The 109332-nt window shown below is 48.8% G+C and carries 112 protein-coding genes (1 of these 112 only partly in view); 70 read left to right on the top strand and 42 right to left on the bottom strand.

Features of this window, described 5'->3' with window-relative positions; genetic code table 11:
• The first annotated feature begins 259 nt into the window (after window positions 1-259).
• The 5 genes from IM638_07275 to IM638_07255 all read left to right on the top strand — a co-directional run bounded on the left by IM638_07275 (window position 260) and on the right by IM638_07255 (window position 6343).
• Window positions 260-406, top strand: a complete 147-nt coding sequence (locus tag IM638_07275) for a hypothetical protein (GenBank protein MCA6362824.1) — start codon at window positions 260-262, stop codon at window positions 404-406.
• A 159-nt stretch (window positions 407-565) separates the two neighbouring features.
• A complete protein-coding gene (locus IM638_07270) occupies window positions 566-787 on the top strand; it encodes a ferrous iron transport protein A (GenBank protein ID MCA6362823.1) in 222 nt (73 codons plus the stop codon).
• Window positions 787-2931, top strand: coding sequence for a ferrous iron transport protein B (feoB, locus tag IM638_07265; protein ID MCA6362822.1), 2145 nt, complete (start codon window positions 787-789; stop codon window positions 2929-2931). The genes IM638_07270 and feoB overlap by 1 nt, the downstream gene beginning before the upstream one ends.
• A gap of 122 nt (window positions 2932-3053) precedes the next feature.
• Window positions 3054-4469 (top strand): tryptophan 7-halogenase, encoded by a 1416-nt coding sequence (locus IM638_07260; protein ID MCA6362821.1) that lies wholly within the window; start codon window positions 3054-3056, stop codon window positions 4467-4469.
• 29 nt (window positions 4470-4498) lie between these two features.
• Window positions 4499-6343 (top strand): WG repeat-containing protein, encoded by a 1845-nt coding sequence (locus tag IM638_07255; protein MCA6362820.1) that lies wholly within the window; start codon window positions 4499-4501, stop codon window positions 6341-6343.
• A gap of 7 nt (window positions 6344-6350) precedes the next feature.
• Here the strand turns inward: IM638_07255 and IM638_07250 are convergent, their stop codons facing one another.
• From IM638_07250 to IM638_07220, 7 genes are all read right to left on the bottom strand, one after another.
• Complete coding sequence (locus tag IM638_07250) at window positions 6351-6911, bottom strand: RNA 2'-phosphotransferase (protein MCA6362819.1); 561 nt, start codon at window positions 6909-6911, stop codon at window positions 6351-6353.
• Window positions 6911-7918, bottom strand: a complete 1008-nt coding sequence (locus tag IM638_07245; protein ID MCA6362818.1) for a ketoacyl-ACP synthase III — start codon at window positions 7916-7918, stop codon at window positions 6911-6913. Before IM638_07245 ends, IM638_07250 begins: the two co-directional genes overlap by 1 nt.
• 2 nt (window positions 7919-7920) lie before the next feature.
• Window positions 7921-8973, bottom strand: coding sequence for a ketoacyl-ACP synthase III (locus IM638_07240; protein ID MCA6362817.1), 1053 nt, complete (start codon window positions 8971-8973; stop codon window positions 7921-7923).
• Window positions 8974-8978: 5 nt separating this feature from the next.
• A complete protein-coding gene (locus tag IM638_07235) occupies window positions 8979-9215 on the bottom strand; it encodes an acyl carrier protein (GenBank protein ID MCA6362816.1) in 237 nt (78 codons plus the stop codon).
• A gap of 47 nt (window positions 9216-9262) precedes the next feature.
• Complete coding sequence (locus IM638_07230) at window positions 9263-10054, bottom strand: sulfotransferase domain-containing protein (protein MCA6362815.1); 792 nt, start codon at window positions 10052-10054, stop codon at window positions 9263-9265.
• Window positions 10055-10131: 77 nt separating this feature from the next.
• Entirely contained in the window at window positions 10132-11826 is a 1695-nt protein-coding gene (locus tag IM638_07225; GenBank protein MCA6362814.1) for a hypothetical protein, read from the bottom strand.
• Window positions 11827-12150: 324 nt separating this feature from the next.
• Window positions 12151-13278 (bottom strand): OmpA family protein, encoded by a 1128-nt coding sequence (locus tag IM638_07220; protein ID MCA6362813.1) that lies wholly within the window; start codon window positions 13276-13278, stop codon window positions 12151-12153.
• A gap of 369 nt (window positions 13279-13647) precedes the next feature.
• Here IM638_07220 and IM638_07215 point away from each other — a divergent pair, with 369 nt between their 5' ends.
• On the top strand, window positions 13648-15282 hold the full coding sequence (locus tag IM638_07215; GenBank protein ID MCA6362812.1) for a C1 family peptidase: 1635 nt from the start codon (window positions 13648-13650) through the stop codon (window positions 15280-15282).
• Window positions 15283-15343: 61 nt separating this feature from the next.
• A complete protein-coding gene (locus tag IM638_07210) occupies window positions 15344-16681 on the top strand; it encodes a PHB depolymerase family esterase (protein ID MCA6362811.1) in 1338 nt (445 codons plus the stop codon).
• A 7-nt stretch (window positions 16682-16688) separates the two neighbouring features.
• Here IM638_07210 and IM638_07205 read toward each other — a convergent pair whose 3' ends face one another.
• The 7 genes from IM638_07205 to IM638_07175 are packed head-to-tail and all read right to left on the bottom strand — an operon-like array spanning window position 16689 to window position 23866.
• Complete coding sequence (locus tag IM638_07205) at window positions 16689-17228, bottom strand: NADAR family protein (protein ID MCA6362810.1); 540 nt, start codon at window positions 17226-17228, stop codon at window positions 16689-16691.
• A gap of 11 nt (window positions 17229-17239) precedes the next feature.
• A complete protein-coding gene (locus IM638_07200; protein MCA6362809.1) occupies window positions 17240-18574 on the bottom strand; it encodes a DUF58 domain-containing protein in 1335 nt (444 codons plus the stop codon).
• A 24-nt stretch (window positions 18575-18598) separates the two neighbouring features.
• Entirely contained in the window at window positions 18599-19588 is a 990-nt protein-coding gene (locus IM638_07195) for a MoxR family ATPase (protein MCA6362808.1), read from the bottom strand.
• Between the two features lie 22 nt (window positions 19589-19610).
• Window positions 19611-20843, bottom strand: coding sequence for a hypothetical protein (locus IM638_07190; protein ID MCA6362807.1), 1233 nt, complete (start codon window positions 20841-20843; stop codon window positions 19611-19613).
• Window positions 20844-21620 (bottom strand): DUF4129 domain-containing protein, encoded by a 777-nt coding sequence (locus IM638_07185; GenBank protein ID MCA6362806.1) that lies wholly within the window; start codon window positions 21618-21620, stop codon window positions 20844-20846.
• A complete protein-coding gene (locus tag IM638_07180) occupies window positions 21598-22587 on the bottom strand; it encodes a hypothetical protein (GenBank protein ID MCA6362805.1) in 990 nt (329 codons plus the stop codon). The genes IM638_07185 and IM638_07180 overlap by 23 nt, the downstream gene beginning before the upstream one ends.
• Window positions 22577-23866 (bottom strand): stage II sporulation protein M, encoded by a 1290-nt coding sequence (locus IM638_07175; GenBank protein MCA6362804.1) that lies wholly within the window; start codon window positions 23864-23866, stop codon window positions 22577-22579. Before IM638_07175 ends, IM638_07180 begins: the two co-directional genes overlap by 11 nt.
• A gap of 112 nt (window positions 23867-23978) precedes the next feature.
• On the opposite strand from IM638_07175, the gene IM638_07170 reads away from it, so the two are divergent.
• Window positions 23979-24725 (top strand): RDD family protein, encoded by a 747-nt coding sequence (locus IM638_07170; GenBank protein MCA6362803.1) that lies wholly within the window; start codon window positions 23979-23981, stop codon window positions 24723-24725.
• A gap of 121 nt (window positions 24726-24846) precedes the next feature.
• Here the strand turns inward: IM638_07170 and IM638_07165 are convergent, their stop codons facing one another.
• From IM638_07165 to IM638_07155, 3 genes are all read right to left on the bottom strand, one after another.
• Complete coding sequence (locus IM638_07165) at window positions 24847-26400, bottom strand: Rne/Rng family ribonuclease (GenBank protein ID MCA6362802.1); 1554 nt, start codon at window positions 26398-26400, stop codon at window positions 24847-24849.
• A gap of 314 nt (window positions 26401-26714) precedes the next feature.
• Window positions 26715-27578, bottom strand: a complete 864-nt coding sequence (locus tag IM638_07160; protein ID MCA6362801.1) for a tetratricopeptide repeat protein — start codon at window positions 27576-27578, stop codon at window positions 26715-26717.
• Window positions 27579-27596: 18 nt separating this feature from the next.
• Entirely contained in the window at window positions 27597-27887 is a 291-nt protein-coding gene (locus tag IM638_07155; protein MCA6362800.1) for an integration host factor subunit beta, read from the bottom strand.
• 126 nt (window positions 27888-28013) lie between these two features.
• Here IM638_07155 and mutY point away from each other — a divergent pair, with 126 nt between their 5' ends.
• The 3 genes from mutY to IM638_07140 all read left to right on the top strand — a co-directional run bounded on the left by mutY (window position 28014) and on the right by IM638_07140 (window position 30960).
• Complete coding sequence (mutY, locus tag IM638_07150) at window positions 28014-29057, top strand: A/G-specific adenine glycosylase (protein MCA6362799.1); 1044 nt, start codon at window positions 28014-28016, stop codon at window positions 29055-29057.
• A 292-nt stretch (window positions 29058-29349) separates the two neighbouring features.
• Window positions 29350-29904: a single-stranded DNA-binding protein gene (locus IM638_07145; protein MCA6362798.1), complete on the top strand. Its 555-nt coding sequence runs from the start codon at window positions 29350-29352 to the stop codon at window positions 29902-29904.
• An 84-nt stretch (window positions 29905-29988) separates the two neighbouring features.
• Complete coding sequence (locus tag IM638_07140) at window positions 29989-30960, top strand: hypothetical protein (protein MCA6362797.1); 972 nt, start codon at window positions 29989-29991, stop codon at window positions 30958-30960.
• Here the strand turns inward: IM638_07140 and IM638_07135 are convergent.
• From IM638_07135 to IM638_07110, 6 genes are all read right to left on the bottom strand, one after another.
• Complete coding sequence (locus IM638_07135; GenBank protein MCA6362796.1) at window positions 30938-31708, bottom strand: aspartyl/asparaginyl beta-hydroxylase domain-containing protein; 771 nt, start codon at window positions 31706-31708, stop codon at window positions 30938-30940. The genes IM638_07140 and IM638_07135 overlap by 23 nt on opposite strands.
• A complete protein-coding gene (locus tag IM638_07130; protein MCA6362795.1) occupies window positions 31705-32355 on the bottom strand; it encodes a GNAT family N-acetyltransferase in 651 nt (216 codons plus the stop codon). The genes IM638_07135 and IM638_07130 overlap by 4 nt, the downstream gene beginning before the upstream one ends.
• Window positions 32356-32377: 22 nt before the next feature.
• Window positions 32378-33301 (bottom strand): glycosyltransferase family 2 protein, encoded by a 924-nt coding sequence (locus tag IM638_07125; protein ID MCA6362794.1) that lies wholly within the window; start codon window positions 33299-33301, stop codon window positions 32378-32380.
• Window positions 33301-34050, bottom strand: coding sequence for an SDR family oxidoreductase (locus IM638_07120; protein ID MCA6362793.1), 750 nt, complete (start codon window positions 34048-34050; stop codon window positions 33301-33303). Before IM638_07120 ends, IM638_07125 begins: the two co-directional genes overlap by 1 nt.
• Window positions 34051-34552: 502 nt before the next feature.
• Window positions 34553-35779: a hypothetical protein gene (locus IM638_07115; protein MCA6362792.1), complete on the bottom strand. Its 1227-nt coding sequence runs from the start codon at window positions 35777-35779 to the stop codon at window positions 34553-34555.
• 10 nt (window positions 35780-35789) lie between these two features.
• Window positions 35790-37013, bottom strand: a complete 1224-nt coding sequence (locus IM638_07110) for a T9SS type A sorting domain-containing protein (protein ID MCA6362791.1) — start codon at window positions 37011-37013, stop codon at window positions 35790-35792.
• Window positions 37014-37216: 203 nt separating this feature from the next.
• Here IM638_07110 and IM638_07105 point away from each other — a divergent pair, with 203 nt between their 5' ends.
• The 49 genes from IM638_07105 (at window position 37217) to IM638_06865 (ending at window position 72044) form a co-directional block, all read left to right on the top strand.
• The gene (locus IM638_07105) at window positions 37217-37624 is read left to right on the top strand and encodes a 30S ribosomal protein S12 (GenBank protein ID MCA6362790.1); all 408 of its coding nucleotides are present in this window, start codon (window positions 37217-37219) and stop codon (window positions 37622-37624) included.
• A gap of 28 nt (window positions 37625-37652) precedes the next feature.
• Window positions 37653-38120 (top strand): 30S ribosomal protein S7, encoded by a 468-nt coding sequence (gene rpsG, locus IM638_07100; GenBank protein MCA6362789.1) that lies wholly within the window; start codon window positions 37653-37655, stop codon window positions 38118-38120.
• Window positions 38121-38140: 20 nt separating this feature from the next.
• Window positions 38141-40264: an elongation factor G gene (fusA, locus tag IM638_07095; protein ID MCA6362788.1), complete on the top strand. Its 2124-nt coding sequence runs from the start codon at window positions 38141-38143 to the stop codon at window positions 40262-40264.
• Between the two features lie 15 nt (window positions 40265-40279).
• Window positions 40280-40588, top strand: coding sequence for a 30S ribosomal protein S10 (rpsJ, locus tag IM638_07090; GenBank protein ID MCA6362787.1), 309 nt, complete (start codon window positions 40280-40282; stop codon window positions 40586-40588).
• A gap of 51 nt (window positions 40589-40639) precedes the next feature.
• The gene (gene rplC, locus IM638_07085) at window positions 40640-41257 is read left to right on the top strand and encodes a 50S ribosomal protein L3 (GenBank protein ID MCA6362786.1); all 618 of its coding nucleotides are present in this window, start codon (window positions 40640-40642) and stop codon (window positions 41255-41257) included.
• Between the two features lie 2 nt (window positions 41258-41259).
• Entirely contained in the window at window positions 41260-41889 is a 630-nt protein-coding gene (gene rplD, locus IM638_07080; GenBank protein MCA6362785.1) for a 50S ribosomal protein L4, read from the top strand.
• Between the two features lie 6 nt (window positions 41890-41895).
• Window positions 41896-42186, top strand: a complete 291-nt coding sequence (rplW, locus tag IM638_07075; GenBank protein MCA6362784.1) for a 50S ribosomal protein L23 — start codon at window positions 41896-41898, stop codon at window positions 42184-42186.
• 24 nt (window positions 42187-42210) lie between these two features.
• Window positions 42211-43035, top strand: coding sequence for a 50S ribosomal protein L2 (gene rplB, locus IM638_07070; GenBank protein MCA6362783.1), 825 nt, complete (start codon window positions 42211-42213; stop codon window positions 43033-43035).
• A 30-nt stretch (window positions 43036-43065) separates the two neighbouring features.
• Window positions 43066-43341, top strand: coding sequence for a 30S ribosomal protein S19 (gene rpsS / locus IM638_07065; protein MCA6362782.1), 276 nt, complete (start codon window positions 43066-43068; stop codon window positions 43339-43341).
• Window positions 43342-43372: 31 nt separating this feature from the next.
• Window positions 43373-43771, top strand: a complete 399-nt coding sequence (gene rplV, locus IM638_07060; GenBank protein MCA6362781.1) for a 50S ribosomal protein L22 — start codon at window positions 43373-43375, stop codon at window positions 43769-43771.
• Window positions 43772-43781: 10 nt separating this feature from the next.
• Window positions 43782-44549 (top strand): 30S ribosomal protein S3, encoded by a 768-nt coding sequence (rpsC, locus tag IM638_07055; GenBank protein MCA6362780.1) that lies wholly within the window; start codon window positions 43782-43784, stop codon window positions 44547-44549.
• A gap of 39 nt (window positions 44550-44588) precedes the next feature.
• Window positions 44589-45017 carry a 50S ribosomal protein L16 gene (rplP, locus tag IM638_07050; protein ID MCA6362779.1) on the top strand — a complete coding sequence of 143 codons (429 nt, stop codon included), beginning with the start codon at window positions 44589-44591 and terminating at the stop codon, window positions 45015-45017.
• 25 nt (window positions 45018-45042) lie between these two features.
• Window positions 45043-45246: a 50S ribosomal protein L29 gene (rpmC, locus tag IM638_07045; GenBank protein MCA6362778.1), complete on the top strand. Its 204-nt coding sequence runs from the start codon at window positions 45043-45045 to the stop codon at window positions 45244-45246.
• Window positions 45247-45276: 30 nt separating this feature from the next.
• Complete coding sequence (gene rpsQ / locus IM638_07040) at window positions 45277-45543, top strand: 30S ribosomal protein S17 (protein ID MCA6362777.1); 267 nt, start codon at window positions 45277-45279, stop codon at window positions 45541-45543.
• A 35-nt stretch (window positions 45544-45578) separates the two neighbouring features.
• Window positions 45579-45947, top strand: a complete 369-nt coding sequence (rplN, locus tag IM638_07035) for a 50S ribosomal protein L14 (GenBank protein MCA6362776.1) — start codon at window positions 45579-45581, stop codon at window positions 45945-45947.
• 14 nt (window positions 45948-45961) lie between these two features.
• Window positions 45962-46285 (top strand): 50S ribosomal protein L24, encoded by a 324-nt coding sequence (rplX, locus tag IM638_07030; protein ID MCA6362775.1) that lies wholly within the window; start codon window positions 45962-45964, stop codon window positions 46283-46285.
• Window positions 46285-46851, top strand: coding sequence for a 50S ribosomal protein L5 (rplE, locus tag IM638_07025; GenBank protein ID MCA6362774.1), 567 nt, complete (start codon window positions 46285-46287; stop codon window positions 46849-46851). The genes rplX and rplE overlap by 1 nt, the downstream gene beginning before the upstream one ends.
• A 30-nt stretch (window positions 46852-46881) precedes the next feature.
• Window positions 46882-47151: a 30S ribosomal protein S14 gene (gene rpsN / locus IM638_07020; GenBank protein MCA6362773.1), complete on the top strand. Its 270-nt coding sequence runs from the start codon at window positions 46882-46884 to the stop codon at window positions 47149-47151.
• Window positions 47152-47225: 74 nt separating this feature from the next.
• Window positions 47226-47624: a 30S ribosomal protein S8 gene (gene rpsH / locus IM638_07015; protein MCA6362772.1), complete on the top strand. Its 399-nt coding sequence runs from the start codon at window positions 47226-47228 to the stop codon at window positions 47622-47624.
• Window positions 47625-47645: 21 nt separating this feature from the next.
• Window positions 47646-48200 (top strand): 50S ribosomal protein L6, encoded by a 555-nt coding sequence (gene rplF / locus IM638_07010; GenBank protein MCA6362771.1) that lies wholly within the window; start codon window positions 47646-47648, stop codon window positions 48198-48200.
• Between the two features lie 68 nt (window positions 48201-48268).
• On the top strand, window positions 48269-48625 hold the full coding sequence (rplR, locus tag IM638_07005) for a 50S ribosomal protein L18 (GenBank protein ID MCA6362770.1): 357 nt from the start codon (window positions 48269-48271) through the stop codon (window positions 48623-48625).
• A gap of 38 nt (window positions 48626-48663) precedes the next feature.
• Window positions 48664-49182 carry a 30S ribosomal protein S5 gene (gene rpsE / locus IM638_07000; protein ID MCA6362769.1) on the top strand — a complete coding sequence of 173 codons (519 nt, stop codon included), beginning with the start codon at window positions 48664-48666 and terminating at the stop codon, window positions 49180-49182.
• 12 nt (window positions 49183-49194) lie between these two features.
• Window positions 49195-49374, top strand: a complete 180-nt coding sequence (rpmD, locus tag IM638_06995) for a 50S ribosomal protein L30 (GenBank protein ID MCA6362768.1) — start codon at window positions 49195-49197, stop codon at window positions 49372-49374.
• A gap of 22 nt (window positions 49375-49396) precedes the next feature.
• Window positions 49397-49846: a 50S ribosomal protein L15 gene (gene rplO / locus IM638_06990; protein MCA6362767.1), complete on the top strand. Its 450-nt coding sequence runs from the start codon at window positions 49397-49399 to the stop codon at window positions 49844-49846.
• Between the two features lies 1 nt (window position 49847).
• A complete protein-coding gene (secY, locus tag IM638_06985) occupies window positions 49848-51194 on the top strand; it encodes a preprotein translocase subunit SecY (protein MCA6362766.1) in 1347 nt (448 codons plus the stop codon).
• 13 nt (window positions 51195-51207) lie between these two features.
• A complete protein-coding gene (gene map / locus IM638_06980; GenBank protein MCA6362765.1) occupies window positions 51208-51996 on the top strand; it encodes a type I methionyl aminopeptidase in 789 nt (262 codons plus the stop codon).
• 7 nt (window positions 51997-52003) lie between these two features.
• On the top strand, window positions 52004-52222 hold the full coding sequence (gene infA, locus IM638_06975) for a translation initiation factor IF-1 (GenBank protein MCA6362764.1): 219 nt from the start codon (window positions 52004-52006) through the stop codon (window positions 52220-52222).
• 31 nt (window positions 52223-52253) lie between these two features.
• Entirely contained in the window at window positions 52254-52373 is a 120-nt protein-coding gene (rpmJ, locus tag IM638_06970) for a 50S ribosomal protein L36 (GenBank protein MCA6362763.1), read from the top strand.
• Window positions 52374-52419: 46 nt separating this feature from the next.
• Window positions 52420-52797 carry a 30S ribosomal protein S13 gene (rpsM, locus tag IM638_06965; protein MCA6362762.1) on the top strand — a complete coding sequence of 126 codons (378 nt, stop codon included), beginning with the start codon at window positions 52420-52422 and terminating at the stop codon, window positions 52795-52797.
• Between the two features lie 62 nt (window positions 52798-52859).
• Entirely contained in the window at window positions 52860-53273 is a 414-nt protein-coding gene (gene rpsK, locus IM638_06960) for a 30S ribosomal protein S11 (GenBank protein ID MCA6362761.1), read from the top strand.
• A 31-nt stretch (window positions 53274-53304) separates the two neighbouring features.
• Window positions 53305-53907, top strand: coding sequence for a 30S ribosomal protein S4 (gene rpsD / locus IM638_06955; GenBank protein ID MCA6362760.1), 603 nt, complete (start codon window positions 53305-53307; stop codon window positions 53905-53907).
• A 78-nt stretch (window positions 53908-53985) separates the two neighbouring features.
• Window positions 53986-54978, top strand: coding sequence for a DNA-directed RNA polymerase subunit alpha (locus IM638_06950; GenBank protein ID MCA6362759.1), 993 nt, complete (start codon window positions 53986-53988; stop codon window positions 54976-54978).
• A gap of 64 nt (window positions 54979-55042) precedes the next feature.
• Window positions 55043-55546, top strand: coding sequence for a 50S ribosomal protein L17 (gene rplQ / locus IM638_06945; protein MCA6362758.1), 504 nt, complete (start codon window positions 55043-55045; stop codon window positions 55544-55546).
• Window positions 55547-55634: 88 nt separating this feature from the next.
• On the top strand, window positions 55635-56780 hold the full coding sequence (gene carA / locus IM638_06940; GenBank protein ID MCA6362757.1) for a glutamine-hydrolyzing carbamoyl-phosphate synthase small subunit: 1146 nt from the start codon (window positions 55635-55637) through the stop codon (window positions 56778-56780).
• 33 nt (window positions 56781-56813) lie between these two features.
• Window positions 56814-58103 (top strand): phosphopyruvate hydratase, encoded by a 1290-nt coding sequence (eno, locus tag IM638_06935; protein MCA6362756.1) that lies wholly within the window; start codon window positions 56814-56816, stop codon window positions 58101-58103.
• A 251-nt stretch (window positions 58104-58354) separates the two neighbouring features.
• Window positions 58355-59680, top strand: a complete 1326-nt coding sequence (locus tag IM638_06930; protein MCA6362755.1) for a citrate (Si)-synthase, eukaryotic — start codon at window positions 58355-58357, stop codon at window positions 59678-59680.
• A gap of 135 nt (window positions 59681-59815) precedes the next feature.
• Window positions 59816-61432 (top strand): VCBS repeat-containing protein, encoded by a 1617-nt coding sequence (locus IM638_06925; protein ID MCA6362754.1) that lies wholly within the window; start codon window positions 59816-59818, stop codon window positions 61430-61432.
• A gap of 139 nt (window positions 61433-61571) precedes the next feature.
• On the top strand, window positions 61572-61907 hold the full coding sequence (locus tag IM638_06920; protein ID MCA6362753.1) for a hypothetical protein: 336 nt from the start codon (window positions 61572-61574) through the stop codon (window positions 61905-61907).
• 58 nt (window positions 61908-61965) lie between these two features.
• Entirely contained in the window at window positions 61966-62358 is a 393-nt protein-coding gene (locus tag IM638_06915; protein ID MCA6362752.1) for a DUF1801 domain-containing protein, read from the top strand.
• A 1-nt stretch (window position 62359) separates the two neighbouring features.
• Window positions 62360-62722 (top strand): DUF2200 domain-containing protein, encoded by a 363-nt coding sequence (locus IM638_06910; protein MCA6362751.1) that lies wholly within the window; start codon window positions 62360-62362, stop codon window positions 62720-62722.
• Window positions 62723-62743: 21 nt separating this feature from the next.
• Complete coding sequence (locus tag IM638_06905) at window positions 62744-63022, top strand: hydrolase (protein MCA6362750.1); 279 nt, start codon at window positions 62744-62746, stop codon at window positions 63020-63022.
• 19 nt (window positions 63023-63041) lie between these two features.
• Entirely contained in the window at window positions 63042-63713 is a 672-nt protein-coding gene (locus tag IM638_06900) for a metallophosphatase domain-containing protein (GenBank protein ID MCA6362749.1), read from the top strand.
• 145 nt (window positions 63714-63858) lie between these two features.
• Window positions 63859-64824, top strand: a complete 966-nt coding sequence (locus IM638_06895; GenBank protein MCA6362748.1) for a hypothetical protein — start codon at window positions 63859-63861, stop codon at window positions 64822-64824.
• Between the two features lie 3 nt (window positions 64825-64827).
• Window positions 64828-65733, top strand: coding sequence for a hypothetical protein (locus tag IM638_06890; protein ID MCA6362747.1), 906 nt, complete (start codon window positions 64828-64830; stop codon window positions 65731-65733).
• Entirely contained in the window at window positions 65733-66644 is a 912-nt protein-coding gene (locus tag IM638_06885; GenBank protein ID MCA6362746.1) for a hypothetical protein, read from the top strand. The genes IM638_06890 and IM638_06885 overlap by 1 nt, the downstream gene beginning before the upstream one ends.
• Window positions 66645-66704: 60 nt before the next feature.
• Window positions 66705-68318, top strand: coding sequence for a hypothetical protein (locus IM638_06880; GenBank protein ID MCA6362745.1), 1614 nt, complete (start codon window positions 66705-66707; stop codon window positions 68316-68318).
• 84 nt (window positions 68319-68402) lie between these two features.
• Window positions 68403-70727, top strand: a complete 2325-nt coding sequence (locus tag IM638_06875; protein MCA6362744.1) for a M48 family metalloprotease — start codon at window positions 68403-68405, stop codon at window positions 70725-70727.
• 6 nt (window positions 70728-70733) lie between these two features.
• Entirely contained in the window at window positions 70734-71435 is a 702-nt protein-coding gene (locus tag IM638_06870) for a hypothetical protein (protein ID MCA6362743.1), read from the top strand.
• Between the two features lie 6 nt (window positions 71436-71441).
• Entirely contained in the window at window positions 71442-72044 is a 603-nt protein-coding gene (locus IM638_06865; GenBank protein MCA6362742.1) for a hypothetical protein, read from the top strand.
• A 77-nt stretch (window positions 72045-72121) separates the two neighbouring features.
• Here IM638_06865 and IM638_06860 read toward each other — a convergent pair whose 3' ends face one another.
• From IM638_06860 to IM638_06830, 7 genes are all read right to left on the bottom strand, one after another.
• Entirely contained in the window at window positions 72122-72619 is a 498-nt protein-coding gene (locus IM638_06860; protein ID MCA6362741.1) for a hypothetical protein, read from the bottom strand.
• Window positions 72619-74994 (bottom strand): M48 family metalloprotease, encoded by a 2376-nt coding sequence (locus IM638_06855; GenBank protein MCA6362740.1) that lies wholly within the window; start codon window positions 74992-74994, stop codon window positions 72619-72621. The genes IM638_06860 and IM638_06855 overlap by 1 nt, the downstream gene beginning before the upstream one ends.
• Before the next feature lie 159 nt (window positions 74995-75153).
• Window positions 75154-77517 (bottom strand): M48 family metallopeptidase, encoded by a 2364-nt coding sequence (locus IM638_06850; GenBank protein MCA6362739.1) that lies wholly within the window; start codon window positions 77515-77517, stop codon window positions 75154-75156.
• 27 nt (window positions 77518-77544) lie between these two features.
• Window positions 77545-79998: a hypothetical protein gene (locus tag IM638_06845; GenBank protein MCA6362738.1), complete on the bottom strand. Its 2454-nt coding sequence runs from the start codon at window positions 79996-79998 to the stop codon at window positions 77545-77547.
• A 111-nt stretch (window positions 79999-80109) separates the two neighbouring features.
• The gene (locus IM638_06840) at window positions 80110-82452 is read right to left on the bottom strand and encodes a hypothetical protein (GenBank protein ID MCA6362737.1); all 2343 of its coding nucleotides are present in this window, start codon (window positions 82450-82452) and stop codon (window positions 80110-80112) included.
• 59 nt (window positions 82453-82511) lie between these two features.
• Window positions 82512-84347 carry a UbiD family decarboxylase gene (locus IM638_06835; GenBank protein ID MCA6362736.1) on the bottom strand — a complete coding sequence of 612 codons (1836 nt, stop codon included), beginning with the start codon at window positions 84345-84347 and terminating at the stop codon, window positions 82512-82514.
• 666 nt (window positions 84348-85013) lie between these two features.
• Window positions 85014-87872 carry a PD-(D/E)XK nuclease family protein gene (locus tag IM638_06830; protein ID MCA6362735.1) on the bottom strand — a complete coding sequence of 953 codons (2859 nt, stop codon included), beginning with the start codon at window positions 87870-87872 and terminating at the stop codon, window positions 85014-85016.
• 38 nt (window positions 87873-87910) lie between these two features.
• Between IM638_06830 and IM638_06825 the strand changes: the two genes are divergently transcribed.
• On the top strand, window positions 87911-88168 hold the full coding sequence (locus IM638_06825) for a hypothetical protein (GenBank protein ID MCA6362734.1): 258 nt from the start codon (window positions 87911-87913) through the stop codon (window positions 88166-88168).
• Window positions 88169-88174: 6 nt separating this feature from the next.
• Here IM638_06825 and IM638_06820 read toward each other — a convergent pair whose 3' ends face one another.
• From IM638_06820 to IM638_06805, 4 genes are all read right to left on the bottom strand, one after another.
• On the bottom strand, window positions 88175-88903 hold the full coding sequence (locus IM638_06820) for a PorT family protein (protein ID MCA6362733.1): 729 nt from the start codon (window positions 88901-88903) through the stop codon (window positions 88175-88177).
• A 113-nt stretch (window positions 88904-89016) separates the two neighbouring features.
• Window positions 89017-90648 carry a CTP synthase gene (locus tag IM638_06815; GenBank protein ID MCA6362732.1) on the bottom strand — a complete coding sequence of 544 codons (1632 nt, stop codon included), beginning with the start codon at window positions 90646-90648 and terminating at the stop codon, window positions 89017-89019.
• Window positions 90649-90805: 157 nt separating this feature from the next.
• Window positions 90806-93157, bottom strand: a complete 2352-nt coding sequence (locus tag IM638_06810; GenBank protein MCA6362731.1) for a carboxypeptidase-like regulatory domain-containing protein — start codon at window positions 93155-93157, stop codon at window positions 90806-90808.
• Window positions 93158-93277: 120 nt separating this feature from the next.
• On the bottom strand, window positions 93278-93688 hold the full coding sequence (locus tag IM638_06805) for an EVE domain-containing protein (GenBank protein ID MCA6362730.1): 411 nt from the start codon (window positions 93686-93688) through the stop codon (window positions 93278-93280).
• Window positions 93689-93786: 98 nt separating this feature from the next.
• Between IM638_06805 and IM638_06800 the strand changes: the two genes are divergently transcribed.
• Window positions 93787-94179, top strand: a complete 393-nt coding sequence (locus IM638_06800) for a DUF1987 family protein (GenBank protein ID MCA6362729.1) — start codon at window positions 93787-93789, stop codon at window positions 94177-94179.
• Window positions 94180-94209: 30 nt separating this feature from the next.
• Here the strand turns inward: IM638_06800 and holA are convergent, their stop codons facing one another.
• From holA to IM638_06775, 5 genes are all read right to left on the bottom strand, one after another.
• Window positions 94210-95208: a DNA polymerase III subunit delta gene (holA, locus tag IM638_06795; protein MCA6362728.1), complete on the bottom strand. Its 999-nt coding sequence runs from the start codon at window positions 95206-95208 to the stop codon at window positions 94210-94212.
• A 42-nt stretch (window positions 95209-95250) separates the two neighbouring features.
• Window positions 95251-95766: a hypothetical protein gene (locus IM638_06790; protein MCA6362727.1), complete on the bottom strand. Its 516-nt coding sequence runs from the start codon at window positions 95764-95766 to the stop codon at window positions 95251-95253.
• Window positions 95763-96191 (bottom strand): helix-turn-helix transcriptional regulator, encoded by a 429-nt coding sequence (locus tag IM638_06785; GenBank protein ID MCA6362726.1) that lies wholly within the window; start codon window positions 96189-96191, stop codon window positions 95763-95765. Before IM638_06785 ends, IM638_06790 begins: the two co-directional genes overlap by 4 nt.
• Window positions 96192-96292: 101 nt before the next feature.
• The gene (locus IM638_06780; protein MCA6362725.1) at window positions 96293-96778 is read right to left on the bottom strand and encodes a hypothetical protein; all 486 of its coding nucleotides are present in this window, start codon (window positions 96776-96778) and stop codon (window positions 96293-96295) included.
• Window positions 96779-96933: 155 nt separating this feature from the next.
• Entirely contained in the window at window positions 96934-97704 is a 771-nt protein-coding gene (locus IM638_06775; GenBank protein ID MCA6362724.1) for an AMP nucleosidase, read from the bottom strand.
• A gap of 90 nt (window positions 97705-97794) precedes the next feature.
• Between IM638_06775 and IM638_06770 the strand changes: the two genes are divergently transcribed.
• The 3 genes from IM638_06770 to IM638_06760 are packed head-to-tail and all read left to right on the top strand — an operon-like array spanning window position 97795 to window position 99360.
• Complete coding sequence (locus IM638_06770; protein ID MCA6362723.1) at window positions 97795-98244, top strand: type I restriction enzyme HsdR N-terminal domain-containing protein; 450 nt, start codon at window positions 97795-97797, stop codon at window positions 98242-98244.
• Between the two features lie 10 nt (window positions 98245-98254).
• Window positions 98255-98788, top strand: a complete 534-nt coding sequence (locus tag IM638_06765) for a hypothetical protein (GenBank protein MCA6362722.1) — start codon at window positions 98255-98257, stop codon at window positions 98786-98788.
• 26 nt (window positions 98789-98814) lie between these two features.
• Complete coding sequence (locus tag IM638_06760; protein MCA6362721.1) at window positions 98815-99360, top strand: hypothetical protein; 546 nt, start codon at window positions 98815-98817, stop codon at window positions 99358-99360.
• A gap of 118 nt (window positions 99361-99478) precedes the next feature.
• On the opposite strand, the gene IM638_06755 is transcribed toward IM638_06760, so the two are convergent.
• Window positions 99479-100150, bottom strand: a complete 672-nt coding sequence (locus IM638_06755; protein MCA6362720.1) for a response regulator transcription factor — start codon at window positions 100148-100150, stop codon at window positions 99479-99481.
• On the bottom strand, window positions 100147-101172 hold the full coding sequence (locus IM638_06750) for a sensor histidine kinase (protein ID MCA6362719.1): 1026 nt from the start codon (window positions 101170-101172) through the stop codon (window positions 100147-100149). Before IM638_06750 ends, IM638_06755 begins: the two co-directional genes overlap by 4 nt.
• Before the next feature lie 137 nt (window positions 101173-101309).
• Between IM638_06750 and IM638_06745 the strand changes: the two genes are divergently transcribed.
• The 3 genes from IM638_06745 to IM638_06735 all read left to right on the top strand — a co-directional run bounded on the left by IM638_06745 (window position 101310) and on the right by IM638_06735 (window position 107504).
• A complete protein-coding gene (locus IM638_06745; GenBank protein MCA6362718.1) occupies window positions 101310-103739 on the top strand; it encodes a discoidin domain-containing protein in 2430 nt (809 codons plus the stop codon).
• Between the two features lie 195 nt (window positions 103740-103934).
• Window positions 103935-106814: a S8 family peptidase gene (locus IM638_06740; GenBank protein MCA6362717.1), complete on the top strand. Its 2880-nt coding sequence runs from the start codon at window positions 103935-103937 to the stop codon at window positions 106812-106814.
• Window positions 106815-106871: 57 nt separating this feature from the next.
• Window positions 106872-107504 (top strand): hypothetical protein, encoded by a 633-nt coding sequence (locus tag IM638_06735; protein MCA6362716.1) that lies wholly within the window; start codon window positions 106872-106874, stop codon window positions 107502-107504.
• 70 nt (window positions 107505-107574) lie between these two features.
• Here the strand turns inward: IM638_06735 and IM638_06730 are convergent, their stop codons facing one another.
• A complete protein-coding gene (locus tag IM638_06730) occupies window positions 107575-108228 on the bottom strand; it encodes a hypothetical protein (GenBank protein ID MCA6362715.1) in 654 nt (217 codons plus the stop codon).
• 94 nt (window positions 108229-108322) lie between these two features.
• Between IM638_06730 and IM638_06725 the strand changes: the two genes are divergently transcribed.
• Together IM638_06725 and IM638_06720 are read left to right on the top strand one after the other, a co-directional pair.
• Window positions 108323-108871: a DUF5606 domain-containing protein gene (locus IM638_06725; protein MCA6362714.1), complete on the top strand. Its 549-nt coding sequence runs from the start codon at window positions 108323-108325 to the stop codon at window positions 108869-108871.
• 37 nt (window positions 108872-108908) lie between these two features.
• Window positions 108909-109332, top strand: partial view of a M3 family oligoendopeptidase gene (locus IM638_06720; GenBank protein MCA6362713.1) — the beginning only. The gene runs 1298 nt beyond the window's last position; only the first 424 of its 1722 coding nucleotides appear in the window; it begins with the start codon at window positions 108909-108911; its stop codon lies beyond the right edge, outside the window.

Here is a 109332-nt window from a genome sequence, read left to right as displayed (position 1 = left end):
GCGGTTGCCGTTGTTGGCGGCGGCGGTAAAGGTGAAACCAAGCAGGAGGGCGAAGAGGAGTACGAGCTTTTTCATGATGCAGTGTTTTTATGTGTGTAGTGTTGTTCTTGGTGAGTTTCATGAATAAGACGCACAGGGCTTACCGGTTTGTTACAGGTGATGGTGAAATTTTTTTGAAGTTATGTGTTTATGCAGCGATTAAAGGAACTGAATGAGTGATACAATACTATCGCCGCTCGTTTTTCGTTATATTAGCACTATGAAGTTGTTTCGTCGTTTACTTCCGTTTTTGATTGTGGCCGGAGTGGCCGGAACCTCGCTTTCGGGGTGTTTTTTATTTAAGCCCAAGAATAAGTGCGGTACCTGCCCCACGTTTACCGCCAAAAAGAAGAAGGTGAAACGCTAGTTGATTGTAAGTTATTGCTTGTTAGTGTTTTGCGATTTTTCTGAGATAAATCATCTTCCCTTAATATTCAGAAAATACCCTCTTTTAGGTAGTTTAACGGCGCAAGGGTGTTTTTACCTTTGTAAGGTAGTTATGCAATTCAACGCCGAACATCTTGACATGCTTGCTCCTGGTGAGCGTGCCGTGATAGAATCCTTTACCGACAAAGCACTTTCGCTCAAGCTTCTCGAAATGGGCTGTTCGCCCGGCGAGGAAGTGATGCTTGAAAAAGTGGCTCCGCTTGGCGATCCGATCGCCATTAACATTTCCGGCTACGTATTGAGTTTGCGTCGTTCCGAAGCGGCTACTGTGCGTATCCGCCGCATTAATTCCGTTGCCTGATGCCGGCTGCCGCAGCCTCTGTGTTGACCCGACGTATTGCGCTGGTTGGAAATCCCAACAGTGGTAAATCCACACTTTTTAACGCATTAACCGGCCTTCACCAGAAAACCGGCAACTTTCCCGGTGTTACGGTTGATAAAAAGCACGGCAATTTTCGCGTAAAATATCAGGGGCAGCTCGTTGAAGTAACCTGTATTGATTTGCCCGGCACCTACAGCCTTTATCCGAAATCGCTCGATGAGCGGGTGGCCTGTGAGGTACTCACGAATACCGAAAATCCTGATTTCCCCGATCTTACTGTTATTGTGGCTGATGCCACCAACCTCAAGCGGAGTCTTTATCTGGCTGGTCAGGTGATTGATCTGGGTCGCCCATGTGTGCTGGTGCTGAATATGATAGATGAGGCGGCCCGTAGCGGACTGCATATTGATGCTGCGCGTTTGAGTAACCGTCTGGGCATTCCGGTGCTTGCATTAAGTGCCCGTGAAAAAACGGGTATCGACGAACTTCGTCAGGCTATTGTCGCCCCGCTTATGCCACCGGCTTATCTTTTTTCCGATCTGGCCAGCGTAGTGCCCGATGTGGTAAAGCTGGTGCAGAAGGAATTTCCCGGACTTACCCATTATCAGGCCCTGCACAAAGCGCACCTGCTTTACAGCGAAGCTCATCCGTTGCAGGCCATTATGGATGCCGCCGGCTTTTCGCCCTCTGCCGCACAGGCCGAAGAAAGTTTGCACCGCCACGGCATCATCGGTCAGCATATTGCCGCCTGCACCGGCAGCCAGCCCGCTCGCCCTCCCTTCACCCGCAAACTCGATAAAATCCTCACACACCGCATTGGCGGCTATGTTATTTTCCTGCTGCTGCTGTTTGTGATGTTTCAATCCATCTTCTATCTCGCCGAATATCCGATGACGTGGATTGAAGAGGGGTTTGCCGCACTGCGCGGCTGGTGCAGTGACGTATTGCCCGCAGGCTGGCTCACCGATTTGTTCACCGAAGGTATTCTGGCCGGACTAAGCGGCGTAGTGGTGTTTGTGCCGCAAATTGCCCTGCTGTTTTTCTTTATCGCCATGCTCGAAGATTCGGGCTATATGGCGCGGGTGAGTTTTATTATGGATAAACTCATGCGCCGTTTTGGTCTGCATGGCCGTTCGGTTATTCCGCTCATCAGCGGTATGGCCTGTGCGGTGCCTGCCATCATGAGTACGCGCACCATCAGCAGCTGGAAAGAGCGCATCATTACCATAATGGTTACACCGCTCATGAGCTGCTCGGCACGCCTGCCGGTTTATACGCTGCTCATTGCACTCATTATTCCCGATGAAACTGTAGGTGGTATTTTTCACTTGCAGGCGCTTACGTTAATGGCCCTTTACCTGCTGGGCTTTTTCATGGCACTGGCGGCCGCATGGGTCATGAACCTGCTCATCAAAACCCGCGAACGAAGCTGGTTTATTATGGAAATGCCGGTGTATCGCATGCCCAAGTGGAGCAATGTGCTCTATGCCATTTACGAAAAGGTGCGCGTGTTTGTAATTGATGCAGGCAAAGTCATTCTCATAGTATCGGTAGTGCTTTGGTTTCTGGCTTCGTATGGCTACGGCGATACGTTTGCAAAAGCACGTGAACAGGAGGCCGCCATTGCCGCTCAGATAACAGCAGCCGAAGCGGCCGCCGCCACGCCCGATCAGCTCAATACACTCTATCAGGCCAAAGCCGCTGCCGCGTCACACAAACTCGAAGAATCATTTGCCGGGCAGCTGGGCAAATTCATCGAGCCGGTAATCCGCCCGCTTGGCTACGACTGGAAAATCGGTATTTCACTTATCACCTCGCTCGCCGCGCGCGAGGTTTTTGTAGGCACTATGGCCACCATTTACGGCGCCGGCGACGAAGAAAACGTGGAGCCGATACGCGAAATTATGCGCAAAGAGCGCGACCAGCTTACCGGCAAGCCTGTGTATTCGACTGCTACAGGCTTTTCGCTGCTCATTTTCTATGCTTTTGCCCTGCAATGTATCAGCACCATTGCCGTAGTGAAACGCGAAACAAACAGCTGGCTCTGGCCCGGTATTCAGTTTGTGTTTATGGGTGTGCTGGCCTACGCGGCAAGCTGGCTGGCTTATGTACTGCTGAGTTAAAACAACTGGTTTTTGTTTGACAGAAATCAGCGTTCTCGCCTAAAACAGCAAACACCACCTTGGTTTTAATGGCAAAAACAAAACCTGAATTGTATATTTCGGATGAATAATTTTTGCGTGCCATGAACACTCCGGTTTACGATTTCATCATTATTGGCGGTGGTCCTACCGGATCATCTGCGGCTACTTATTTGTGCTGGAAAGGTTATTCGGTGCTTGTGCTGGAAAAAGAAAAATTTCCGCGCCAGCATGTAGGCGAATCATTGCTGCCGTTTTGCTATCCGTTGTTTAAGGAACTTGGCGTGTTTGATGAAATGAAGCGCCGCTTTGTGCGCAAACCCGGTGCCCGTTTCTCAAGCCACGACGGGAAGCAGAGTTCCACCTGGTGTTTCCGCAATATTATTCACGATGAGAGCTATCTCTCATTTCACGTGGTGCGTGCAGATTTTGATAAAATGCTGCTTGATAATGCCGCTAAAAACGGCGCTGTGGTTATTGAGCAGGCCAAAGTAGAAAAGGTTGATCTGAATTTGCCCGACCGGCATGTCAATGTGTTTACCACCGAAGCCGACGGACAAACACATAGCTACGAAGGCAAGTTTCTGATTGATGCCAGCGGACAGGATACCTTTCTTGCGCGTCGCAGCGGCGATAAACATTCGTATCAGGAACTCGACCGTATTGCTTTTCTCACGCACTGGAAAGGCGCAAAATACACACAGGGCATTGATGTGGGCCTGCTGCAGATTGTGTATCTCGAACAGCACAAAAGCGGCTGGTTTGGTATTCAGCCCGTAGGCAAAGACCGCATCAGCGTGGGGCTTGTCATTAACCGCAAATACCTCAAAGAGCAGAAAGCAAAACTTACCGCCGCAGGGCATGAAGACTGGCAGCGGGCGTTGTATTTGCAGGAAGTAAATGAATGTGCGCTTACGCGCGATATTTTGACAGGCGCTCAAATTGCGCAGCCGCTCATTGCTGTGTCCGATTATTCGTACTACGCCGAAAAAACTTTTGGCGATAATTTCGTAATGCTTGGTGATTCAGGCAAATTCCTCGATCCTATTTTTGCCTCCGGTGTATATCTCGGTATGAACAGCAGCCGCATGTTTGCCGAGGCGCTTGATGTGCTGATGAAAGAAGGACGCGAAGCCGGCATGAAAGCCATGGAAGAGAAGAAAAAATACATCGACGGGGCATACAATCTCGTTGAGAAATTCATCAATATCTTCTACGATCCTGAATCATTCAACCTTGCCAACCTCAGCTCCACTTCAGAATCGAATTACGAAGGTTACCAAACCGCATTTTCACTTGTGCATTATCTGCTGGCCGGCGATTTCTTCAACAATTACGAGAAGTACAATGATTTCCTTGATATGCTGAAAAATCCCAAGCAGTTTGCCCGCTGGCGCAATCTGGTGGTGAACCGGCCCAACGTACACGAAAAAACCTGCGGAACTACTTACGAAGCCATTTTCGGTGATATTGATGATGCCTATGTGCATGCCACTTCAATAAATGGTGTGATGGCTTAAGCTGCCGCTAATTCAACTATTTTTGCGGCATGCGTAATTTGTTTTTCTTTGGCGTATTCCTGCTTGTGCTGGGTTTTGCTTCATGCGGCAAGAGCGGAAAACTGCGCGGCTGTGTGAAAGTAGATGGTAAATACGGTTATGTGGATGAAACCGGCAGTTTTGTGATAGATCCCGCTTACACGAATGCCTGGAGCTATATCAATGGCTCGGCGGTGGTGAAAAAAGACAATAAATACGGGCTTATTGATGTGGATGGCCGGGAAATTGTGGCTCCGCGCTGGGATTCGGTAATCCCTTTCAGTGTACAGTGTTTCATTACCGGCAGCAACGGACGTTTTGGCTTTGCGGCACACGGAACCGGAAAAGAAATTATTCCTGCACAATATGAACAGGTTTACTACTACACTGCCGATTTATGCGTAGTGCAGAAAGGCCGGGCACTTGGCGTGGTAAATGCAGCCGGCGAACTTGTTTGTCCGTTTGTATTGCAAGACCTCAGAGAAATGACGGGGCCGCTCGGGCTGGTGGTGAAACAGGATACCAGCAATGCCGAAGATATGCTGCTGGCACTGCTTCAGGGTGGCGAAAACAAACGCTTCGGACTCATTAACACAAAAGGTAAACTGGTGCTTGAGCCGGAATACAACGAAATTTTTACCAGTGAAAGCGGAAGCTGGTACTATCCGTTTCTACAAGATAGTTCGCAAAAGAAAATTGAGCCGGCACACAGCGAAGAGGAATTCGCGTTCGATGAGCATCATCCCGATGCCATGATTGGAACCTACGGCATTGTGGACAGCTCCGGCAAACTCATCGCGCAGCCGGTGTATGATCAGCAACCGGTTTACGGCGACGGTATGTTCCGCATTTCGCGAAACGGGAAATATGGATTTATTGATGCACAGGGCAAAGAAGTGGTGGCGCCGGTTTATGCCTATGCCACGCCGTTTCGCAACGGATGCGCTGCGGTTACTGCAAACGGTAAAAACATCATTATCGACAAAACAGGGAATACGATAGGCACTATTTCGGTGCCTGCTTCGGAAGTATTTAAGGCTTCCTGCGAGCGTATCCGTTTCAGAGCGCCCGACGGACGCTATGGTTACTGTGATAAATCAGGCCGGGTAGTGGTGGAGCCGCAATTTGAAGCCGCCGATGATTTTGTATTTAACCGCGCCATTGTGGAACAAAACGGCCGCTACGGACTCATTGACCGTAACGGAAAATGGGTGTCGGAGCCGCAGTGGCTTATCATTTACAGCCTCGGTGATGGCTTTTTCCATGTAAAGGAATTATCGAAAGACGCGGCTTCCGATTCATTGGCAAAGAGCATCGGTTATTTGCGCAATATTGCTAACAGCCGCGGAGCCGGTGGCGTAATTGATACCAATGGCAGAAGTATTTTGCCCGTAGTGTTTGATGAAATTTATCACCTTCAGCCAGGTTATTTTACGGTAGAGGCTGCAGGCTATACAGGTTGTTACAAAACAAACGGTCAACTCGTGTATAAACCGCTTTCGCTTTCCTACATTTATTTTTATCAGGGACGTACGGTTGTAAAGGAAGATAACGGCTCGGGCATTATTGACGAAACCGGCCGCTATATTGTGGCGCCGCAATATGACAGTATCGGATTGATGTTTAATGGCTACGCCGTAATGAGCCGTGGCGGGAGGTTTGGTTTAATAGACAGTACAGGAAATGTTGTCATTGCACCAAGTTACGACGAAGTACAGCCTTTGGTAAACGGCACTGCGGTATTTAAGCAAAAAGGTAAATTCGGTTATCTCACAGTAGCAGGCAAAGAACTTTTTGCTGCACGTTTTGATGAGGCCTCACCGCTGATTAATCCGATGCGCAAGACGCTTGATTAAAAGATGATCAGGCTTGAGCCACAGAAATAAATCCGGCAGGCACATGATCAGCCAGCCACGTGTCCTGATTGCCGTGGTAAAAATGTAATCCGGCGGCTTGTGCTTTTGCAGTGTCAATACAAAGCATGATCACGTGCGATGTACGTCGGTTTCCTACACGTTGGGCGGTTTCGCGTGTGGAAGAAAGATGCACGTATTGTCTGTTCATCGGCTTAAGTCCGTTCTGTTTTATTTGCTCCCAGGCCTGCTGATTTGTTCCATGCCAAAGTAATGCAGGCGGTGTAGCGGGTTGCTTTACAATGCGATCTTCGGTGCTGTGGCCATAAAGCGCACGCACTTGATCATCAGAAAACTCCCAGCGTTGCTTTTCAGCTTCTGCATTTAGTTTTTGCAATAGCCCGGCAGTAATTGCTTCGGGTAAATTTTTATGCCGCGCATTGATTGCACGCACAAGATCTTCTGTAAACACCCAGCCTTCGGGATCAAGCGTAAGCCCGAATTCTTCCGGTGCGTGACGAAGTGCATACGATACTTCTTTACTAATTGCAGTAAGCGTTTTCTTATCCATTATTCATAATCAATAATTCCGCAAGACCAGGAAAGGCCAACACCAAAGCCCGCCAGCAATACTTTCATTCCCGGTTTCAGGCGGCCTTCTTTTAGTGCCTCGGTAAGTGCTATGGGAATGGTGGCCTGCACGGTATTGCCAAAATCTTTCATGCAGTGCACAAATTTTTCTTCGGGTATCAGCAGTTTTTTTCGCAGTAATTCATTCAGAAATACATTGGGCTGATGGAATACAAAGAGGTCGATAGCTTCCCGGGTAATTCCGGCTTTCTGCAACGTTTCTTCAACCATTCCCGGCACAGTAGCCACAGTAAACCTGAATATTCCGAAACCATCCATTTGAAAACTGGCCGGGCTGGTTATGTTTCCAAATTCATCGGTATTTTCCTGAAATGAAGTTTCATTTAATGGGTTGCGCATCCCGCCATGAGGGACAATGATCTGATCGGCGCCACCACCATTGGTTCCGAAAGTAAACGGGCCGGTTTGCTTTTTGTCGGATGATGAAATTAATGTGGCAGAAGCTGCGTCGCCAAACAGAAAACGGTTGCCCCGATCCTGCGGATGAATTTTGTGTGTAAGTGATGATGCAGTGAGCAGCAGTACATTATTCAGCTGCATGGTTTCGAGCAGCGAAACGGCTGTAGCAATTCCATACACATAGGCACTGCAGCCTAATCCCATGTCGAATGCGCCGCAACGTGCAGATAATCCGAGCCGGTGCTGAAGCACGCAGGCCGTATTGGGAAGGTGATAGTCGTAATCAAACGAACAGTAGATCAGAAAATCAATCTTGTTGCGATCAATACTGTTTTCGCTGATTAGCCTTTCTGCTGCGGCAAAGGCAAGGTCTGACGATGTTTGTCCGGGCGGTGTGACATGTCTTTTTTCGACACCAATTTTTTCAAGCGTCTGAAGTTTGGCTTCGGGGAAATCGCGGGCGAAATCGGCATTGGTGTACGTCGTTTCGGGCAGATAATAAGTAAATGCAGCTACACGTGCGGGCATGGCTATACTTCAATTACCGGCATACAGGCAAAGCCGTGGGTGGATAAACTCATACTGCCCCAGCTCAGTCCTACGCCAAAGCCCGAAAGCAGCCAGCGTTGTGGTGTGGCCGATGCCTCTGCACATTTCGATACAATAGTAAGGGGGATGGAGGCCGAGCTTGTGTTGCCGAAATCATTTAACGAGTAGGGTGTTTTTTCGGCAGGGAATTTCAGTTTTTTGCGAATGGTTTCATTCATCAGCAAATTAGCCTGATGCATCACCAGCCAGTCGTGCGATTCGAGCGGATTGCCGCTTTGCGTACAAAGCTGCTGCATATTCGGCGGCGCTTCACGCACCGAAAAATTAAATACATCAAGTCCGTTCAGCCAAAGGTCGCGACGCGAGCGGATGATGCCGGGTTCAAACTCCTGCACATCATACATGCCGGCAGTGGGCGGATGCCGCAGTGCACCATCAGGAATGATTATGGTTTCCGCACCGGTGCCATCGCTCTGCAAATTGAAATGCACAGGCGCGGCATCACGGTTGTATTCCAGTGCTGTTGCCGTAGCGGCATCTCCAAAAAGCGGATACGTGCTTTTGTCGCGCGGGTTGGTGCCCGAAGTGGAAATATCACCTGCAATTACAAGCCCTTTGCGGAAACCGCCTGATTGCATCATCGACATCGCCACAGACATGGCATATACATAACCACTGCAACCGAGACCAATATCAAACGCTGCACAATACTGCGAAAGGCCCAAACGTTGCTGCAAAATTACCCCCGACGAAGGCAATACATAATCGCGCGATTGTGTAACGAGTACAAGCAAATCCACTTCGCTTCGGTTCCAGCCAAGGAAATCGAGCAGGCGGTTGCCGGCTATTTCAGCCAGATCAGTTAGTGTTTGACCCGGTGCCGCAATCCGGCGGTTGAGTATGCCGGTGGTTTTTACCAGCAGCTTTCGTTCGGCCTCGCTCACATAATCATAATCGAGGTTGCTTTCCGTGCAAGCAGGAACTGCAGCCGAAATACCAGAAATGCTTACGTGATGAGTAGTGAAAATAGCCATCGGGCTTAGTTCATACGGCTTTCAATAATGCGGTGCAAATCGGCAACAGTTACGCAGCTGCGCAGGTCGTTGCCACTCAGTGTTACATTATATTCCGTTTCGGCCAGTGCAATAATAATGAGTGCATGCATTGAACTCCATTCAGGGAGTTGACGGAATTGGGTATCAGGCTGAAGAACACCTTGCGGAAGTTCTTCAATTTCGTGTTCAATTTTGGCAATGAGTTCCTGAACTGAAGGCATAGAAAAGTGTGGTGAAATTGAAAAGTAAATATAACGAATTCCCCGGCTCAGCTGTACTTCAGCAACTGCATGGCTTTGGTGTGCCGCGCAAACAGCCGCGCATGGTCTTCCGCACTGAGCTGTGTTTTGCCTTCACCGGTTTTTCCTCTCCTGAAAAAAGGTTTCCCGCTTTTATCGCTGAATGAACTGCCATGTGTAGCTTCAAGTGTGCTGAGCCGTTCAAATGACGAGAGCGCCACGGCCTCAGCAATGTTGCGCTGTGCGGGTATGTTTAGAAACGCAATCAGTTTCTGAATTTCCGCCTCAGGGTTTTGCTGCAATTCTTCGTAACGCAGCAACAATATGCGCTGAGGCCGGGCCGCTGCAAATGCAATGGCCTTTTCCACATGCGCACTCCAGTTTCCGAACGGATGTAACGTATCAGCCACATCAATAAATTCTCCTAAACTCCCTTTATACACGCCAAGCGCCTTTTGGTAGTGATAATACGAAAGCATTACATCACGCACATCGCGCACCACATAAATGGTTTTCGGATAATGGTCAAAAAGGGGGTGATGTGTTTTCAGCAGTCTGGGTGAAAGTGCGGCATTGGCCATATCGTTTGCCATGTACACATCAGGCACAAGTTCGTCCACATTGCGCGGCGTAAGATCACTGCGGGTGGAATAAAGATGTGCAAGTATAAACCGCAGCCACGTATTCCCTGATTTGGGATAGGAGCAGAGAAATACATCATCGCTGCGTATTTCATCGAGATTTAGCCTGAATGCAGCCTCGTTGCCAAAGCCGAATTTCAGCAGCAGGGCGCGGAGGTACTGGCGTGGTGTGTGCGGCATGCTGCAAGATAAGCAGTTCGCACAAAAAAGATCCCTTCCCGGAACGGAAAGGGATCCTGATTAAGAAACGCATTGGTTTACAATCCGCGCTTGATGTCTGCAGAGCTGACTTTGAGCATTTCACTGTATTTCGCGGCTTTTTCGAGTACAACACCCATAGCTTCGGCATAGGTGTTAAGTCCAAGAGAAATACCGTCGATTACAATTCCGGCCATTTTTTCGTCGGTGAGTTCTTCTTTTTCGAGAAGATCTTCAAACATGCGAGGAGCAACCGGAGTGTTGTTTACCACACTTTGAATTACACCACCAAGCAGGCATTCGGTAAATGCTTCGGCACGCATAATTTTGTCATCAGTTACTTTCGACTCGTTACGTCCGCCTTTATCGGTGCGGGTATTGAGCCATGGGTTTACTTCTTTGAGTAATTCATGGCGCACTGTTTCGGGCAGTTCATTTACGAAAGTAACAACGGTTTGCATTACTTCAGCTTCGCCGAAAGTTTCGCTGATCATTTTTGCCGTTTCTGCGCCAACGCGGCGTATGTCGGCAATGGTTGCTTTTTCAATCGGGCGAAGTTCCCAGATGAGGGGGAATTTGTAGCGCAGCCAGTAAATCCAACGGTAGCGGAAGCATTTCTGAAGGTATTTCGGAGCCAGCCACAGGGCGATATTCCGGAAATACTTTTTAATGTCTTCGTACTCAGGAGTAGGTACGCCACCCACATAGAAACCATTGAGTCCGCTTCCGGTGCCATCGAGATTGATGTTCAGGAAGTGGTGCCATGTAGCATCCACACTTACCCGGCCAATATTGCCAGTGGCAAGATGTCCGTCGTAAGCGCAAATAGCACCGAAGCAGCGTGGGTTAACTTCGCCCGAATCGTTGGGGTTGCCGCCGCCGCCGGAGTATGAAATGGCGATCACATCGGGCGAAACGCGCTCTGAGGTGCTGCCGGCGAGGAACGGATATTCATCGAGTGAAGAACCGGGAAGGATGGGTTCGGTAAGATCGGCCGGTACAATGCAGGAGCCTTCGTGCATGTGATCGGGCAGAATGCGGATTGCGCCACCGGGTTTTTGCAGGAGCGGGTGAACGAAAATTCCACTTCCGCTGCTGTAAATTTTCGGAGTAATATTCTGCGGGAACTCGTCCGATTGTTCGTTCGACTGTACGCCGGGCGTACTGCCTGCTACAATTGTATCGTGACGGTCGGGCCCACTTACATCGGGAGCCTGCAAACGGTTCGGATCGCCTGCGGGGGTGTTGTAGTAATACCATTTGCGCATACTGCGTACGCGAGGCATTTCGGCACAGAAAAATGCACCCAGGTCTTCATGGTCGCCGGTTGCAAATACACCACCACCGGCATTCATGAAATTGGCTACAGCCTGAAGTTCTGCAGTAGGAAGAATACTGAAATCGCCGGCAACACCAAAAATCCAGACTTCATCATAATTGCTGGTATTGAATGTGGGGTCTGTGAAACGGAAATTCTGAATGTCTGCCGTAGGATCAGAATAATAACTCGCTTTTGTAATCTGGAATGTTACATTGGGGCGGCCGCTTGTATTTAATGCCTTTGTAATTACTTCACTCAAGCCAAAAGCATCTGTGGAGTAATCAATATAATCGGCAACAAAAAGAATGCGTACACGGCAGCGACGCCACCACCACCACCATTTGAAAATACCGTGCTCAAGCTCATGTGAAGCCGGTTCGGAAAGGACAAAAGACTGAGTAGCCGCATTGAGCGGCGAGTTCGAAATAGCCATGTTAATTGAAAATTAAATAGGTGAAACCAGAAACGTGTAAACGGCCGTAAACACTACGAAAATCGGGGCAATCAACCCCTTTTTCAAACTGCGCAGAATTAATTTCGTTATGGCAAATATACAATAGTATAGAGGCGATGTCAAGTAAATTAGCGTTTATATTTATAAACGGATCTGCTTTTATTGCGTTGTATATCAGCGCTTTGTATGTATGGGTTTATTCGGTTGAAAACGGATATTACCGTGCTTAATAAAGGTGCGCTATAAAACAAAACCGGCTGTTTCAGCATCTGAAACAGCCGGTTTTAAAAGCAATTGTTCTGCTTACTTCGCAATGTGAATTTCTACACGACGGTTGGCAAGGCTTTTCACGTTTTCCTTGTCCACCGGACGGGTAGAGCCAAAGCCTTCGGTGGTCATACGATCAGCAGCAATGCCCTTGTCTGTAAAATATTTCTTTACCGATTCGGCACGCTGTTTTGAAAGTGTCATGTTGTTTGCCGCGTTGCCCGAAGCATCTGTATGACCTTCGATGGCAATACGAAGTTCGGGGTGTGCTTTGAGCACGGTCACCCACTTATCGAGATCGGCATACGATTCTTTTTTGATAGTAGCCGAGCCGGTTTCAAAATTCAGGCCTTTCAGGTTAATGTTTGCCCCGCTCAGAATTTGCTCATAAAGCTCATCTTTGGGCTGATCGGGCACTACAGATGCAGCGCCGCCAGCTACATTCACGCCATCAATATAATAGTATGCGCGGCGCATGTTCAGTGCATTGTTCTGGCCGGTTACGTTTTTCTTTTCCATGCCCTTTTTAAAGCAGCCGATAATGATGTACATCTCACCACCTTTGGCAGTATAGGTGCCTTTGATCTCTGTCCAGCCGCCCGTGTTATCAGTCATGGCCGATGAGGAAATGTGCGGCTCCACATCGAGGTATGTGTTTTTCATGGCATTCATTTTCTCTTTCGAGATGTATGCGCCAAGACCAGATACTGCAAACGCACTTTTATCGGCCAAACTGGCCTGAAAAGAAATGCTGTAGGTTTTGCCTGCTTCGAGGGCACTCGAAAATTCGAGTTGTACATATTCGCTGTAGGCCTGATAACCGCTGCGGGTTTTAAGCTCGCCGCTCCAGATGCTGCTCCAGTCGGTCGCCTCGTCGCCATAATAGGCAATAATGCCGGCGTAATGCTGTCCTTCAAAAGCGGCCTGATTACCCATGAAATTTTCGCCGGTAGAAAGCGCCTGACCTTTGCAGGCTTTCGGACCGTAATAATCTACGGTTGTGTTATTGGCGCTGCTTGCCATTGTGGCACGGCCAATTTCGCCCCAGCCTTTGGGTTCGCGTTTGTTTTCTTCAAACGAACCGTTTTTAACTAAGTTTTGGGCGTTCAGGGCGGTAAATGTACCCAGAGCCAGTGTTGCAAGTGTGAGTGTAACTGTTCTCATGGTGTGATGTGTTAATTCTGGATGATACCGCAAAATTAGACGAACTATTCAAACAATCTATTTTTTATCGAAAAACGTATCATTCGGCATAGGTTATTTTAATACTGATATCACCCGAATTTACTGGCAATTTATGTTGTTAAGGTGCATAATTCAGTTTGTGTATTAGTTAACGAGTTTCATTGTAAAATCAGGTTTAAATTATTCCGGGTCGTTTCTCTGTAAACTCATTGTTCTATAAACTTTGGCAGTGTCATCAATCAAAGATCGTCAGTCGTTCAAAAAACGCAGGGCAGGACGTTTTCTGTATGGTAAAACTGCCTTAGATTTGAGGAACAGATTTAACGTCCCATTTCAAATCACAGACTTATGCCAATACGTATTGACCAGGACGGCAACGACAACGGCCCCAATTTCAATCCCGGTAACCGATCCGGATTTAACCGTGGCGGCGGTGGCGGCGGCGGTTTTGGCGGACTGGGCATTTTACTGATGTTCTTACCGCAGCTTATTCGCTTTTTCTTTCGCAATCCGAAAATCGGGCTGTTGGTGGTGGCGGCGCTGGTGATCTTCTGGTTCTTTAGCGGGCGCAGTTGCGGTGGCGGTTTACTCAACGCCAACAACTCGTCGTACAGCCGCGGGTGCGACATGAAGCGCGAAGTATATGCGCAGGCGGATGTGTATGAGCCGCTGGCCGATAACGTGAAAGATCCATTACCCGAACGTGTGTCGCTGCTTGAGTTTGCGCCTAAGCGTCTCAATCAGGGTAAACAGGGCTCTTGTGTGGCCTGGGCCAGCGCGTATGCTGCACGCACAATCCTTTACAGCCGCGCCACCGGGCAGGATCCCAATGGCACCAGCTTCAGCCCATCGTTTCTGTACAACCAGATTGCACTCGAAAACTGCCAGGGCTCATATCTGCAGCGCGCCATGGAGGCCATGCAGCAACGCGGCAGCCTTCCGCTTTCGCAATATCCGTATGATGAAAACACCTGCAGCCGCGAGCCCGATAATTCGCAGTTGCAGGCTGCACAGCTGTATAAAATTAAAGGAGCTTCACGCTTATCGAAAAACGACGGCAGCGGCGGCGACGATGATTACCGCGTAAACATGCTGGCCATTAAACAAAATCTGGCGCAGGGTGCACCCGTGGTGATCGGCATGCGCGTGGGCGGCACGTTTATGCGCAGCATGGAAGGTAAAGACGTGTGGATTCCTGCTAAGTCAGATTATGATGCCGCGTTCAGCAACGAGTTTGGCGGCCACGCCATGTGCGTTATCGGCTATGATGATTATATGAAAGGCGGCGCGTTTCAGATAATGAATTCCTGGGGGCAGGAATGGGGAAGCAATGGCGTGTGCTGGGTGCGCTACAATGATTTCGATTACTTTGTGGTAGAAGCGTATGGCTTGCATCCAATGGGTGCTGTAAATAAGCCGGCACCTTCAAGCCTCGACTGCCTCTTCGGTCTCGAAAATCAAACAACCAAAACAGCCATACCTTTTACAGCGCGCGGCAAATCGGGCAATGTAGGCGTGTACCGCACTTCAGCGCCCGTGGTTAAAGGTCAGTCGAAAGACCAGAAAGGCACGCCGTTTAAAATTCAGTTTACCAATAATGCCGAGTGCTACACCTACCTCATTGGTCTTGAAACCAACAACACCAGCTACGTGTTGTTTCCTTACACGCCTAAACATTCGCCCTACTGCGGCATTACCGGTAAACGGCTCTTCCCCAAAGACCACACGCTTTATCCCGACAACATCGGTACTCTCGACCAAATGGCCGTGCTCGTTACCAACGAGCCGATTGACTACAAAGCCATCAATCAGCAAATAAGCGCCGCCAAAGGCACCACGCTGGCCGATAAAATAAATGCGGCCCTCGGCAGCAAACTTACTTCTGCAGCCACGTTTACAGGCAGCAATGGAAATGTGCAACTCAGCAAACCCATTGGCGATGCAGGCTGGATGGCCGTGGTGCTGGAAATTGAAAAACGTTAAAATTAAATGAACGTAATGGAGGCGGACAAATGCTGTTCGCCTCTTTTGTATTTTTAGGTGTATGAAAAGCCGGTTGTTTTTAGTGCTGATTATTTTATCCGGAACAGTTCCAGCGTTTGGTTGTTCCTGCATCGGGCGTGAAAGTGTGAGCCAGGCGTATGCTTCCACAGCGTTGATTTTTTCGGGAAAAGTGCTGGCCGATTCTGTGGTAAAAATTGAATCGAAAGAAATGCCGGGTGCTTACTATTCACAAAAGCATTATCGCTTTTCAGTTACACACACCTACAAAGGCCGCAGCATGAGCACAGTGGCCATTGAAACCGGCATGGGCGGCGGCGATTGCGGTTACAGGTTTGAACTGAATAAAGAATACATCGTTTACGCCAGTCTGAAAAACGATTCGCTGCGCATTTATTCCACAACCATCTGCACACGTACAGCCGAATTTTCAATTCACGAAGATCTTTCCCTGCTTAAACTTTCACAGAAGAAATCAACTCAGCAAACACCGCTTTACCTGCAAAAGGAATTCGGCAGCAATCCCGGCAACCTGCGCATGTATTACTACTTGCCCGACTCGCTGAAGCAGCAGAAAATGGTGGTGGTGCTGCACGGCTGCTCGCAAAGCGCCCGCAGCTGTGCCGAACAAACCGGCTGGCACGATCTTGCCAAAGCAGATGGCTTCGCGCTGCTTTTTCCGGAGCAGGATTTATTAAACAACGTAAGCAACTGTTTCAACTGGTTCAATGCCGACGATCAGGACACTGCATCGGGCGAGGCGGCTTCTATCCGCAACATGATGTGGTGGATGAAACAACGCTACGGCATTGAACAAATTTATGTTACCGGTTTATCGGCCGGTGCCGCCATGGCCAATATTCTGATGGTGAATTTTCCGGAGCTGATAAGTAAAGGCGCCTTGTTTGCAGGCGGGCCTTACGGTGCGGCAAAGAACGTGGGCGAAGCGCCAAAAGCAATGGCCGGAAACGTAAATAAAACACCCGCCGAATGGGCTGCACTGGCACACGCGGCTCGTCCGGGCTACACCGGCAAGTATCCGCAGGCCGCCATTTTTCAGGGTGAAGGTGATTATACGGTAAACAAACAAAATGCAACCGAACTCATGAAGCAATGGACGGCACTGCACAATACCGATACGCTTGCTGAAAATGAATTGGAGCGTCCTTTCGTCAGTCAGCATCCACGTATCAAAGAGTTTGCCTATGCCGATTCAACCGGTCAGTTTCCCGTGCTTGTGTTTATGATTTCACGTTTAGGCCATGCACTGCCTGTTGATCCGAATGGCAAAACAGTAAAAGGCGGCAAAACCGGTTTCTTTGCTACCGATATCGACTTCCATTCCACGGCATGGGTTGCGGAATGGTTTGGTTTAATGTAATTATCCGTTATCGCATTTCATCCCGCACCTCCATCAACGCAAATCCCAATAAATTTTCACCCCGCCACGTAAACGGATTTTTTGCTTTCGGATTTTCACGTCCCAGTCCAATTCCCCAGATTGCATCCATCGGACTGGCTTCCACAATTACTTTACTGCCGGTTTGAAGCAGGTAAGCCTTCATATCAGCATGTTGCGAGAACTTGAGCACATTGCCTTCCTTCACTAACTCATACTTTACTTTATCCCACGTATCGGGATCAAAGTTTTTTATTTCTCGTCCCAGTTTCTTTGCTTCTGCAGGCGATCCGGTTTCAAACATACGTTGCAGTATTTCCGCATCATCAAAGGTGCGGGCTTTGCCGGCCATCATCCAGTGTTCGGCAGTTGGGTAGGTGAGACCTTCGTGTACAAACGGAGCCGGATACCACTGGCTGAAGCAGGTTTCGGTAAGAGGCGTATGGATTTTATGCCCCCAGAAATAAAAATATTCAAACAGTTTTCCTTTGTGAATTTCTTCTTTAAGGAGCGGGAGAGAATATTTCATCAGACATAAATTTATATCAGTCCCCGCGCTTTCAGTTCGAGGTATTTATTGATGGTGTTTACGGTGAGATTCTGCGGAGCAGTATAAACAGCGTGAATACCGTACTGTTCAAGTTCCTTTACAATGAGTTTCTTTTCCCAAGTAAATTTCTCGGCTACGGTTTTGTAATAAATTTCCTGCACACTTACCGGACGTTCGTCGAGGAAAGTGCGTAGCTCGGTATTCTCAAAAAAGATGACTACTAAGAGGTGATCTTTTGCAAGGCGGCGCAGGTATTTAAGCTGGCGCTGCATACTGCTCAGGCTTTCGAAATTGGTGAAAAGCAGGAGCAGACTGCGTTGGGTGAGGCGCTGTTTTACGCTCATGTACAGGCGCTCGTAATCGCTTTCGAGATAACCGGTTTTGGCGCCATAAAGCAGCTCCATAATTTTGTAAAGCTGCAGGCCCCGCCGTTCGGGCGGCAGCATCTGGTGTATTTTATGCGAGAAGGTCACAATGCCGGCCTTGTCGTATTTCTGCATGGCAATGTTTGAGATAACCAGGCTCGCATTAATGGAATAGTCGAGCAGGGTCATTTCCTCAAACGGCATTTTCATTACGCGGCCCATGTCGATGAGTGACACCACCTGCTGCGATTTCTCGTCCTGATAGGTGTTCACCATGAGCCTGTTTCGCCGGGCCGATGCTTTCCAGTTAACCGTGCGCGGATCGTCGCCGGGCACATAGTCTTTGATCTGGTCGAACTCGTTGTTTTGCCCCCGGCGGCGTATTTTTTTGATACCCGCTTCGGTAAGCCGGTTTGAAATGGCCAGCAGCTCAAAACGGCGCATTTGAATGAACGACGGATATACAGGTACGTTCTGTTCCTGTGCAAAACGAAAGCGCCGTTCAACCAGTCGTAACACGGTAGCCACGTACACGTTCACTGCGCCAAAGCGGTATTCGCCGCGTTTCACCGGGCGTACCTTATAAGTGAGTTCACGTGCGGCGCGGGGCATGAGCATGAAATCAAAGCTCAGGTCGCGCGCCTGAAACTGCACAGGCAACTCATCTACCACCTTGCAGTGCATGGGCATGGGGAAGCGGCTTTCGATTACAATTTTTACATCGTTGTAATCGCCGTTCGAGAGTTTGTCCATGGTAATGCGCCGCGCTGCAATGCCCTGCTTTACACTCCAGGCAAGTATGCAGTCGAACACCAGCACGGCCGGAATGGCAAGCAGTACAATCTTCGCCACGGGCAGCAGTACGGGGTAGAAATACCCCAGCATGGCCAGCACAGCCAGTGCAAAGCACAACGCAAAAAAGCGCTGTGTGAGGTAAAACGACCGGAGGAAGCGAAGCATGAACACGTGCGTGGCGTTTAAATATTAGCGCGGAATTTCTACCTGCTGAATGAGCTGCATTACTACTTCGCGGGCGGTAGCACCTTCCATTTCCTTTTCAGGCGTTAGCATTACACGGTGCTGCAACACCGGCACGGCCACGGTGCGTATGTCATCGGGTGTTACAAAGTCGCGCCCCTGCATGGCGGCCATTGCTTTAGAGGCTGTAAGAATAGCCAGCGAAGCACGCGGCGAAGCACCGAGGTAAAGCGAGCTGTTGTTGCGCGTGCGGTTTACAATTTGTGCGATATAGTGAATCAGGTTCGGCTCTACATGCAGGCCGAATACCTTTTCGCGCAGGCTTTGCAGCTGCTGCGCACTCAGCACATGACGAACACTGTTGAGGTCGATTACATTTTTGCGGTTATGGAAATCGGCAATGATGCGTGTTTCGTGTTCCAGTGAGGGATAATCAATTTCAATCTTAAACAGAAAACGGTCAAGCTGTGCTTCAGGCAAACGGTATGTACCTTCCTGTTCTACCGGGTTTTGTGTGGCCACCACCAGAAACGGACGTTCCAGTATGTACGTATGCCCGTCGATGGTTACCTGCCGTTCTTCCATAGCCTCAAACAACGCCGATTGTGTTTTGGCCGGAGCCCGGTTAATCTCGTCGATGAGCACAATATTGCTGAAAATGGGGCCGCGACGGAATTCAAACTCCTGTGTTTTTACATTATATACACTGGTGCCGGTTACATCGCTCGGCATAAGGTCTGGTGTAAACTGTATGCGCGAAAAGCCCACCGAAACCGTGCGTGCCAGCAGCTTTGCGGTAAGCGTTTTTGCTACGCCGGGCACACCCTCAAGCAGTACATGCCCGTCGGCCAGCAGTGCGCAAATGAGCAGATCAACCACGCGGTCCTGCCCTACAATTATGCGACCAATCTCGGCGCGCACGTCGGCCACAGCCTGCTGAAGATCGGCAAGCGGTAGGCGGCTCTGGAAAAACGGATTCGGCGTTTGTTCGTTCATGGTAGGTGAATTGTAAATGTGATTATCGTTTGCTGTTTTGATTGAAATCCCAGATATGCTGTTCCAGCCTGCGAAGTTCGCCGCTGCCATTTCCGTTGGTATGACGCAAACGGTCTATCAGCTGAAACAGTTCCATTACCTGCGTATAAGAAACTCCGCTTTGTCCGGAAACCTTTTGCAGAAATGGCTCGTCGAAAACGGTAGTCTGCACATAAAACCGCGCGCGCACCGATTCAAGGAAGTAACTTATTTTTTTGTTGATGATGTCCTGTGTGTTGCCTTCGCGATAGTAAAGCGTACCAATGGTTTCCACAAAAGCAAGGGTTGAGTTCTGCAACGGCTTCACTTCAGGCACCGGACGCTGACGGCGTTTGCCGCCAAACAGCAGCAGCAGAACGCCTGTGCCAATGAGTATGTAATACGTAAGTTTCAAAGCCGGCTCCGACATCAGGTAGCGGCGTGAATCCTGTACTTCGCGCAAACCGTCTTTGTATTTTTCATCCCAGAATGTTTTGCGCACGGGCATGTACGAAATAGCCGCAAAAGAATAGGTTGCTGTAGCTTTGTCTGCCAGGTAATAGTTCGTGAACGCGCGCGGAAGCGTATTGAGCAGAAACTCTCCTTTGCCCCATTTGATGCGGATGAAATTCACTTTCCCTTCTCCGTCCTTACCCAGCGAAATGGTATTCGCCGGATTGGCAAAACGGAAATAACGGTAGTCATATTCCTTGTCGAAATTATAGCCTTTCGGATGTTTCAGCTTTGGATTAATGAAATTTACGCCGCGCAGTGTGTCTCCTTTGGGTTGGTTGTCGAAGGTTTCAAAATCATTATCCTCATCAAAAACCTTATCCTCTTCGTAAGCATTGGCAGTTCGGAATTTCAGCGAGTCTTCAAGCAATCCGAATTCGCCCGCTGCAATAAATACTGATCCGCCGCTTTGAGCAAACTTACAGAGGTAATTTACATCCGAAAAGGTGGGCGAAAAAGCTGTGTTAATAATGATATAATTGGCAGGCGGGATGTTATTTTTCCGAAAATGATCAGTAAGTGTGGCGCGCACCGTACTCACTTCATTATTGAAAAGCTCGTCGGTATATTCTCTGAAAATTTTACATCCCCAGGGCTGACGTTCCTCAGCTGTGAAAAAGTCCTTCCACGAATACTGGCGTTCGGCAGTACGGCTGGAGAGCATCACCAGCACCGCCACCGCAATACCAAAGAGGAGGAACAAAAACCAGCTTCGTTTCAGCATTTAGTCGAGGTTGCGGTTAAGTTCACGAAACTGTTCTTCGGCACGTTCGTAATCGCCGGCATTAATTGCCCGTTCGCCATACCACACAAAATCATACACGCGGCTGGCATCGCCGAACTTCTGCTGCATGGGTTTGCCGCTGAGTTCGTAATAATAATCCATATTGGTTTTTTCAGGCCGCCAGTGCAGCAGTTCGCGGTCGGTCAGATTTTTCAATGTGTTTAAAAACCAGAGCCGCACGGCGTACCGGTAATCACCCCGGTCACGGGCAGCAGCAATCTGCGTTTCATAGTTAATGGCATGAATATCCACATCCTCCACACTGGCATCAATTTCTTCTTCTTCCTTGATTTTTCCGCTGAATATTTTGCCCGCGGCCCCGCTTTTTATGGCGCGTATCAATCCCCACACCAACAAGCCCACCGCTATTGCCAGCAGCAGATAATTGAGTGCCTGCAGTCCGTTCGATGTTCGCTCAATCGTATTCCCGTTAATCGAATTCGGATCAATCTGATCATCATTCCCCCTGTCAAAAAGCGAGCGCAGCAACCGGTCGAAAAAAGTCTCCTCTTCAAGTCCGCGCTTGCGTTCGTAGCGGTAATAATCGTCGTTGTAATACTGTTGTTGTTTGGCCGCATCGGGCTCACGCATTTGTACAAACGAACTGTCGCCGGGCAAACTGTCGGTTGACGCTGCAGGCAGCCACAGCGGCACTGCACTCAGCAGCCACACACAAAGCATTGTGCGCATAAACTTAGTAGCTGAGTTCCACATCATCGTTGCCGGTTGTTTTACCGATTTTATCCAGTTGTTCGCTGATGGTATAGCCATAGCGAAACTCTTTAATACTGTAGTAATGTAAGCCCACGGCCACACAAAACACACAGTTTACAAGTGTGCGCGCAAAATTACTGAGTACTTCGAGCAGCGTGTTTACCAGTTTCTGGGTCAGTTCATCAAACGAGGCATTTAGTCCAAACATTTCCAGTATCTGCATGCCAAATGAAGAGGTGATGGTGATAAGATAGCCCACCACCATAAGTAATGCCCACATGCAAAACATGATAGCCCACGTACGCCACCACTGCCCCGACATTACTTCGCCAGCCAGTTTAAACGAATCAAACATACCCGGCCGTTTGGCATTTACACCGGGGTGCACGGTTGAACCGCGTGCCATGAAAACAGAAAATACATAATTCCAGAACGGGAATCGCAGCAGCATGTAGCCTATTGCGCTGAAGAAAATAATGAGTGCCGCCATCGATGCCGAGGTGGATGAAATCCAGAAAAGGATGGCTATAATGCTAATGCCAAGCGCCGTACACAGCACAAAGAGCAAAACGAAATGAACAATTCCGGTCAGAAAATCTGCCCGTATGCTTTGTGATACATCAGCCACGGTAAATTTCGAGGAGCCCTTTTCGCGGCAAACTTTCAGAAAGTGCGAAATCACCCACGCCGCAAACAAGCCATTAAACAATGTGCGCGATTGTCCGATTAAACTGGCGAAACCGAGGTATGAGCCAACGTGCTCGTATTCCCAAAACTCTTTTCCTTCAAAAAGATAGTTTACATAATACACGCTCAATGTAGTGGTAATAAGTACCACCGGCCCGATGATAAGCACCAGCACACCGAGAAATGCACCGAGGTTTTCGCGCAGTATGCGCTTGGTGTCGTTAAACACGCCGCCAAACGAACGCACACGCTCCAGCCTGAATGCTCCTTTGCTACTGCTCATAACCGGCACGTTTATGTTTACTTAATCGGCGTATGGTAAGGTCGTTTTCTTCTTTGGTGGTGCGGTTACGTATGGCAAGGGTCAGCATTAATGCCCCAAGTCCTTCGCAGAGAATAAAGAAAACATAGGTAAACAGTTCTGCTGTTTGCCCAAGTGCAAAATGCATCACAATGGCCAGCACGGGCAGCAGAATAAGCAGGCTGGCAATGGAAATGAGCAGAATAAAGCGTGAGTTGCTTTGCAGGATATACAGTCTGGCAGACGCCATTCGGCCTTTAGGTGCTTCTTCGCCCTGATCGGCCATTACACGGCCCAGTTTGTGCTGCTGGTGGCCCAGAATAAGCGGCCACACCACAAAGTACCCCACCATCATAAACAGCGAAAGTGCAATGATGAGCATACGCATTACATCGTGCATGCCCGTGAAACGGGTTACAAAACCTTCAAAGAAAGCGGCGAGAAAGAAAAACGGAATCAGGCCAAAGCCTATTTTCAACGCCTCGCGCGAGGAGTGTAAAAACGCTTTGCTGCGTGGCCACGCGCCCGGGAACCAAAGTCCGCGGCCAAATGCAAGCCCCGCCGCACCCGCCACCACAATGCAGAAAATTTCAATGGTGCCGTGAATCCATACCGTAAGCATGGCCTCGTGGTAAAAACCCTCGCTGCTCAGGAAATACATAAATGCACCCAGCATTACGCCGTTTTTAAATTGGAGAAAGCCTACGCCAATCCAGCCAAGCAAACCAGCCACCACACAATACAGCGCCACACGTGCATTGTTCAGCGCAATGCCAAGAAACATCACAAACTGATTTTCGTCTTTATATACACCCAGCGGATCGCCCTTGCTCATGTTGTCGAGCGTCATGTCCACATACTGATCGCCAAGAATCAGACGCACAAAACCTTCGTCGTGGCTGGCCGAAATAATGCCCACCCATACTGAAAGCCCGAAAATGAGAAAGGTGATAAACAGGTTGCGCAGGTTTTTGCGCATGATCAGCGGAATTTCTTCCGACCAAAAGCTCAGCAGGCGGCTGCGACGCTCGCGCTTGTTTTTGTATATAAGCAGATAGGCGCGCGCCGCAAGGTCATTCAGGTATTTCTCAGTTGAAGAACCGGGATAATAGGTGCGCGCCCAGGATAAATCATCGGTAATCCGCACAAACAAATCGGCCAGCGCATCGGGTTCATGCGCGTTCTGCTGCTTTTCGTCAAGCATTTGCTCAAAACGAAGCCAGAGCTGATGATTTTCCTGAAGAAAGCGTATTTCTTTCATTTGGGCGGGTTAGTGCAGCGATGCGCATTAAAAATATAAAACGCCAGCCATACGCACGAAGATAAGCAACCGGTTTGATCGGAAGTGCATTTCATTTTGTATTTTTAACGCAATGGATATAGCAAGAATAACCACTACGCAAAACGTCGTTATTCAGTTTGAAACGGCCAGTGTGGGCGAGCGTTTTACCGCACGTCTGCTCGATATCCTGTTTATGGGTGCATACTGGCTCATTATTATGTGGGTTTCCTCCGCCGCAGTTAGTGCTGTTGATTATGAACAGGGAAATGTATTTCTGCCTTTGATGTTGCTGCTCATGCTGCCCGTTATGACTTATACACTCTGGACAGAAGCCTTGTTTTCGGGCCGCACGTTCGGGAAAATGATCATGGGTATTAAAGTGGTGAAAAGCGATGGCTCTCCTGCCGGTGCCGGCGATTTTGCCATACGCTGGATTACCCGCCTGCTTGAGTGCGAAGCGGCCATTTTTCCCGGTCTTGCCGCACTCATCAGCATTATCAGCAACCGCGGCCAGCGTATCGGCGATATGGCCGCCGATACCATTGTTATTCGTGTGAACCAGAAAACAAGTTTGCGCAGCACCATCCTCAGCTACGTACACCCCAACTACCGCATTGTATTCCCGCAAGTGCAGAAGTTCAACGACAAGGACATCAGCATCATCCGCGAAATCATGCTGCAGTCGTTTGAAACCAGTAATTATCAATTACTGGCGCGCCTGTCGCAAAAAGTAAAGGAAGAACTTGGCGTTTTTCCCCCGCCCCAGCAATTGCCCGATTTACAGTTTCTGAATATTGTGATTGCTGATTATACACATTTGCAGTTGGGGGTGCGGTGAAGCAACTTGTGTTGAGCATTTCTAAATCCGCTCAATAGCCAATAAATACGTGTTGATAAACGCAAAAAGAAACTCCGGGATAATCACAACCCCGGAGTTTCCAACAAACCGTTTTACCAGCTTACACTTTTATTTCATCGTCCTGAGCATTGAAGAAATGATACTCGAGGAACTGGTAAGATGAAACGGGTTTTACACTGATGGGGCGTTTGTAGCGACGCATCCATTTCCAGCGAAGTGAAGTAAGCCAGCCTTTTGTAATAAAAGCGGCGATGTAAGGATGTACGCGCAGTGTCACTTTCTTTTCGTTCTGCTCGCGCAATACATAGCGTAAATTGTTTTCAATCTGATCGATGAGCAATACACTGGCCTGAACCTGTCCGGTACCGCCGCAGGTAGGACATTTCTCGGCAGTTTCAATGTTGGTTTCGGGGCGCACACGCTCGCGGGTAATCTGCACGAGGCCGAATTTACTTGGGGGCAGAATGGTGTGCTTGGCCCGGTCGAGTTTCATCTCGTCGCGCAGCTTGGTGTAAAGAGCTTTGCGATTGTTGGGCGAGTGCATATCAATGAAGTCGATCACGATAATGCCGCCCATATCGCGCAGGCGGAGCTGGCGGGCAATTTCCACAGCAGCTTCCATGTTCACGTCAAGCGCATTGCTTTCCTGGTCGCTGTGCAGTTTAGAACGGTTGCCGCTGTTTACATCGATCACGTGCAGGGCTTCCGTATGTTCAATAATGAGGTAGGCGCCACTTTTCATGGTCACCGTTTTACCGAATAACGCCTTAATCTGGCGATCAATTCCGAAGTGCTCGAAAATAGGCTGTGTGCCTTTGATGTGCTTCAGAATTTTCTCCTTATCGGGCGCAATCGTCTGGAGGTACATTTTGATCTCGTCGTGCATGTGGCCGTCGTTTACGTGAATGGCGTTGAACGAGTTGTTCAGCATATCACGCAAAATGGCCGATGTACGGCTGAGTTCACCGAGTACGCGCTGCGGGGGCTTGGCTTTGATGAGCTCCTGGAAACAGGTGTTCCATTTGTTCACCAGGTCATTCATATCGGCATCGAGATCGGCTACTCCTTTTCCTTCGGCAACAGTACGAACGATTACACCGAAATTCTTCGGCTTGATGCTCATGATGAGCCTTTTCAGTCGTTCGCGTTCTTCGCTGCTTTTGATTTTCTGCGAAACAGAAACCTTTTCGGAAAACGGAATAAGCACAATGTAACGCCCTGCAATGGAAAGCTCGGATGTGATGCGCGGCCCTTTTGTAGAAATGGGTTCTTTTGCAATCTGAATCAGCACATGCTGATCGGGTTGCAGCACATCGCCAATTTTTCCGTCTTTGTTTATTTCCGGCTCGTTTTTAAAGTAGGTAAGCGCCGCGTGCTTTTGCTTGCCGGTAACGGTCATGCGCACAAATTTATTCAGCGACATTACCTGCGGACCGAGGTCGAAATAATGCAGGAAAGCGTCTTTCTCGTAGCCAACATCCACGAACGCCGCATTCAAGCCCGGCATCACTTTACGCACCCGGCCAAGGTAAATGTCGCCTACTGCAAACTGACTGTTGGTTTTCTCACGGTTGAGTTCCACCAGTCGCTTGTCGTTAAGTAGCGCGATCACCACCTCGGAGTTGGAGGCATCAATGATCAGTTCGTTTGACACAGATGTTAGCGCATTAAAATAAAGCATCGCCCTTGCCCCTTTCGGGTGGGCTGCTTACAGAGAATACAGTAAAGTTGAAGATTACTTAAAGCAGAATTTTCAGTGCTTTAAGACATACATATAAGAAGCGGGCTAAGGAAAACCGCAGCTTCGCTGCAATCAGGAAGCTGCGGTTTTTAAGCGGTCAGCCTCTTAGCGGTTCTTCTTCTTATGACGATTTTTTCTTAGGCGCTTCTTGCGCTTGTGGGTGGCCATCTTATGGCGCTTTCTTTTTTTACCGCTGGGCATGATGTAGTTGTTTTATGAATGAATTACTATTTGGATGAGCGGAGTTTGCGAATCGCATTCTCCACGTCATTTTTTACTAACGGATCGTCTGCTTTGGCCAGATAGGCTTCAAGGCAGGCGATGGTGTTGGCGGTGTCGCCTTTTTGTTCATACAGTTCGGCCAGGCTCAGGTTGAGGCCGTAGAGGTCGGGACGCAAACGCAGGGCTTTCTGGTAGCGTGCAATGGCTTTATCAAACTGCTGCGAACGCAGTGCAAAATCGCCAAGCACAAGTTGTGCGTTTACATTGGTCGAATCTGCTTTCTCCACCTCCAGCAGTTCGCGTATGCCCGCCATCGGATCCGATGTGCCCTGCACAATGGAAGCGCCAAGGCCTACGCGCGCATCAAGGTTGCCAGCGTCTATTGTTACCGCTTCACGAAAACAATGGATGGCGGATTCAAACAGCGTACCGAGGTACTGCGGCCCCAGCTTTTCGCCCTGAAAAGCAGCTGCACTCTGAAAACGCTCGCCCGCCACCTGCCAGTCAACAGACGACCCGTTACACGTTTCAGCTTTCTTCTGGCTGATGTAAGCCGCCAGAATGTGCTCGTTAAGGCTCAACGCCTGGCGAGCAGCCGAATCAAGCAGCGCACGGCGCAGTACGAAGTCGGTTTGCCCGGCTGCAAGCTTCTCGAAGCCTTCAATTTTTGCGAGCACATCGGCTGGCAAACGTTTACGGGCTTCGGTAACCTGCTGGTCAAGCGGCACAAGGTTGCCCGTTTGGGCAGCCTGCGGCATGGTATCAGTTGCTTTGCGCGCTTTGGGAACTGTATTTACAAAACTTAAAAGAACGAAACAGGCTGCTGCCGAGCCAAGCACTATCCACTGAGGTAATCCGAACCGGGCCATACGCAGCAGAACAGAAGGTTAGGACGCTTTTACGCTTTTCTTTACCTTCTCGGTAAATGTTTTCGCCGGCTTAAAAGCAGGCACGTTGTGAGCCGGGATAATTACCGACGTATTTTTCGAAATGTTACGACCGGTTTTTTCGGCGCGGCGCTTCACGATGAAGCTGCCAAAACCACGGAGATAAACATTATCTCCCTTTGCCAGTGAGCCTTTCACAACTTTCATGAAGGCTTCGATAGATGCCTGTACGGCTACCTTCTCAACGCCGGTCTTTTCGGCAATCTCTGCAACGATCTCTGCTTTGGTCATTGTATAAACTGTTTACAATCAATTTTTTATCAGGCACCCCTGCCGGATAATTAGGGCTGCAAATTTACGCATTTCTCCGTAACCCCAAAATTTACCTTTAATTTTAGCCGAATCTTTGCTAAAACAATGGATTTTTCAGCCGAATTACGCCAATGGTATCTCCGTCACCGCCGTGATTTGCCCTGGCGCAATACCCGAAATCCCTACCTGATATGGCTTTCGGAAGTAATTTTGCAGCAAACCCGTGTAGAACAGGGCCGTGCCTACTACGAACGCTTTGCCCGAACCTGGCCCGATGTAACTGCCCTTGCCAATGCCTCGGAAGAACAGGTGCTTAAACTCTGGCAAGGCCTCGGCTATTACTCGCGCGCCCGGAACCTTCATAAAACAGCGCAGCTGGTGGCAAAGGAGCATGGCGGAATTTTCCCGCAAACCTACCACGGCCTGCTCGCTTTAAAAGGTATTGGTGAATATACCGCCGCTGCCATCGGCTCGTTTGCCTTTGATATTGCCGAACCCGTGGTAGATGGCAACGTGTATCGTGTGCTGGCGCGCGTGTTTGGTGTGGATACGCCCATTGACAGCACCGCAGGCAAAAAACAATTCCGCCAGCTTGCCGCCGAACTGCTCGACCCCCGCGATCCGGCCACACACAACCAGGCCATTATGGAATTCGGCGCCGTGCAATGTGTGCCGCGCAATCCGCAGTGCCCGCAATGTCCTGTGGCCGCGCATTGTGTGGCCCGGCAAACCGGGCGCATTGGCCAGCTTCCCGCAAAAGCCCGCAAAACCAAAGTTACCGACCGCTGGTTACATTATTTTGTGTTGCGCAGTGGCAGCAGCGTTTATGTAAAACGTCGTGGCCCGGGCGATATCTGGCAGGGGCTTTACGATTTTCCGCTCATAGAAACCACTTCCGCAACCGACGATGCCTTGCAAACCGACCAGTGGAAAGGCTGGACAGCCGGCCGCAAGGCCGTGATCACGGAGGTTTCTGATGCGTTTTTGCATGTACTTAGTCACCAGCGCCTGCATGCCCGGTTTTATGAGGTAAAACTGAACAAGCCCCTCCCCGGCAAAATTGCATCAGACTGGCTGCTGGTTGATGATAAGTCGTTTCATAAACTGGCCGTGCCTGTACTTATAAGCCGTTATCTGAATGGACGGTGATGAAATTTTCTTTCTGCAGGATGAATTTTGCGGGAAAATGAACAGGAAGAAGGGGGTTGTAAAGAAATATTGAAAATAACTGCAAGATTAATCGTGCAAAATCGGGTTAAGGACTTAAACAATATTATCTTTGCTAAGCTACTCGGGATTGATAATCAGTAGAATGAGTTGTCCCAATTTGGCGATATGCGGTATTGTGCTAATTTTGTTTTTTTAACTCATATCTCACATTCAACAATATACAACTATCACATATTTAACCTGACACACACTTTTAACCAACACGTACACTATGGCTGGCGTTAACAAAGTAATTCTGATCGGTAATTTAGGTAAAGACCCGGAAGTTCGTTATCTCGAAGGAGGCATTGCAGTAGCTAATTTCCCGCTTGCAACTACAGAAACATTCCGCGACAAAAACGGCAACAAGAATGAACAGACCGAGTGGCATCAGATTGTGCTCTGGCGTCGTTTGGCTGAAGTAGCCGAAAAATTTCTCCGCAAAGGACAACAGGTTTACCTTGAAGGTAAAATCCGCAGCCGCAGCTGGGAAGACAAAGACGGCAATAAACGCTATACCACCGAAATTTTCGGTGATTCCCTCACTATCCTTACACGCAGCAATGACCAGGGACAGGGCGGCGGCTATCAGCGTCCGCAATACCAGCAGGGGCAGGGCGGCGGCTATCAGCAGGGCGGAAACACCGGTGCCGGGTACCAGCAAACCAGCAATTACCAGCAACAACAGCAAAACTACCAGCAGCAGCAAACCTTCAACATCGATCCTTCCAGCGATCCGATGCACCCTGCCGTGCTTGGTGATAATCCTGATGATCTTCCGTTCTAAACGAAAGCACATAGTTTTAGCGGCTCCGGTTTTTCCGGGGCCGTTTTTTTTGTGACGGATATTATACTGGCGAATGCGTGAATAATGATTATTTTCACCCTGCTGATGGTGCGATTTAACCACGTTGTTAATATTTATACGGCAGAGGCAGGCTCTGAAGCCGACATTGCGCAAACCGTGGCGCAGGAGTCGATGCGGCGTGCAAAAAATCTTAGCGGCGATGCCGCCGAAGTAGCACTGCTTGCCATTGCCGATGCGGAAGACGAAGTAGCCGTGCCGCGTGGTTTTGCTGCCTTGCCGCCGCTGCGGCGCTCCATTCTTAGTTTTGGCACATTTGCCAGCCAGCGCCGCCTGCCCGTGTTTGCCGATGTACTGCATGCAGCCGCTGCCGCTGTTCCCAGCGATTACATCATTTATACGAATGCCGATATTGCTGTAATGCCCGGCTTTTACAAAATGCTGGCACACTACGCCGCAAAAGGCTACGATGCCTTTGCCATAAACCGCCGCCGCATTCCGGCACGTTTCTCCGGCCCGCATCAGCTTGAAGAAATGTATGCCGAAGCCGGAGAAACACACACCGGCTACGATACAATCGTTTTTAAAACTGAACTCCTGCCACTGTTTACACTTGGCAATGTATGCATTGGAATACCTTTTTTTGATACCGTGCTCATGCATAACCTCTATGCGCACGCGCAGGATTTCAGGCTGTTTACCGGCAAGCATCTCACCTTTCACATCGGCCTCACACTTGTAAAACAATGGGGCGACGCCGACCAGTATGCGCACAACCGCCGCGAATACAGGCAGGTGCTCAAAACCTTGTACCCGCACTTCCGCATCGAAAAATTTCCCGGCGCCTCGCTTCCGTTTTTTACCCGTCATTTCAAATGGATAATGAATCCCACGTTCCATTATTCCACCATGCTGCGGCTCGATCTTGCGCAGCTTGGCCGCAAACGCCGTCATTACACGAAATACGAAAAACGCAGCCCGCGCGAGAAATGGTACGATTTCCTCATCCGCCGCATCAATTTTCCGGACGAGGACTGAGTGCCTGCAATTTTGCGTATTCATTCAACTGCGTGGCAATACGGCGTTTCAGCATGCGCCTGATCATTCCGCGCAGCTTGCCCGGCAGACGTTTTACCAGCGGATACTTTTGTTCCAGTGCCTGAAGGTCCAGCATAGACCGCACGTTGGCGCAGATTTCGTTTTTGTCTTTTTCAAACTCCGGCCTCAGCACATCCACAATTAGTACATAACGTTTATGTGGTGTGTGGTTCCATGCCCGGTGCAGGTGCGCATCACAAAACACCAGCCAGCGGCCTTCTTCCCAGGCGCGTTGTTTGCCGTTCACTTCCAGTCCGCAGTTGGGTAATTCGCCCGGAATCTGCAGGCCGAAATGGCAGCGTACAATGGCATTTGTATCGCCGTAGTGCGGGTGTATATCGCTTTCGGCATCAAGCACACTCAGCGCGGCAGAGGTGAGGCCGGGCATACGGGCAAACAACTCGCGCAGGGCCGGAATGCTTTTGCTGGCGGCATCGTTTTGCATGCCCCAGAAATAAAACGGCTCGGTTTTCCACGCATCGGGCCGCGAAGCAAGACTGCCGTAGAAATAAGGCTTTAAGGTGTGGCCCTGCGCATTGAGCCAGTGTTCTATATCGCTATGTATGCGGACAAAATTTTCTTCGGCCCACAACGCCCACGCAAATTCATGCGGATCAGAAAACGCCGGATAACTGCCCGTGTAGGCGCTGCCCCAATACGAATACCAGATACCCTCGGTGCTGCTCATGCGCGTTGAATAATAAATTGTGCCTGCTGTTCGGGTGTAAAACCGGCGGCCAGTTGAAAAAGATGCTGTGCCATATCATCCTGCTCATTGCTTATTGTGCAGGTGAATGACGTGCCAAAACGTTTTTGCAGAAACCGCCTCAGACTTGCCATTGATTCAAAATAGGTTTCGCGCGTTAGCAGATATTCCTGATTTTCCGCTTCGTCCTGCCCTGGCAGTAACCGATAACCGAGTTGCCGGTTAAAATCAATTGCATGTGTGTTGTGGCGCAGCACACGGATGTAATTGTATTCAAGACCAAGGATAAACGATATTTCAATGAGCAGCATAACCGCCGCTACAGGCACCGCAGTATTCCACCAGCTTTCATCCCAGATAAAAATTCCGCCCGATCCGGTCGTTTTTTTCTCCCAGTCAATATCACGTCCGTTCACCATCCCGATAAATTTACCGTCGTGTTCTATTAAATAAAAACCATGGTTTCGGTTGTTTATTTTACAAAACCATTCCTCCTGCATTTCGGGTGTAATTTCTTCCCTGAATTCCATGAACGAGCGTATCCGCTCCGAGTTACGGTAGTTTCGGACAAGTTCAATGTGTTCGTGCCTGATGCGTACCAGTGTTACACCGTAACCATTAATGATCATGCAGGTTGGGCATTAAATGGTATCATAAAATTTCTTCCACCGAGTAGGAGGGACGGCGGTTCTGCATTTTATAGAGATTATACAGATACTGACCAATAATACCCATGCAGAACATAAGCAGGCTGGTGGAGAAGAGAATTACAACAATGGTTGCGGTAAATCCAGGCACCGAACCATGCGCAATTTTCATCCAGATAAACCGCACACCGAGAATAAATGTAACCAGCGAAGTAAGCAGCCCGATCCACGTCATGAGTTTGAGCGGCAGCGCGGTGTAATGAATAACAATATTGGTATAAAGTGCCAGCAGTTTAATGCGGCTGTAGGTTGATTTTCCTTCGCGTCGCGGATGATGTTCAACCGGTGTGCTGGCAATGCGGCTGGTGTACCAGTGCAGTACTTCGTCGATAAAAAGGAAGCCTGTCTGGATGTGCGCACTGAGTTTTTGTGCAATATCGGTTTTGAGCAAACGGAATGAACTGCCGTTTCCGTTTTTCCCGGTTACGTAGGCTGAGGAGCGGCGCATAATCCAGCTGCCCGCATTTCGCCAGCCGGGGTGCTGTTTGCTGATATACTGACCATACACCACATCGGCACCTGTTTCGGCGGCACATGCCAGAAGTTTTGGTATTTCAGACGGCGGATGCTGAAGATCATCGTCCATGGTCACAGTGAGCATTCCGCGTGCAAAGCCAAAGCCACAGGCCAGGGCATTGTGCTGCCCGAAATTGCGGCGCAGCCTTACGGCAATAATATGCGCCGGATACAGCTCCTTGAGTTTGCGTAACTGCAGCCAGCTTTCATCGCGGCTGCCATCGTCCACAAAGATCACCTCCCAGTTTTGTCCGGCCATTGCCTTTTCAATTTCGGCATACAACACAGGCAGAGTTGACTGGCTGTTGTACACCGGAATTACAATGGAAATATCAGGAAGGGTCTGTGTCATTAGTCGCCGAGCAGGAAGCCGCCATCTAAAATAATATTAATTCCGGTAACCCAACGCGAAGCTGGCGAAAGCAGATAGATAGCCGCATTGGCTACATCTTCGGGGTAGCCCACGCCCAGCGGATAGCGCGCCATGTGTTTATCGAGTTCGGGCTTGGAGTATTCTTCTTCTACCTGATCGTAAAGCGGAGTTTTTACCATGCCCGGCGAAATGCAGTTGGCCCTGATTTGTTGTGCGGCAGTTTCGCGGGCAAGCACTTTTACATACGATTCGAGGGCTGCTTTGGAAGCACCGTACATGGCGCCGCCTTTGGGCGGATGCTGCCCCGAAATTGACGAAAGGTAAACCAGCGACGCACCCCGGTTAAGCTTTTTCTGGCGCATCAGCCCGGCTGTAAGCAAGGCCGGTGCTTCAAAATTAACCTCCATTTCAGTCAATTTCGACTGATCGATGAATCGGGTCGGAAATGCTTTTACAATGCCCGCACTGTGTACAAATCCATCAAGTGCAGGAAGCTGTTTTATCAATGTATCTCTGTCGTCGGCCTGTGTCAGGTCGGCCGCAAACAATTGGTGGTTTGTGCCGTCAAGCTGCTGAAGTGTTTCGTGCAGTCTCGCTTCATTACGACCGCTAAGCATAACACGGGCACCAAATGCGGCCGCCGAAATGCACACCTGCCGGCCAATGCCTGACGATGCGCCGGTTACCAGAATTGTTTTACCGGTAAGTTGGAAGGGTGATGATGACATGAGTAAGTTAAACAGCAAGCAAAGCAACGAACAAAAATGCGTTTCTCCCAATTGCTAATAAAATATCGCAAATATTCACTGATTTTGTTCGCGCTTTTGTATAATCTTTTGATTGAAAGGGGAGTAAGTTTTTCTTTTGAAATTGCGGAAAAGCAGGGTGTCTGGAAGAATGCCTTCGGTATCGGAACGCCTGTTTATGGGGTTAATAGATAAAAATGGTACTCAAAATCGCTGAAACGCTTTCTCCGCGTAGTTTTGATTGGCTCCAAAGCCTTAAATGGTAAGGGTTTTAGCTATTTGCAGCCTGAAAAATGTCCATTGTTCCAAAAACAACAACCTGAAAAATGTTCATTACACCCCAATTAACAACAAAAAAGCCCGCTTCTGAATAGAGGCAGGCTTGTTTATTATATTGTAGTTGCAACCGGTTTATTGATTGTTTTTATACATAAATAAGTTTATGTTAATGCGGCTTGAACTTTTTTAAAGTCAAATCTTCTGCTTAATCGGCAGTAGTTACTATTAGTTTAACAGGTAATGAATTATCACTCCTTATAAAATAACATCCGGGAGCCATTTCAACAGAAAATTCAATGCGTGTTTGGATGTTATTTAATGGTAATAATTGAATTACTTTTCCGTGAATGTCAATCACCGAAATTTGTCCGGCATTGTTTCCCGGGGGGATTTCAATAATAATATTTCCTCCCTGTGCAACCGGATTTTCTGAATGTAACATCAGCGTTTGTGGCTGCATTTCATCAATGCCTATCGGTGTAAGAAAACACTTGCAGTTGTCGCGGGCAACTAGAACAAAGTACTGGGATCCGTTGGTAGGCGAAAAGGTAAGCGGTACATTGCTGAGTACACTACCCGTAGTGCTGTTTACAGTTACATATCCGTTAAAGTCATTGTAATGAAACAAGCCAAACGAAGAATTGATTTCAGATTCACACATATATACTGCTTGTGTGGGAATACCGGTTTGTGTAATATTCGTTACTGCACCGGTTTGAATATTCAGTGTAGCCGGATAAAGTAAACCGGCATTCACATCCATACTAAGCCCGTACATTGTGGTGTCTTCACAATCCCAGAGCGATAATACAAAGTAGTTGCCCGGGCCTGTATAGGATGGTATGCATGAGGTTACCGTAAGGCCGGTTGTAATATCAACCCCTTTGTATCCATTTATCCCTTGGAAAAAATACATGCCTGCATCCGGGTCAAGAGAGCCTTTTGTTGTAGCTACAATGCCTGAGTCGATTGAACTTGGTGAAATTATTGTGATGTTGCCATTCTGAGGATCAATAGTAGCCAGTTTCATACTCAACTGATTTACCATTCCGTTACGGTACAGCCCGTATATCAGCGAATCACGACAATTATAATGCGGCATTTCAAAGTAATAGTTGGGAGGCAGGTTATACCGCACACGGCTTACTACCTGACCTGTATTTGTACTTACACCGATGAGTGAATCTGACTTGGAGAAATAGTACACATCGTTTACCGGATCAATTGTGGCATAGCAACTTGCTACGGTTCCGGTTATCGGAGTTGTAGAAATTTCATTCACAATGCCGGTAGTCGGGTCAAGTGAAGCGAGATAGAAACCGTTGGCCGGACTTTGAGCAAGACCATACAGAACAGTGGGGCTTTGCGCGGCAAGCTGCAAACAATTAAGTAACCCTGCAAAAAACACAGCCACAGTTAGTCGCTTTTTCATCGGAGAAGTTTTATTGAAAAATAATAAATCTTCCTGAAGAAACACCAGGAATGTAAACCTGATAAATACCCGGTGCAAGCCGAATATCGTTCAGGGTAAAATTCGAAGTTTGACGTGCTACATTCGTGGTAAATACAGTTTTCCCATTCACATCAATTATCTGCAGCCATCCGTTTTCTTTCAATGCCGGGAAAGTAAATGAAACCGTTGTGCCCGTAACCGCCGGATTCGGGAATACTCGCATCGGTTTTATACCCTCAGGTTCTGCCATGCCTACGCCGGGATTGGATAAAAAGCATTTGCAATTATCACGCGCAATCAGATCGAAATAGACATTGCCCGGAGGAGTGGAAAAGCTCAGCGCAGGGGTGGGGAGTATATTGCCCGTAATCAGGTCATACGATTGAAACGAGCCGTTGAAAAAGTGAAAAGCATTTGTAAACGGATTAATTTCCGACATTCCATTGGCCAGGATACCCTGGCCCATTGATGTGTTTGAAAGATTGGTTACCACACCAGTTACAGGGTTGATGATTGCGGGGTAAATAGCAGGCTGTGAGCTTGAACGGCTTATCCCATACATAATTCCGTCGTTGCAGTTGTAGGTAAGCATATCAAAATGCTCGCCGGGGCCGGTAAAACTGATGCCGGTTTGCGAAACGGTTAGCCCGGTTACAATATCAACGCCGGTAAGAATAACTCCGTTGTTAGAGCCGGCAATAAAGTAAAACACGCCGTTTACCGGATCAAGTGTTGATTTTGCAGTAAGTGAATAGGATTGCCCAACCGAAGCCGGCGAGATAATGGTACATCCGCCGGTATTTACATTCACCTTCGACAAAAAAAGTTCGGCCGGAGTAACAGTGCGGTAAATACCGTAGAGCGATGAATCAGCACAGTTGTATTGCATAAGGTCGAAATAAGTGCCTGCGGGTATGTTCAGCGCAAGCGTATCTGCAAGTCCGCTGTTCATATCAACTGAAAGCAAGAAAGGCCCACCCACACTGAAGAAAAACTTATTGTTAACGGGATCAATTGCCGAAAGTGGATTGAGAGCATAGCCCTGTGCAATGGATGAAGATGAAATTTCGGTGACCACCCCCGTACCCGGTTGCATGGATGCCAGATAGACCTGCGCAGGATTGAAATTGCGGGCGAGGCCGTAGATGGTAGATGTGGTTTGGGACTTGAGAAAGGCAGGGAGAAAAAGTAATACAAGAATGGCGCTTTTCATGCGGGTCGTTGTTAATAAAATAAATGGTTCAGGGGATGAGATTTAGAAAACACCTGAGAATCAGCTATTGTTTCCCGAAAAAATATTTTAACTGCATGTTGTTTGTATCAAAGATTTAGTACCTTTGCCGTCCCCAAAAACTGGACTAGGGGAAACACATTTTTGCAAAAACTGTTGAAAACCAACTAATTAAGTAACTTCACATGCCGACAATTCTCCAGCTCGTGCGCAAAGGCCGCCATTCTGCTCCCAACCGGAGCAAATCGGCTGCTCTCGATAGCTGCCCGCAAAAACGCGGAATCTGCACCCGTGTTTACACCACCACGCCCAAAAAGCCGAACTCGGCTCTGCGTAAAGTAGCCAAAGTACGTTTGACCAATAAAGTGGAGGTTATTGCATACATTCCGGGTGAAGGACACAACCTCCAGGAGCACTCAATCGTGCTGGTTCGTGGCGGTCGTGTGAAAGATCTTCCCGGTGTTCGTTACCACATCGTTCGTGGTGCGCTTGATACCGCTGGTGTGGAAGGCCGCAACCAGCGCCGTTCTAAATACGGTACCAAAAAGGCTAAAGCAGGCGCTGCTGCAAAAACCGGCGCTAAGAAAAAATAATCGCTGACCGCTTCATTTTTACTCAACCATGAGAAAAGCCAGAGCCAAAAAACGCATTCTGCTCCCGGATCCCAAGTTTAACGATATCCTGGTTACGCGTTTTGTGAACAATATGATGTATCAGGGCAAGAAATCGACTGCCTATAACATCTTCTATGATGCGATTGAAATCGTTGCCAAGCGCACCGAACAGGACGGTCTCGAAACCTGGAAGAAAGCACTTGCCAACGTTACTCCCAATGTGGAAGTTCGCAGCCGCCGTGTAGGTGGTGCCACCTTCCAGATTCCCCAGGAAATCCGCCCCGAGCGCCGTACCGCACTCGGTATCAAATGGCTGATCAGCTACGCACGCAGCCGCAACGAAAAATCAATGCCCGCCCGTCTGGCCGCTGAGATTGTTGCCGCTTCGAAAGAAGAAGGTGCCGCTTTCAAAAAGAAAGAAGACACCCACCGCATGGCCGAAGCCAACAAAGCATACTCGCACTTCCGTCTGTAATCTTGAGTTGAAGGAACACAATGAGCGATCTTCGTTTTACCCGTAATATCGGTATTGCCGCCCACATCGACGCCGGCAAAACCACCACCACAGAACGTATTCTGTACTACACCGGTGTAAACCACAAAATTGGTGAAGTACACGACGGCGCCGCTACCATGGACTGGATGGTTCAGGAGCAGGAGCGCGGTATCACCATTACCTCTGCGGCTACTTCTTGCTCGTGGAACTACCGCAATCAGAAGTACAAAATCAATATCATCGATACTCCGGGTCACGTTGACTTTACCGTTGAGGTAAACCGTTCACTGCGTGTTCTCGATGGTCTGGTGTTCCTGTTCTCGGCTGTTGACGGTGTTGAGCCCCAGTCTGAAACCAACTGGCGCCTGGCCAACAACTATAACGTTACCCGCCTCGGCTTCGTTAACAAAATGGACCGCGCCGGCGCCGACTTCCTCAACGTAGTGAAGCAGGTAAAAGAAGTTCTCGGTGGCAATCCCATTCCGCTGCAGCTCCCCATCGGTGCTGAAGAAAGCTTTAAAGGTGTGGTTGACCTCGTTAACTTCCGCGGTATCGAGTGGAACGAGAAAGATCAGGGAATGACCTTCAATGTGGTGCCGATTCCGGCCGACATGATGGACGAAGCCATGGAATGGCGCGAAAAACTCCTCGAAGCTATCGCCGAATTCGACGATAAACTCATGGAGAAGTTCTTCGAAGATCCCAACTCAATCTCTGAAGACGAAATTCTGGCCGCACTCCGTCAGGCCTGCGTACATAACAAAATCGTTCCCATGTTGTGTGGTTCTGCCTTCAAAAACAAAGGCGTTCAGACCATGCTCGACTACGTGATGGCGCTCATGCCTTCGCCGCTCGATAAAGACAATATCAAAGGAACCAATCCCGATACCGGCGAAGAACTTTCACGTCGTCCCGATGTAAAAGAACCCTTCACCGCCCTCGCTTTCAAAATTGCTACCGATCCGTTCGTTGGTCGTCTCGCTTTCTTCCGTGCATACGCTGGTCGTCTCGACGCCGGTTCTTATGTACTGAACACCCGCAGCGGCAACAAAGAACGGATTTCGCGTATCTTCCAGATGCACGCCAACAAACAGAACGCCATCGACTTCATCGAGGCGGGCGATATTGGCGCTGCGGTTGGATTTAAAGATATCCGCACCGGCGATACGCTCTGTGCTGAAAATGCTCCGATCGTACTCGAAGCCATGCAATTCCCCGAGCCGGTTATTGGTCTCGCCATCGAGCCCAAAACACAGGCCGACCTCGATAAACTCGGTGTTGCACTCAACAAACTTTCTGAAGAGGATCCCACCTTCCGTGTGAAGAGCGACGAAGAAACCGGCCAGACCATCATCAGCGGTATGGGCGAGCTTCACCTCGAAATTATCGTGGATCGTCTCCGTCGTGAGTTCAAAGTAGAAGTAAACCAGGGCGCTCCCCAGGTAAACTACAAAGAACGCATCAACGGCGAATCTGAGCACCGCGAAGTATATAAGAAACAAACCGGTGGCCGTGGTAAGTTTGCCGACATCAAAGTAGTAATCAGCCCGGTTGATGCCGACTTTGATGCTACCGACAAAAACGGCGGTCTCCAGTTCATCAACGAAATTACCGGCGGTAACATTCCCCGCGAATTTATCCCGGCAGTGGAAAAAGGTTTCCGCGCTGCAATGACCAATGGCGTTCTCGCCGGTTATCCGCTCGAAACACTCAAAGTTCGTCTGATCGACGGTTCTTACCACAACGTTGACTCTGACTCACTGTCATTCGAAATCTGCGCCAAAACCGCTTACCGTGAGGCGCTGCCCTCATGCCGCCCGGTAATTCTGGAGCCGATCATGAAAGTAGAAGTTATTACCCCCGAAGCCAACATGGGTGATGTGGTAGGTGACCTTAACAAGCGTCGCGGCCAGATCGAGGGTATGGACTCTAAGGCAGGTTCACAGGTAGTGAAAGCCAAAGTTCCCCTGTCGGAAATGTTTGGTTATGTAACCGCCCTGCGTACCATTACCTCAGGCCGTGCTACTTCTACCATGGAATTCTCGCACTTTGCCGAAGCTCCCCGGAATATTTCCGATGAAGTAATTGCCAAGGCAAAAGGCAACAAAGCTGAAAAAGTATAATCGCAACCAGATAACATGAGCCAGAAAATCCGGATCAAACTGAAGTCGTACGACTACAACCTGGTTGACAAATCGGCCGAGAAGATCGTGAAAACGGTTAAATCAACCGGCGCCGTAGTAAGTGGCCCCATTCCGCTGCCTACTCACAAGCGCATCTACACGGTTCTCCGCTCGCCGCACGTCAACAAGAAAGCGCGCGAACAGTTCCAGCTCTGCAGCTACAAGCGTTTGCTCGACATCTACAGCTCAACTTCAAAAACAGTTGACGCCCTGATGAAGCTCGAACTGCCCAGCGGCGTAGAAGTGGAAATCAAAGTGCCCTAGTCGTACAGACACAGAGAACAAGAACCAATTAAACAGTAATCAAAAACTACCATGTCAGGCTTGATAGGTAAAAAAGTAGGTATGACCAGCATCTTTGGTGCCAATGGCAAATATGTGCCATGCACGGTGATCGAAGTTGGTCCTTGCGTAGTAACGCAAGTGAAAACCGTTGAGAAAGACGGTTATGATGCCCTTCAGCTTGCCTTTGACGAAAAGAAAGAGAAGCACACCTCTTCAGCAATGCAGGGTCACTTCAAGAAAGCCGGTACTACTCCCAAGCGCAAGCTTGTAGAGTTCCGTTCTTTCGAAGAGGCCAAAAACACCGGCGATGTAATCACGGTGGAGCTGTTCCAGGAAGGTGAACTCGTTGACGTCAGCGGCATCTCAAAAGGCAAAGGTTTCCAGGGTGTAATGAAGCGTCACGGCTTCGGCGGTGTGGGTGGAACAACCCACGGTCAGCACGACCGTCTCCGCGCTCCTGGTTCACTCGGTAACTCTTCAGACGCATCGCGTGTAATGAAAGGCATGCGCATGGCTGGTCGCACAGGCGGCCGCACGGTGAAGAAGCAGAACCTGGAAATTATGAAAGTAATGCCCGAAAAGAACCTCCTCGTAGTGAAAGGTTCTATCCCCGGCGCTAAAGATTCATACGTAATCATCGAGAAATAATCATGGAAGTCACAGTGTATAACATCGACGGCAAGGCAACGTCGAAAAAGGTGAACCTCTCCGATGCGGTATTCGGCATTGAGCCGAACGACCATGCGATTTATCTCGATGTGAAGCAGTACCTTGCTGCTCAGCGTCAGGGAACGCATAAAGCAAAGGAGCGTGCCGAAATTGCCCGCACCACAAAGAAGCTTAAGCGCCAGAAAGGCACCGGTGGTGCCCGTGCCGGCAGCATGAAATCACCCCTGTTCCGTGGTGGTGGACGTGCTTTCGGACCCGAGCCGCGCGATTACAGCTTCAAACTCAACAAAAAAGTGAAGGCGCTTGCCCGTAAATCGGCGCTTGCTTACAAAGCAAAAGAAAGCAATATCACTGTTTTGGAAGACTTCAACTTCGAAGCTCCTGCCACCAAAAAATACGCGGAGATCCTCAACAGCCTCAAGGTTGCTGACAAAAAAACACTCCTCGTGTTAAACGGCACGAACAAAAACGTATATTTGTCGTCCCGAAATTTGACCAAGGCTAAAGTTGTAACTGTTTCAGAATTAAATACTTACGATATTCTGAACGCAAACAACGTAATCCTGATCGAAAGCTCGGTGAACACAATTGAAAACCTGTTGAACAACTAAGAAGCCATGAGCGTACTCATTAAGCCGATCATCACTGAGAAGCAGTCGCAGGCCGCCGAGAAACTGAACCGATTCGGGTTCATCGTTGACTCGAAGGCGAACAAGCTTCAGATCAAACAGGCCGTTGAAAAGATGTACGGTGTTGCCGTTGAGTCGGTAAACACAATGAACTACATCGGCAAAGTCCGCCAGCGTTACACACGCAGCGGAATGCAAGTCGGTATTGCCAACCGCGCCAAAAAGGCCGTCGTAACGCTCCGCAAAGGTGATACGATTGATTTCTATAGCAATCTCTAATCAAAGGCAGATAACTCAGGAGCCATGGCACTGAAGAAATTTCGTCCGCTCACACCCGCACAGCGTCACCGTATTCTGGTAACCAGCGAAGGCATTACTACCGGTACACCGGAAAAAAGCCTGCTGGCCCCGAAATCGAAATCCGGCGGTCGTAACAACACCGGAAAAATGACGATGCGCTACATCGGTGGCGGTCATAAACAGAAATATCGCATTATCGACTTCAAGCGCGATAAGCAGGATATTCCCGCAACGGTAAAAACGATCGAATACGATCCTAACCGTTCTGCCCGCATTGCCCTCGTGGTATATGCCGACGGCGAAAAGCGTTACATCATTGCCCCGACCGGCCTCAAAGTTGGTCAGACCGTGATGTCAGGCAAAAATGCCGTTCCCGAAGTAGGTCACGCCATGTTCCTGTCGGATATTCCGCTGGGTACCGTGATCCACAACATCGAGATGCGCCCCGGCCAGGGTGCGAAAATTGCCCGCAGTGCAGGTACCTACGCACAGCTCAGCGCCCGTGACGGTCGCTTCGCAGTACTTCGTCTTCCTTCTGGCGAGACACGTATGGTGCTCATTACCTGCCTCGCAACCATTGGCTCGGTATCAAACGCCGATCACAGCCTGGAAATGCACGGCAAAGCTGGTCGCAATCGTTGGCTGGGCCGTCGCCCCCGCAACCGTGGTGTAGCAATGAACCCGGTTGATCACCCGATGGGTGGTGGCGAAGGTCGCGCTTCTGGCGGTCACCCGCGCTCACGCAGCGGCAAACCCGCTAAAGGTCTCAAGACCCGCTACCCGAAAAAGTCCTCCAACAAGTACATCATCGAGCGCCGCAAAAAGTAATTAGCTAAGGCGTAAGAAGCAGAACCAAACATGGCACGTTCGCTCAAAAAAGGTCCTTATGTTGACCTTAAACTGGAAAAAAAGATCGACGCGATGAACACGTCGGGCAAGAAACAGGCTATCAAAACCTGGTCGCGCCGCTCGATGATCACGCCCGAGTTTGTTGGTCACACCTTTGCGGTTCATAACGGTAACAAATTCGTTCCCGTGTATGTTACCGAAAACATGGTCGGACATCGTCTTGGTGAATTTTCACCCACACGTACGTTCCGTGGCCATGCCGGCAACAAAGACAAGAAAAAGTAATTAACGAACCGACCAAACGACCAACAAACAAATGGCACGCAGAAAAGAAAATGTGGCTGCAGCTCGGAAGGACGCGATGAAAAGCACTTACATCGCCCGTCTGAACAATGTACCCACCTCGCCGCGTAAAATGCGTCTGGTAGCCGACCTGATCCGTGGTCAGGAAGTGTTCAAGGCGCTCAATATTCTCCGCTTCACCAATAAAGAAGCGGCAGGCCGTCTGGAGAAACTTCTCCGCTCGGCAATCGCCAACTACGAAAAGAAATCAGGCAGCACCGCACAGGCTGATGCCCTCTTCGTAAAAACTGTAATGGTTGACAGCGCTACCATGCTCAAGCGTATCTCTGCAGCACCGCAGGGCCGCGCCCACCGCATCCGCAAGCGTTCGAACCACGTAACGCTTGTTATCGACGAAATAAAGACCGCGTAAAGACACAACAATGGGACAAAAAGTAAATCCGATCGGTCTGCGCCTGGGTATCGTGCGTGGTTGGGATTCCAACTGGTATGGTGGCCGTAATTATGCCGAGAAAATTGTAGAAGACGAAAAGATCCGCGCCTACATGAAGGCCCGTCTTTCTAAGGGCAGCATCTCCAAAATTGTGATCGAGCGTACCATGAAGCTGATCACCGTTACGATCCACACGGCTCGTCCCGGTATCATCATTGGTAAAGGCGGTAAAGAAGTTGATAAACTCAAGGAAGAGATCAAAAAGCTCACCGGCAAAGAAGTTCAGATCAACATCTTCGAAGTGAAGCGCCCCGAGCTCGATGCTCGTCTGGTGGCCGACAGCATCGCCCGTCAGATCGAAGGCCGTATCTCTTTCCGTCGCGCAATCAAGATGGCTATCGCCTCTACCATGCGCATGGGAGCCGAAGGTATCAAGGTAAAATGTTCAGGCCGCCTTGCCGGTGCAGAAATTGCACGCGTGGAAGGTTACAAAGAAGGCCGCGTTCCCCTGCATACCCTTCGTGCTGATATTGACTATGCTCTTGCTGAAGCACACACCTCTTACGGCCGTATCGGCGTAAAAGTATGGATCTGCAAAGGTGAGCTGTATGGCAAAATCGACCTTTCACCCAACGCCAACGGTGCCCAGCGCGAAAAGCGTCAGGCTCCCGCAGGAGGCGAGCGCCGCGACGGCCGCCGCCAGCGCCGCGGTGGTGCACGCAAAGAAGGCAGCAGCAACACACCGGCCAGCAAATAATTCATAAGCAGAAAGTAATCGTACTAACGTCAGTCGATCATGTTACAGCCGAAACGGACGAAATTCCGGAAGCAACATAAGATGAAAGTGAAGGGCAATGCCACCCGTGGCAACCAGCTCGCTTTCGGATCATTCGCCATCAAATCGCTCGAAGAATGCTGGCTCACCGCCAAGCAGATCGAAGCCGCCCGTGTTGCCATGACACGTTACCTCAAGCGTGAAGGCCAGGTGTGGATCCGCGTATTCCCCGATAAACCCATTACCCGTAAGCCTGCAGAGGTACGTATGGGTAAAGGTAAAGGTGCCCCCGAATTCTGGGTGGCTGTGGTAAAACCCGGCTCTGTATTGTTCGAAGCAGAAGGTGTTCCGCTGGAAACCGCTAAAGAAGCCCTGCGCCTTGCCGCACAGAAGCTTCCGGTAACCACCAAGTTCATCGTTCGCGCTGATTACTCACCCGATAACGCCTAAGGCAGAATAATAATAACCAAGCGCGATGAAACAGAAAGATATCGCCCAATTGTCAGTGGCAGAGCTTCGTGAGCACCTCGCCCAGGAACAGGGTCAGCTCTCAAAGATGAAGCTCAATCATATGGTGTCTCCCATCGAGAACCCAATGAAAATCCGTGCCACACGCCGCACCATTGCCCGCCTGCAGACTGAAATCAGCAAGCGCAATGCAAACACAGCAACCAAGTAATCGTTCCACACCCAATAACGACTGATGAACATGGAACAAACCATTACCCGGAACCTCCGCAAAGAGAAAACCGGCACAGTGATCAGCAATAAGATGCAGAAATCCATCGTGGTTGCTGTGGAGCGCAAGGTGAAACACCCGAAATACGGGAAATTCATGAAGAAGACATCCACCTTCACCGCACACGACGAAAAGAACGAGTGCAACATCGGTGATGTTGTTCGCATCCAGGAAACCCGTCCGCTGAGTAAGACCAAATGCTGGCGCTTAGTGGAAATTGTAGAGCGGGCCAAGTAACCGAAGTCTGACGATTAGTAAAGCGATAAAGCGCGATGATCCAACAGGAATCCCGGCTTACAGTAGCCGACAACAGCGGAGCAAAAGAAGTACTCTGCATCCGTGTACTCGGAGGCACCAAGAAGCGTTATGCTTCTATCGGCGATAAAATTGTGGTAACCGTTAAGCACGCCCTGCCCTCCGGCAACGTGAAAAAAGGTACCGTATCGAAAGCCGTTGTGGTACGCACCAAAAAAGAAATCAGCCGTGCAGATGGCTCGTACATCCGTTTCGATGACAATGCCTGCGTACTGCTTAACGCTCAGGACGAACTCCGTGGCACCCGTATCTTCGGACCGGTAGCCCGCGAACTGCGCGATACCAATTACACCAAGATCATTTCACTTGCACCTGAAGTGCTCTAATCAGAACCAGCAAAATGGCAAAGCTGAAAATTAAAAAAGGCGACACTGTTCTGGTGATCTCTGGCGAGCACAAGAGCAGCAAAGAACGCTACAAAGTGCTGTCAGTAAATACCGACACGCACCGCGTTACCCTCGAAGGTGTGACTGTGAAGAAACACACCAAGCCCACCTCGAAATATCCGAATGGTGGTATCGTGGACGTTCCCGCAACGATCCATATCTCGAACCTGATGCTCGTTGACGGCTCAGGCAACGCTACCCGCGTAGGCCGCCGTGTTGATGAGAAGACCGGTAAAATCGAACGTTTTTCCAAAAAATCGAAGGAGGCAATCAAGTAATGGCTACCTCGACCTACAATCCGCGCATGAAGGCGCTTTACCGTGAGCAGGCTGTGCCCGCGCTCCAGAAGCGTTTCAACTACAAAAGCCCTATGCAGGTTCCCCGTCTGGAGAAAATCTGCCTCAATCAGGGTATCGGCGATGCGGTTGCTGATAAAAAGCTCATTGAAGGTGCGCTGAAAGAAATGGCTACCATCACCGGCCAGAAGCCTGTGTCAACCATTTCCCGTAAAGACATCTCAAACTTCAAACTCCGTAAAGGCGTAGCCATCGGTGTGAAAGTAACCCTGCGCGGCGACCGCATGTGGGAGTTCCTCGATCGTCTGGTTTCTACTGCACTTCCCCGTATCCGCGATTTCCGCGGTATCAACGAGAAAGGCTTCGACGGAAAAGGAAATTACACCCTGGGTGTGACCGAACAGATCATTTTCCCTGAGATCGATATTGACAAAGTAGCCAAGATCATGGGTATGGACATTACCTTCGTTACATCGGCCAATACCGATGAGGAAGCTAAGGCTTTGCTCTCAGAATTTGGTTTACCGTTCAAAAATCAGAAAAAATAATTATCTTCGCACCCCGTTTAAGGCTGGAACATGGCTAAAGAATCAATGAAGGCGCGCGAAGTAAAGCGCCAAAAGCTGGTAGATAAGTACGCTGAAAAGCGCGAACAGCTTAAGAAAGAAGGCAATTGGACTGAACTCCAGAAGCTGCCCCGTAACTCTTCACCGGTGCGTTTGCGCAACCGTTGTAAAGTTACCGGCCGCCCCCGCGGTTACAACCGTCAGTTCGGTCTCTGCCGTAACCAACTGCGTGAAATGGCTCTCGCCGGAAAAATCCCCGGTGTAACCAAATCAAGCTGGTAAACTAAGTAAGTACAGACGCTCTTTGCGTTTTGTATAATTATCCTGCGTGCGGGATAACATATAAAACAACTAAAATGACTGATACAATCTCTGATTACCTCACCCGTGTGAGGAACGCCATCAAGGCAAATCACCGTGTTGTGGAAATTCCCGCTTCCAACACGAAGAAGGCGATCACCAAGATCCTCTTCGAGAAAGGTTACATTCTCAACTATAAGTTTGATGAAACTGCAAACAAGCAGGGTGTAATCAAAATTGCTCTCAAGTATCATCCCGTTACCAAACAGCCCGCTATCCGCGGTCTCGTTCGTGTTTCTAAACCGGGTCTTCGTCAGTACGCAGGCGTTTCTGAAGTGCCCCGCGTAATGAACGGACTCGGCGTGGCTATTTTGTCAACTTCCAAAGGTCTGATGACCGACAAAGAAGCCCGTAAAGACAATGTAGGTGGCGAAGTTCTTTGTTTTGTTTACTAATCTAACGGAGGATCATCTACTATGTCACGAATTGGTAAACTTCCGATTACACTGCCCCAGGGCGTTACCGTTACGGTTAGCGACAAAAACCTTATCACAGTAAAAGGTCCCAAAGGCGAGCTTAAGCGCTCAATCGATCCCGATATGCAGGTTTCTGTTGATGCAGGCGTTCTCACCGTAGTACGTCCCACCGAACAGAAACGTCACAAAGCCCTTCACGGTCTTTACCGTGCCCTGATTCAGAACATGGTTACCGGTGTATCTGCCGGTTACAAAACTGAGCAGGAACTGGTAGGTGTAGGTTACCGTGCGGCCATCAAAGGTCAGCAGCTGGAGCTTACCCTGGGCTACTCGCACAACATCATCTTCGAACTTCCCGAAGAAGTGAAAGCCACCACCACTGCTGAAAAAGGTCAGAACCCGAAAATCATTCTCGAATGCAACGACAACGAGTTGCTGGGTATGGTAGCGGCCAAGATCCGTTCACTCCGTAAGCCGGAGCCGTACAAAGGCAAGGGTATCAAGTTCACCGGCGAAATACTGCGCCGCAAAGCAGGTAAATCAGCCGGTAAATAATAAACAAAGGTCTTACACACCCCTGAGGGGCTCCCGGCCAAATCCGGGCGATAAAGACACCACGAACAATGGCAATTACAAAAGAACAACGCCGCAAACGCATCCAGATGCGCATCCGCAAGCGCCTGTCGGGCACGACAGCCTCGCCGCGTCTGAGCGTATTCCGCAGCAACAAGGATATCTACGTTCAAATCATCGACGATACCAAAGGTGTTACCCTTGTAGCCGCATCATCTCGCGAGAAAGCGATCGCCGGCCAGAAAGTAAACAAAATCGATCAGGCCAAGCTGGTGGGCAATGCAATTGCCCAGAAAGCTATCGCAGCCGGTATCACTACCATCGTATTCGACCGCGGTGGTTACCTGTACCATGGCCGAGTGAAAGCACTCGCCGAGGCAGCACGCGAAGGAGGTCTTCAATTCTAATGAATCATCCCCTGTGAAGGGTTAATGCAACAGCAGAAATGGCAAATGTTAACGTAAAACGCGTCAAGTCCAGCGACATCGAACTGAAAGATCGTTTGGTTGGCGTGCAGCGTGTAACCAAAGTAACCAAAGGCGGCCGTGCTTTCCGTTTTACCGCTATCGTAGTGGTAGGTAACGAAAAAGGCGTGGTAGGTTACGGTCTCGGTAAAGCGAAGGAAGTTACCGACGCAATCACCAAGGCAATTGAAGATGCCAAGAAGAACCTCGTAAAGGTGTGCATCGTGAACGGTTCTGTTCCGCACCCTCAGGAAGGTAAATTCGGCGGCTCGCTCGTATTCCTCAAGCCCGCTTCGCACGGTACCGGTGTAATTGCCGGAGGTGCTATGCGCGCCGTGCTTGAGAGCGTTGGTATTACCGACGTACTCGCGAAGAGCAAAGGCTCATCAAACCCGCACAACGTAGTAAAAGCTACAATGGCGGCCCTGATGCAGCTCCGCGATGCCCACAGCGTTGCTCAGCAGCGTGGCATTTCAATGGATAAAGTGTTCAACGGCTAACCTGTACACACAATGGCCCAGATCAAAATCACGCAGATTAAGAGCTGCATCGACTATCCCGAGCGTCAGAAGCAGACGCTCATCGCCCTCGGCCTGAAGCGTATGAACCGCTCGGTTGTAAAAGAAGGCACGCCGCAAGTGCTTGGCATGGTTGCCAAAGTACAGCACTTAGTGAAAGTGGAAACTATCTGATCACATTCAATATCGTAACGAAATGAACTTAAGCAACCTTACACCCGCAAAAGGTTCTACCAAAAACCAGGGCAAACGTCTTGGCCGTGGCCAGGGCTCCGGCAAAGGCGGTACCGCGGCACGTGGTCACAAAGGCGCTCAGTCGCGCTCGGGTTACTCAGCCAAACGCGGTTTTGAAGGTGGTCAGATGCCCCTCCAGCGCCGTGTTCCCAAATTCGGTTTCAAGAACATCAACCGCGTAGAGTACAAAGGCATCAACCTCGATGTACTCCAGCAACTGATCGAGAAAAAAGCACTGAGCACCATTGCTCCGGCTGATCTCATCGCTGCCGGTCTGGTTTCTAAAAACGACCGCATCAAAATCCTCGGCCGCGGCGAACTGAAAGCCAAAGCTGCCGTAACCGCTCACGCCTTCTCGGCCACTGCCAAAGCTGCTATTGAAGCTGCCGGTGGTTCAGCCACAACTCTCTGATATGAAGAAGTTCATCGAGACCATAAAGAATATTTTCTCGATCGAGGAATTGCGCCAGCGTATTTTATATACGCTGGGCTTTTTGCTGATCTTCCGTCTCGGAACCTTCGTGGTTCTGCCTGGCGTTGATCCCGACAAACTCGATAGTGATGGAGGAGAAGGCATTCTCCAATTGATTAATATTTTCTCAGGTGGTGCTTTCCAGAATGCTTCTATTCTGGCGCTCGGTATTATGCCTTACATCTCGGCATCAATTATCCTGCAGCTGCTCACCATGGCAGTACCTTTCTTCCAGCGTATGCAGCGTGAAGGCGAAAGCGGCCGCAAGAAAATCAATCAATACACACGCTACCTCACCGTTGTAATTACTGCCCTTCAGGCTGTGGGTTACATTGGCACACAAGTAGTTGATAAAACCGGCGCCGTTGCAGATCCTTCAGGCTTCTGGTGGTTCCAGTCGGTACTCATTCTTGTTACAGGTACGATGTTTACCATGTGGCTCGGTGAAAAGATTACCGACAAAGGTATTGGCAACGGTATTTCGCTCATCATTATGATCGGTATCGTGGCGCGCCTGCCCCAGGCATTGCTTCAGGAGTTCGACAGCCGTTTTTCAGGCAGCGGCGGCGGTCTGATCGTGTTTGTGGTTGAGCTTGCCATCCTGCTGCTCGTAATTGTAGGCTGTATCCTCATGGTACAGGGCACACGCCGTATTCCTATTCACTTTGCCAAGCGCATTGTAGGCAACCGTCAGTACGGCGGTCAGCGTAACTACATTCCGCTGAAAGTGAATGCTGCAGGTGTAATGCCGATCATCTTTGCTCAGGCAATTCTGATGATTCCGATTCAGCTTGTTGGTTTTGCCAGCAGCGGCGATGAGCCCAACTGGTTTGTACGCGCTTTCAGCGATCACTACGGTCTGGCTTACAACATTGTAATTGCACTGCTCATCATTGCCTTCACCTATTTCTACACCGCCATTACGGTTAACCCGAACACAATGGCCGAGGAAATGAAGCGCAACGAAGGTTTCATTCCCGGAGTTAAACCCGGTAAGAAAACCGCTGAATTCATTGACCAGATCATGTCGCGCATCACTCTGCCGGGCTCAATTATGCTGGCTTTCGTAGCCATCCTGCCCGCCATTGCTGAAAAGCTCGGCATCCTGCCCGAATTTGCTTCGTTCTACGGCGGTACCAGTATCCTCATCCTTGTGGGTGTAGTGCTTGATACCCTGCAGCAGATCGAAAGTTACCTGCTCATGCGTCACTACGATGGTCTGATGAAATCAGGCCGTATTAAAGGACGCTCAAGCGTGGGCATGGCACAGCAGCAGGGACAGTTCTAAGCCCGGCATTACCATGATCCAGCTCAAGACGCAGGAAGAAATTGAATTAATACGACAGAGTTCTTTACTTGTTGGCAAAACCCTTGCGGAAGTGGCAAGGCATATTCGTCCCGGTGTAACAACCTTGTACATCGACGGAATTGCCGAAACCTTTATCCGCGATCACGGAGCAATTCCGGCGTTCAAGGGGTTTCACGGATTCACCGGCACACTTTGTACAAGTGTGAACGCGGAAGTGGTACATGGCATTCCCGGCAAATATGAAATTAAAGACGGGGATGTGGTATCAGTTGACTGCGGTGTGATTCTGAACGGCTGGTACGGCGATTCGGCTTACACAATTCCGGTAGGCACGGTGAAGCCCGAAGTGCTGCAGCTGTTGCGCGTTACCAAGGAAAGCCTTTACAAAGGCATTGAAAAGGTAGCTGCGGGAAACCGGTTGGGCGATGTAAGCGAAGCAATCCAGAGCCATGCCGAAAAGCATGGATACGGAGTGGTTCGTGAACTGGTTGGACACGGAATAGGGCGGAATCTTCATGAACCGCCGGAAGTTCCTAACTTTGGCCGCCGCGGAAGCGGGCCCAAGTTGTCGGAGGGTCTGGTAATTGCTATTGAGCCGATGATTAACATGGGCACAAAATCAGTCCGTCACGAACGCGACGGCTGGACAATTACAACGGCCGACGGCAAGCCATCTGCTCATTTCGAGCATACGGTTGCGCTGAGCCAGGGTAAAGCAGAAATACTGTCATCGTTCGAAGAGATCGAGCAGGTATTAAAAGAACAAAAGATCGAATTGTAAACCATACATGGCGAAAACACCATCTATTGAACAGGACGGCACTATCATAGAAGCCCTCTCCAACGCGATGTTCCGCGTTGAGCTTGAGAACGGCCACGTGATAACCGCCCATATCTCCGGAAAGATGCGGATGTATTACATCAAAATTCTTCCCGGCGACCGTGTGAAGGTGGAGATTTCACCTTACGATCTTACCAAAGGACGCATTTCTTATCGTTACAAATAAACGCCGAAAGGCCCAAAACACCTGACCTGAAATGAAAGTCAGAACATCAGTAAAGAAACGCAGCGCAGAGTGCATCATTGTGCGCCGCAAAGGTCGCGTTTACGTGATCAACAAGAAGAATCCTAAGTTCAAGCAACGCCAGAAAGGCTAATCTGGTAAAGGATTCGGACTACCTCTAACAGTACATAAACAAAAAAATGGCACGTATTTCTGGTATTGATTTACCAAAAAACAAGCGCGGCGAAATCGGACTGACCTACATTTTTGGTATTGGTCGCCAAACAGCCCGCAAAATTCTCACCGAAGCTGGTGTTAACTTTGACACCAAGGTTCAGGATTGGAACGACGATCAGCTTTCAAAGATTCGTAACTACATCAACGATAACCTGAAAGTGGAAGGTGCGCTGCGTTCTGAAACACAGCTGAACATCAAACGCCTGATGGATATTGGCGCTTACCGTGGCGTTCGTCACCGTCTTGGTCTGCCCGTTCGCGGACAAACCACCAAGAACAACGCACGTACCCGCAAAGGCAAGCGTAAAACTGTTGCTAACAAGAAAAAGGCAACCAAGTAATTGTAACGATATTCACGCTGCTCTTGTCGTGAGACAACAGGCGGCGTAAAAGACCAAACATCATGGCAAAACAACAACAATCCGGCAAAGGCGGTGGCAAAGTAGTAGCCAAGAAGCGCGTCGTGAAAGTCGATGCTGTAGGCCAGGCTCACATCAGCGCCACCTTCAACAATATTATCATTTCGCTCACCAACAATTCCGGTCAGGTAATTTCGTGGGCAAGCGCAGGTAAAATGGGCTTCCGCGGCTCGAAGAAGAACACTCCGTATGCTGCACAAACGGCTGCTGCCGATTGCGCCAAAGTAGCTTACGAAGCTGGTCTGCGCAAAGTAAAAGTGTTTGTAAAAGGACCCGGTTCAGGCCGTGAGTCAGCGATCCGTACGCTGAACACCTCTGGTCTGGAAGTAACCGAAATTGTGGACATCACACCGATTCCGCACAACGGCTGCCGTCCTCCCAAACGCCGTCGCGTATAATCCAAATCATTACCTGTAACAGCGAAAAACAATGGCTAGATATATCGGTCCCAAAACCAAAATCGCCCGTCGCTTCAAAGAGGCCATCTATGGTCCTTCTAAAGCGCTGGAAAAGAAAAATTACGGTCCCGGCCAGCATGGTCAGGCCGGAAAGCGTGCCAAGAAATCAGAATATGCCATCCAGCTCAATGAGAAGCAGAAGGTGAAATACACCTACGGCATTCTTGAGCGTCAGTTTGCTCTGATTTTCGAGCGTGCATCACGTTCAAAAGGCATTACCGGTGAGGTGCTTCTGCAGCTTATCGAAGCCCGTCTGGATAACGTGGTTTACCGTCTCGGCATTGCGCCCACCCGCGCCGGTGCCCGTCAGCTTGTGTCACACCGTCACATCACCGTTAACGGCGAGTTGGTAAACATTCCCTCATACACCCTTAAGCCGGGTGATGTGGTAGCCGTTCGTGAGAAGTCGAAAGCCCTCGAGTCAATCAATAATTCGGTTGGCGCGGGCAGCAACTTCCCCTGGCTGGAGTTCAATGCTTCAACGATGGAAGGCAAATTTGTAAGTTTCCCGGAGCGTACACAGATTCCGGAAAACATCAAAGAACAGCTCATCGTTGAATTGTACTCGAAATAATGAGTGGCGCGGGGAGGCGGCGTAAACAGCCTCCACCAATTAAAACCGAACATCAACCGCATACAACGGAGAACCACTATGGGCATCCTCGCATTTCAGAAACCCGATAAGGTGATCATGATCCAGTCAAGCGAAACCGAAGGCCTCTTCGAGTTTCGTCCGCTGGAGCCGGGCTACGGCATCACTATCGGTAACGCGCTTCGCCGCATCCTGCTCTCGTCGCTCGAAGGCTACGCCATCACGACCATCCGTATCGAAGGTGTGGAGCACGAGTTCTCAACGATCAAAGGCGTAATGGAAGACGTTACCGAGATCGTTCTTAACTTCAAGCAGGTGCGTTTCAAGCGCCAGATCGAATCAACCGAAAGTGAGAAAGTGGTGGTGAACATCACCGGCAAAACTCAGCTCACTGCCGGCGATATCGGTAAATTTACTTCAGGCTTCCAGGTGCTCAATCCCGATTTCGTGATCTGCAACATGGAGCCTTCGGTGAAACTCAAAATTGAGCTCACCATCGAGAAAGGCCGCGGCTATGTACCCGCCGAAGAAAACAAGCCGGTTAACGCTCCTATCGGTCTCATTCCGATTGATGCCATCTACACACCCATCCGCAACGTGAAATACGCCGTGGAAAACTACCGTGTAGAGCAGAAAACCGACTATGAGAAGCTGGTAATGGAAATCGTTACCGACGGCTCGATCCACCCGAAAGATGCACTCAAGGAAGCGGCCAAAATCCTCATCCACCACTTCATGCTGTTCTCAGACGACAAGATCACTCTTGACACGGTAGAGAAGGCTTCAAGCGAAGAGTTTGATGAAGATTCGCTGCACATGCGCCAGTTGCTCAAAACCAAACTGGTTGATATGGATCTTTCCGTACGTGCGCTGAACTGCCTCAAGGCGGCCGACGTGGAAACCCTTGGCGACCTCGTTTCTTTCAACAAAAACGATCTTCTGAAGTTCCGCAACTTCGGTAAGAAATCACTCACCGAGCTTGAAGAACTCGTAGCCAGCAAAGGCCTGCACTTCGGCATGAACGTGGTGAAGTACAAACTCGATAAAGACTAATACCAAAATTCGGCCGTGCAACCGTGAGGTGACGCATAGCTGATACAACACCGAATAACCGACCATGAGACACGGTAACAAAAACAACCACCTGGGACGCAAGGACGGCCACCGCGCTGCCCTGATGTCGAACCTCGCAAGTTCGCTGATCATGCACAAGCGGATCAATACCACGGTTGCCAAAGCTAAAGCCCTCCGCAGCTACGTGGAGCCGCTCATTACCCGCGCAAAAGACGACAGCCAGCACAACCGTCGTACAGTGTTCAGCTACCTCCAGAGCAAAGAAGCCGTAACCGAACTCTTCAAAGAAGTAGGTCCGAAAGTAGCTACACGCGCCGGTGGTTACACCCGCATTATCCGCTACAGCCTCTCGGTAAACCCGAGCCCCGCTGCACGCCGTCGTGGCGACAGCGCCGATATGTGCCTCATTGAGCTTGTGGACTACAATGAACTCCTGCTCAACAGCAAATCGGATGGCAAGAAAGCCAAAACAACACGCCGTGGCCGTGGTAAAACCAAGAAAGCCGAAGGCACCGCTGAAACTTCAACCGAAAACGCAGGTGAATAAGTTGTCAGCAAGTTGATTTCAACACAAAAACGGGATCGGGTAATTTTGCCTCATCCCGTTTTTTTTATCTGAAAAACCAAAACAACTCGTGGAAGAAACAAAATCACACCGCCTTAAATACACCGCCCTGCCGCCCGCCGTGCTGGTGCTCGAAGACGGAACCGTGTTTCACGGTAAAGCCGCCGGAGCCATTGGAACTACTACCGGCGAAATTTGCTTCAATACCGGCATGACCGGTTATCAGGAAATCTTTACCGATCCTTCCTACTATGGCCAGATTTTAACTGCGGCCAGCGTACACATTGGCAACTACGGCATCCACAACGACGAAGTGGAGTCAGGCTCAATTAAAATTGCCGGCCTGGTGTGCAAGAAGTTCTCCGAAATCTACTCCCGCCCCGGTGCGCACAAATCTATCCGCGATTATTTCGTGGAGCAGGGTGTGGTGGGTATTTGCGAAGTGGATACACGCGCTATTGTGCGCCACATCCGCCAGCGCGGCGCCATGAACGCCATTATTTCGAGCAGCAACCTCGATGTGGAAAGCCTCAAGGCCGAACTGGCCAAAGTGCCCTCGATGGCCGGTCTGGAGCTTTCGTCGAAAGTTTCCACTAAAGAAGCCTACACGGCCGGTAATGCCGACGCACCGCTGAAAGTAGCCCTGCTTGATCTTGGCGTGAAAACAAACATTGTACGCTGCCTCACCGAGCGCGGCTGCTTTGTGAAAGTATTCCCCATGCACACACCTGCAGCCGAAATTATGGCCTGGGGGGCTGATGGCTACATGATTTCTAACGGCCCCGGCGATCCGGGCGTAATGCCTAACGAAACAGCTACGGTAAAAGCCCTGATCGACAGCGGTACACCGGTGTTTGGCATTTGCCTCGGGCATCAGCTCATTGCACAGGCATTCGGACTGAGCACTTACAAAATGCACAACGGGCACCGCGGCATTAACCATCCGGTTAAAAACCTCATCACCGGAAAATCAGAAGTTACTTCGCAAAACCACGGTTTTGCGGTGAAAGCAGAAGATGTGGCCAACAATCCCGACATAGAAATTACCCACATCAACCTGAACGATAACACCATTGAAGGCCTGCGCCACCGCGTAAAAAACGTGTTCTGTGTGCAGTATCACCCCGAAGCCAATCCGGGGCCACACGATGCGCGTTACCTGTTTGACCAGTTTGTGGAAAACATGAATGCGGTGAAAGCACCCGTTCATGCCTGATCTAACCATTGAAATAATTTCAAATCTCATACAATGAGTTTCATTGCATCCATACAGGCCCGCCAGATTCTCGATTCGCGCGGCAATCCCACCGTTGAGGTGGACGTAATTACCAACTCTGGCACGCTGGGCCGTGCGGCTGTGCCCTCCGGTGCATCTACCGGCGCACACGAAGCGGTAGAACTTCGCGACGGCGATGCCAAGGCTTTTCTGGGCAAAGGCGTGCTCATGGCCGTAAACAACATCAATACCGTACTGCGCGAAGAGCTGAACGGGATGTATATTTTTGATCAGGCAGCCATTGATGCAAAAATGATTCAGCTTGACGGAACCGCGAACAAAGCAAAGCTGGGTGCCAATGCGATTCTGGGTGTATCGCTTGCCGTGGCCAAAGCAGCTGCCGAAGAAGCCCGCCAGCCGCTTTACCGCTATGTAGGCGGTGTAAATGCCATGCTGCTGCCCATTCCGCTCATGAACATTCTCAACGGCGGTGCACATGCCGACAATGGCATCGACTTTCAGGAGTTTATGATTATGCCCGTGGGGGCTGATAATTTCAGCGATGCCTTACGCATGGGCACGGAAACATTCCACCACCTCAAAAAGGTACTCAAAGACAAAGGCTACGCCACCAACGTGGGCGATGAAGGCGGTTTTGCGCCCAACATCCCTTCAAACGAGGAAGCCATTGAGTATGTGCTCCGCGCCATTGAAAAAGCAGGCTACAAACCCGGCGAAGATATTTTCATTGCCATGGATGCCGCTGCCACCGAGTTTTACGACGCAAAAGCCGGCAAATACATTTTCCACAAGTCAGACAAGCGCGAACTCACCAGCGACGAAATGGTAGGTTACTGGACCGAGTGGTGCAATAAATACCCGATTCTGAGCATTGAAGACGGTTTGGCCGAAGACGACTGGAACGGCTGGAGCAACCTCACCAACGCGCTTGGCGAACAGGTGCAGCTGGTAGGCGACGATCTTTTTGTAACCAATACCGACCGCCTTGCCGAAGGCATTGTAAACGGTGTGGCCAACTCCATTCTGGTAAAAGTAAACCAGATTGGCACGCTCACCGAAACGATTGATGCCGTGCAGATGGCACACATGCACGCTTATACCAGCGTGATGAGCCACCGCTCAGGCGAAACAGAAGATACCACCATTGCTGATCTGGCGGTGGCGCTAAGCTGCGGACAAATCAAAACCGGCTCTGCATCGCGTTCCGACAGGATTGCAAAGTACAATCAGTTGCTTCGCATTGAAGAGCAGCTTGGTGGTTCGGCGCGTTATCTGGGCAAGATGTTTAAGTATGTGCCCTGAGGCGGCGGCTTAAATGCGCATTAATTCCTTGTAAGGCACCGTACCGAAAGGTATTGGTGCCTTACTATTGCAGGAAATACGAAGCAGATACGCCCGTGCAGGCTCAAACTTTTAGCGGTGCAGATTGTTATTACAAAAGTTTCACAAAAACGCCGCGAAAGGTTGCACAAACGTTTCTTGCTCCCTACTTTTAAGGGCTTTTGAGCAAATACACAAAAACAGCACAATCCGGCAAAGGCGACTCGGACATTATGGACAGTTTGAAGGAAAAATTTATTGAAAAAGCGCGGCCGATGGCGGCCGAAGTAAAGAACATCATCAAAGAACACGGTGATGTGAAATTAGGCGAATACACCGTGGCGCAGGTGTATCAGGGCATGAAAGGCATTACCGGCCTGGTAACCGAAACCTCGAAGCTCGATGCTGAAGAAGGCATTCGTTTCCGTGGTTACTCCATTCCTGAATTACGTGAAAAACTGCCCAAGGCACCCAACGGTACCGAACCGCTGCCCGAAGGTATTTTCTACCTCATGCTTGTAGGCGAACTGCCCACCAAAGAAGAAGCATACGACATCAGCAACAACTGGGCGCGCCGCGCAATTGTGCCCAAGCATGTGTTTGATACACTTGATAAACTGCCGGCAAGCACACACCCCATGACCATGTTCAGCATTGCGGTTATGGCCATGCAAACCGAATCGCTGTTTGCTAAAGCATACCGCGAAGGTGTGGGTAAAAAGGATTATTGGGATTATGTGTACGAAGATTCAATGAATCTTATTGCACGTTTGCCCCGCGTAGCTGCTTACATCTACCGCAAAAAATATCACAACAACGAACACATTGAACCTGATCCCAAACTCGACTGGGCGGCCAACCTGGCGCACATGATGGGCTACGATGCGTTTGATGTGAAGCGCCTGATGCGTTTGTACATGACCATTCACGCCGACCACGAAGGCGGTAATGTAAGCGCACATACTACTCACCTCGTAGGCTCGGCACTGAGCGACCCTTATCTCGCATTTGCTGCAGGCATGAACGGCCTTGCCGGTCCGCTGCACGGCCTCGCCAACCAGGAAGTAATTGCGTGGATTCTGAAAATGCGCGAAGAAATTGGCGCTGAACTTCCCACCGAAGAGCAGATTGCCACCTACATCAAAGAAACCCTCGAAGCTGGCCGTGTAGTGCCCGGTTACGGTCACGCCGTACTGCGCAAAACCGATCCGCGTTTCAGCGCACAGCAGGATTTCTACAACCGCTACATCAAAGAGCCGTATGGTGTAGATAATCTCTGCGAAATTGTGCAGATGGTTTATAAAGTAGCACCGCCCATTCTCGAAGGCACAGGCAAAATCAAAAACCCCTGGCCGAACGTAGATGCTCATTCGGGCGCGCTGCTTATGCACTTTGGTATCACCGAGTTTGATTTTTACACCGTTCTTTTCGGTGTATCTCGTGCGCTTGGTGTACTTGCGTCACTCATCTGGGATCGCGCCCTCGGTCATCCGATTGAGCGTCCGGGTTCTATTACCACAGAAGGTATCAAGAAAAAAATTGCAGCTGTAAACGCGTAATTTGATTGTACTGCTATATGTCAACTCCTGCCTCATTATTGAGGCAGGAGTTTTTTTATGCAAAAAAAACTTCCTGTAACTTTTTCACTGATAACCAGCATAAGAAATGCAACACTTAATTTGTACATTACCAGTATGAACCTCCGTTTACTCTTTCCTGCATTATTTCTGGCGAGTTCGCTGGTTGCTCAGATCCCTTCAATCGACTGGACATACCCGCTCACTGCACCCGCTTTTGGCTCGTCGGCTGCGGCTGATATGGATGGGGATGGTTACTACGAAATTGTATTTACCACCTATACCAACGATGGCAAAGCGCATTGCCTCAATGCCGAAGATGGGTCAGTGAAGTGGATTTTTGATATTGGCGGATGCGGTGATGTAGCTCCGTTAATTTACGATGTAAACAACGATGATACGCTTGACGTAATCGTGAACGGTTCCTGCAATCCAACCTTGTTTTGTATTAACGGAGCCAGCGGACAATTAATCTGGAGTGTGCCTTCGGGCGGAGGCGATTCGCCGCCAGTTGTGGCAAACATTGATGCTGATCCCTTTCCCGAAATTTTCTTCTGCAATTTCAACGGGCAGTTGCGCATTGTAAACGGCGAAAACGGAACGGTAAACAAAACCATTCAGGTTGATCCCAATGGCTCCACCATTCAAACCGAACCTGCTTTGGTGGATGTGAATACCGACGGACGATTAGACATCATCATGGCCAGCCACTACAACTTAAACGGATTGTATGTGTGGGCTTATGATTATGTGTCGGAAGATACAATCTGGACAAACTTTACCACTGACTCTTCAACGTACAATGCTTATCATGGCGGCGCAGTGGCTGATGTGGACGGGAATGGCGATCTGGAATATGTAATTGGTTCGAACAATGGTCTGGTGCGTGCGCTCAATGTGCAAAATGGTTCGGTGTTGTGGTCGAGAAGTATTCCTAAGAGTTGCATGGCTGCATTGTCTGTGGCGGATTTAGACGGCGACGGTTCGCTTGAAGTAGTGGTTACGAATAATGATTGGGTCACATTTGATGAACGGATATGGGTACTTGACGGCATTACAGGCAGTACAGAATGGTCGTATTCAACCACGTTTTCATCGTTCAGAGGATGTGCCATTGCCGATATAAACGGGAACGATACGCTTGACCTTGTAGCGGGCTATTTTATGGGCGAAGTAATTGCGGTTGAGCCATACAACGGATTACTGTGGAACCTTAATCTCTTTCCGCAGTTCCCGCCCGGATTGCCTTATTTGCTTGTCGATCACGGCCCGCTGGTGGCTGATTTCGACAGGAACGGAACGATGGATGTATTTGTGGTAGCGGGCTACGGCACCTACACACCCGATTCGCTGAACACTGGGAAAGCATTTATGATTGAAGCCGGCGCCGGCAGTTGCCCCGAATGGCTTATGTTCCGGCACGATGTATTTCGCACAGGCTACCTTCCGCAGTCGGAAATTGACTCACTGTGTGTAACTGTATCTGTGCCGCAATTGGCAGATGACGCTTCTGATTTTACAGTTTATCCGCAACCTGCTGATGAACTTGTATATGTAGAGTGTGCGCCCGGCGCCGAGATACAAATTCTGGATGCCACAGGTAAACTGGTAATGCGAGCTTTTGCCATGACAGGAAAAACGGAATTAAGCATCAGTAGCCTTCCTGCCGGGTGTTATATTCTTTCAGTAAGCGAAGGACAGTATTCAACGCGGCAAAAATTATTTGTAAAGTAACCTTGGAAGTATTGTTTCATCTGGCAATGTGTAACTGCTGATTAAGGTAATATTGAATCTGTTTTGAAAAGTACTGTTTTGAAGTGCACTTTCCACTACAGCATTGTTTCTTATCGCTAAAATCAATCTATACTTGTATATGCAAAATCCCTTTGCCGAAACACATCCAGTTTTCAACGCGCAGTTCAATCTTCTCACCGAAGACAATGAATTCAGAATGAGTCATTGGGTAAAGGGCTTTGGCATTTCTGCGGCAACAGGCGAAATGATTTTGCCGCTCAATACTTCGTTTGATCTTGAAAAGTGTGAAGAAGCCGGCAACGTGCTCAAAGTTACCTTCAGGGTTTATCCGAACGGGGGAGTGAGGTTTGACGCAGAAATAGATCCGTTTCAGCGCGTGTTTATGTATGCCGGGGAAATAGCGCCGCTGCACACCTTTCATGCACACTTTGAACAATTGAGCGATAAGAAATAGCCTTTCCCTGAGCCGCAATTTTCTATCTTCGTTAAACACATCACTCATCCTTTTTTGTATGAATACCGCTATTTCTGCATACAACAACGCGCAAGAAAACGAAGATCAGGCAGTCTGTAACACACTCGCCAAATTGATTGACGCTGAACTTAGCGAAGCCGAAAGCAAAATCTGGCATGCGCATCCGGTTTGGTTTTTGGACGGTAATCCGATAGTGGGTTACAGCAAGCAGAAAAAGGGCATCAGGCTTATGTTCTGGAGCGGAGCCGGTTTTGAGGAGGAAAATCTGAATGTGTTAGGGGATAAGTTTAAAGATGCATCGGTTTTCTATAACCATACTTCTGAGATTGCTACAGCTGAGCTGTCCCGCTGGCTGAGTAAATCGAGAAACATTCAGTGGGATTACAAAAACTTAGTGAAGCGCAAAGGTAAACTCGAACGGCTGAAATAACATGAAAGTCACTTCCGAACACAATGAGCGCATTGCCAGAATGACTTTTGCTTCGGTATATCCGCATTATGTGAGAAAGGCCGAAAACAAAGGACGCACGGTGGCCGAACTTCATCAGGTGATTGAATGGCTCACTGGTTTCGGCGAAACCCAACTACAAACACTCATCGACGAAAAAGTAACATTCGAAACTTTCTTCAATCGCGCCACACTTAATTCGAATGCGCATCTGATTACCGGTGTAATTTGCGGTTACCGCATTGAGGAAATTGATAATCCGCTTACCCGTCAGGTGCGTTATCTGGATAAACTGGTAGATGAACTGGCGAAAGGGAAGAAGCTGGAGAAGATTTTGAGGAGCTGATTTTCTACATATTATTGAATTATGCGAAAACGCAAAAAATATCCTTGTCCTTGTTGCAGACACAATACACTTCCTGAAAAAGCCGGAGGAACCTATTTTATTTGTCCTGTTTGTTTTTGGGAAGATGATCCGCTGCAACATCAGAATAGGGAATTGAGCGGAGGGGCAAACCGGGTATCACTGAATGAGGCACAGAAGAATTATGAAGAATTCGGAGCCTGTGAAAAAGCGATGATAATTCATGTGCGTAGCCCGTTAAAATCAGAATTGCGCGCAATTAACCGGAAGCAGAAAATGTAATGCTAATTTTATCGTAAACATGAAATTCATCACCATTTCCGATACACATGGCCAGCATGATAAACTCATTCTTCCTCCCGGCGATGTAATTATTCACGCAGGCGATTTAAGCAAGCGCGGAAAAGAACATGAAGTGAAGAGTTTTCTGGATTGGTTCTCATCGCTCGATTATACATACAAAATATTCATTGCCGGGAATCATGATTTTCTATTTGAGCAATATCCTGAAGAAAAGGTGCGCGCACTGATTCCTGATGATGTAATTTACCTCAACGATAGTGGCGTACGGATTGAGGGCATACACATCTGGGGTTCGCCGGTGTCGCCGTGGTTTTTCGACTGGGCCTTTAACCGGCAGCGGGGCAAGGACATTGATAAACACTGGCAACTCATTCCGCCGGATACGGATATTCTGATTACACACGGCCCGGTGTTTTCCATTCACGACCGCACCATTCGCGGGCAGCTGGTAGGATGCGAAGATTTATTGCTCAAAGTAAAGGAAATAAAGCCGGGTGTGCATATCTGCGGCCATATCCATGAAGCTTACGGACAGGTGCAGGTTGACGATACTTTGTTTATCAATGCGTCGGTGCTGGATGAAGATTATGTGCTGAAGAATGAACCTGTAGTGTTTTGGGCTGATTTTAGTACCGGATCTTTAGATCGCAGCATATCTTACCACCTGTAAATTAGTCTCTGCCGGTCAGCAATTGTGTGTTGTGGTATTCGGAGAATAGGCTTATATTTAAATCGTAGTCTAAACTTTTAACTAAATAATATTAAGGCAACGCATTCTGTTTTCTCCCGTCTTAATTGATGAATAACAGCTTCTCATGCACATCGATTTCAGATTAACAAACAGGTTTATTTGCATTCTGATACTGGTTTTGACATTTTCGGTTACCGAAACTCATGCCCAGTTCAGCAAGCGGATTTTTCATTCGATTGGTATTACGCCATTTCTCGGATCCATTGGTGCGCCTTCAAAATACGGCACAGCCACACTCGATTTATTTAATCGCCCTACGTCGCCAAACTATACACCTACGTATGCCTATTCGGTAGAGTATCAGCGTTTGTATGCCGATCGCGGCCCTATTGTGCTGAGTGTAACGTATGATCTCCGGCTTAATCTGATTGAAATGGGGTATCTCAATTCCATTTCCATCAGTACTCCTTTTTCAGCCGGGTCCAGTATTTTCAATACATCACAGCGCATTGGTCATGTTACCGCACCTGTTTTCGCCGATTACAATCGCGGGCACAATGCGGTGAAGCATAATGGCGCCAACCGGGGTTTTCATGTGGGTGTAGGCTATCAATGGATTGCAAGCGGACTAGTGAATGGCGGGCCGGCCGACAATAATGCCAATTTTGGCATGGAGGTATGGTCTGTGCCCATGGTTCGGGGCGGTGTGCGTTTTTTGCTGCCCAATGGCCGCAGTGCATTTGTGGATGCGTATTTCAGTCGCATGTACAGGCAAAAAACCGTTGCCGGCGTTACTTCAACACCTTACACGGTGGGTGCTGGCGGCACGGGTGGCGGTACTGGCGGCGGCGGTACGGGTGGCACGTATGTAAAACCCGGTGATCAGATTATGCCTCCTGTGCCGCCCGATCAGGGTGGGTACGTTGATAATTATCAGGCCGGTAATTACCGCTATGAAAATGTATGGTCGCAATACTATTTTAAAATTGTACTTGGCATTACCCTCGAAGGTCGCAAGAACCGTCAAAATCCCGTTCAAAACCATCTTGTACCTGATTTTGCCTTTCATTCCACAACGCCAAAGCAATAACCAATGTGTAAACCGGCGTTTGCATTTATCGCAGTATGGCTTCTGCTGTTCGCCGGTAAAATCAGTGCGCAGCACGAGCGGTTATTTTTTCATTCAGCAGGTGTAAGTATCCTGTCGGGCATTGTGGCGCCTCCTGCACAAAACATCCAGTCGGTCATCAGTATTTATCAGCGCCCTGTACAAGGCGGTGATCCTGTTTTTCTTCGCACCGAAACAGTAAACCGGCTTTACAGTGATATGGGCTTAATTATTTTCAGCGCCACCTACAACCTGCGCTGGAATTATCTGGAACCAAATAAAAACAGTGCTTTTTCGCTGAGCACAGCACCTACACTTGGCGTTACCTCTTTTTATCTGCTTGGCCGTTTGGGCCATTTTTCGTTGCCACTGCTTGCCGATTTTAATTTTGGCTACAAGGCCACCCGGTATTCCGAAAAAAACTACGGCTGGCATTTGGGGGTGGGTTGGGAGTTTCTCGGAGCCGGCCTTGTGAAAACGAAAACAGACAATACATTAATCTCCGACTACGGTTCTCAGTTTTGGACAATGCCGGTGTTCAGGGCAGGTTTCAGGGCTAAGCATTACTTTGTTGATTTTTATTTCAGCACAATCAGAATTCAGCGCACACCGGGTGGCTTTCTCACGGAGGCTGATCTGGCGGGCGAATTTCAACTTTCGCAATACGAAAAGAATGAAGACGGCGAACCTCAGTTCGTGCCGCTTGGCCTTGCCGGGAATGGCACTTACGAAGATATTTTTGAACGCCGGAAAGGCATGCAGGAAATGGCATACTCCTCTTACTCTTTCAAAATTGTATTTGGCTTGTATATTCATAACGGACGCGCTACCCGTAAACTTGAGAAGGAGCACAATGCCAGGCAACGCATAGATAATTACGCATTCCGCTGATGACTACAAACTGCTATTTATGTAGTCAGCGTTTTCGTGTGCTGCTTGTGCTCTTCATGTGTTGCGGTGGTGTTTCACTTGCGGCGCAGGCACGCCTTACACATGTATGGGGTTTTTCCTTTCTCTCCGGCGCAATAAGCGGTCCAGCAGTACGTATGCCCGCATATTATCCGCTTTTTCGTTATGATACGCAGCCTTTTTTACCGCCGTATGTGCATTCGTTTATAAAGGTTGACCGGTTTGTGCCCAATGGCGGGCGTATTCTGCTCGGGGCTACCTGCAACCTGCGTTATCCGTTATTGATTGCTGGGCCTTATTCCGCATTGTCGTTGAATGCGGCGCCTGCATTTGACCTGAATGATTTTAACATTACATCTGCATTTGGCACATTTTCGCTGCCTGTTTTTTTGTCGTACGATTTTGGTGCCGGGTCGGGGAGGAAGGCCTGGAAAAACAAAGGTTTTCATGTGGGTTTAGGCTGGCAGGCATTGGCGGGTGGTGTGTTTTTTTCGCAGCAAATAAGTGGTAATACAATGCAGTTTTGGATGCAGCCTGTGGTGCGTGCGGGGGTAAGAAAGATAAATGCCCGGGGTAAACTTGTGTTTTGTGATGTCTATTTCGGCATTCCGCAACTTCAAAAAAGTTTCAGAGCCATGCACGGCATTTCACCCTACGGCAAGGTAATTACCGAAAATGGCGTGCAGTCGCTTTACCTCTTGCCTGAAGAAGAAAGTCCGTTGCCGTTTGATGATATTTATGCGTTTGTTACCAATACCGGTGATCTTTATCTTTCCCCGGCTCAACCCATAGAGCCTGTATTTGCGGAGCGTTTTGAAGGCCCGTTTTATTATGATACGTTCAATACAAAATTTTATTTCAAACTTGTTTTCGGGTTTGGTAAGGTAAGATGAGTTCTGGTAAGGTGAGGGTGCGGGTTTGTGCAATTGCACCGGTAATTTTATCTTACACAAATGAAACCTGCCTCACTGCTTGAGTCATTACGCGCCCTGCTTTATACGTTCGATGCAACTTCTGCTGCACAGAAAGCCGCATTGCTGAAACAACTTTCGGTGATACCGCTCAATGCCGGTAAGCAGCTTTTTGCGTATCACGAAATGCTCATGTATATGCTGGCTTATCCCGATAACCGGCTTGTTTATGACGCAGCAGTGCGCGAGATGAAACGTATTGCCACATTGCTCAGGCATATGCAGGCCAAACCTAAATCAACCCTGCAGGATTGTGGTTTACCTTTTACACGAATGACTGCGCGATTTACAGCCGATATGCTTGAACAGCTTGAGGAGGACAAGCACTGTGCAGTGCAGCTCGATTCGTTTGAAGAGGGTGGACGTAGCCTGAGCGCCGTGCTGGAAGCCACATTACCCGTGGTGGAAAAGGAAAAAGCCGCCGTATCGGATGATAATATTGAGCTGCTTGACGCGCTGGGAATACGTCCCGCCAACCGACTGCGCTTTATACTTTCAGAATTGCGCAGCCTTGATGCACAGCCGAAAATTAAAGATCTGCTCTGGCAGGAGCTTCGCGCATTTGTAACTATTGATGCGCAGCATATTAGTTTCAGCCGCGCATTTAATCGTGTGCAGGATGCTGATTTGTTTTTTCACGATACGTTGCAAAAGCGGATTCACTTTGAGGAGCTGCTGCACGCGCCGCTGCCTGCTCCCGAAACACTTTCTGCAGCGCAGCGTAATCAGCTCATTTCCGTAATACGCCGTGCAATGGTACTTACCATGCGCGAAACCGATACGTCCACATTTATGCAGCCTGTATCGCTGCGCTACTTCATACTCGAACGCGGCATTTCAGTGGCGGTGTATGGCATGACTGCTCCGCATCAGTTGCCGCTGCAGTCGTACATTGGCTATACGTTATTTAAAAACGGCTTTCCGGCAGCCTATGGCGGCAGCTGGGTGTTTGGTAATACGGCATTGTTTGGCCTCAATATATTCGACTCTTTCCGGGGCGGCGAATCGGCTGTAATTATGGGGCAATTGCTGCGCGTGTATCATCAGTTGTTTTCGCTTCACAGCATTGAAGTGGAGGCCTATCAGATTGGTAAAGACAATGAAGACGGCATACGTTCAGGCGCATACTGGTTTTACCATCGTTTCGGGTTCCGCTCGCTCAATGCAAAACTGAGAAAAGTGGCTGATGAAGAACAACGTAAAATAGCGCGCAGCAAAAACCACCGAAGCTCACGAAAAACACTGCTGACTTTGGCCGAAAGCAATGTGGCGCTTACCATTACGCCATCACACAGCCACAAAACCGACGATTATCTTGCCCGTATTTCGGCACATATTGTACGGTATTATCAGGGCATACGCCGCAATGCGGTAAAGCATGCAGTGAATAAACTCATGGTTGATTTGCAGGTGGATGAAGCCTTTGTAAATACCTATCGTCACAGCTTCGAAGAGTGGGCGCTGTTTGCCGAATGTTATGGAATGAATGAGAAAATTGTCCGCACAATAATCAGGAAACTCATTGTAAGTAAGGAAACCGATCCATATAGCTATAACAAGTCGGTTTCCGAACTGATTAAAAAAATGCACGGATAAACTTGATTTTCGACGCTTACAGGTGGTTGATAAACGATTTTGCCGGTTTTTAAACCCGACCGGCAATATGTATATTTACGAGCTATGATAAACTCTCCCCGTTTGCAGCTGCTTGCTGCATTTATTGGCTGTTTGTTTGCTTCGGCGTTGTTTGCCCAGCTGCCCGATATGCGCAATTTCCGCCGGCCGGTTTCCAATGGTCCGCTGCCGACTGATTTTGTGACCCCCACAGCCGAAAAGTATAAAAACGACCTTGAGAAGGTAGATAAAAGCCAGCAGCAGTCTATACAGGATGCGGAGGACGAATTTTATCTGCTCACCAATTTTCAGGTTGATCAGATGCGTTTCAGTGGCGAAGTGCTGGTGAATGATTCGATGGGGCTTTTTGTAAATCAGGTGGCCGACTCGTTGCTGGTACACGATCCGGAGTTGCGCAAAAAGCTGCATTTCTATATTCTGCGCACGCCGGTTGTTAACGCATTTGCCACTGATCAGGGCGTAATTTTTGTAACTGTGGGGCTGCTTACCCGCGTGCGGAATGAAGCCGAGCTGGCGTTTGTACTGGCGCACGAAATTATTCACTTCAAGCGTCGCCATGTGGTTACAGGTTTTCTCGAAACCGAAAAAATGCGCACAGGCACCGAGCAGTATGAAGGCATTACGCTGAACAACCGTTTTTACAAAAAACACAGCTACTCGCGCACGCAGGAAACACAAGCCGACGAAGAAGGATTTGAACTCATGCTCAAGTCGGGCTACGATCCGCATGCGGCGGTAAAAGGTTTCGATTTGCTTGCGCAGGCTGATTTCCCGTTTACCGACACCACCTTTACCCGCTCATTTTTTGAAGGCCAGTATTTCCTGCTTCCGTCAAAATATCAGGCCGACACAATTAAGCCCTACAAGGTTGACGAAGAAGACGGCGACAACGATCTGGCTACGCACCCCAGTGTAGGCAAGCGCCGCAGAGGCATGATGCGCAAGTTTAAAAGCGCAACCGATACAACGGGCGCGTACTTTCTTGTGTCGGAAAAACAGTTTTACCGTGTGCGCATGATGGCACGTTTTGAAGAATGCGCCCTGCACAGCGATGAAGGCAACTACCGCGATGCTGTTTACATGACCTATGCCATGCTGCAGTATTATCCCGGCAATCCGTATCTCGAAAAAGAAATGGCACGCGCCCTTTACGGCAGTGTACTGGATAAAAACATGACATTCGATTTTGGCGATCTGGCGTCATTGCTGGGAAATATTTTTGTGATTACCGGTGGTGATATGGGCAGCAGTGAAAAGCCCACCGGCGAGATGGGCCGCTTTAACAGACTGGTAAATAAAACCGAGTCGGAAGCGTGGAATGTGCTGGCGTTGCGTTATGCCTGGGCTGTACATTTGAAGTATCCGAACGATGCTGATGTAGCCACGTGGACAACCGGACTATTCCGCGAGCTTACCTTTTTCCACGAGATGAAGCAAAGTGATTTCCAGAGCAGCGATTCGCTCTGGATCCGGTTGGGTAATATTGCTGCGGCCGATACTACACTGAAGAAAAAGCCGAAGTCTGATTCGCCCCGCGATCGTTTTCAGTGCGCGGTGGATAATTATGATATTGATTCCATCTATACCGATGTGGAATACTGGTCGTTTGCATTTATTGAGGAGTTGAAGGATGCCCGTTTTGTGGAGATGTTTAAAAAATCGACCGCGTTTGCCGACAGTGTGAAGCAGGTAAACGAAATTCTCGACCAGATGAGCGGAACTGAAGAGCGCAGATACCGCCGCCGCCGGAAGTCGGAACTGCTGGGGCCGCAGGGCATACAGCGTGTGGTACTTGTGGATCCGCAGTTTGCCGTGTATGATCAGCGTAAAGAGCGGGTGCCGATTGATATTACAGCCTCGCTTGAAGGCCGTGCCGAATTTGTGGCCGAGCTCCGGCGTTCGGCCGCATTGTGCAACATCAACCTTACGCTGCTTGATCAGACTGTGCTTGATACATCATCAGCTGCGGCATTTAACGATATGAATACCGCCAGCCGCTGGCTTTCCGTGCGCGAAGATGTGCGTCCGTCTAAACTCATGCCATACTCACAGGAAGACATGCAGGCGCTGGCCAAAAAGTACGGCACCAATTATTTTATGTGGACAGCCTGCTATGTGTATCGCGATAAACGACGTGTGCAGGCCATACGTGCTGCGGGCGCACTCATTCTGCCCATTGCACCGCATGTAATTTACCGTCTGTTTACACCCACAGAAAGCGTAACCTTTGTGACAATCGTGTACGATGTATCGACCGGTAAGCTGGTGTACAGCCGGAATACAGAAATGAGTAATCAGCGTCACACCAAATCGCGTTTGCGTTTGCATGTGTATGATCTCATGCGTCAACTCTCCAACCCCAAAAAGTAAGCAGCCATGAAACGTATTCTCTTTATCACGCTGCTGCTTGCAGCTTCCTATACATCCTTTGCACAAGGCAAAGGCGGTTATCTTGGTCACCGCATCATTGTGCAGGCCGAGGGTTCATACATGCCATTCAATTTTGCTTCGTCCACGCCGTTTGGTTTGCTTTCTGACCAGCGTTTTGTTTATAATTATCAGTACGGCGGTGCGCTGCATTGTATCATCAGCCGGCGCACGCAGCTGGGGGTGAGCTACAATCGTTTTAATATGGATGTAGGCAATACCTATTCGCTCAACGGCGCGGCTGAAGAATATTTTGGCACCAAACTCGACGGGCAAACGATGTCGATGGTGTTCCGCACTTTCCGTAAAGGCCGTGGAGGCATTGCACCCATTGGTAAATTCTGGGATGCCGAGCTTGTGTACGCACAGGCCAAATACAATAACGATGTAACCAACACTCTTGATGTACCGCTTTACATAAACGGCAGCAAGCCCGAAACACAAACCGTATTACAGGCGCAGTTTGCCTTTGGTACACAAATGTTGTTTTGGGAACGTGTGGTGGCCAACACCGGTTTGCGTTTCAGTGTACCGTATGTGCTGAACATCAGTGCAAACGAAGATCCGGTTTTCACCGCATCCGATTTTCAGCGCGATTTCGGTATGCGCCGGGCGTTTTCGGTGTTTTTCGGAGTAGGGATTTTATTGTAAACCCCGATGCGTGTACTCTTTCCGCATCTTGCCGGTTCATTAGTCATTATGGCGTTGCTGCTTTTGGGTTCTTGTTTGCGAAGGCAAACAGGCGAACGCCTTCCGCCTCCGCCACTGCCAACTGCAGAGACTTCCGATAATCAGTGCTATCTGAATGGAACGCTGAGCTTCAGCCAGCGTTTACAACGTGCACCATTCAGTGAAAAATTAACTGTACGCCTGATTTCGTTTTCAAAATATATGATTGGTGTAAAGGCTCTTGTGAAAGACTCTGTACTCCAAAAACAATATGTTATTGATAATATTATTCTTGATTCGGTTAAAACAGACAGCCTTACGAATGTGCTGTACAATTACAATTATTCCCCAAAAACCACTTTAATCGAAGAAGTGCAATACGGTTGTTATGAACCCCGGCATGCGATATTGTTTGAAGACAGTCGGGGGCGGGTGAAGTATTATTTTGAATGCTGTCTGGAGTGCCGGGGCTTCAAAAGCAACCTTCCCGATTCGGTATGGGGGACTTTCTGCACAGGTAAATATGAGTTGCTGCAATCCTGTTTTGCATATTGCGGCGTGAAGTATTTCGGGCCTGGTGAACCCAAATAATCAATCGTGTTTTGCTTGCAGGGACAAGCCCATTGAAGCGAAATTCGATAGCCGGATTTGCCGGAGCGTTACGATCTTTACCCCAGCATCTTTCCATATTTTTCCAGTTCCGCCTTCACATCCCGGTACCACCACTGATTCCACTTTGATAATTGCGGATAATAACTCAATCCCTTTTTCAAAAACTCCTTTTTCACATACAATGAGCCGATAGGCGGAAGATCAGTGCGGAGAAGCGTATCGGCATAGGCCACAAATTCGCGCTCATTGTGGTCTTTCATGGGGAATATGCGCGTGCGCTGCTGCACGTGCAAAAGCTCGTGTGCGAGTATGCGTGTGAGCAGACCAAAGTCGAATGTATCGGCAAGGATTTCGGGGCTGATGAGAATTTCGATGGGTTTGTGGCCGGAGGCAATGGCGTAGGCCTGACTTATTTCGGGCGCCATTCGAAAGACTGAGCCCGTGCGTATAAGCCCCAGCTCGTCGCATAGTGTAGCAAGCGCCGCCGCTCCCGGTGTGCCTTTTTCAAGGGCAGTGCGAAAGCGGCGGTGGATGGCTTCAAAATCGTTGGGCATTACTGTTTATGCGCTTCTTCGGGTGGTACTTCTTCTTTGGGCGGTAGAGGTTTGGGCAGTTTTTTCGCTTTCAGTTTCTTGAAGAGCTTGTTGTAGTATTTGTTGGTCTGCTCTTTTTCCTTGCCTTTGCGCTTTATCTCGTAATTGTAATAAATCACTTCGCCGGTTTTCAAATCAAGCACGGCCGATTCGAACTGATAGCGTACCTGCGGTATGAACAGTTTGTAAAGCGCAGGAGGGAAAATAACACAGGTTACAGTGTAAAGCACCGGGCGCTGGATGCGTTTGCGTGTGGCCGATTCTACCGCAGTAAACATGATGTAGCGCACGTTGTACAAGGCCGCAATTGAATCAGTTTCGTGTTTGTTGTTCAACGTCATGGTGTAACGGTTGTTTCCATGACGCAGGCGTTCAAAAAACCATTCATTCAATGTGGCCATCGCCGCAAACGAATCAGTGTCGAGGCTGTCCATTTCAAACGGTGAAAGTAAAATGGTTTGTACGCCTTGAGCTGAAGCCTCACGGCGAATCACGCCGCAAAGCGATACCTGTCCGTTTTCACTTGCCGTATAATCCTGCTCCAGTTCACGCTCCTTGCGTTTCTTTTGCTGGTATGTTTCATATTCCGGACAAATCACCACGAGCCTGTCTATTTCACACCCTGATTCTTCACGGTATTTTTTCCATTCCTCCCTTTCCTTCTTGCTCATTCCGCGACGAAGCAGCCATTCGGGTGTTTCGTCGGCATCCACAAAACTGGTGCGTTGCGCGGTGTAATAATTGAAACGTTCAATAAAAAGCGAGTCTTTGAGTAAATCCACAAACGCAAACTTTACAAAACGCTCTTTGTCTGAATTGAGTTTGAATTTGTCGAGTCGAGAGTATTTCGAGTCACCGGTTTCGCCCACATCTTTTGCACGCTGCAATGAGTCGTCACGCAGTTTCTGTCGCGCAGCTTCAGCCGAAATTGTGGAGAAATAGCTGCGTGGCAGGTTTTGCTTAAACACCAGCATGGAAAACAAACTGTCGCAAAGCTGCGCCTGAAACCTGTCGGTAGTATCGGCACGATACAAATCCCAGTTGTAGGTAAGGGTAAGTACAGTTAATTCGTCGGGCTCCAGTTTATCAAACAGGTGAAACAGCTGCTGCTGCTGTCCGGTCATTTTTTCCCAGTTGGGCAAACGATAAAAACCGCCCGTGCTGAGTCTTGAATAACGGCCGCCACGATAGCTCATAAACATTTGCGAGGGGTCGAAAAACATATTGCCCTGGCTCTTGGTCTGGCTGTAGGTGGTAAGGTTAAACAGCGCATAACCGATCATCTTTTCGAGATAAATATCGTTCGGATGCTTCTGCAGCAGCATGTAGGCGCAGTAAATGGCTTCGGGATAATCGCGCACAAGCATGTGCAGGCGGCACACTTCATAACGCGAACGCTCGCGGAACTGAATAAACTTTTCTTTCGAAATAATGTAAAGCTGCCGGCCTTCTTCACTCACACTGTCAACCGACGAGATAAGGGCCATACGGCGTTTGCGCACGTTGGGGTGTGTGCTGTTGCGGTCTTCGTAGTTGTCATCCGAATAAATCGGATCCACCTCTTTACGGAAATAGCCGCCGGGTACTTTCATATCGCCACGGTTAAACCACAGCGTGTCAAACGTCATATCGTCAAACGGTAAATCCGAATATTCAAGCACATCAAACATGCGCAGGGCTTCGTGTGCCCGGTAGTTCGATTTGCTGTAGAGATCAAACCCCATTGCATCCGCTTCAAGTTCATGCTCACGTGTGAACTGAAAGTAACTGCGGCTCCACATATAGCTTGGCGCATTGCCGGTTTGCTCTTCCAGCTTTTCGCGTTTACGGAAGCCTTTCAGCATGTGTTTCTGCTTGTAGTGCATTATTTCATGCGAAAGGATGTAGGCGAGCTGAGCCTCATTGTCAACCTGCGCCAGCATACCTACGGTAATCATAATTACACCCGTGGCCGATGTAAATGCATTTGGCTCGGGTGTTTTATACACATAGAAGCGCAGCTTGTTGAACAGCGCAGTATCGTCTTTCAGCAGCAGCCGGGCTACATCGGTAATGTAGGTGCTCATCGGATCGTTGTAAAGGATGAGGCCGGATGTAAGGCGTTGCTGCGAATAGTAATTTACCTCGGTGGTAAATTCCATTTCGCCTTCGTCCATCGGATCGCCGGCGGCTTTGCGGCGTTCGGCCTCTTGTTGGGCAATCAGGTGACTGGGCGTGGTAAAACTGGCGGGGAGTTTACCGGCAGGCTGAAGCGGCCCCACACGCACAGGAGCGGCAGGCTGCGCCAGTGCGAGCGAAGAAATAAATAAAATCGGGAGAATAAGGTATTTTTTCATAGCAGTTTTGTGGGGTACACACCCTCATAATGTATGGGTATGCTTAAAGATACAGGAATGATGCTGATTAAGGCCTGAATTCATAAAGAATGATCGTTAAAAAAACAAAAACAGCGTTTGTTTTCACGAAACGCTGTTTTCTGCAAATTGTTGTGGTGCTTAGCGGTCTTTCGGACGTTTCATGGCTCTGAAGCCGTTGTTGAAAAAGTTCAGCAGCCGGTTTTCTTTCGCTGAACCACGATCAATATTCTGATGGAGCATGACCATTTCCCCGGTACGCAGGTCGTAGATCAGGGTCGTATTCCGGGTGTAGGTGCCTTTGCCTTTTACTTTTTTGGTAGTGCAAAAACTACTCATTACATACGGTGTACCAAGCCGCGTGGCAATGCTGTCGCCCAGACCGGGATAGGCGGTATTGGTAATGAGTGAGTTTCCGCCGAGCTCGCTGCGCTCGCTCAGCCAGGTTTTCAGCATGCAGTAGGTGGTGTAAAGCGCAGTGTCGGAACTGTTCATTTTCTCCGGATTCATATACACCAAAGTTACCCCCATCGTTTTCGCCGCATTGAAGAGCGATCGTTCCTGCGCGGTAAACATTTTGCCGCTTTTATCGCCGTCGTATTGTGTTTCGCCGGTGTTTGTATTTTCATTCAGCCAGTATGCCTGCGGCTCCATCACCGCTACGCGTGAGAGGCCAAGCCCTTCGGGGCCATACAATCCGCGCTGACTGCGAGCCGTGATGTCGAGATCATCGTAAGGGTTTTCGCGGGGAGTTTCCCGCACATCTTCAAACGTAAGCAGGAATTTATTGCTGGCCTTCATGTAATCAACAAACGCATAGCGGTAGTAGAAATAAACCGAATCGCGTTTCGTGGAATCAGAAGGATAGGGGCCTTTGTACAACACCAGCAGGGCAGGGTCGTATAGCGTTGCTTCTTTCTTCTCGCGTATAGACGATTTAATTTCTTTTTCCATACGTTCCATAGTTTCCTGCAGTTCGGCCAGACTGTAATAAGTGCGCCCGCGATTTTCGTTATAAATTTCTTCGCGTATTTTTTTGGGATAGAATTTCGGCAGGCGCGTGTTGGTCATGTCTTTTGGCCTGCGGAATCCGTCAAACACATCGCGCTGCATTTCATCTGTGGGCGAAAATGCTTTTTTGCTGAAATACTCCGGCTTCAGATAATGCCAGGCTTTGAGTACTTCCATCAGGTTGAGGCAGCGTTGGTTGGTTTGATCGTTAAACTGACTTTCTTCATTCAGTTTCCAGTTCCAGTCGAGCGCCAGTACTGCCCATTCAAACGGATAAAGCTGGTGGAAAAAATGGACCAGCCGCTGGCATTCGCCGTGTACTTCTTCCGGGCCCTGCATTACATAATCAGGCTCATCGTTGTTGTTGTTAAACAGCGGATGTGATTCGTAGATAAATACATCGGGCAAGGTGTAAAACTCTGATTCGCTGTAATAGATGGCGAGGTTGTAGAGCGATTTGCCAATAACCTCACGCGCAAACTGATCCTTACTGTCTTGCTGAAGCAGGATATATGCGCCGTAAATGGCCTCGGGGTAGTTGCGCTCTTCGAGGTAAAGGTTAATCACTTCACGGCGGCAGAATTGCTGCACAATGCGGAAACTGTTTTCCGACACCAGCCAAAGCGGCGTGCGCATGGATGTATCGCCAAGCAGCGGTGCAATTACGCGCAGGCGTTTATCGAGACCCGGGTGCGTGCTGCGCGATTCGTCGCGTTCCACATCGTCTTTTTCCACTTCGGCAATTTTGTCGAGTGTGTAATACGACGGGAAGCGGTAATCGCCGTGTTCAAAAAAGCTCGGGTACATCGGAATCTGTCCGAACGACCAGTTGTGATGTTCCAGCATTTTCAGCGCCGAGTAGCCTTCGTGCAGGGCATAGCCGGCATTGCGGAAAATTTTCACGCCTTCCTCGTCGGCCTCCAGTTCAAGTTCGCGCGTAAAGCGCAGCACACCGGCCATGGGGTCGAAGTAGCGGCTCTCCGCACGCTGGCGGTTGCGAAAGCCTTGCAGGTTGTGGCGTTCGCGGAAGTGTACAATTTCGTGCGAGAGAATGAACGCCAGCTGCGCCTCGTTTTCGATATGCGCAAGTAGTCCGGTGCTCAGCAGCAGGGCGCCGTTGGCCATCATAAACGCATTCACCTCGGTCGAGCGCAGGGTGTACACAGTAATTTTCTTCCGCAGCTTCGGGTCTTTCGCCAGCAGGCGGTCGAGAATGCGCCCGGCATAGTTGCTCACCGAATCGCCCACGGTAAGTTTGCCGGAGTTTACAAAATTGGCAAACGAGTATTCGGTGAGGTAAATGAAAGCCGTTTCGCTCTCGTCAAGCAGACTGCTTTCCATTTTGCGTTCTTCCACCATTTTCTTTGCACGCTCGTCGGGCTTGCCGGTAAGCGGGGCGGGCAGGGTGCCATGCGAGTGGAAGAGGGTTTGGGCGACTGTTACAATCGGCATGAGTGCCATTGCCAGTTGCAAAATGATCCGGTAGTTTTTCATCGACTTTATATTGATCTGAGGGGTGTGTTAATCCAAACGCGGGTATTTGGTTTTTTCCAGCAAAAACCGGTAATACCATTTCTGAATATCAAAGGTGGCTGTACGTTTGTTTTCTTCATGCAGATACATCACCAAGTATCCGGTTTGTAATTCATACACCAGAGAAACAAGCTGCGATTTGGGAACCGTAGAGCGCATCAGGTAGCTCACAGCGTAGGTATAGGTAATGTAAGGAGTGTGAAATGCCCTGCTTACTGAATCGCCCAGACTGGTATAGGCAAATGTAGGTAGTGAGAATCCGTATGCAGAATAATTATCATGTTCGCGTTGCCAGGTTTTAACCATGCACCAATTGGTATAGCTTGCAACATCAGTACTGCTTATCGAAGATAAATCCGGTATAAACGGATAGCACTTTTCATACCCGGCAGCAACCTGAAGAGCCTCCCTCTGGTACTGCGTATATTCATCTAAAAGTTCATCACCCATAGCAATAGTTCCGGTTCGCTTAATTTCGCTGTAATTCACCGCAAGCATGCGCCCAATCAGAACCGTGTCGGCTCCTAGTCCGTATTTACTTCTTTTATCATATACAATTCGATTTCGCATACTGTAGTCTGACAATGGTGTTTCATTCCCTTGCGGCCCGGCCTTTCTGAATGTTTCCACAAACGTGCTGTCTTTCATGTGGCTGGTAAATGCATAGAGATAATATACATAGGCATAACTATACGCCGAATCATCAGGCATACCTTTCCATTGTACAATAGCCTTTTCATCGGAAATCAGGCGGCTGCTTTTTACGTTGAAATAAGTTGTTTTTAAAGGAAGTGTATTTGTGTTTGATTGATACACATCTTCACTGTTTTTGATGTCGTATTGTGTACTGATCTGTTCGATGTTTTTTTTAGGTGTAGCAGAAAATTCAGGCGCTTCTTTGGGCTTTTCCCTAAGGGCACCACTTCCAATTACCGATTTGTTTAAAAGCTGCGACGGTGGCGTAAGTGTTACGGAAGGCTTTCTGTTCAAAGTAAATGAAGTTGTTTCCCTTACTTCATATTTTTCACCCAGCGAAATTGGTTTAAATGGAGCGGGAGAAAATGCCACATGGGAAAAACCCGAATTGTGTTTTAACATCCACATCAATCGTTTCACCTGTGTCTGCTCAATTGATTTATCAGCTTTCTTTAACGCTTTCAGGTTTTTCCATTGCCAGTCAAGAGCGAGAATGTAAAATTCGGTATAACTTAACTGGTGAAGAAGGTAATTGATGTGCTGAGCTTCGCCAGCAATATTAGAAGTGGGCTGAATTGTATATACAGCAGGTGGTGTATTTACAGAATTAACAACCGGTTTCAGCGGAACGATATAAATTAAGGGAGGTGGTTCCGGTATTGATTGTGTTTTGTAGATGGCGAGTGTATTTAAACTATGGGCAATAATACTTTTGGCAGGCTGATAGGTGGAGTCTTTTTTCAGGAGCAGGTATGCCGAATAAATGGCGTACTCATGCTGCTGATCAATAAAGAATTGCCGCATTACTTCCTGTTTCGCCAGTGTGCTGAGCGAAATAAACTCGGCCTCTGTTTGTAAAATAAATTTATTTCCGGGAGCCTCAACTTGTTGGATGAGTGATTTTAAAATAGTAATTCGTCGTGAAAGCTGAAGGTTAGTTTGTTCATTAAACGAGTTTGTATCTCCGGCTACCAGTTCTTTTAAGTGGTAAGATGGCGGAAATACATAGTCACCGTGCTCAAAAAAACTCAGATCAAAAGGCACATCATCAAAGCTGGCTTCAGGGTTGTAGAGCAGTTTTAACGCGGTGATCGCCTCAGAAGCATCATATCCGGCTTCGAGATACATTTTTAAGGCTTGGCGGTCAGCGGCGCTTTCTTCTTCTTCCGAGCGTGTAAAAACTGCTGATTCTAAATCAAGAGAGTCTTTTTGGAAATTGAGCTTAGTGGAAGTAATCTGCCGGCCATCAAATATATTTCTGTACACAATAATCTCGCGTGCAATCAGGTAGGCCAGTTGCGCTTCATTGGCAGTGCGGGCAAGTATGCCCGTACTTACAAGCATATTGCCATTGTAGAACGTATAAATTTCTGGCTTGCTTGAACGAAGGAGATACACATTGAGGTTCTGTCGCAACGCTTTGTTTGAAACAAGGAGCCGGTCAATTATCTGCGTACAAAGCAGGCTGACACTGTCGCCCAAAGTAACCATACCCGAATTCACATAATAGGAAAATACGCTTTCTGAGGCCCAGACATAATTCTGCGCATTTACCGATTGAAGCCCCAGCCGTTGAATGCTGTTTTTTGTACGCACATCAACCGGCTGAATAAAGTCTGCGGGAATATCGCCTTTTGACTTTACTAATGAATAGTCATTGTATTGTGCCTGTGCAGAAAGCCCTTGCAACAGTGCGCAAAACAAAACCAGAAATGAATAAGAGGTGCTGTTCTTGAGGTTAAGCATCTTGTTACAAATATGCAAAAAAGTGCAGAATTCAAAATGAATTCGTGCGGGTGTAGCGGGGTTGGTATTGACGCGCAATGTAAACATGGATTTCCTCAGTAGCAGGTATGTTTATTTGGGCTGGTAGCTTATTTTCTTTCTGATGTTACTATAATGTGTATTTAACAAATAACTTTTAGCAAGCATGCTGTTTTCCTCATACCAGTAAAGTACTATTCGTCCGGTATCCATGTCTATGCCTGTAGTGGTTATGCGGGAGGCTGATCGACCATCAGATTGTGACTGGTTAATGACGTAGCTGGAAAGTATGATGTTTGTTTTAAAGAAAATGGTCACATTATTCCTGAGCACTCCGCAAATGTCGGGTGCTATATACCGGTCTTCTTTAAGATGGTTGTATAAATCACTGAGTATGGTTTGATAAATACAGTAATAGGAGTATGCAAATGTGTCGTTTTCAGTTAAATTATGTACACTGTAAAACGCAGCATTAGCATAGTTGTCTGAATAAGAGAAGACTGCATCTTTCTGATATTTCCGTACTTCTTCCGATCCGTCATTGTTAATTGTAAGCTGTTCCAGGCGTGAATTATATTGTCTTTCTAAACCGTAAATGTAACCGGGTATAAATTTATCTTTTCCCAATCCGGAGTTGTGCTTCATTTCATACACCACATAAGGGGTAAAATCCCTGTATGTTTTTTCCATTGTAATTTTATCTGCTGATCGATTAAACGCCTTAATAAATTCAGCATCATGAATGTAGCTTACAAACGCATATTCGTAATAGTTGTATATTACAGACTCATATTGTTTTTCAGGATCGGCTTTCCGCCAGGTTACTGCTTTTACAGGGGGAATTATTTTTGATGTTTTGTCTTTTTCTCCGTTAGGGTCGTTTATCGAATACCCTTGCATCTTTTGTTCCAGATTATTATCCTGAGTTTCCTTGTATGTACCCCATGCGTCTTTTGCTTGCAGTGGTTCTAACGTAATTATAGGTTTGCCTGTTGGTTTCGGAAGCGGGTTCTGAGTTAAATTTTCCGGGGCACTTTTTTCATTCAACACAGGTTGGTAAGCAGTGTGCGAAAACTCCATCAGTCCGAGATCGTAATTCGCTTTTAGGATATTCATCAGCATTTTAACTCTTTTCAGTGCATCTGTTTCAGTAGCATATTGATGATATAGCCCCCAGTTATGATCTAACGCAAGAATTGTAAGTTCAGGGTGACTCATACTGGTGAGAAAATGATTTACACGCTGAGCTTCTCCTGCCTGTGTTACTTTTTCAGCAACTTCTTCGTCTTTATTTCCAGTGCTCTTTTTTGAATAATCTTTAAATGCGGCATTTTTTTCTAGTACAATTACATTGGTGGAATAGGTTGCATGGTCCGGCGATTCGTAAATTGCTTTTATGGCAAGGCAATAGGCAATTGTGCGGCGGGCGGCTTTATTCTGGCTGTCGGTTTGTAAAATCACATAGGCGCCGTATATCGAATGATTTATTTTTTGATCAATACAATACATGCGTATGGTTTCCTCGCGTGCCCAAACTTGCAGCTGTGAAATATTCTCGAATGCTGATTTCCCTTCTGCCTGCTGAAGCAGTTGAATGTAGCTTTTCAGATCGTTTATCCGGTTGCTAAGATTAGGGAACAGTTGCATGGCCAGCGAGTCTGCGGGCGCCAAAACAAGCTCTTGCAGTTGATAGTTTAGCGGGAAAATGTAATCATCATGCTCAAAAAAGGAAATGTCAAATTTGATATTCCCGAAACACTGGTCGAAAGATGAAAGTAAGGTCAGTGATTTCACGCTTTCCTCCATTGCATACCCTGCATCAATAAAAAGTCGAATAGCCTTTTTATCTGTAACAGCTTCCTGCTCTGCCGAGAAAACCGAAACCCTGTCCTGATATCGGATATTTCTACTCTCGCCTGAGTATGTATTCAGGTAGTTTTCACGCGCATGGTTTTCGCGGATATGAATAATTTCCCGCGCCAGCAGATAGGCTAATTGAGCTTCATTTTCAATTTTCGAGAACAGTCCGGTACTCACAAAAATAATTCCGTTGTCGAACGATACGAGGCGGGCTTCATACGAACGAAGAAGGTAAACGTTGATTTTTTTGTTAAGCTCAGGATCATTTACAAGTAAGCGGTTTACAATTCGTTGGCTGAAATTGCTTATCTCATCGCCATAAGTAATTATTCCTTCTGTGATATAATGACTAAACGTATATTCCCGTATATAGATGTAATCGACCTCGGCCTGAGTGAGTCGTTTTGATTGTGCTTTAATCGCATCAATTTCTTCTTTTGCAGCCGCTTCGGGTTTGATAAGAAATTTTCGTGGAATCTTCCCGTGCGAATACATCAACGGGAAGTCAGCTTGTTGTGAATAAAGGCAGGAGAAGGCAAGTAGCCCGCACAGCAGAGAGAAAAACCGTAAAGACATGTTTGAGGTTAACTTGGATAATACAAATATCTCAAATCCCCCTCAAATTCCCAATATCATCATTTAATCTTCCCGTGCAAAGGGCCACCCTTCACAAACAACCGGTCAATCCGCTTTTCCACCGCAGCATCCTTCTCCACCGGCGGGGCATGGTGCGGCTTTATCCGCGCATCAATTACCACCGGGCCGTGGCAGCCCCAGTGTTTATGCTCGGTAAAGGCATTTACGCCATAAATATCGTGCGATGGGTTGCTGCGTGTAAACGTTACCCAGAGCCAGTTGTTTACCGTGGCTGCCGTAAACCGCGCATCGTCGCAAAGCACAATCATGGCAGCTTTTTCAAGCGGTTGTGTGCTTAGCGCATCGGTAAGCACGGCCAGTTCGCGGGTGGCGTTTTCGTAGGTGCTGAACTTCGGGCCCTGCACGGTAAGTACGCCGGGAATGGCCAGCCCGCAGCCTTCAAAGCCCGTGGGCAATTGCAGGGCGGGCGCTTCAGTACAAAGCTCACGCACAGGGTTGCCGGCAGCGGCAAATACCACTTTGCTTCCCGTGTTCAGCCCGGTGCCGCTGTAGTCGAGCGTATCTATGCTGGTTTGCGTGTGGAAATGCAGGTCGCGCGTGTAGTCAATGCGGCTCAGCAAATGTGTGAAGTAGGGCACCACGTGGTGAATGTTGAGCTGCGGATTGTCTTCGCCTGCGCAAATAAACAAATACTTCGCCAGCGAAAGCTGCCCGAATCCAAGTATCGCATTGGCCTGCGTAATAATCTCGGCCGGCCGCCGCGTGGGCAGGTAAGGCGTGTAGCGCTCGCTGCCAATAGCCAGCAGCAAAGGGTGTACACCGGCCGCATCCACCGCATGCACGGCTTTCAGACCGGGAATCTCGTCGGGTATGGCATTTCCAGTAAGCTCATGCACCAAGGCGCCAAAGCTGGTGTCTTCCTGCGGCGGACGGCCCACCACCGTAAACGGCCATATCGCATCGCGGCGGTGATACACTTTGTGTACACGCATCAGCGGAAAATCATGCTTCAGGCTGTAGTAGCCCAGGTGGTCGCCAAACGGACCTTCGGGCTTGTTTTCGCCCGGATATACTTCGCCGGTAATTACAAAGTCGGCATCGGCCGCCAAACAAAAACCATCGCGGTAGGCGTAGCGGAAACGGCGGCCACCCAGCACGCCCGCAAACGTAAGTTCCGACAGGCCTTCGGGCAGGGGCATTACCGCGCCAAACGTAAGCGCGGGCGGACCGCCCACAAAAATGCTCACTTTCAGCGGCTGGCCTTTGGCATTGGCCTTGGTCTGGTGCACACCTATGCCGCGGTGCAACTGGTAGTGCAGGCCTATTTCCTTGTCCTGCACATACTCGTTGCCGCCAAGCTGTATGCGGTACATGCCTATGTTCGAACGCATCACGCCCGGACGGTCTATGTCTTCGGTATATACAATGGGCAGGGTCACAAACGGGCCGCCGTCCATGGGCCAGTGGTGTATTTGCGGCAGTTTCGAAATCTGCGTTTGCATTTCGGCCACCGGCACACTCAGTCGCGCTTTACGCGGCAGGGCTTTTAATGCGGTAAACGGCACGCCCAAATGCTGCAACGGTTTACGCAAGGCCTGCATCGGGTCTGACCGGAGCGCCACCAATTTCTGCACCGCATCCAGCGAATGGCGAAACATAAAACGGCTCCGTTCAATAGTGCCAAATAAATTAGATACAGCCGGAAAAGCCGAACCTTTCACGTTTTCAAACAGCAACGCAGGGCCGCCCGCTTCGTGTACACGTAAATGAATGGCAGCCATTTCAAGATAAGGATCCACCTCTTCGCGTATGCGAATCAGGTGGCCGTGCCGCTCCAAATCTTCCACACAGGCTCTTAAACTGGCGTAACTCATAAGTCTTCAAAGGTAATAAACCCGCAACGGTGTAAAAAGTTTATGCGGGTTTTCGCAATTTAACCACACGGCTGCACGGCTGCGAAAAGTTTCAATTGCCGGAGGCGATCAACTTTTCTGAACAACAACGCTGCAACGCTGCGAAAAGTTTCAATTGCCGCAGGCAATAAACTTTTCGTAATAATTTGGCAAGTCTCCAGACTTGCGGGTAAAATGCTTTTTAAGGAGGAGGAGCGAACCGCAGGTGCTTCAAAATACCGTCCGCTCCTGTCTTCCATTGCAAGAGCATTTTCAATACATAAAGCATCGTAGCAGGCTTTCCATTACAGCCAGGGCTAGAAATTCATGCCGTATGGTGCATTAAAAATGGCTGTGTAAATGCACTGTACTTATTTAAACAAGTTGCAAACTTGTTTAAATATTGCAGAAAGTTTTTTTCGGCTTCGCCGAAAGCAAACTTTCCGCAGCATCGTCACAGGCTTCGCCGAAAGCAAACTTTCCGCAGCATCGTCACCGGCTTCGCCGAAAGTAAACTTTCCGCAGCATCGTCACAGGCTTTGCCGAAAGTAAACTTTCCGCAGCATCGTCACAGGCTTCGCCGAAAGCAAACTTTCCGCAGCATCGTCACAGGCTTCGCCGAAAGTAAACTTTCCGCAGCTAGTGCAGCTAATGCCGGTTACACACATGTATAAACGGACAAATCCGGCATTTGTCCCAATCATCAGTTTGAGCAAACGGAATTTCAGGATTAACAAGCAGTTGAAGCAAATTGCGGAGCTGCAGTTCAAACTCCGTAAGCACCTCATTGCGCAGCATATCGCCCAACGGGGTGCGCACTTTTTTCACGCCGCTTTTCAAATCGCGGAACGATACAATGCCCGAAGTGATGGTTTCCGTTTCCGGATGCAGGCGCTGGTAAAGCAGCGCATACATGAGCAGCTGAAAGCTTTTGGCTATTTCGGCATTGCTCACAATTTCGTCCCATTCGGCAAACTTCAGCTCTTTATCGGCGGTGCGGCCGGTTTTGTAGTCTATCAGCTGCACTTCATTGCCGTTGCGGTCTATACGGTCGGCCGTGCCGCGCAGCATCATCTCGTGGCCGTTTACGGTTATGGGTATGCGCAGTTCTTCTTCAAGCGCTTCTACGGTAGCGGTAATATTGACTTTGCCAAGCTGTGTTACGCGTGTGTGCTCGGCATCAAAATAGCGGCTCAGGTAGCGCAGGGCAATGCGTTTGGCGAGCAGGTTTTTGCCGTAGCCGGTTTCGTCGGGCGGACAAACCACGGCAAATTCTTTTTCGCAAACGGCCGGCGCTTTTGCCTTCAGCGTCAGAATAAGTTCGGGCGTAAGCGGCGTGCCTAAGTGTGGTTTGTACAAGGCCTCCAGCGTGGCGTGTATAACTGTGCCCAGTGTGTTTGCGCCTATGGTTTCTTCCACTTCTTCCGCCTCGCGCAGTTGTGCCACGTAGCTGAAATAAAACTTCAGGCTGCAGTCGCGGAAACTGTTCAGCGCCGATGGCGAGAGGCCCGAAGCCGCCAGTGCCAGCAGCTTTTCAAGCACAGCCTCATCTTTTTGCACTACAATGGGTGGCGGTGCATCGCCGGTTTTCACGCCGCTGTCAAACAGCATTTCTTTAATGGTGGCGTGGCGGCTCACCTGCGGCAGTTCGTGCAGCAGCTGGGTTACAAAACGGCTGCGCTCGCCGCTGCCAAAGGTGTCGCTTTCGGTGTTGTATAAAATCACTACGTTTTTGCTGCGTTGCAAAAGGTGGTAGAAATGATAGGCAAACACCGCATCGCGTTCGTGCCACACCGGCAGGCCAAAGCCTTTGCGCAAATCAAACACAATAAACGAATGCTGCGAACGGCCCGAAGGCAGAATATTTTCGTTGGCCGAAAGCAGAATGATATTTTCAAAATCAAGCGTGCGCGTTTCAAGCAAGCCCATTACCTGCAAACCGGCCAGCGGTTCGCCGTAAAAAGGCAGTGCGGCCTGGCTTATCTGTTGCGCCATGAGCAAACGCAGCGTGCGCAAATCATTCATAAACGGCCAGCGTGCCGTAAGTGTTTGCATGCGGTTTACAATGCGGCTCAGCTGAAAGAGAAATTCATAATCAAGCGGAGGCGCATCATCGTCGCTGGCGGGCGTAAACAGTTTGCGCAGGTGTGCAATCATGCGGTTTATGCCTGCAAACGCATCCTGCACCTGATTCCACGGCTGCAGCAAATCGGCCAGCAGCGCGGCTTCGGCGGCATCCACATGTTCAAGAAGGCCAATAAGCTGCGAGGGTGCAATAAACACCACATTGCGCCGCGCCATGGCATCGGCCAGCCTGTCGGTGAGGTGTGATGCGGCAAACAGCATGCGCACCCACGGATGCCGCAGCAGGCGCGAAAGATCGGTGTGATAATATTTCAGTTCGCCTTCGCGCGTGCGTATGCTGAAGCGTCTGGCATGCTCGTGCAGGCTGAAAAGCGTGTCGGTGAGCGAAGCTACGGCCGTATGCCTGAGCGGATAGCCCATGGTAATGTTCACACGGCCGGTTTCTTCGGGCAGGGCATGCAGCACGGGCAGCAGCAGTTGCTCGTCGGCCAGCACCACTGCCGTTTTGGGCGATTGCAGCGCCGCGGCATCCAGCTGTTTAAGGAAATGTGCAGCGGCGCGGGCCTGTCCGGCATGGCGGGCCACGCCCACCACGGTAATTGTTTTTTTATCGCCGGCCAGTGTGTCTTCGGTGTGCACAAATTCGGGTGCGCCGGGCGTGGCGGGCTGAAAAAGTTCGCGGCCTGTTTTACGCAAAAAACGTCCGGCTTCCTGTGCCACATCGGCGTAGTAGTAGCGGTCGGCATCCCACAGTATTTCGGCTTTGCCCGCTTTGCGCAGGCGCGAAATTATTTTTTCCTCGGCCGCAGTAAGTGCGTTAAATCCGGCAAACACCACCAGGCTCCACGGCTGCGCATTGGTAAGCTGCGTAATGTGTTCGGCCGCGTGGCGGGCGGCCATGCCGGGCGTGGCCAGTTCGTCGTTGCGCAGTTGTCCGGTAAAGCTGTAGTACCAGCGGCCCAGCGCCTCCCAGAATTTCATGTACTGCTTCTGAAATTCGGTAAGCTGCGTCTGGCCTAAGCTCCAGTTTTCAATATTGCGTATGTCGGCCAGGTTGCCAAACAATTGCTTTGCATCCACAAGGTAATTGTCTATTTCGCTGAAATCATTCAGCAGCGCCGGCGCCCAGCGGCTGAACATGTCAAACGTTTCGGCATTGCCGGCCTCGTCGGTGGCGTAAATGCTGTACAGCGCAAAAAGCTGCTCGGCCTGATCGGCCATGCGCAGGCCGGTGAGTTCGGTAATAAAATCTTCAATCGAAAACACCGCCGGCGCCCACTGCGCTTCATCAATACGTTGCGCAAGATAGTGCCGCAAAAAAAGCCCGGCGCGGCGGTTGGGCAATACCACGCAAAGCTGCCCCTGCTTTGCGGCAGGGTGCGCAAGAATAAAATCGGCAACTTTTTCGAGAAAGGCGGGCATCGTTAACTTTGTGGTGTACAAAGCTAACAGGAAAGCCCGTGTCTGCACGCCCCGATATCACTTACCCGCAATTCCGCCGCTACAAAACCGGCACCTCCTGGTTTCGTATAAACAGTCCCTCGGAGTATGAGGAAATCCGCAAAATGGGCAGCCGCTGGTTTATTGACCGCTACGAAGTGAAAATACTTCCCGACCGGAACTGGGTGTACGATTTAACTTTTTCTTACGAAGATTTTGCGGATGAAATTCCGGAAGAAGAATACACCCAAATCCTTCATCAGCTTCCTGCTGAATAATTTCCGCTAAAGAAAATAATTCAGCCCCAATCCCACCGAATAAAAATACCCGTCAACAGAACCTGAATTTACCGGCAATACGCTCATGCGTGCAAGTGGTAAAACGCGCAATATGCCGGTTGGTAAAACCACATCAATTCCCCCGCCCAGCTGCACCTGCGGATTTACGCGATGGTAGCCGTTTTGTGCCGTATTGCCCGATCTTTTCTTCGAACCATCTTCATATCCTTTCACCACCACAGTACGTTCATTCAGAAAGATATTGGTTGATACACCCGCTGAAATAAACGGTGCAATTCTTTTACGTGAAAAATAATAGTCCACACGCAACGGCAAATCAATATACCTCGAATTGTATATGAGCTGTACCGTATTTGGTTCCCCAGCTGGAACAGATGCAAATCCTGTTCTCGGATCTGCACTGTAAGTTAAAGTAAGCACATCTGTTTTATCGCCCTTCACACTAAACTGTATGCCGCCGGTAAACGACCATTTTTCGGAGTGTCGGTAAAGCACTTCGCCACCTGCTGTAAAGGCTGTTTTGGGTGTCTCGATTCGATTACGCGTACCGGCTATTTGTGCCGAAGTGCCTGTGTTTCCGGCCAGCGATCGGAAACTCAGATCGGGCGAGGCGAAGAGGCCGAAACGCCATTTTTTTGTGATCGTTTCTTCCTGTGCATGTATCAGCACAGCGCCAAGTAAAGCTGCAACACAAAACAAAAAACGTGTTTTCATTGTAAGGGTTTTTCTCTAACAGTTACTAAGACGTAGTTTTACCGGCAGGTTGCCAAAAAACTAACGGGCACCTTGTAAAAAGTGCGCGTCAGATGATAAGTTATTACAAGCTGCTATACTTTGGCCGTCGGTGCAGTTGTTTTCTTGGTGGCTACTGCCGCTTTCACAAAGCCCACAAACAGCGGGTGCGGATTTTCCACCGTGCTTTTGTATTCCGGGTGGAACTGCACGCCCACAAAAAACGGATGCGATTTTATTTCCACTATTTCCACCAGTCCGCCTTCTGGATTTATGCCTGTGGCAGTCATACCGGCGCGTTCAAAATCGGCTAAGTATTCGTTGTTGAATTCGTAGCGGTGGCGGTGGCGCTCGTAAATGGTGCGCTTGCCATACATTTCGTAGGCTTTTGTGCCTTCGGTAAGTTCGCAGGGGTATGCGCCCAGACGCATGGTGCCGCCTTTGTGGGTTACTTTCTTCTGCGCCTCAAGCAGGTCGATAACCGGGTAGGGCGTTTGCGCATCCATTTCGGTTGAGTGTGCGCCTTTCATGCCCAGCACATTACGCGCAAATTCAATCACGGCACACTGCATGCCGAGGCAAATGCCAAAGAACGGAATGCCTTTTTCGCGTGCGTAGCGTATGGCGGTAATTTTGCCTTCAATACCGCGGTGCCCGAAGCCGGGTGCCACCAGTATGCCGCTCAGTCCGCCAAGCACCACTTCCACATTATCCTCGTTAATGCTTTCTGAATGAATCCATTCGAGTGTAACGCGGCATGAGTTAGCTACTCCGGCATGAATAAAGCCTTCGGCAATTGATTTGTACGAATCTTTAAGCTCAATATATTTTCCTACCAGACCAATACGCACCTCGGTAACCGGGTGGTAAAGTTTGTGCAGGAATGCTTTCCAGTTGGTAAGTTCGGGTTCGCGCTGAACCGAAAGGCCCAGTTTGTTGAGCACCACCATGTCGAGCTGTTCCTGCTCCATAAGCAGGGGCACTTCGTAAATGCTTCTGGCATCACGTGCTTCGATAACGGCACCGGCTTCTACGTTGCAGAACAGGGCCATTTTGCGTTTCAGCTCGGGGCTCAGTTCGTGCTCGGTGCGGCACACCAGCACATCGGCCAGTACGCCAAATTCCTGAAGCAGCTTTACCGAGTGCTGTGTGGGCTTGGTTTTCAATTCGCCCGAAGCTGAGAGGTAGGGCACCAGCGTAAGGTGAACCACCAATACATCCTTGGGCATTTCCCATTTAAGCTGGCGAATGGCCTCCACAAACGGCAGCGACTCAATATCACCCACCGTACCGCCAATTTCGGTAATAATTACCTGATACTGGCCGGTGTTGCCAAGCTGGCGGATGCGGTGCTTGATTTCGTCGGTAATGTGCGGAATTACCTGCACGGTTTTGCCTAAGTAATCGCCGCGGCGCTCTTTTTCAATCACCGTTTTGTAAATACGTCCGGTGGTAACGTTATTGGCCTGCGAGGTGGGTACGTTCAGGAAACGCTCGTAATGCCCCAGATCAAGGTCTGTTTCGGCGCCATCGTCGGTTACGTAGCACTCGCCGTGTTCATACGGGTTGAGTGTGCCGGGATCGACGTTGATGTACGGATCGAGTTTTTGGATTGTTACTGAGTAGCCGCGAGCCTGCAGCAACTTGGCCAGAGAGGCCGAGATGATTCCTTTACCGAGTGAAGAGGAAACACCCCCGGTAACGAAGATATACTTTGGAGCCGACACCATGTGGATAAAGCGTTCGTTAACGGGATACAAAGGTAGGTAAATCCCGTTGAAGGTTGATGAGGATTGTCAGATAATCTGAAAACATTTTTCCCCGGTCAAGCACAAAGCCCGCAGTTACTGCAATGCAGCACTGCGGGCTTTGTTCAAAAACAGGTTAGAACGTAAAGTTCAGCGACACGCTGGGCATAAGCGGCAACTGATCCACACGCTTGAAAGTAATGCGGTCGATATAGAAAATGTTAGCGCGGTTATAGGCATTGGTTACACCGGCCGCCACTTCCATTTTCGAGTGTTTGAGTTTTTCAAATTCTATCGTGCGCTTCACCGTAATATCGAGGCGGTGATAGGTGGGCAGCGGACGTGAGTTAATATCGCCGTAAATGGTGCCCAGTGTACCGTTGGTTTGTGTGTAGTCGCTGGTCACAGAGCCGATAGACACGTTTTCGAAGAAGCCCTGTGTGGGGGTGAAGGGGAAGCCTGAACCAAAGTTCCAGCGCCCGTCGAGTTCCCAGTTGCCGTCTTTTCCAAACTGCCAGGCAGCCACTAAGTTTACGTTATGGCGTCGGTCGAAATGCGGGCGGTAATTCATCACACCGTCCCAGCGGGTTACAAACCCATAGGAGTAGGCAGCCCAGAGGTAAATGGCTTTGTATTCGTATTTAAGCAGCAGATCCACGCCGTAGGCTTTACCCGTTTCCACAATAAAATCCTTTTTCAGCACATCCGGCTGATCAGCGAATTGAGGCTCGTCTTCAAAAATTTTATTGCGGTTAAGGTTGGTAAGCTGTGTAAAGTCTTTCAGGTAGCCTTCCAGATTTACGGTGAGTTTACCGTTTTCGGTGGTTTTGAACGGTTCCCATTCCACACCAAAAATAAAATGGTTGGCTTTCTGCAGGCGGTGTGTAATTTCTCTCACCTCGCCGTCGGGCATGGTAAGCTGTGAGGGAATGTTGTCAGAGCCAGAAAGGAAGCCGTAAAACAAGCTTACCACATCGCGGTCAGACACGGCACTGATAAGGTTTTGCGAGTAAATGCCGGTAGCTCCTTTAATGCGTACACGCTCGGAAATGTTGTATTTGAAGGCAAGCCGCGGTTCGGGCGAGGTGTTGCCGAGTGTGGCGTAATACATAATGCGGAAGCCAGGCTCAAGAACAAGGCGGGCATCTTTCGACAACCATTTGTATTTTACAAAGCCGGCAAATTCTGATGTACTCTGTTTCTGCTGAATAAGCCGGTCCACTGAGTTCCGGAAGTTGAAATCGGTATTAAAACCGAGCACTTCGATACCGTAGTTCACTACGTTTTTGCGCTGGAAATAGGTAAAGTTGAAACCGAGGTTGAAGCCGTTGATCGAGCTGTTGCGCGGGGCAAAGCCATCTTCGATCATTGTAATGTTATAGTTGGAATAGGCGAAATTACCTTTAATAAGTGTGCTCGATGAGCCGGGGATTACCTGAAAGTTACTACCGAAACCGCGTGATTTCCAGTTCAAGTCGGCCGAGCCACGGAAACGGGCCACGGTGTCGTTAAACGAAAAAGCAAACAGATTCAGTTTGCTGCCGTTTACGGCGTTAAAAGCTACTTTACCATAATAATCGCTGAAGTTGAAAGGAAGGCCGGCAGTGTCGATATACGAATAAAGCACTTTGGAACTCTGGCGCAGATACGAGTTTTTGCCGGAAAGTACATAGGAAATAGAACCCCGTTTGCCTGTGGTGTCAAGTCGCTTGATAGGGCCTTCGAGCAGGAGCTTGGCACCAAACGGGCTGAGAGTTACTTTGCCGCCGTGTCGGAGTTTGTTTCCGTCGCGCGTGGTAATGTCCATCACTGATGATACCCGGCCACCAAAATCAGCATTGAAACCACCGGTATATACATCCATGTTTTTGATAATGTCGGTATCAAAAACCGAGAAAAGGCCGATTGAGTGAAACGGGTTGTAAATAATCATCCCGTCGAGCAGCACTTTGTTCTGAATGGGGGCGCCACCACGGATGTAAAGCTGTCCGCCCTGGTCGCCGGTGCTGATAACCCCCGGAAGCACCTGCACCGACTGGGCCACATCGGCCACACCGCCAATGGAGGGGACCATGTTAATGGTCTTTGAGTCAAGTGTTTGGGTAGAAACTTTGGGGGATTCCTTCTGCTCCTGCTGTTCGGCGGTAATTACCACCGTTTTCATTTCCTTGGGTTGCAGGTAAATGTTTTGGGTAATGAGGGCGCCGTTTTTAACTGAAATAGGCATTTCAAAACGCTCATAGCTTGATTCCTGAGCAACCAGTGTGTAATCACCGGCAGGAATTTTAGTAAGCGAGAAAAAGCCGTTTACGTCGGTTTGTACACCAAGCGCAGTGTTTTTAAGATACACGTAGGCAAACAGTACGGCTTCGCCGGAGGTTTTGTTGTAAACGGTACCGCGTATGGTAGCAGTTTGAGCAAACACGCCTGCCGAAGCAACCAATGCGAGGAGAGAAAATAGTAAGCGTTTGAGCATTTGGATGTGCATAGATTCGGGAACGGGCAAAAGTAAGGGTTTCGGCCCCTTATCCAACATCCGATTAAAGAATGGCTGCCGGAAACAGGTATCCGGTTAAAAAAGCGGGTTAAGCGGTTGGCCCGTTGCCTGTTATTTGCCTTGCGAAAGCAAAATAATCCGGTCAAACTCGGCAGGCTGTACCGGCATAACCGACAGGCGGGGAATGCGCACCAGCGGGAGTTGCTGAAGCAGCGGATCGGCCTTGATGGCGGCCAGCGGCACCGGATTTTTGAGCGCTTTTACAGGTGCCAGATCCACCACCACCCAGTTCGGATCGTCGGTTGTAGGATCCTGATAAGCTGTTTTTACTACTTTGGCTATTCCTACCACGCACATGCCTTCGTTACTGTGGTAAAAAAGCACCTGATCGCCTTTGGCCATAGCGCGCAGATTGTTGCGTGCGGCATAATTACGCACGCCATCCCAGAAGGTACGCTTATCAGCTACCAGCTGTTCCCAAGGATATTTTACAGGTTCTGATTTTACAAGCCAGTAATTCATAGTGCACGTGAATTAGCGTTATGATTCATGTTTTCGAGGCTGCAAAGTAAAAAAAAGATATTTTTGTAAAAGGAGACCCACAGAATTCAGACCCGGAAATGCGAATAGAAGCTACTCGCCATACCCCTTTATTGGAATGGGAAATTACTAACAACCATGTATATATACGGGTTGATGGCGTAAGCATTCCGGAAAACGCCTATTCGTTTTTCAAGCCTTTCGAAGAGTTTATTAACGGTATTGATACTTCCGTGGTGAAAACTGCCGAGGTAATCCTGCGGCTCGAGTACATGAATTCGCTTTCCTCCAAAGCGTTTCTCGATTATGTGCGCTTTCTGAATCAGGTTAAGCAGTTGGATATGCGTGTAATCTGGGAGTATTACAATGATGATGAAGAGATGCGCGAGTATGGCGAAACCTTTGCCGAAATTGTGCAGATGACGTTCGAGTACCGCGAAGTATCGGCCGATGAGCGTGATGTGCGGGTGTGAAAATATCCGGGCAACCTTGTTTCCAGCGGCCTAGTGCAGAATTTTCCACACTAACTCTTTCAGCAGTGCACCTTCATCGGCACTCATATTGTCCACGCCTTTCGAGCGCAGATCATATTCGCGCAGCACACCGAAAATTTGTTTGAGCTTGTTTGTGGGATAATTTCGGGCGGCTGTAAAATAGTCTTTCACAAAAAAAGGATGCACGCCCAGGGCCGATGCGGCTGCTTTTTCCGATTTATCCTGCAAAAAATGCAGCACCAGCACCTTTGCAAAGTAGCCATAGAGTGCGGCAATGGTAACCGGAATGGGATGTTCTTTTGTGTTGGCGGCAAAGTAATTGATAATGCGGTTTGCGCGCAGCACGTCTTTTTTGGCCAGCGCGTCGTTCAGCTCAAAGGTGTTGTAATCTTTACTGATGCCAATGTTTTGCTGAATATGCTCGGGCGTAATTTCTGTGCCGGGCGCAAGATTTATCATCAATTTGTCCAGCTCGTTGGTAATCTTGCTCAGGTCGGTGCCCAGATATTCGGTGAGCATTTGTGCCGCTTTGGGGCTGGCGTTGTAGTTGCGCTCTTTCAGGTAGCCGTTTATCCAGTCGGGCACTTTATACTCGCGCAGCGGTGCCGATTCGAAAAGTACGCCCGATTTAGCAATGGTTTTCGACACGGTTTTGCGTTTGTCGAGCGTTTTGTATTTGTAGCAAATTACCAGCAGGGTAGAGTCGAGCGGCTTTTCGGCGTAACTTTCAATAGCTTCAATGTTGCGCACGTTCTGGGCTTCCTTCACAATAACCACCTGCCGGTCAGCCATCATCGGGTAGCGTTTGGCCTCGCTCAGAATGGTTTGCACATCTACATCGCGCCCGTAGAGGATGCTCTGGTTAAATTCGCGTTCCGATTCATCCAGCACATTGTTTTCAATCCAGTCGCAGATCTGGTCAATAAAATAAGGCTCCTCGCCCATGAGAAAATAAATGGGCTTGTATTGCTTCTTTTTGAGCGAGGCGATGATATCGGTGTATTCCACAGTGCGAAGTTAAGGGAGGAATCGGAGTATCAAAATGCATAATTACCTTTTCTTCGTCCGTGTAGTTTGGGCTTTCTGATTACCGGCAATTTGGATGTGTTTATTAGATTTTTCTACAAAATCCATTAACTTATCGATATTGAGAAACTTGTATGGATGATTTTCAATAATACTTCCCATTGCTCTTACAGCCATCATTCCCCGGTTTGCGCCAATTGTACTGGCTACAAAAAATCGGATTAAGCCGGTAAAAGTATCGCGTGAAACAGAGAAGCCCTTAGCTGTTTTTTTGAAATGGTCGTTAAAGCCGTCATACACATTAAAAGTCATATTACAGGTATGCTGCATTACTTCCTGCTCTTCTTCGGATTCGTTATACACATAACGCACCCGCATAATCACGCTGATGGTATTCTTGTCAAAATCGGCTTTGAGCTGAATGCTGGTTTTGTTTGTAAGCCTTTTTGGATCGTAGCCTTCAGCTTTCAGTCTGCCTGCAATTTCATGAATTGAAAATGCGGTGCTTTGAAGCGAGTGGATGTTGATTTTGGAGTTCACGCTATCTGGCTGTATTCGTGGTCTGAAGAACTGGTTTGTTCGTGAGTTTCAGAAATTTGTCTGTTATTTTCAATCGTATTGCTTAATTCTGAAAACTCCTTGTTGTTGTGTGGTTGCAGTTGAAACTCGGGGGAGTAGTCGGCCGTAAACTCGGCATCTTCCTGATGTATCTGTTCAATTGTTTTAAATTGTAATTGTGGTACAAGGCCAACCGCAAGGCTTAATTCAACAAGTTTGCTGAGTTTATGATCGAAATTGCCGTTTAGTATTTGTGAGATGTATGATTTACTTACCCCAAGTTGTTCGGCAAGGTCATTTTGCGTTTTATTTTTTGATTTGAGGTAATGATGTACATGGTGGAACAGCGTGTTCTGGATTTGCTCTGTCCAGTAGGCTTCGCTGTTCAGTATTTCTTTTCGGTTCATGGTGTGGTTGGTTTCGTTTCAGACGTTTAATGTCTTTATGCAAAGTCGAGTAAACGCTAAGACTGTATCATTCTTCATGCAGTCATTTGGTTAACCCATTGCTATTTCTTGTGTCTTGTACTATTTTGCTGTTCCAGATATGCTTTCTTCAGGTTTCTGAACTGTTTAATATCTGACTGTTGTGTGCCTTTAATTCCTCCCGTTACTATTATCCTTCCGAGGTGTTCCATATGAAACATATAAACCCGCAAATCGGGCGTTTTTATTTCGTATTCCTTGACTTTTTCTCCTTTCGGAGTAATGTCTTTGAATTTATTTTGAGGCAATGTCTGTAACTGCACCAGACTGTCAAGCCTGCTGTAAACAGTCAGAAGTTGTTTATGATAGTTGTTATTGTTTACAGCAAGTTCATCTTCAAAAATGTCCCATGGCCCTAATTCACATTGGTACTTTTCAATAGCTTCATCTTTAGTTACTTTACAAACACCGTCATACGGACACTTTTTACAAATATTTAATGAGTAGAACTGAAGTCGTCCCTGTTTTGTCTCCAATTTCCTCACCACAAATATAGGCTCTTTTTTCATGCGGTTTACTTCTAACTTAACTTTTTTTCTTTCCTTTTTACAATACTAATCCATGGAAACCTCAGCAGTTGTTTTTAAGTATTTGTAAATGATAGAAAATGAAAAAGGCCAACCGTTTAAGGTTAGCCTTTGGGCGAAAGATCTTTGAAATTGTTTTAAAACTGCAGGTGCTTTACAGTCAGTCCGTTATTGATCAGCTCGCGAAGCGCGTCGATGCCTATGCGCAGGTGGCGGTCCACATATTCCGTAGTTACTTTCTTGTCGCTTTCTTCGGTTTTCACGCCTTCCGGAACCATTGGCTGGTCGGAAACGAGAAGAAGGGCGCCGGTGGGAATTTCGTTGTGGAAACCTACGGTGAAGATGGTAGCCGTTTCCATATCAATGGCCATGGCGCGGGTCTGACGGAGGTATTCTTTAAACTTGTCGTCGTGCTCCCATACGCGGCGGTTGGTGGTGTACACGGTGCCCGTCCAGTAGTCGCAATTGTGGTTGCGGATGGTGGTTGAAATGGCTTTCTGCAGGCTGAATGCAGGCAGTGCAGGCACTTCGGGCGGGAAATAATCGTTGCTGGTTCCTTCACCGCGAATGGCGGCGATGGGCAGAATAAGATCGCCGATGTTGTTTTTCTTTTTCAGTCCGCCGCATTTGCCCAGAAACAATGCACCTTTTGGCTTTATGGCTTCGAGCAGATCCATTACCGTAGCAGCAGTAGCGCTGCCCATACCGAAGTTGATAATGGAGATGCCTTCGGCTGTGGCATTGAGCATGGGGCGGTCTTCGCCTCTAACTTCCACACCATGCCAGCTTGCAAAGGTGCGCACATAGTTGCTGAAATTTGTAAGCAGTATATATTCGCCCCAGTCTTCAAGGGCTGTGCCGGTGTAGCGGGGCAGCCAGTTGGCTACAATTTCTTCTTTACTCTTCATACAGGAGATTTCCTTCAAATGTACCAAATCCTGCCGCATTCTGCACAAGGTGCAGGCTGTGCAGTAAAAAGTTTAGGTTAATTTTACCCCATGCAGCCCGTGCTCAATTTCCCCGCCTATCCGCTGCGCATGCGTCACACCGGCCCGCGTGCAGAGGTGTTTGATGTGGTGCGCAAACGCTGGTTTGTGCTCACACCCGAAGAATGGGTGCGCCAGCACGTACTGCACTATCTCATTACCGATAAACAATATCCCGCATCGTTGCTGGCCGTTGAAAAAACAATTACCGTAAACAACCTCCGCAAACGTTGCGATGTAGTGGCGTTCAGCACAAAGGCACAACCGCTGCTGGTGGTCGAATGCAAAGCCCCCGAAGTACAAATCACCCAGCACACATTCGATCAGATTGCCCGCTACAACTTAACCCTGGGCGTAAATCTTCTGCTCGTTACCAACGGCTTGCAGCATTATTGCTGCATGATGAACCATGAAAAGCAGGAGTATGTTTTTCTGAAAGAATTGCCGGCGTATCAATCTTAATATAATGTCCATGAGAAACAATCCCGGATTTAATTTAATCAGAAGTGAAGTCACGCTGAGGTTTGGATTGCCGGGTTTGTTGATTTTTGCAACAGGATGTGTGCTGCTGTATTTTTTGTGGGTTGCCGGAATTGTTTTAATAGTAATTGGAATCAACTTATTTCTTTCGTATCAAAAAACATACATTGACTTTCAGAATAAGCTGGTAAGAAAAACGAACTATGCTTTTTTTATTCCCTACTCAATTTATGAGTCATTCGCTGAGGCCACAGTAATATTTGTGTTTTATGAATTAATAAAAAAAAGTAATAAAATCGATGGTTTTTTACCCGATCCTACGCAGATAAAATACTTCGAAATACAATTTAAGGGCGACTCCGTAGAACCTGTTTACCTGATTGAGTTTCCTGAATATCGTGAAGCAACTGAGTTTGCGCATCAACTTCAGCAATTCACAAATCTTCCGGTGGAAGATTTATACCAGCATCGCCTTGCTAATGCCAAACAACGTAGAGCCGAACGAGAGAGAAAGGGACGGCGATAAAAATAGCACGCAATTATATTCAATCAATGTCCGAAAAACTAATTATAGATTCTGGTCCCACATTCCGAATGGGTGTGCCGGGTACGGTGATGATTTTTATTTTTCTGCTATTGGGATTGGTAGTGCACACTATGTTTTTGCTGGCGATCATTCCTTCTGTTAGTTTGGTTTTGGGATGGAGAGTGGTTGCATACAGTAAAACTGCACAGGAAATATCATTTACAAATTATACATTACTTATACCATTTTCACGCACGTTCCCTGTTAATCGTTACACTAGCGTATTTCTTGAATATCAATGGAAACCCGATTGGAGAAATCAAAAAACAATTCGCCGGTTTTTAGAAGGAAACGATGATGAAGCGTACAGCCGCTACTTTGATTTACAGCTTCGTGGTGCTGATAACAAAAAATTAAACCTCGCCAATTTCACCGATTACTCCAAAGCAGCCGAAAAAGCCAAATTGCTTGCACGCACATTGAACATCCCATTTACCGACGATTATTATTTGCGGAAGCAAAGCGTGCAGAAACGAAGAGAAGAGTATGAGAAAAGAAGAAAGAGAAAATAGTAATCAGACTTCTGATAATTATCTCACAAACGAGTTATATTACGGTGTTAATTTGGGGTTGGATGAAAGCATACAAAACCGCGAATTTAAAATCGAGGTAATGGTTTAGTGAGCAGCATTATTCAAGATTGCCCTTATAGCTGCGCCCAACAGGAATTGTATAACTTCCAATACTCAGCTTGCCCTGCTTAAACGAATCGGTTTTGTTGCGATTTATAATGTAGGATTTATGTACACGAATAAAAAAGCCGGGCAATTGTATTTCGAGTTCTTTCAGTGTAATATGATGAATATAGGTATGCAATGCAGTCACAATTTTTACATACTGCTTTAACCCTTCCACAAATAAAATATCGGAAGGATTCACTTTTTCGGTTAATCCTTTGCGTCGGAGAAGCAGTGGTGTTTCTGCAGTTGTTTTTCCAAACCGCACTTCTGCCAGTTCGGTGGCTTTGCGCAGTGCATGTATAAAGCGTTCCTGCGAATATGGCTTCATCAGGTAATCGGCCACATCGAGATCGAATGCCTGACCGGCATACTGGCTGTAGGCGGTAACCAGCACCACCACCGGCTTGTAGCTTAATGCACCTATCAGATCAAGTCCGCTGCGTTCGGGCATCTGAATATCGAGGAAAAGCAGCTCGGGCTTTTCGCGTTCTATGTGCAGCATGGCTTCCGATGCCGATGAGTATGCACCGATGAGTTCAACTGTAACTTCCTTTGCCATGAAATGGGCAAGGAGTTTCAGTGCAAGGTCTTCATCGTCGGCAAGTATGCAGCGCCATTTCATGGGGTGTCAATTTCAAGCTGTACGTAAAATTTCCCTTTGTCGTGGCGTATTTCAAGCCGGTGATGGCCGGGATAAGCCATTTCAAGCCGCTGTTTTACATTGGCCAGTCCGATTCCGTGTGTGGCATCTTTCTGCTGGTGTACATTGCAGGTATTCACGCACGAAAATACAATGCGTTTATTTTGCGCAGTGAGTATAATTTCAATCAGGTCATCGTGATGCGTAATGGTGCCGTGCTTAAATGCATTCTCAATAAAGTTGACCAGAATAAGCGGCTCAATGAAATGGCCGGGTTCAACGGTTGTTTCAAATTTCACATGCTGCTGAAGCCGTTCTTTGAGTGTGGCCAGTGCGATGTAATTGCGCAGATACTGCACTTCTTCATCAAGCGGAATGCTGGCGCGGTTTCCTTCGTAAATTACATGCCGCAACAGGTCGGAAAGTTTGATTACGGTATCGGAGGCGCGTGCAGGATCGAGATGAATGAGGCTGTTCAGGTTGTTGAGTGAGTTGAAGAGGAAGTGCGGACTGATTTGTGCTTTGAGCATGCGCAGTTCGGCTTCCTGCCGGGCAATTTCGAGTTTAGCCCGCTGCTTTTTATGCGTTTCAAAATCACGTTTCATAAACAGCCAGTTAATAATCATGCTCAGTACAAGCAGCGTGGGGTAGCGCGAACTCAGGTGCCACGGCGTAAAAAGAAATTCGGTTTTAGCCTGATCAAAAAGATAAACCGCATCAAGCAAACCAAGTAAAGCCGATGCCGCCAGCATGAGCACGGCATGCGCAAGCACGCGCCACACATAATGCCAGTGTTGTGAATACTGTTTCCTGAACCAGTAAAGGAAGTAGGGAAACAGCAACGTAAGCGCAACCGTATTTACCGAAAATACAAACAGGCGCAGCGGCGGCACATGCAGGCCGTTGAGCGGAAGCCAGCTGTAATAATATGACCAGGCCAGCAAAAAGTACAGTAACCAGATGCCTGCATGACTAACCCGATCAGAGAACCACCATTTCTGCATACCTTAAAGTAAATACAAATACTTTATTGCGTTGTTGCTGTTTGTTCAAAAAAACGGCTGCAGGTTCAATTCTTATTTTCCGCAAACAATGCGGCTATAAATTTGATACACCAAAGCCCGAACTTTAAATCAACGCCATGAAAAAAAATTTGTATATCCTGCTGCTCCTTGCAACTGCATCAGCCGGTTGCTTGCCTCCGACTGATCCCTATCCCTCGCAGCCGGCCTCAGCCACGGTGGCGCAGGCGCAGCAGATTTCCGACAGTCTTGAAGCCTACATTTACCGCTGGGTGCAGAACAATGCATCTGACAGCATTCCCGATGCACTCATTCCGCAGGGTATTTCCGACTCTAAAGATTTTTACCTCAAGCATCCCGACTCGGCCAGTGCTGCTGAAACGTGGGCGGTACGTTATGCAAAACCCATCGACAAGGATTCACTTTATGCAGGCATTCCCGATCCGAAGGTGACCTACCTTTTCCTCGGCACTGCACTGGCTCCGTTTGGCAGTAAGCTGGTAATTGAAGGCGAGTTTCCGCATTGCCGGTTTTTCTCCATTCAGGCCACACCACCGCTTAATGGCACCGAGTATTATTCGCAACGGCAGTTTGGCACAGCCGAAGTGGGCTTTGCCGATGTGGATATTGAACCTCAGCCCGGCCACACCAACCCGTTTCGCGTGGGGGCCAACCGTAATGCCGCCCAGCGCAGCTACCATGTAGAGTTTGAGCTGGCCACAGGCAATCCCACCACGCTCAACGGCACGGCGCATACCTATCCGTACAGGCAAAATACCAATGTGCGCACCGGCGCCATGCTGGTGTATCAGGGCCCGCTGGGGCATAAAACCATTGCAGGCACACCGCTTCCGGCCAACCAGCAGGGCGACTGGAACCTCGGCGCAGTATGGATACGTATTTATGAGCCCGACGACAATGTGGATGCGCTGGGCGGTGTGGCTATGCCCAAAGCGTGGTTTGAACTTCCTACCGGCGAACGTTATTTCGTAGGCTCCGATTTCAGCACCCTGCAGCGTCGGGCCGATTCTACCATTGCCAACCGTGTAACCGCACCGGGCAATGCTGGCGGAACCAATTTTGCCACCGGCTGGTTTAAATCGTGGGGCATTACACGTTCCATTCTAAACGGCGTAAGCATTTCGGCCAATTTCAGCAGGCAGGACAGCGCCCAGCGTATCCGTGAAATTGATCTGGGCTGGACCGGCCGCGGCGAGTTTCAGCCCGCTCCGGGCAATATTGAGCCGCATGCCACCACAAACAACTACGCCACCTACATTGGCCGTTCGGTTTCGGTGCCGCCCGGCAAAGTGATGGTGCTCACAGGCCGCCTGCCCACGTTTCCATCTACCCGCAACGGCGAAGCAACAATGACTGCCGGAGAGGTGCGCTACTGGAGCATCATTGGCATTGATCAGGATCCGTTTTCGCCAATGCCTGCCACTACCATCAATGCCATTACCGATGATGATGTGGTGATTGACAATAACCGTAATTACGTAATTGCCTATTCGCGCAGCAGTGAGCGGCCTTCAAATGCCACGGCGGCCAACGGTGTTACCTGGGTCGATTACGGCACACAAAGCGACATAGGCATACTCATGCGCTGGGTAAATATTGCGCCGGAATGGACGTTTGCCTTCGACCCGCATGAGCATCAGCTCGATTTTTCGCACAGCGACTGGGCCGGAACGCTTTACGACAGTTCGCTCCTGGGCATAAACTGGCGGCATGGTTTTATGCAGTGCTATTTGCCACAAGTACACATGATGAGTGTGGCCGAGTTTCAGAATCTGGGCGCCAGCCTCAATGCCGAAAGCATTCCGGTTTGGGTTGACAGCACATACCGCAACGGCCCGGCCGAATCGCGGCTGGGCACACTCTCGGCTTCATCGGTGCTGGATACCAATGCGGCCAATCAGGTGTGGAATGCCAACGATGGTAATATCAATACGGCGTGGGCCTCGGGCTTTGCACAACCCAATGCCACAATTACCTGCGACCTGGGTGCGGTGAAAACAATTTCGGCGGTGAAATTATTCTGGGACTGGATCTTTTTTGGCCGCGATTATCAGGTGCAGGTTTCGCAGGATAATATAAACTGGAGCACCATTGCTACGGCCGTAAACGAAAACGGACAGCTCGATCTGTACCGCAACATTACCGGTGTACAGGCACGCTACGTGCGGCTCAATCTCACGCAATACAACACAAGCTGGTACCGCCTGGCCGAGTTTGAAGTATATGTAACCGACTGCGATTGTCAGGCACCGCCGCTTTCAGCCGAACCCTCCGTTTCGACATCATTGCGTGAAATAAACGTTTTCCCAAACCCCACAAGCGGACTGCTCAATTACGCTTTTGCTGGCAGTGCGGAAACCAAACATACCGTGCATGTATATAACCTCAGCGGCGAAATGGTGTATAGTACGGTGGTGTACACCACAAGTGGTTCGCTCTCGCTTGAACATCTTGCTAAAGGGGTGTATTTGTTGCAATTTGACGAAGGAATACATCGGAAAATCATCCGTGTGGTAAAAACAGAATGATTATTCATTCATCTGCATATAAACTCCGGGCGTTCGCTGTACGTCCGGAGTTTTTTGTTAGACGGATAAACTGAATTTCCGGGCTAAGACTAAACGATCTGAGTTTTTTTAATGGGTCAACTTTGAATTAGTCAATCGTTTAGGTACATTCGTAAAGACCAAAGACAAAATTTCATTACAGCTTCAACACCAAAAATGAAACACATCCTCACACTGGCTGCGGCCGGAGTATTCCTTCACACGGCTCTTTCTGCTGCACCGCAGCAGCTTACCCAGCCGAAAAAGCAATCTTACACGCCGCTTGCGCAGCTCGCTGCCGACGAGTATCTGCCTTCAACCATGATTTTAAAAGTGAAGCCGCAGTACCGCGCCAATTGTGCCCCGCAGGGCATTGTGATCCCGGCAGTAAGCAATTACCTCACCATGCTGGGCGCCGATCAGGTGTCGAAAATGTTCCCCAACCACAAAGCTCCTGAAAAGGCGTTTAATCAGTGGGGAGCACCTATGATTGATCTTTCCACCATCTATGTGGTGCATTATACCGGTGCCATGCCGCTCGAAAAAGCCATCGGTAAACTCTTTAATACCGGTTATTTCGAGTATGTGGAACCTTATTTCATTCCCAAGGCCGAATTCACGCCGAATGATCCGCAGGCCACCAGCTCCTCATCCTATCACATTTACCGCATTGCGGCAGCAAGTGTGAGCGGTACGTCGGGCTGGGATATTTCCACGGGCAGCACATCCATTGTGATCGGCATTACCGATACCGGCGTGGAGCTTACGCACAGTGATCTCACTAACCAGATTGCCTACAACACCGCCGATCCGATTAACGGTAACGACGATGACAACGACGGTTTTACTGATAACTACCGTGGCTGGGACGTGGGTATGAATGATAATGATCCTACCTGGCAGGCCAACGCCCACGGTGTTCACGTAAGTGGCTGTGCGTCGGCACAGGTAAACAACAATACCGGTGTGGCCGGCTCGGGCTTCAATTGCAAATTCCTGCCCGTGAAAATTTCTGATGCTTCGGGCACACTTATCGGTTCCTATCAGGGCATTACTTATGCCGCCGATCATGGCTGCAAAATAATTAACTGCTCGTGGGGCGGTACGGGTGGCGGCTCGTTTGGTCAGAACATCATCGACTATGCCACCAACAACCGGGATGCCGCTGTGGTTTGCGCGGCCGGCAACAACGGTGTGGATCAGGGATTCTTTCCTGCTGCCTACGACCGTGTGCTCAGCGTGGTTTCTACCAACTCTACAGATGCAAAATCGTCGTTCTCGAATTACAATTACACCTGCGACGTTTCTTCACCCGGCTCAAACATTAACGCCACCTGGAGCGGCAACAGCTACACCCAGTCAAGCGGCACCTCCATGGCATCGCCCGTAGCAGCGGGTGCACTGGCTATTGTACGTGCGTATAATCCCACCTACAACGCCACGCAGGCCATGCGTCGCCTCATCGAAACTACCGATAACCACTATTCGGTAAGCGGAAACAGCGCCTATGCCGATAAGCTCGGATCAGGCCGTGTAAACCTCTACAAAGCACTCACCGATCCGGCCGGACCTTCGGTAATGTTCCTCAACCGCAACGTAACCGACAACAACGACAATGCTTTTGTAGTGAGCGATACGCTCCGCATTCGCGGCGATTTCACCAACTACCTCGCACCGGCATCAAACGTTACAGCTACACTCACCGTGGTGAGCGGAGGCACATTTGTAACCATTATTGACGGCACAACCACAATTGGCGCGCTTGGTACAATGGCCACAGCCACCAACAACGCCGATCCGTTTACCGTTTCTGTAAATTCCAACGCACCGGCCAACCAGCCCATCATTTTCCGCGTAGCGGTTACCGACGGAAGCTGGACACGCAATTACTATTTCACCGAAACAGTAAATGTGGATTACATCAACGTTACGGTAAACGATGTGTGGACCACCATCACCAGCCGCGGACTGATTGGCTATAATCAGGATCAGCAGCAGCAGGGACTTGGATTTAACTACCAGCAAAACGGTTCGCTGCTTTACGAAGCCGGCCTGATGATTGGTGTGCCCAATAAAGTGAGCGATGTAGTGCGCGGCACCGGTACTACACCCGATGTGGATTTTGCCTCTGTGCAAACCGTGCGTCAGGTGAATCCTACCGTAGCCTCCGACTTCGATCTCACCGGTCGTTTCAATGATGCACCGGCTTCATCGGGTGCGCTGCCTGTAACCGTAAGGCACAATGCCTATGCCTGGAACTCGGCGCCGCATACCAAATATGTAATTGTGGAATATGTAATCCGCAATACCGGTTCACAACCCCTCAATAACCTGTATGCAGGCATTTTTGCCGACTGGGATATTGATGCATCCACTTACAACGACAATAAAGCGGATTACGACGCCGCCAACAAAATGGGCTACGCCTATCACACTGCTGCCAACGGATTTTATTGCGGCATCAAACTGCTTACCAATTCAGCGCCTCCCGTGCACTATGCCATCGACAATGTAAACGGCGGCAACGGCGGTGTGGATATGTTTAACGGTTACGACAACGCTGATAAATACACCTCACTCAGCACCAACCGCGCGCAGGCCGGCAATACAACTTCAACCGGAAACGACGTAATTGATGTAATGAGCAGCGGCCCCTTCAACATTGCTGCCGGCGACTCCGTAATTGTAGCCTTTGCCCTTATTGCCGGCGATGATCTGGCGGACATACAGTCGAGCGCAGTAAATGCGCAGATCAACTACGATAATATGCCGCCGCTTTCGGTAGTACATTACGCAACTACCTCAGGTGTACAGATTTTCCCGAACCCCACCACCGGCACTACCGAAATCCGTTACAGCCAGCTGCAAAGCGGGGCAGTAAACATTTCAGTGCTTGATGCTTCCGGCCGTTTGGTGAGTGTACTTGCCACGGGCAACCAGGCCGCAGGTAATTACAATGCCTTCTTTGATGCGGCTGCCGTGCCTTCCGGCGTGTATTTCTGCCGCATTGAAACCGCAGCCGGTGTAGAAACACGCAAGCTGATTGTGACGCATTAATAACTTATTTATGTTGAAACACCCGCAGGGATTTCCTGCGGGTGTTTCTGTTTTTATATGGTTACAGATTCGTTACCGGTTCCTGTGTACGAGCGGATTATCTCTATTCCTTATGTCGTCTTTATCGGCATGTATTTTTCAGTGAAAGAAGTATTTTTGAATTTCAAAAAGATGGATTTCTTCAATCGCGCAATACGGCTAATTACTTTGTTTGTATTGTTTTCCTCTTTGGATTTGACGGGAAAACAATGCGACTCGTTAATGATTTCGCGACTGGCACCCGTAAATAAGTTGTATCAGAAAATGGTGCTCAACAGATCGTATGCTTTTTCAGTAACGACATTTGGAAAAAGAACTACTCGATTGAGCGTGGCAGGTAATGGTATCAACTATGAATATATTAGTCCTGTGCTTTCCGATTCATCATTTAAATCAATCGTTGTTCAGGTCGGAATCAGCTATGATAGTTTGATATTGCTCATACAAATGATGGTTACGTTTGATTATTGTTCCGTGGGAACAGCTGATGCCATGAATATTCACATCGGTTACCGGTACACTAACTTAACCGGTAGAAATTATTGTTATGTGTTTACACTAAATGACAGGGGAAAAGCGATTGCTGATAACAATAAATCGTACATCAAAATCAGTGATGGGGTATATAAATATTCATGTATTGAAAGGTAAACAGTTTTACTGAAGTTGATGTTTGGTTGACTGCATATCAATTTTGAATGATTCCGGAGGGAACTGTGAATTAGTGATTGCCTGTTTCAACTGTACAATTTACCAGTCCTTCCCAATAAATCACTTCCCGCCCTGAAGCAGTATCCGTAAACTCAAACCGGAAAGTGCCCTTCAGTACCCCCAGTTTCCATAACTCCTTATCAATACTAATATTACCACCCGTACAAGAATAGCTTTGATCTTCACCCGCAATAATGCTTGAAAGTCTGGCATAAGCCACACAACTGTCGGCGGTGAGGATGAATGACAGGGTGCAATGTGTGGCTATGCTGCCGGTGGTGTGGCACAGCACGCTGCCATCGGGCTGCTTCTGCGCGTATGCGAAATCGGCCCCCGCAAATTCGCTGCAGGAACTTTTTGCACTCAGCGTGTGGTAGTAATGTGCAGTATCAAACAGTGAATAATACAGTTGCACGGAATCGGGCAGAATGCGGCCGGTGCTGTCTGTAAGCTGCAACAGCCGTTCGGGGCAGAGCCCGTCGCACACCAGCTGGCCGTAGCGGTTGCGGAAAACGTTTTCGTTGTAGCTCCACTGTGTGGTAAACGAAAAATTGCCCGGTACGGTGGTCACATAGTTTACGGCGATGCGCGGGGCTGCCTCCTGCGCCTGCAGAGCGGGTACAAGGGCTATAAATGCAACAGCAATGCGCAGAAACAGGCTCATACCCCAAATTTAATCTGCTTTGCGCCTGCTTTGCATTGTCCGCACGTAAAAACGAACGATTTTATTACCTTTACCCCTCAACAATAGAATACGCATGGATCTGAGTAACGTAATTTCAATTGCCGGCATGCCCGGTTTGTACAAAGTGATCGCACAGGCCAAAAACGGTGTGGTGGTTGAATCACTCATCGACAAGAAACGCACTACGGCTTTTGCTTCGCAGCGCATAAGCGCCCTGAGCGATATCAGCATTTACACCACCGGCGAAGATATGCCGCTGAAAGATGTATTTGCCAAAGTTTACGAAGCCGAAAAAGGCGGCGCTGCAATCGACTCAAAGTCGGCCAATGATGCCGCTCTGCGCGAATACACAGAGAAAGTATTGCCTGAGTACGATAAAGACCGTGTGCATACTTCCGACCTGAAAAAACTCTACAGCTGGTATAACCTGCTTCAGAAAGCCGGTTTGCTCGAAGTGAAAGAAGAGGAAACCGAAAGCGGTGAAGAGAAAAAGGTAAAAACCGAAAAAGAGAAAACACCGGCTATGCCCAAGCCCAAGAAAGATGTGGCTTCCAAGAGCATGGCAAAAAGTAATGCGCCAAAGGTGAAAGCCCAGGGTGTACGTAAAACCGGATCAGCCTGATCCGGTTTTTTTTCGTCAATTTATTTTTGTGTTCGCCATGAAAGTGCATAACCCTCTGCGCATGCAGCGTAAATTTTTGCCTGAGACCGTATCGTTCGATTCGTGGAACGAAGTGGAGCCGTTGTTTCGCAGTCTGGCCGAAAGGCCTGTAAATTCGGCCGATGATCTTAAACGCTGGCTCGAAGACATAAACGAGCTTGAGTCGGTTTTTTCGGAAGAAATGGCCTGGCGCTATATTCGATCCAGTATTAATACGGCCGATGCTGAAGCCGAACAGGCCTACGAGTTTTTTGTGTCGGAAATCGAACCCAATGCTTCGCCGTGGTTTAACCGGTTTAACGAAATTATCGACCACTCGCCTTACCGCGATGCGCTCGATCAATCGCTCTACGGCGTTTTTTTGCGCAGTGTGCGAAACGATCTGACTATTTACCGCGAGGCAAATATTCCGCTGTTTACCG

Source organism: Bacteroidota bacterium (assembly GCA_020402865.1).
In the GTDB taxonomy this organism is placed as follows: domain Bacteria; phylum Bacteroidota; class Bacteroidia; order Palsa-965; family Palsa-965.
This window is presented reverse-complemented; position numbering and strand designations above follow the sequence as displayed.

Coding starts and splice junctions, on each gene's coding strand:
- IM638_07275 (MCA6362824.1), top strand. CDS start 260: ATGAAGTTGTTTCGTCGTTTACTTCCGTTTTTGATTGTGGCCGGAGTG.
- IM638_07270 (MCA6362823.1), top strand. CDS start 566: ATGCTTGCTCCTGGTGAGCGTGCCGTGATAGAATCCTTTACCGACAAA.
- feoB (MCA6362822.1), top strand. CDS start 787: ATGCCGGCTGCCGCAGCCTCTGTGTTGACCCGACGTATTGCGCTGGTT.
- IM638_07260 (MCA6362821.1), top strand. CDS start 3,054: ATGAACACTCCGGTTTACGATTTCATCATTATTGGCGGTGGTCCTACC.
- IM638_07255 (MCA6362820.1), top strand. CDS start 4,499: ATGCGTAATTTGTTTTTCTTTGGCGTATTCCTGCTTGTGCTGGGTTTT.
- IM638_07250 (MCA6362819.1), bottom strand. CDS start 6,911: ATGGATAAGAAAACGCTTACTGCAATTAGTAAAGAAGTATCGTATGCA.
- IM638_07245 (MCA6362818.1), bottom strand. CDS start 7,918: ATGCCCGCACGTGTAGCTGCATTTACTTATTATCTGCCCGAAACGACG.
- IM638_07240 (MCA6362817.1), bottom strand. CDS start 8,973: ATGGCTATTTTCACTACTCATCACGTAAGCATTTCTGGTATTTCGGCT.
- IM638_07235 (MCA6362816.1), bottom strand. CDS start 9,215: ATGCCTTCAGTTCAGGAACTCATTGCCAAAATTGAACACGAAATTGAA.
- IM638_07230 (MCA6362815.1), bottom strand. CDS start 10,054: ATGCCGCACACACCACGCCAGTACCTCCGCGCCCTGCTGCTGAAATTC.
- IM638_07225 (MCA6362814.1), bottom strand. CDS start 11,826: ATGGCTATTTCGAACTCGCCGCTCAATGCGGCTACTCAGTCTTTTGTC.
- IM638_07220 (MCA6362813.1), bottom strand. CDS start 13,278: ATGAGAACAGTTACACTCACACTTGCAACACTGGCTCTGGGTACATTT.
- IM638_07215 (MCA6362812.1), top strand. CDS start 13,648: ATGCCAATACGTATTGACCAGGACGGCAACGACAACGGCCCCAATTTC.
- IM638_07210 (MCA6362811.1), top strand. CDS start 15,344: ATGAAAAGCCGGTTGTTTTTAGTGCTGATTATTTTATCCGGAACAGTT.
- IM638_07205 (MCA6362810.1), bottom strand. CDS start 17,228: ATGAAATATTCTCTCCCGCTCCTTAAAGAAGAAATTCACAAAGGAAAA.
- IM638_07200 (MCA6362809.1), bottom strand. CDS start 18,574: ATGCTTCGCTTCCTCCGGTCGTTTTACCTCACACAGCGCTTTTTTGCG.
- IM638_07195 (MCA6362808.1), bottom strand. CDS start 19,588: ATGAACGAACAAACGCCGAATCCGTTTTTCCAGAGCCGCCTACCGCTT.
- IM638_07190 (MCA6362807.1), bottom strand. CDS start 20,843: ATGCTGAAACGAAGCTGGTTTTTGTTCCTCCTCTTTGGTATTGCGGTG.
- IM638_07185 (MCA6362806.1), bottom strand. CDS start 21,620: ATGATGTGGAACTCAGCTACTAAGTTTATGCGCACAATGCTTTGTGTG.
- IM638_07180 (MCA6362805.1), bottom strand. CDS start 22,587: ATGAGCAGTAGCAAAGGAGCATTCAGGCTGGAGCGTGTGCGTTCGTTT.
- IM638_07175 (MCA6362804.1), bottom strand. CDS start 23,866: ATGAAAGAAATACGCTTTCTTCAGGAAAATCATCAGCTCTGGCTTCGT.
- IM638_07170 (MCA6362803.1), top strand. CDS start 23,979: ATGGATATAGCAAGAATAACCACTACGCAAAACGTCGTTATTCAGTTT.
- IM638_07160 (MCA6362801.1), bottom strand. CDS start 27,578: ATGGCCCGGTTCGGATTACCTCAGTGGATAGTGCTTGGCTCGGCAGCA.
- IM638_07155 (MCA6362800.1), bottom strand. CDS start 27,887: ATGACCAAAGCAGAGATCGTTGCAGAGATTGCCGAAAAGACCGGCGTT.
- mutY (MCA6362799.1), top strand. CDS start 28,014: ATGGATTTTTCAGCCGAATTACGCCAATGGTATCTCCGTCACCGCCGT.
- IM638_07145 (MCA6362798.1), top strand. CDS start 29,350: ATGGCTGGCGTTAACAAAGTAATTCTGATCGGTAATTTAGGTAAAGAC.
- IM638_07140 (MCA6362797.1), top strand. CDS start 29,989: ATGATTATTTTCACCCTGCTGATGGTGCGATTTAACCACGTTGTTAAT.
- IM638_07135 (MCA6362796.1), bottom strand. CDS start 31,708: ATGAGCAGCACCGAGGGTATCTGGTATTCGTATTGGGGCAGCGCCTAC.
- IM638_07130 (MCA6362795.1), bottom strand. CDS start 32,355: ATGATCATTAATGGTTACGGTGTAACACTGGTACGCATCAGGCACGAA.
- IM638_07125 (MCA6362794.1), bottom strand. CDS start 33,301: ATGACACAGACCCTTCCTGATATTTCCATTGTAATTCCGGTGTACAAC.
- IM638_07120 (MCA6362793.1), bottom strand. CDS start 34,050: ATGTCATCATCACCCTTCCAACTTACCGGTAAAACAATTCTGGTAACC.
- IM638_07115 (MCA6362792.1), bottom strand. CDS start 35,779: ATGAAAAAGCGACTAACTGTGGCTGTGTTTTTTGCAGGGTTACTTAAT.
- IM638_07110 (MCA6362791.1), bottom strand. CDS start 37,013: ATGAAAAGCGCCATTCTTGTATTACTTTTTCTCCCTGCCTTTCTCAAG.
- IM638_07105 (MCA6362790.1), top strand. CDS start 37,217: ATGCCGACAATTCTCCAGCTCGTGCGCAAAGGCCGCCATTCTGCTCCC.
- rpsG (MCA6362789.1), top strand. CDS start 37,653: ATGAGAAAAGCCAGAGCCAAAAAACGCATTCTGCTCCCGGATCCCAAG.
- fusA (MCA6362788.1), top strand. CDS start 38,141: ATGAGCGATCTTCGTTTTACCCGTAATATCGGTATTGCCGCCCACATC.
- rpsJ (MCA6362787.1), top strand. CDS start 40,280: ATGAGCCAGAAAATCCGGATCAAACTGAAGTCGTACGACTACAACCTG.
- rplC (MCA6362786.1), top strand. CDS start 40,640: ATGTCAGGCTTGATAGGTAAAAAAGTAGGTATGACCAGCATCTTTGGT.
- rplD (MCA6362785.1), top strand. CDS start 41,260: ATGGAAGTCACAGTGTATAACATCGACGGCAAGGCAACGTCGAAAAAG.
- rplW (MCA6362784.1), top strand. CDS start 41,896: ATGAGCGTACTCATTAAGCCGATCATCACTGAGAAGCAGTCGCAGGCC.
- rplB (MCA6362783.1), top strand. CDS start 42,211: ATGGCACTGAAGAAATTTCGTCCGCTCACACCCGCACAGCGTCACCGT.
- rpsS (MCA6362782.1), top strand. CDS start 43,066: ATGGCACGTTCGCTCAAAAAAGGTCCTTATGTTGACCTTAAACTGGAA.
- rplV (MCA6362781.1), top strand. CDS start 43,373: ATGGCACGCAGAAAAGAAAATGTGGCTGCAGCTCGGAAGGACGCGATG.
- rpsC (MCA6362780.1), top strand. CDS start 43,782: ATGGGACAAAAAGTAAATCCGATCGGTCTGCGCCTGGGTATCGTGCGT.
- rplP (MCA6362779.1), top strand. CDS start 44,589: ATGTTACAGCCGAAACGGACGAAATTCCGGAAGCAACATAAGATGAAA.
- rpmC (MCA6362778.1), top strand. CDS start 45,043: ATGAAACAGAAAGATATCGCCCAATTGTCAGTGGCAGAGCTTCGTGAG.
- rpsQ (MCA6362777.1), top strand. CDS start 45,277: ATGGAACAAACCATTACCCGGAACCTCCGCAAAGAGAAAACCGGCACA.
- rplN (MCA6362776.1), top strand. CDS start 45,579: ATGATCCAACAGGAATCCCGGCTTACAGTAGCCGACAACAGCGGAGCA.
- rplX (MCA6362775.1), top strand. CDS start 45,962: ATGGCAAAGCTGAAAATTAAAAAAGGCGACACTGTTCTGGTGATCTCT.
- rplE (MCA6362774.1), top strand. CDS start 46,285: ATGGCTACCTCGACCTACAATCCGCGCATGAAGGCGCTTTACCGTGAG.
- rpsN (MCA6362773.1), top strand. CDS start 46,882: ATGGCTAAAGAATCAATGAAGGCGCGCGAAGTAAAGCGCCAAAAGCTG.
- rpsH (MCA6362772.1), top strand. CDS start 47,226: ATGACTGATACAATCTCTGATTACCTCACCCGTGTGAGGAACGCCATC.
- rplF (MCA6362771.1), top strand. CDS start 47,646: ATGTCACGAATTGGTAAACTTCCGATTACACTGCCCCAGGGCGTTACC.
- rplR (MCA6362770.1), top strand. CDS start 48,269: ATGGCAATTACAAAAGAACAACGCCGCAAACGCATCCAGATGCGCATC.
- rpsE (MCA6362769.1), top strand. CDS start 48,664: ATGGCAAATGTTAACGTAAAACGCGTCAAGTCCAGCGACATCGAACTG.
- rpmD (MCA6362768.1), top strand. CDS start 49,195: ATGGCCCAGATCAAAATCACGCAGATTAAGAGCTGCATCGACTATCCC.
- rplO (MCA6362767.1), top strand. CDS start 49,397: ATGAACTTAAGCAACCTTACACCCGCAAAAGGTTCTACCAAAAACCAG.
- secY (MCA6362766.1), top strand. CDS start 49,848: ATGAAGAAGTTCATCGAGACCATAAAGAATATTTTCTCGATCGAGGAA.
- map (MCA6362765.1), top strand. CDS start 51,208: ATGATCCAGCTCAAGACGCAGGAAGAAATTGAATTAATACGACAGAGT.
- infA (MCA6362764.1), top strand. CDS start 52,004: ATGGCGAAAACACCATCTATTGAACAGGACGGCACTATCATAGAAGCC.
- rpmJ (MCA6362763.1), top strand. CDS start 52,254: ATGAAAGTCAGAACATCAGTAAAGAAACGCAGCGCAGAGTGCATCATT.
- rpsM (MCA6362762.1), top strand. CDS start 52,420: ATGGCACGTATTTCTGGTATTGATTTACCAAAAAACAAGCGCGGCGAA.
- rpsK (MCA6362761.1), top strand. CDS start 52,860: ATGGCAAAACAACAACAATCCGGCAAAGGCGGTGGCAAAGTAGTAGCC.
- rpsD (MCA6362760.1), top strand. CDS start 53,305: ATGGCTAGATATATCGGTCCCAAAACCAAAATCGCCCGTCGCTTCAAA.
- IM638_06950 (MCA6362759.1), top strand. CDS start 53,986: ATGGGCATCCTCGCATTTCAGAAACCCGATAAGGTGATCATGATCCAG.
- rplQ (MCA6362758.1), top strand. CDS start 55,043: ATGAGACACGGTAACAAAAACAACCACCTGGGACGCAAGGACGGCCAC.
- eno (MCA6362756.1), top strand. CDS start 56,814: ATGAGTTTCATTGCATCCATACAGGCCCGCCAGATTCTCGATTCGCGC.
- IM638_06930 (MCA6362755.1), top strand. CDS start 58,355: ATGGACAGTTTGAAGGAAAAATTTATTGAAAAAGCGCGGCCGATGGCG.
- IM638_06925 (MCA6362754.1), top strand. CDS start 59,816: ATGAACCTCCGTTTACTCTTTCCTGCATTATTTCTGGCGAGTTCGCTG.
- IM638_06920 (MCA6362753.1), top strand. CDS start 61,572: ATGCAAAATCCCTTTGCCGAAACACATCCAGTTTTCAACGCGCAGTTC.
- IM638_06915 (MCA6362752.1), top strand. CDS start 61,966: ATGAATACCGCTATTTCTGCATACAACAACGCGCAAGAAAACGAAGAT.
- IM638_06910 (MCA6362751.1), top strand. CDS start 62,360: ATGAAAGTCACTTCCGAACACAATGAGCGCATTGCCAGAATGACTTTT.
- IM638_06905 (MCA6362750.1), top strand. CDS start 62,744: ATGCGAAAACGCAAAAAATATCCTTGTCCTTGTTGCAGACACAATACA.
- IM638_06900 (MCA6362749.1), top strand. CDS start 63,042: ATGAAATTCATCACCATTTCCGATACACATGGCCAGCATGATAAACTC.
- IM638_06895 (MCA6362748.1), top strand. CDS start 63,859: ATGCACATCGATTTCAGATTAACAAACAGGTTTATTTGCATTCTGATA.
- IM638_06890 (MCA6362747.1), top strand. CDS start 64,828: ATGTGTAAACCGGCGTTTGCATTTATCGCAGTATGGCTTCTGCTGTTC.
- IM638_06885 (MCA6362746.1), top strand. CDS start 65,733: ATGACTACAAACTGCTATTTATGTAGTCAGCGTTTTCGTGTGCTGCTT.
- IM638_06880 (MCA6362745.1), top strand. CDS start 66,705: ATGAAACCTGCCTCACTGCTTGAGTCATTACGCGCCCTGCTTTATACG.
- IM638_06875 (MCA6362744.1), top strand. CDS start 68,403: ATGATAAACTCTCCCCGTTTGCAGCTGCTTGCTGCATTTATTGGCTGT.
- IM638_06870 (MCA6362743.1), top strand. CDS start 70,734: ATGAAACGTATTCTCTTTATCACGCTGCTGCTTGCAGCTTCCTATACA.
- IM638_06865 (MCA6362742.1), top strand. CDS start 71,442: ATGCGTGTACTCTTTCCGCATCTTGCCGGTTCATTAGTCATTATGGCG.
- IM638_06860 (MCA6362741.1), bottom strand. CDS start 72,619: ATGCCCAACGATTTTGAAGCCATCCACCGCCGCTTTCGCACTGCCCTT.
- IM638_06855 (MCA6362740.1), bottom strand. CDS start 74,994: ATGAAAAAATACCTTATTCTCCCGATTTTATTTATTTCTTCGCTCGCA.
- IM638_06850 (MCA6362739.1), bottom strand. CDS start 77,517: ATGAAAAACTACCGGATCATTTTGCAACTGGCAATGGCACTCATGCCG.
- IM638_06845 (MCA6362738.1), bottom strand. CDS start 79,998: ATGCTTAACCTCAAGAACAGCACCTCTTATTCATTTCTGGTTTTGTTT.
- IM638_06840 (MCA6362737.1), bottom strand. CDS start 82,452: ATGTCTTTACGGTTTTTCTCTCTGCTGTGCGGGCTACTTGCCTTCTCC.
- IM638_06835 (MCA6362736.1), bottom strand. CDS start 84,347: ATGAGTTACGCCAGTTTAAGAGCCTGTGTGGAAGATTTGGAGCGGCAC.
- IM638_06830 (MCA6362735.1), bottom strand. CDS start 87,872: ATGCCCGCCTTTCTCGAAAAAGTTGCCGATTTTATTCTTGCGCACCCT.
- IM638_06820 (MCA6362733.1), bottom strand. CDS start 88,903: ATGAAAACACGTTTTTTGTTTTGTGTTGCAGCTTTACTTGGCGCTGTG.
- IM638_06810 (MCA6362731.1), bottom strand. CDS start 93,157: ATGCACATCCAAATGCTCAAACGCTTACTATTTTCTCTCCTCGCATTG.
- IM638_06805 (MCA6362730.1), bottom strand. CDS start 93,688: ATGAATTACTGGCTTGTAAAATCAGAACCTGTAAAATATCCTTGGGAA.
- IM638_06800 (MCA6362729.1), top strand. CDS start 93,787: ATGCGAATAGAAGCTACTCGCCATACCCCTTTATTGGAATGGGAAATT.
- IM638_06785 (MCA6362726.1), bottom strand. CDS start 96,191: ATGAACCGAAAAGAAATACTGAACAGCGAAGCCTACTGGACAGAGCAA.
- IM638_06780 (MCA6362725.1), bottom strand. CDS start 96,778: ATGAAAAAAGAGCCTATATTTGTGGTGAGGAAATTGGAGACAAAACAG.
- IM638_06775 (MCA6362724.1), bottom strand. CDS start 97,704: ATGAAGAGTAAAGAAGAAATTGTAGCCAACTGGCTGCCCCGCTACACC.
- IM638_06770 (MCA6362723.1), top strand. CDS start 97,795: ATGCAGCCCGTGCTCAATTTCCCCGCCTATCCGCTGCGCATGCGTCAC.
- IM638_06765 (MCA6362722.1), top strand. CDS start 98,255: ATGAGAAACAATCCCGGATTTAATTTAATCAGAAGTGAAGTCACGCTG.
- IM638_06760 (MCA6362721.1), top strand. CDS start 98,815: ATGTCCGAAAAACTAATTATAGATTCTGGTCCCACATTCCGAATGGGT.
- IM638_06755 (MCA6362720.1), bottom strand. CDS start 100,150: ATGAAATGGCGCTGCATACTTGCCGACGATGAAGACCTTGCACTGAAA.
- IM638_06750 (MCA6362719.1), bottom strand. CDS start 101,172: ATGCAGAAATGGTGGTTCTCTGATCGGGTTAGTCATGCAGGCATCTGG.
- IM638_06745 (MCA6362718.1), top strand. CDS start 101,310: ATGAAAAAAAATTTGTATATCCTGCTGCTCCTTGCAACTGCATCAGCC.
- IM638_06740 (MCA6362717.1), top strand. CDS start 103,935: ATGAAACACATCCTCACACTGGCTGCGGCCGGAGTATTCCTTCACACG.
- IM638_06735 (MCA6362716.1), top strand. CDS start 106,872: ATGGTTACAGATTCGTTACCGGTTCCTGTGTACGAGCGGATTATCTCT.
- IM638_06730 (MCA6362715.1), bottom strand. CDS start 108,228: ATGAGCCTGTTTCTGCGCATTGCTGTTGCATTTATAGCCCTTGTACCC.
- IM638_06725 (MCA6362714.1), top strand. CDS start 108,323: ATGGATCTGAGTAACGTAATTTCAATTGCCGGCATGCCCGGTTTGTAC.